The organism is Collinsella sp. AM43-1, assembly GCF_003467925.1.
Lineage (GTDB): Bacteria > Actinomycetota > Coriobacteriia > Coriobacteriales > Coriobacteriaceae > Collinsella.
Window position 1 is genome coordinate 1556 of sequence record NZ_QSFR01000007.1, and the last position, 115343, is coordinate 116898.

Genomic DNA, 115343 nt, shown 5'->3' on the forward strand with positions numbered 1-115343 from the left:
GCGGCCCCTCGGGGCTTGCCCGTATCGTAGGCAATGCGCCGAATGCTCGCCATCGAAATTTATCGATGGCCTATTTCAGACTGTAATGGGCGGTCCAGACGGGCCGCCCCCCTTCTTGTCTCGAAAATCTACCGGGGTGGATTAGCGGCGCTCGAGGACCGCGACGGTCTCGGTGTGGTCGGTATGAGGGAACATGTCGACCGGCGTGATCTTGAGCAGGCGATAGCCTCCGTCGAGGAGCTGGTGCAGGTCACGCTCTTGGGTCACGGGGTTGCAGCTGATATAGGTGATGCGGCGCGGCTTGAGTGCGCAGGCGGCTTCGAGGAACTCGGGGGTGGAGCCGGCGCGCGGCGGGTCGATGGAAAGGACGTCGACGCGTTCGTTGTTGTCGGCGGCATCGAGGATGTAATCGGTGGCGTCGTCGGCCATAAACCAAGCGCTGCGGGTGAGGCCGTTGAGCTCGGCATTGCGACGTGCGTCGGCAATGCCCGCCGGGTTGCGCTCCACGCCGAGCAGCATAATGCCGACACCTCTGTCCTGGGCATCCTTCGCGGCGCACAGACCGATGGTGCCGCTGCCGCAGTAAGCGTCCATAAGAATGTTGCCCTGCTGCAGGTCCATGCCGTCAATCGCGAGCTGATAGAGCAGCTCGGTCTGCTGCGGATTGGTCTGATAGAACGCGGTAGGGGAGATATCGAATTCGCAACCGAGCAGCTGGTCGCGCATGCACTCGGCGCCATAGACGATACGAGTCTCCTCACCCAAGATGGCGTTACCGGGACGGCCATTGATATTTTGGGCAACGGTGACGATATGCGGATCGAGTGCCGCGACGGCCTCAAAGAACTCCTGTGCATGCGGTAAGTCACGCTGGGCGGTCACGAGCGTAACCATGACCTGGTCGGTACGCCAACCGCAGCGGACGACGGCATAGCGAAGCAAACCAAGATGCTTGTCCTCATTAAAGGCGGGAATATGCAGCCGCTCAGCTTCGCGCGCGATGCCATTGAGAATCTGACGGGCACCTGGCGCCTCGACAGGACACTCGGGTACGGCAACGATCTTGTGCGTGCCACGCTCAAAGAAACCGCAACGGACAGCGCCCTCCTTACCGGGAGCAAAGGGAGTGGCAGCCTTATGACGAAAGCCACGCGGCGCAGGATATTTACCCGGGTCGCCCAGGGTAACACCCATACCGCGAATGGGATCAACGGCAATACCCTCGCGCTCGCAGAGCTCAGCAAACAGCTCTTCCATAGCAGCCTGCTTGGCCGCCAGCTGCTTCTTATAAGGACGATTGAGCGCCGTGCATCCACCACAAGCCCGCATGATGGAACAAGGCGACTTGGGATCCACGGCCTTTCGCGCAGGCGAAACCGAATCTTTATGTGGGCGCTTGGTGCGAGCCTGAGATGCCTTGTCCTCGCTCCGATGAGAACTGGGGCGCTTGGCCTTAGCCTTTCCCTTGGCTGACTTACCCTTCGCGTCCTGAGACGACTTGGATTTCTTAGAAGATTTTTTCTCCTGAGACCCCTCAGCCGCCTCGATCAAAGCACGACGAGCCTTACGCTCCGCACGAGATTCTGCCATGAATTAACTCCACTAATGTATATAAATTGAAAGCTGCATGCATTGTACCGTGCCAAGCCAGCGGGCGATATGCAAGCAGTCGTTTCATGTCAGCGACGAGTTCAACGACGTTTGCCCGCAGGGCGCCGGGGCAGGGGTTAAGTTTGTCGCGAGTTCCGCACGAACAGGAGGCCACTTAATGTGGCCTCCGTCGTGAGCAGGACTGTAGAGCAGCAAACTTAACCCCTGTCCCGGTGCCCGGCGGGCAACCTCTCCCTTGTACTCCATCTCACTAAAGTGTATGATGCTGAACGTTACATGATTCACTTTACCTAACTAAAGTGCCATCAAGGGGGAATACCATGAATACCGATATGTCTCGTCGTCAGTTTGTTGGTCTAGCCGGCTCGTTTGCCACGGTGCTTGGCCTTGGTCTTGTCGGCTGCGGCGGTGGTGCCGGCAAGGGCTCCGCTGCTGGATCTACCGCGGCCAAGGATGTGAAGGGTGCTGCGGAGTCCAAAAAGCTCGTGGTGGGCTTTGACAAGTCCTATCCTCCGTACGGCTTTGTGGGCGATGACGGCGAATATACGGGCTTTGACCTTGATCTGGCCAAGGCCGTTGCCGATAAGCAGGGCTGGGAGGTCAAATACGAGGCCATCGATTGGGATGCCAAGGATACGCTGCTCAACTCGGGTGCCATCAACTGCATCTGGAACGGCTTTACCATGGAGGGTCGCGAGGACGACTACACGTTCTCCGAGCCGTACATGCTCAACGAGCAGGTGCTCGTGGTCAAGAAGGACGCGGGTATCAAGAGCTGGGACGATCTTGCCGGCAAGACCGTGATTACCCAGACCGATTCCGCCGCACAGGATGTGCTCGAGGGCGACCAGAAGGATCTGGCCGCGACGTTTGCCACGCTCGATACCATCGGTGAGTACAACACGGCCTTTATGCAGCTCGAGAGCGGCGCGGTCGATGCCGTGGCATGCGACCTTTCGATTGCCCAGTATCAGCTTGCCGCCAAGCCCGATGCTTATACGCAGCTTGATAAGCCGCTGTCTAGCGAGCACTATGCCGTCGGCTTTAAGAAGGGCGACACCAAGTCGGCCGATGCTGTAACCGAGTCGCTCAAGGCGCTCTATGAGGACGGCACGGTCAAGGACCTGTGCGATAAGTACGCAAGCTATGGTCTGTCCTTCGACAACTGGGTTCTCAAATAGCGGCTTTCCCAGGCACCCGATTTTGCCGTTCAAACCGTCGCTTGCGTACATTTAGTACGCGGCGCTCCTCTTTCACGGCAAACTCGGGCACCTGGAAAACCCGCTTTAGCATTGGGTTCGCTGTTCCGTTACTGTGAAAGAGAGCTTGGGTTGTCTATTCAGGTCATGATGCAGATGCTTGGCCAGGGCTTCTTGGTCAGTTTGCAGCTGTTTGTGCTGACGCTGCTCGGATCGATTCCGTTGGGAATCCCCGTGGCGTTTATGCGTATGAGTAAGATCGCGCCGCTTCGCTGGATTGCGCGCATCTACATTTCGGTCATGCGCGGTACGCCGCTCATGCTGCAGATGTTTGCCATCTACTTTGCCCCGTACTACGTGTTTGGCATTTCGCTCACGCCCGATTCCAAGTGGACGGCGTGCGTTGTGGCATTCATCATCAACTACGCCGGCTACTTTGCCGAGATCTATCGCTCGGGACTGCAGTCCATTCCGCGCGGTCAATACGAGGCTGCCGAGGTGCTGGGCTACTCGCGCATGCAGACGTTTCTGTATATCGTGATGCCGCAGGTCGCCAAGCGCATTTTGCCGGCGATGGGCAACGAGATTATCACGCTGGTCAAGGATACGTCGCTGGCATTTGCCATTGGCGTGGGTGAGATGTTCTCGACGGCCAAGGCGCTGGTCGCCTCGCAGGTGAGCATGGTGCCGTTTGCGATCGCGGCGCTGATCTACTGGGTCTTTAACTTTGTGGTCGAGATGCTGCTGGGCGCCGCCGAGAAAAAATTGGATTACTACCATGACTAGATCGTTCCGCCGTTCTAACGAACGGCGGACTGCTCGACGCTGCGCGCGTGCCTGACGGCCAATCTGCTCCTCAAGCCGTCGCTTGCGTACAGAAGTACGCGGCGCTCCTCTTTCGGAGCACATTGTCTCGCCAGTCACACGCTCGCTGACTTTTTAAACACATGGAGGTTCCCGTGTCCGGAACGGTAATGAATATATTGAACGCGCGCAAGGCGTTTGGCGGCAATGAGGTGCTCAAGGATATCTCGCTCGAGGTCAAGCGTGGCGAGGTCGTGGCGATTATCGGGCCTTCGGGTGGCGGCAAGTCCACGCTGCTGCGGTGTGCCACGCTGCTCGAGACACTCGACGGAGGCTCGCTCTCGTTTGGTGACCTTGCCGTTGCGACGGATGCGGGTTCGGGCGCGGTGTACGCAAAGGGCGATGTGCCTAAACAGGCGCGCTCGCGGTTTGGTCTGGTGTTTCAGAACTACAATCTGTTCCCGCACTATACCGTGATGAAAAATATCACCGATGCACCGATTCGCGTGCTTAAGTGCCCGCGCGAGCAGGCGGAAGCTCGCGCGCACGAGCTTATTGCGCAGATGGGGCTTACGGGCAACGAGAACAAGGTGCCCTGCGAGCTTTCGGGCGGTCAGCAACAGCGTGTGAGTATCGCCCGCGCCTTGGCGCTCGACCCGGAGATCTTGTTCTTTGACGAGCCGACCTCGGCGCTCGATCCCGAGCTAACGGCCGAGGTGCTGCGCGTCATTAAGGACCTCGCTGCGCAGAATATGACGATGGTGATCGTGACCCATGCGATGCAGTTTGCGCGCGATGTTGCCGACCGCGTGGTCTTTATGGACGGCGGTCGTATTGTCGAGGAGGGACCTGCCGAGCAGGTCATCGACCATCCGCGCGAGCAGCGCACGCATGAGTTCTTGAGCCGCATCGAGGGATAGGCTCAGGTATTTACTCAACTATTAATTGAGGCGAAGCCGCCGCAGGTCTTACGGTCTGTGGCGGCTTTTTGTTTGCGTCGACGGGGTTCAATAATCGACTCACAAGCTTGTCTCTTCCTCTCGCCGCCTGTATTCATACGTGCGCCGAAAGGTATGCATGGACAGCCGCCCGTGAGGGTAGGGTGGTGGCATAGGACATTTGGAGGGTGAGTCGGCTCGGCTGCCGACCATGCTGCTCCTGGGACGGCACCGACCGCGAACCCTCCCCGTTGGCGTCGCGCATTGCGCGCGGCCCTGCAAGGAGGTCATCATGGGTGCTCCCAAGACCGGTAACGTAAGGAACGTGGTGCTCGTAGGCCAAGGCGGGGTGGGCAAGACTTCACTCGCCGAGGCCATGCTCCACCTTTCCGGCAAGACCGCCCGCCTGGGCGGCCACGACGGCACCAAGCCCACGCTCGACTATGACCCTGAAGAGGTCAAGCGTGCATTTTCCATCTCGACGACCATTGCGCCGATCGACTGGAAGGGCGCGCGCATCAACGTGCTCGATGCCCCGTGCTATCCCGATTTTATCGGCGACGCCTATGCCGCGATGAGCGTCTGCGAGACGGCTCTGTTTGTTGTCGACGCCGAGGCCGGCCCGCAGCCTACGACGGTTAAGCTCTGGTATGCCGCCGAGGACCTGCGTCTGGCGCGTGCGGTGTTTGTAAACCGCCTGTCGCGCTCCGAGGCCAGCTTTGCGACCACGATGGACCTGCTGCAGGAGCGCTTTGGTACGCGCCTGGGCGCCGTGACCCTGGGCTGGGGCGAGGGCGAGGACTTTGACGGCATCATCGACCTGGTGCGCATGAAGGCGCGCCATTGCAACGGCGCCGAAGCCGTTGAGTCGGAGATCCCCGAGGAGTATCGTGCCCAGGCCGAGGAGGCCCATGACCATCTGTGCGAGCTGGTGGCCGAGGCTGACGACGAGCTGATGATGAAGTACCTGGAAGGCGAGGAGACGCTGACGCAGGAAGAGCTCGAGGGCCTGCTGTCGAAGGCGATCGCCGAGCGCATCTTTGTGCCGGTCTTTGCGGGCGATTGCATTAAGGAGCAGGGCGTCAACTCGCTGATGGACGACATCGCCACGTACTTCCCGGCGCCGACGGACTACGGCGAGATGCCGCTCATCGACGGCGATTCGCTCAAGATCTCGAGTGACGATGACCGCCCGGTGGCGTTTGTGTTTAAGACCCTGGCCGATCCGCAACAGGGTCGCATCAGCTTTATCAAGGTGCTGACGGGCACGCTTGAGCCGGGCCTTGAGCTGATCAATGCGCGCACGCGCAAGGGCGAGCGTCTGGCTCACCTGTATGTGATGTGCGGTCGTGATATGACCGAGGTCGGCCACGCCTATGCCGGCGATATCATCGTGGCACCCAAGCTGGCTGCCGAGACGGGCGACACGCTCTCGATTACCGGTAAGGTCGAGGCTGCGGCGTTTAAGTTCCCCAACTCGCAGTACCGTATTGCCATCGAGGCCGAGAATCGCGGCGACGAAGAGAAGCTCTACACGTTTATCGAGAAGGCTTGCAAGGCCGATCCAACCATGAGCATCGACCGCGACGAGGAGACCGGCCAGACCATTATCTCTGCGGTAGGCGAGGCACAGGTTTCGGTTCTGCTCAATCGCCTTGAGGACCGTACCAAGGTTGTGGCAAAGAGCGTGCCGATCCGTATTCCGTATCGCGAAACCATCCGCCGCACGGCAAGCGCTCAGGGTCGTCACAAGAAGCAGACCGGCGGTGCCGGTCAGTACGGCGACTGCTGGCTGCGCGTGGAGCCGCTCATTGGGCCCGACGGCACGAGCGACGGCTACGAGTTTGTGGACGAGGTCGTGGGCGGCCGCATCCCGCGCTCGCTCATCCCCGCCGTGGACAAGGGTGTCCAGGAGACCATGAAGGACGGCATCATCGCTGGCTACCCGCTCACGGGCATTCGCGTGGCTGTGTACGACGGCTCGTATCACAGCGTCGACTCCAACGAGATGGCGTTCCGCGCGGCGGCTCGCATCGGCCTGCGAAAGGCATGCGCCGATGCCGATCCGGTGGTACTGGAGCCCATCGAGGAAATTACGGTGACTATCCCCGAGAGCTATGCCGGCGCCGTGATGGGCGACATCTCGGCCTCGCGCGGTCGCGTGACGGGTATGGAGACCGACGAGCGCGGCGATACCGTGGTCATTGCCCAGGCCCCGCTGGCCGAGCTGACGGATTACTCGACGCGCCTGCGCTCTATCACGCGCGGCACGGGCGACTTTACCATGAAGCCCGCGGGCTATGAGCAGGTGCCCTATGACGTGCAGGCCAAGCTGGTCGAGCGCTATGAGGAGGGCCGCGCTAAGTAGCGTGTGGCTTTGTCTGCGCCACGCATGTCGATGTACGGGCCGCTCTGGGTAATCCGGAGCGGCCCTTTTTGATTCCCGGTGGGGTTGCAAATCGGTTCTCGTCGCGGCTCGGGGCTAATCCCCCGAGGCCTGGTTGCGGCCGGTGGCGTAGTCGATCTGCACATGCGGCTGCAAGTTGTAGCAGTACACGTGGAAGCACAGGGTCTTGCCGTGGTCCTCGATCGATTGTGCTTCCAGACGAATGCCACGACAGACGAGCTCCTCCTCGTTGTACATAGGCGTGACGCGATAGAGCACGTGGTTGCCCGTGTCGCGGACGTAGTCGAGGATCTGCTCTTCAAACGGCAGCATGCCCGTCTCGTTGAGATAGCGCGTGCCGGTGAGGAGATTTTTGCGGTTGGCGTTTTCGCCGCAGAGTGACCAGGCGATGAGGTGGCAGCGGTTGTAGAGGCTCTGGCCTGGAATAAAGTCGTAGCGCTGCTGGTGCCAACCGGCAGGATGGATACGCGAGATATCGCCGCGCTTGCCCTGACCGAGCGATTCGGGGCCCACGCAGGCGAGCGCCTTGCGAGTGCGGCCCAGGCTGTCGAGCTTGGAGAATTTCTTAAAGCAGCCCTCTTCGGTGGCACGATCGTATTCATCGAGTGTGAATGACGGCGTGCCGAGCGGGTGCGTGCTGTCGGCGCGAAGGGCAACGTAGGGGTTGCCGGCGTAGTCGGGAATGCTGCTGAGATATACGCCACGGGCGCGGTTGAGGTCGGGGTTTTCCACCTCGTCGATGGGGGCGGCGGCGCTGTCTGTGGAAGCGTCGTCGGTGTCGCTTGCGGCGGAATCGGGGCCATCGCCAGAGTCTTGGCTATTTTGAGAGTCCTCGGAGCTCGCTGTTCCCGATTCGAGCCGGGCAACCAGGTCCGCCTCGTCGTCGGTGCGGCTGGGACTCTCGTTTTGCTTCTCGGCCAGAGCCGCCGCCTGCTCATCACTTTGCGGCGACAGCAACTTGGGCGCCCCATCGAGCGATCCCGTAAACAGCGCAAACCCCAGCACCACGGCGGTGCCGATGGAAAGTGCTTGCTTGTAGGCGGACTTGCGCGACATTGAGGCTCCTGGATGGACGGTTGGGAATCTACCAGTCTAGCAGGAGCCGGCAGAGGCCGTTCTGTCGAACAAATACTTAAGATTTGGGACAAACGCTACTGGTTCATTTGCTTCATATTTGACGTATGGCTAGATCGAGGTGGAGTCGAGCCAGTTGAGCTTGCACTCGAGAATGCGCTGCTCGCCGGGTTGGCTGCTGCCATCAAGCAAGGCGAGCAGCATCTCGGCCGCCTCCCTGCCTTCCTGGTCGACGGGCTCGATGATCGTGGAGACGGTCGGCGTGGTGAGGTTGGTCCAGTCTTCGCAGTTGAGTCCCAAAAGACCTATTTGCTGCGGAAGTAGATGGGCCATGGGTTGGAGGGCCTTGTAGACACGGGGAAGCGCCCATTGGTTTTGTACGAAGATGGGCGTGCGCTTGGCGGGGTTGAACTTGTATTTAAAGTATTCGGTAAGCTCGTTGATTGACGGCTTGTTGTGATCGATGGGGATGGCTTTGTAGAGCTGCCCATTCGCGGCCAATGCCTCGGCATATCCCTGAAAACGTTCCATGCGAGTGCGCATTTCGGTCATGTTGGCGGCGATGGAAAAGAAGTCTTCGTAGCCGGCGTCGAGAAGCGCCTGCGTGGCATTGTACACGCCGTCGTAGAGGTTGGTTTTGATCCAGCTGGTGCCTGGGCTGTAGATGGCCGCGTCAAAAAAGACGACGGGCTTGCCGGCGCGCTTGATGCGGTCGTGGACTGCCTTGAAATTTGCCGTGGGCTGGATGATAAAACCATCGACGCCCAGTGAGAGCATTTTGTCGACATACATGAGCTCGGTCTCGGGGTTAAAGTTGCTCGTGCAAACGACCGTCTGGTAGCCCGCGGGGAGCATGACCTGCTCCATGCCGTTGAGGACGAGGCCCGCCCATTTGTTGGTGTTATCCAAGATGATGATGGCGATGACGTGGGTCTGCTTGCCGGTGAGCGTTTGCGCTTGGGCGTTGGGAACGTATCCGAGTTCCTTGATGACGCGCGCAATCTTTGCCTGCGTCTTCTCGCTAAGCTTTTCTCGTTTGTCGTTGAGGTAATACGAGACGCTTGCCGTCGAGGTTCCCGCCTCTCGAGCGACGTCTGCGATCGTAACGCGCTGTTTTGCCACAGCGACTCCTTCCGACAGATGAGCATTTTCCAACATGATGACTTTGAGTCTTGGTGAGGGATGCGCTTTGGTGAGCGACTTTTTCCTTTCATATGAGTATGCAACAAATGCGGTATATGGGTGGGGTCGAAATTTGTGACCGGCATGCGCATCTGCCGTCTACCGAGAAAATCAAATACTTCTTGACTTTTGAAATCGAGGGTAAAATCGCAGGATTCATTTTTGGTTAAACGCATAACTAAATAGCGTAACCAACGCTCTGACCTGCGCGTTTACCGAAATAAACTGGCATTAAGAAAAACGAGCACCTATATTGGTCTTGTCGAAAAGACAGCAAGTCCAAACGGCAGGGGATGCTCCGGAGGCCTCCGCAAACGGTGTCTTGCGCACGCAACTCTATGAAAAGAGGGAAGCAATGAAGATCGTAGGCGTTGCCGCCTGTACCGTGGGTATCGCCCACACGTATATGGCCCAGAAGGCGATTCAGGATGAATGCGCCGCTCGTGGCATCGAGTGCAAAGTCGAGGCTCAGGGTGGTCTGGGTATCGAGAATGAGCTCACGCAGGAAGACGTTGATTCCGCCGACCTGGTCCTGGAGTCCGTCGACGTGGGTGTCGAGAACGAGGACCGTTTTGAGCAGAAGATGGCCGAGGGCAAGTTCCTGAAGGTTGGTACCTCGGATGTAATCGCCGATCCGGCAAAGATCATCGACCAGGCTATTGAGATCATCAAGGCGACGGGCGGCTCCGTTGACGCGCCCAAGGCCGAGGCCAAGGCAGAGAAGAAGGCCGTCTCCGCTGCCCCGCAGGCCCCGACACCGGCGTCCAAGCAGTCCATCTTTGCCGATCCTGGCAAGACGCTGCTCAATGCATTCAATACCGGCGTTTCCTATTTTATCCCCATTGTCGTTATCGGCGGCGTGTTCCTTGCCTTCTCGCTGGCATCCGGCACCGCCGGCGCCAATGGCATGGAGGTTACGAACCCGCTGATGGTGAGCCTTAACACCATCGGTATGGCCGGCATCTCTATGATGATTCCGGTGCTTGCGGCATACATCTCCTACTCGATGGCCGGCAAGCCCGCGCTCGCCCCTGGTTTTGTCCTGGGCTACCTGGTCAACAACGCGGTCGTTACCCCTAATGGCAACAGCGTTTCGACCGGTTTCTTGGGCGCCATGATCATGGCGGTCATCTGTGGCTACTTTGTCCGCTGGATGAAGACCTGGAAGGTCAACAACACCATCCAGACCATCATGCCCATCCTGATCATCCCGATTCTGACCTCGCTTGTCCTGGGTATGGCCTATATCTACATCCTGGCCACGCCGCTTGGCTTTGTGATGGACTGGCTCACCAGCGTGCTCGGCAGCCTGCAGGGCGGCTCCGCCGTCGTCCTGGGCCTGGTCATTGGTGTTATGACCGCCTTCGACATGGGTGGCCCCATCAACAAGACCGCCTCGACCTTTACCATGGCTATCATGGCATCCGGCATCTACGGCCCTAACGGTATGTTCCGCGTTGCCGTCGCCGTTCCCCCGATCGCCTGTGGCCTCGCTGCGCTCATCGCCAAGAACAAGTTCGATGACGCCGACCGTCAGATGGGCATCTCCGCACTGTTCATGGGCTGCATCGGTATTACCGAGGGCGCCATTCCCTTCGCGGTCAAGGATCTCGGCCACACCCTTCCCGGCATCTGCATCGGCTCTGCCGTGGGCGCTGCTCTCGCCGCCTTCCAGGGTATCGACTGCTACGTCCCGCACGGTGGCTTTATCGTCGCCCTTGCCACCAACAACGTCGCGCTGTTCTGCCTGGACATCGTGATTGGCTCCGTGGTCGCCGCTGCAATCCTGATTGCCATGAAGCCCACGCTCGATAAGCAGGCCAAGTAAACCTTTAAGGACTCCGGTTGTGCGGAGGGATGGATTTGACTCCGCACAACCGCCCCTACACAACAAAATCCATCCGTACTGATAGGGCCCGCATCTGGGTCCCAGGGAACTTTTGTCAAAAATCCTCTGGAGAAGGAGAACAAAATGTCCAACCTCACCATCCGCCAGGCCGTTCAGGGCATGCTCAAGCTGCAGGATAGCGGCGATCACGCAACCATGGTCGGCATTGGCCCCATGAGCCCCAACCTGATTCAGGCCGTGTTCGAGCTTGCCAAGGACGAGGATTTCCCGCCCATGTTTATTGCCAGCCGCAATCAGGTCGATATGGACGAGATGGGCGCCGGCTACGTCAACGGTTGGGACCAGACGCGCTTTGCCGCCGACATCAAGAAGGTTGCCGACGAGGTGGGTTACACCGGTCCGTACTACCTGTGCCGCGATCACGGCGGTCCGTGGCAGCGCGACGAGGAGCGTAACGCCCACCTGCCCGAGGACGAGGCCATGGAGCTCGCCCGCAAGTCCTTTGTCGCCGACATGGAGGCGGGCTTTGACCTGCTGATGGTCGACCCCACCAAGGACCCCTATCAGATCGGCAAGGTTATTCCGCTCGACGTGGTGCTTCGCCGCACGATCGATCTTATCGACTACCTTGAGCAATACCGTCGCGAGCATAACCTGCCCGAGGTTGCCTATGAGGTCGGTACCGAGGAGACCAATGGCGGCTTGACCTCTACCGATAAGTACGAGGAGTTCATTTCTCAGCTGCAGCCCGAGCTCGAGAAGCGCGGCTGCCCCATGCCCACCTTTATCGTCGGCCAGACCGGCACCCTTACCCGCTGGACGGAGCAGGTCGGTCACTACAACTTCAAGAACGCTCGCGAGCTTGCCGATATGGCCAAGCGCTACGGCGTGGGTCTGAAGGAGCACAACGCCGACTACCTGGATGACGCGACGCTGCTCGAGCATATCCCGGCACACGTGACCGCCTCCAACGTTGCTCCGCAGTATGGCACCGAGGAGACCCGCGCTTACCTCAAACTCTGCGCTACCGAGCAGATTCTGGTCGACAACGGCCTGTGCGACGATCCCTCCGACCTGTATCACACGCTGCTGGTCAAGGCTATCAAGACCGAGCGTTGGCGCAAGTGGATGACCGGCGACGACGTCAACCTGCAGGTTGACGACATCCTGGCCGACGACGAGCTCAGCCTGAAGATTCTGGATGTCTCCGGCCACTACGCCTTTAACGATCCCGAGGTCAAGGAGCAGGTCGAGAAACTCTATCGCAACCTCGCTGCCCAGGACATCGACGGCAAGCGCTTTGTGATCGAGCACATCAAGCGCCCGATCAAGCAGTACGTCGTCGGCCTTAACCTCAAGGGCGTCACGAGCCGCATCGAGAAGGCTCTCTAAGTAGCTTTTCCTACACGACGCCGGGTCCGGGGCATGTCCCAGCTGCGGGCCCGGCACATAGGACAAAGGGACATCCCCTTTGTCCTATTTTTTGAGTTTTGGATTCCTTAGAAGGAGTTTGCACCATGAAGTTCTTTATCGATACCGCCAACCTTGACGAGATCGCCGAGGCCAAGAGCTGGGGCTGCCTGGCCGGTGTTACCACCAATCCGTCCCTGTATGCCAAGACCGGCGGTAAGCTCGCCGACTTTGAGCCCCATATGCTCAAGATTGCCGAGCTCTGCGAGGGTCTGCCCGTGTCTGCCGAGTCTACCGCCACCACGGCCGAGGGCATGATCGAGGAGGGCAAGCGCCTTGCCGCTCTGGCTCCCAACATCGTGGTTAAGCTTCCCATGTGCGAGGCCGGCCTCGCCGCCTGCCGCGCGTTGGCCGATGCAGGCGTGCGCGTCAACATGACGCTTGTCTTCTCGCCGACGCAGGCCCTCATGGCCGCCAACGCCGGTGCCCGCTACATCAGCCCGTTTGTGGGACGCTTCGACGACATCGCCGAGGACGGTATCTCGCAGCTCGACAACGTTGTGACCTGCATCAAGAACTATGACTGGACTGGCAAGAACGTCGACGACACCGTCGAGATCATCACCGCATCTGTCCGCACGCCCAATCACGTGACCCAGGCGGCGCTGCTCGGTGCCGATATCGCGACCGTCCCCATGGTCGCTCTCAAGAAGTGCCTGCATCACCCGCTGACCGACCAGGGCCTCGCCTCTTTTGAGGCTGACTGGCAGAAGGTCGTCGCTCAGGCTTAACGAGTGGATTGCCCCGGCATCGCGTCATCCGGTGCCGGGGTTGTTCTCAAGAGAGGAATTCGTATGACCAACCAGGAGCTGGCGAAGGTCGCCAATGAGGTCAGGAAGGGTGTCGTGACTGCGGTGCACGCGGCCAAGTCGGGACATCCGGGTGGATCGCTCGGTGCTGCCGACATCATGACGTATCTGTACTTTGAGGAAATGAATATCGATCCTGCCGACCCTCACAAGGCCGATCGAGACCGCTTTGTGCTCTCCAAGGGTCACGCGGCGCCGGGCCTGTATTCGGTGTTGGCAAATCGCGGCTATTTTCCCGTCGAAGAGCTCGAGACGCTCCGCCATATTGGCAGCCGACTGCAGGGCCATCCCAACATGAACGACACCCCGGGTGTTGATATGTCCACCGGATCGCTCGGTCAGGGTATCTCCGCCGCGGTTGGAATGGCACTCGCCGCAAAGCACTGGGGTGACAGCTACCGCGTCTACACGCTGTTGGGCGACGGTGAGTGCGAGGAAGGCCAGGTGTGGGAGGCGGCAATGTTCGCCGGCAACCACGACCTGGATAACCTTGTCGCTATCGTCGATCACAATGGCCTGCAAATTGACGGCAGTATCGACGAAGTTAACTCGGCTATGCCGCTTGCCGACAAGTTCCGCGCCTTTAAGTGGCATGTGATCGAGCTAGCCGATGGCAATGACATGGCGCAGATTGAGGCGGCTTTCGCCGAGGCTCGCGAGGTGACCGGCGCGCCCGTCGCTATCATCGCCGAGACGGTGAAGGGCAAGGGCGTCTCCTTTATGGAAAACCAGGTGGGCTGGCACGGCAAGGCACCCAACGATGAACAGTTTGAGCAGGCCATGGCCGAGCTCGCAGCAGCAGGGGAGGAGCTCTAATGGCAGACGTCAAGAAAGTCGCCACGCGCGTTAGCTATGGCGAGGCACTTGTCGAGCTGGGCAATGAGCACGATGACTTTGTGGTTCTCGATGCCGACCTGGCCGCCGCCACGCAGACCGGTAAGTTTAAGGCTGCGCACCCTGAGCGCTTCTACGATGCCGGCATTGCCGAGAGCAACTTGATGGGGCTTGCCGCCGGCATTGCGACCACGGGTCGCGTCGCCTTTGCGAGCACCTTTGCCATGTTCGCCGCCGGTCGCGCGTATGAGCAAGTGCGTAACTCCATCGGCTATCCGCACCTCAACGTCAAAATTGGCGCTACGCATGCGGGCATCTCGGTCGGTGAAGACGGCGCTACGCATCAGTGCTGCGAGGATATCGCGCTCATGCGCACGATTCCGGGCATGACGGTGATCGTCCCCGCCGATGACATCGAGGCTCGCGCTTGCGTGCGCGCCGCCTATGAGTTTGAGGGACCGGTCTACATGCGCTTCGGCCGCCTGGCAACACCGGTTATCAACGACCGCGAGGACTATGAGTTCAAGATTGGTCGCGGCGTGGTCGTGCGCGAGGGGTCCGATGTGACCATCGTCGCTTGTGGCCTCATGGTCGCCGAGGCGCTTGAGGCTGCCGAGGCGCTCGCTGCCGATGGTATCGACGCCGAGGTCATCAACATGCATACGATCAAACCGCTCGATGAGCGCCTGGTGGTTGCCAGCGCCAAGAAGACTGGTCGCGTGGTCACCGCCGAGGAGCATTCGATTATCGGCGGTCTTGGCGAGGCCGTGGCCTCGGTGCTCGCGGAACAGCATCCGGTGCCGATGCGACGCGTCGGCGTGCGCGATGTATATGGCGAGTCCGGCCCTGCGGTCGATTTGCTGCACAAGTACGGTTTGGACGCCGACGGCATCGAAGCCGCGGTCAGGTCCGTGTTGTAAGGAAGGTTTTCCATGGGGTTTGTATCTGCCAACCAAGTGACGATTGGCTACGCCGCCGCCTCGCGCGAGGACGCGCTGCATTATCTGTCCGAGCAGGCTGTTGAGCTTGGTTTTGCCGATGACGCATCTGCTGTAGAGGCGGCTTTTATTGCTCGCGAAAATGAGGCCGAGACTGGCCTCGTCGCCGGTTTTGCCGTTCCGCATGCCAAGAGCGATGCGATCCATACGCCGGGCGTGGCCGTGCTCAAGCTGTCCGAGCCTGTTGAGTGGCCGAGCTTTGATGGCGTGCCCGTCGATGTGGCACTCGCGCTGTACGTGCCCGCCGGCGAAGCGGGAACCACGCACCTGCGTCTGCTCTCCAAGGCTGCCGTGATGCTGATGGATGCCGGCTTCCGTGACAAGGTGCGCACGAGCGCCGATCCCGCCGAGATCGCGGAGCTTATTAACGCCGGGCTCGAGGGCTAGGTGCAACCAGCCCGCTCAATCTATTGATCCTTCTCCAAGGAGCAGGGCCGCGACGCTATAGGCGTCGCGGCCCTGTTTGCGTTTTTCCAGATAAAACCTGCCAAAATAAACCTGTCCCTTTTCAGCGGCTTGGCGCGATATGATATATACGTTATATACAAGTTACAAAGTGGGGTGGGGTTGCGGTAACGCAAGCCGGCGAAGGGGGCCGATATGATCAAGGCTGTCATTTTTGACATGGACGGAACGCTGGTCGATACCGAGCGTTTGGACATGAGGGCATGGAAGGTGGGCGCTGCCGAGCTGGGGGTTGCGATTGATGATGCGCTGGTCCACCAGTTTATCGGTCGCTCGATGCCTGATGTCAGGGACATCCTTGAGGAGCATTACGGCAGCCGCGAAATCGTCGAGACGGTCGAAGCCCACTACAGGGATGCTCTCGACGAGATGGTCAAGACCGATCTGGAGCTTAAGGCCGGCGCCGCCGAGTGCCTGGACGAGCTGCTGGCTGCGGGCTATCACGTGGGTCTTGCGACGTCGTCGCGCCGCGTTGCGGCCGAGCGCAACCTTAAGACGGTCGGCCTCTTTGATAGGTTTGAGACGGTGACCTGCAACGAGGATACCCTGAACGGCAAGCCCGATCCCGAGATCTACCTGCTCGCCTGCGAGCGCGCGGGCTTTGCTCCCGAGGAATGTGCGGTGGTCGAGGACTCACGCAATGGCTGCGTCTCAGGCATCACGGCCGGCTGCCATGTCTTTGCCGTTCCCGACATCGTGCCGCTTCCGCAGGACGTGGCGGAGGGCTGCGAGGCCGTGCTCGACACGCTGTTCGACCTAACGGCGGCTCTCGAAGCCGTGCGCTAAGGGTATGCGCCGAGACTGTAGCCGTCGGCTGCGGTGTTCCACTCTCCGGCGTCGACTATTCCACCGCAACTTAGGGTACGGTTGGGATGTATGCGCTTTAAAGAGCAGGGCCCATGGTTAGAGAGATTACACTCGTCTCTCTAAACGTCTCTCTAAAGATAAAGTCGGTTAGAGAGACAGTCTTAGGTAATCTAGCAGCGAATTCGATATATCTCTCTAAAGGTCTCTCTAAAACAAAGTGCTTATCTCTCTAAAGTTAGAGAGATAAATCTATTGGTTTAGAGAGATGGAATGCCAATGCTGCCGGATAAAGGACTCATTGAAGTAATGGGTTCATCGACGAGCTGTAACCGCCGCTATCGGAAAAAGTAGGTGCGGCCGAGACGCCTCTCCAGTGCCTCTCGAAGTTAGAGGGGTGCTAGAGAGGCAGTTGTCTTGTGACATTTCCCCAGATAAAACCTGCCAAAATAAACCTGTCCCTTTTTGGCAGGTCTGCGGGTCAATGCCCGCCAAACGAAGTTGCGGTGGAATAGTTCCTGCTTGGGCCCGATAGGTCGCAAAACAGGGACTATTCCACCGCAACTTATCGGGATGCGCTACTGGTTCATGTTGCCGTGGATGTAAGGAGTGACCTCGGGGGAGATGTGACCGCAGCCCAGCTCGTGTAGCGCGGACTCGATGGCGGCGGGAAGCGGGGCCTTGCCCTCGTCGTTGACCGCGGTGCTGCCGAGGGCGGCGATCTTGGCGACGTCTGCCGGCGCGGCCTCGATATGCATGCAGCCGCCGACGAGGCGTGCGCGGACCTGGTCCAGGCCAAGGTCGTGCAGGTAGTCCTCACAGGTGCGGATTACATCGACCTTCTCGCGCGTGAGCTCCTCGCCCGTGGGGACTCGCGTGGCCAGGCAGGCTCCTGCCGGCAGGTTCCAGACGGGGTATCCCCAGGCGCGTAGCAGCTCGCGCTCCTCGTCCTTGGTAAAGCCGACCTCCATAAGCGGCGAGCGCACGCCGAGCTCCTGGGCGGCGCGCATGCCGGGGCGGTAGTCGCCGCGGTCGCTTGCGTTGCTGCCGTCGATGACGGTGGGAAAGCCCAGCGACTTGGCGTGGTTGACGATGGCGGTAAAGCCGGCGCGCTTGCAGTGGTAGCAGCGGTCGGCGTCGTTGCAGGCTACCTGGGGGAGCTGCAGCTGATCGACCGAGAGGTTGAGCACGGGGAGCTTAAAATGCGGCCCCTCATCGGCCTGCCCGTCAACCGCCCGCTCAAACGAAGCCTGCTCGGGCGTGCCGATGAGCGGCGTGGTGAGGTGAACAAGAAGCGTGCTGGCGGGCATGATGCGGGCGCAGACCGCGGCCAAAAAGCTGCTGTCGACGCCACCGGAAAAGCCGATGGCGACGCGTCCGTATGCTAAAAGCAGCTGCTCGAGCGCTGCGAGTTTGTCCTGAAGCCCCTCTGCGGGCGCGGTGGTGTCTGAAAGCATGAATTGATCCTTACCAATATGTACTCGGTCGAAAACTATAATCCTACTGGACTGCTTGTCATAAGACTTCTATCTATGTAACGGAAGTGCAATATGCTATATACGTTATATACAAGTTTACAGGTGCGGTAAAGTTGCGGGAGTACAGCAGCGCGAAGCGATGGGGGACCGATATGATCAAGGCCGTTATTTTTGACATGGACGGAACGCTGGTCGATACCGAGCGTTTGGGTATCAAGGCGTGGAAGGCGGGCGCGGCCGAGCTGGGATTCGCGATTGATGATGCGCTGATCCATCAGTTTATCGGTCGCACGCTGCCCGATGTCATGGAGATCCTTGATGAGCATTACGGCAGCTGCGAAACCGCTGAGGCAATCTATCGTCGCCATAGGGAGATTCGCGACGAGATGGTCAAGACCGATCTGGAGCTTAAGGACGGTGCCGCCGAGTGCCTCGACGAGCTGCTGGCTGCGGGCTATCACGTGGGCCTTGCGACGTCGTCGCGCCACGTTACCGCCGAGCGCAACCTTAAGACGGTTGGCCTCTTTGACAAGTTTGAGACGGTGACCTGCGGCGAGGACGTCGTGCACGGCAAGCCCGACCCCGAGATGTACCTGCTCGCCTGCGAGCGCGCGGGCTTTGCCCCCGAGGAATGTGCCGTGGTCGAGGATTCCCGCAACGGCTGCGTCTCGGGCATCACGGCCGGCTGCCACGTCTTTGCCGTTCCCGATATCGTGCCGCTGCCGCAGGACGTGGTGGATGGCTGCGAGGCTGTGCTCGATACGCTGTTCGATCTGACGGTGGCGGTCAAGGCCATGCGCTAGACAATTGCGGTGTTGAAACGAGCAATTACCCACGTTTGCGCTTAAGCAAAAGGGGCCCGGCAATGGTCGGGCCCCTTTTGCTTAAGCGGCGACTTAGCATACTTGCGGGCGTGCTATAGATACGCGCCGAGGTTGATGGCCGTGGCGTCGGTCTGGGTGCTTGCCTGGGTGCTGGCGCGCTCCAGTAGGAACGGACGTACCAGTTCTTGGCGGTTGATATTCTCGGCGGCGGTGACTGCGGTGACGGTGCGCGCTGCAGAGCCGACGCGGATATGCTTGGTCTTTGCCGGGGCCTTGTTCTCGATTTGCTCCATCAGCAGTTGGACACCCTTGCGGCCAATCTCGTAGCCCGGGGGCGCTACCGTAGTGAGCGGGACCGATCCGCTCCAAGCGAGCGGGTTACCATCGCAGCCTGCTACGCGTACTTGCCCGGGGACAGAGATGCCCTTGTCGACCAGTGCCGAAACGACGCCCGAGGCCAGCACGTCGGTTAGACCGACGACAAAATCGGGGCGTTCGTCGGCGGGACGCTCGGCGATTTGGTTGCCGATACCATAGCCGTCGGCCGCCGTGTTCCACTCGCCGGCGTCAATGACTTCGATCTTGATGTCGGGATGTAGGGCGAGCGCCTTGTGAATGCCAAGGACGCGCAGGGTGAGTTGCATAAATGCTGCTCGGCCGACGACGACAATATGGCGCGCGCCACGGGCGATAGCGAGTTCGGCAATGATGCGACCCTGGGCCTCGTTGTCGGCCGCTACGTAGTAGCCGGGCTCGGAGCAATGGATGTCCAGATGGACGATCGGCACGGGCATCTTGGTCATGGCGGGGTGCCAGTCGGGGGATGCCATGGGCTGAACCATGACGCCGGACATCTGGGTGCCCATAAAATAGCGCAGGTAATGGTCCTGGAGAATATCGTCATTATCGGCGTTGGCGATGAGCAGGTCGTAGCCGTGCTTGCGGGCCTCGTTGTGGGCGCCGCTGGCGATTTGGAGCGAAAAGCCATGATCGAGACGGGGGAGCACCAGGCCAAAGGACTTGGTGGCACCGCCCGCGAGCTGACGAGCGCTTTGGTTGGGCAGGTAGCCCAGTCGATTGATGGTTTCGTTAATGAGCTTGAGGGTCTCGGGACGCAACTTTTCGGGATGGTTGAGCGCGTTGGAAACCGTGCCCAACGAAACCCCGGCTTCGCGCGCGACGTCGCTGATTTTAACCTTTGCCATAGCGGCCCCTTTGATGCGTTTCAAGTACAAGCCAGATTGTAGCATCCTAAACCAACCAAAAAGTGACAGGTTTATTTTGGCAGGTTTTATCTGGGGAAACGCCGTTGCCAGCGCGACCACCACAAAGGTGCCTGTCCCCATTGTGGCGGTTTGGACCGGCTGGGCATGTGTGTATCGGGTGGTATCTAAGTTGAGATACCACATCTGGTATATCAGCTTGCGCCTGCGTGAGTACAATACTCGAACGTTATGCGTCTCAGCGCCCCTTGTGCGTGGACGTCTTGCAGTCACGCGAACGAAGGGATTTATCCTATGTGCGGAATCGTCGGCTACACCGGCTCTGATATTGCAAAGAACATCCTGGTCACGGGCCTCAAGCGCATGGAGTATCGCGGCTATGACTCCTCGGGCGTCGCGCTCGAGGTGGGCGAGGGCGCCGCGGCGCACCTCGACGTCATCCGCCGCGTGGGCAAGGTCGCGGGCTTGGAGAGCGAGCTTTCCAACATTGACAGCGACGCTACCTGCGGTATCGGCCACACCCGTTGGGCCACCCACGGCAGGCCCTCCGTCGTTAACGCTCACCCCCACACCAGCTGCGACGGTCGTATCGCCATCGTCCACAACGGCATCATCGAGAACTTCGCCGAGCTGCGCGAAGAGCTGGAGGGCCGCGGCCATCACTTTAAGAGCGAGACCGATACCGAGGTCTTCGCGCATCTGATCGAAGAGGCTTATGCCGAGACGCACGACCTGATGGCCTCTGTGCGCGAGGCGTGCACCCACGTGGTCGGTGCCTATGGTCTGGCCGCCGTGTGCGCTGACGAGCCCGGCGTGATCGCCGTGGCCCGCAAGGATTCCCCGATCGTGGTCGGCGCGGGCGAGACCGGCGCCTATGTCGCCTCCGATGTCATCGCGCTCATCGACGCCACCCGCGATGTCGTGGTGCTCGAGGACGGTCAGTTTGCCAAGCTCACGCCCGCAGGCGTCGAGTACACCGACGAGGCTGGCAACGTTATCGAGCCCAAGGTCACCCACATCGACTGGGACCTGGACATGGCAGAAAAGGGCGGTTATCCCGACTTTATGCTCAAGGAAATCCACGAGCAGCCGCGCGTCGTGCGCGACACGCTGGTCGGTCGTATGACGCCGGCCGGCGAGCTTGACATCGACGAACTGGGCCTTTCGCTCGAGGAACTCAACGACATCGACCGCGTCTACGTGATCGCTTGCGGCACCAGCTATCACGCCGGTCTCATTGCCAAGAATCTCATCGAGGGCTGGGCTCGCATCCCCACCGAGGTTGAGGCGGCCAGCGAGTTCCGCTATCGCAATCCCATCATTACGCCGACGACGCTTGTCGTTGCCGTGTCCCAGTCGGGCGAGACGGCCGATACCCTTGCCGCCATTCGCGACGCGCGCATCAAGGGTGCCAAGGTCTTCGGCATCACCAACGTGGTGGGCAGCCCCGTGGCGCGTGAGAGCGACGGCGTCATCTACACTAAGGCCAACAAGGAGATCGCGGTCGCCTCGACCAAGAGCTTCATCGGCCAGGTCGTGAGCCTTACGCTTTTGGCTCTGCTGCTAGCGCAGGTCAAGTACCGCCTGACCACCAAGCAGGCGCGCATGCTGTTCCGCGAGCTTTCCGATACGGCCGAGCAGATCCAGTGGATTTTGGATACCCAGACCGAGGCCGTGCATGAGGCCGCCCTGCTGTGCAAGGACGCGCAGTCCGCACTGTTCGTGGGTCGCGGCATGGGTGCCGCTATTTCCTACGAGGGCGCGCTTAAGCTCAAAGAGGTCAGCTACCTGCACGCCGAGGCCTACGCCGCCGGCGAGATGAAGCACGGCCCCATCGCCCTGATCGACCCGGGCTTCCCCGTCATCGCCGTGGCCACCAAGAGCGCCACCTACGACAAGACCGTGTCGAACCTTATGGAGTGCAAGGCACGCGGCGCCAAGGTCATCGTCGTTGCCACCGAGGGCGACGAGGAGATCAACAAGATCGCCGACTGTATTATCCGCGTGCCAACAGTCCGCGACGTGTTCAGCCCCATCACGGCGAGCGTCCCGCTGCAGCTGCTCGCCCGCGAGGTCGCCATCCTGCGCGGCTGCGACGTCGACCAGCCTCGAAACCTCGCCAAGAGCGTGACCGTGGAATAACTAATATTCCGCCGTCCTAACGACCAAGGCCCGGCTCCTGATCAAGACGGAGCCGGGCCTTTTCTGCATTTGCCCAGATAAAACCTGCCAAAATAAACCTGTCCCTTTTTGGCAGGTTAGCGGAGCTTGCTGGTCTCGAAGTACTCGGGGAACTGGTCCAGAACTTCGGTTTGGTTGCGGAACATCATATGCAGGTGCTTGCTGACCAAAAAGCTCGCTTCGATGGGGTCGCGACCGGCGATAGCGCGGCGAATCTGCTTGTGCTCGTTCACGATGTCCTGATTGTCGAGAACCTGCGTGGCGGCGCGCAGCCAGCGGAAGCGCTCCAGGTCGGCATTGGTCTCTTCGAGCCACGACCACACGGTGCTGCGACATGCGATGCTAAAAATCATGTGATGCATGAGGTTGTCGCTCAAAAAGAAGCCGATGCGATCCTCTTCGGCCATGGCCTTTTCCTGCAGCACGATGGCGCGGTCGAGCTGCTCGATGCCGGTCGACGTGGCGCGCGCACAGCACTCCACAATCACCTGCTTTTCCAGATGCTCGCGGATGTAACAGGCACTCTCGGCAAGGGTGAGGTTGATGGGTGAGACGTAGGTGCCGCTCTGGGGCACGGTGCGCACCAGGCCTTCCTGCGCCAAGCGAACCAAAGCCTCGCGCACGGGCGTGCGACCCATATCCAGGTCGTCGCAAAGTTGCTTGACGCCCAGCTTTTCGCCCGGCTTGTAGTCCAGGTAGACGATTTTGCGTCGAATGGTGTGGTAGGACTGGTCCTGTAGGCTCGTTTCCTGCTCGCCGACGTGCATCGATTCTTCCATAGCGCCTCGCAACTGTTCTATCAAACTCATATGTCAGTTGTTAATTATGCCGCGAATCAGCTTTCCGCGGTGGGTAATTCGGCTGTTGCCCAAGAACTATTGCGGCATCTTAGTCTTTGTTTACGCAAGGCTGCGCTCAATGTTGCCGTATCATAAGCCGTCGCAAACGTGAAAGAGAAAGAAGGAATCCCATATGCAACTGGCGAATATCGTACGCGAGCGCTGGAAGGGCGTCTTGTTCTGCCTGATCATCGCTATCCCCGCAACGCTGCTCGGCAAACAGATTGAGGTGGTCGGTGGGCCGGTATTCGCCATCCTCTTCGGCATGGTTCTGGCAATCGTCTTTCCCAAGAATCATCGCGAACAGCTCGCCGCCGGTGTCACCTATACGTCTAAAAAAGTCTTGCAGTACGCGGTTATCCTGCTTGGCTTTGGCATGAACCTCTCCCAGATTCTGTCCAAGGGCGCCCAGTCGTTGCCGATTATCGTGGCGACGATCTCGACCTCGCTTGTCATCGCCTTTGTGCTCTGCCGCGTTATGAACGTGCCGAGCAAGATCGCGACGCTTGTGGGTGTGGGTTCGTCGATTTGCGGCGGTTCTGCCATCGCCGCGACCGCGCCCGTCATCGATGCCGACGATCGCGAGATTGCCCAGGCTATTTCGGTCATCTTCCTGTTTAACGTTATCGCGGCGCTCGTGTTTCCAACGCTCGGCGGTATGCTCGGGCTGACCAACGAGGGCTTTGGCCTGTTTGCCGGCACCGCCATCAACGACACCTCGTCCGTAACGGCTGCGGCGAGCGCTTGGGACAGCATGCATCCCGGCGCCAATGTGCTCGAGAGCGCCACGGTGGTCAAGCTCACCAGGACACTGGCCATTATTCCCATCACGTTGGTCCTCGCATGCTGGCAGATGCATCTGGCGCGCAAGGCCGGCGGCGACGCCAAAAGCACGTTCTCGCTTAAACGCGCGTTTCCCATGTTTGTGCTGTTCTTTGTGCTGGCGAGCGTAATCACCACGGTGCTTCAGCTTCCCGTGTCCATCACGGCGCCCATCAAGGAGCTGTCGAAGTTCTTTATCGTGATGGCCATGGCGGCTATTGGCTTTAATACCGATATCGTCGAGCTGGTCAAAAAGGGCGGCAAGCCCATCGCGCTGGGCTTTTGCTGCTGGATTGGCATTGCGTGCATGAGTTTGGGAATGCAGCACGTGCTGGGAATCTGGTAGAGGAGTAGCTTATTTGCGTGCTGGTTGCTGGTGAGCGCATGCCTGCGGTGGAGCGATAGGAGCTCTTGCGGGTATGGCTTGTCCGCAGGTTTATAAGTCCCGAAGAGCTCTTATCGCCCCGCCAGGATGGCGATGCGGGGCAACACCTATACTCGCAGGACGGCGCTTTCTGCCCTATAGTGTTTGGTGAGCAATATCGTTCAATTTTGAAACACTCGGTCGTGCGACCGTCGGCGGTTGCACGTCGCCGCGGACAGGGGCAAATCATGGATAGCGATGCCAAGCTGAACATCTTGACCGAGGCCCTGGCTGCTGCCGGGGCCTCGGCATTGGCAATCGATGCGCGTGGGGACGTCGCGATTTCGACCATGAATGACGCGGCGCTTGAGCGGGATGTGGCGGCTTTTGTCGCTGAGCGCCTCGACCGTATAGGAGACGGCGCGCGTCTGGTTATGGGGCGTGCGGGTACGCGCCTGAGCCTGACCGTTCGCCCCACCGACAAAGAAGGCGGGGGCCTTTGGGTCGTCGTGGTCCGCGAGGTACGCGGCGCCGCGGCACATGCGGGCATCGAGTGGCTCAACGCCGACGAAGTTGAGGCCCGCTACGAATCGAGCGCGTACGGCATCGTTGAGGGGGCGGCCTCGGTAGCTGCGCCGGTCGCCGAGAGTTACGCGCGCGGCGTGCCCCTTATGCTCGAGGGCGAGCTGGGAGCGGGTCAGGTCGAGATCGCCAAGCGCCTCTATCTGGACGGTCCTTTTGCCGATCAACCCTTTGTTGCCGTTGCGCTCGATGAGCTTACCGATCGCGGTTGGCGCCACGTGCTCAAAAGCGCCGAATCGCCGTTGTTCCAAACGGGGCTGACACTTTGCATTGAGGGCTGGAACACGGTTGGCCCCCAGCGTCTCCGCGAGCTCGTTTCCACGATGGCCGACACCGCGTTGGCGACGCGCTGCCATGTGGTGCTGACGGCGAATGACATGCCGGGCGGCAGCGAAAGTGATCAAGCTGCCTTTGTGACTGAGCGCTTCGCCTGTGCGGTGAGCGTGGCGCCGGCAATCGCCGAGCAGGGAGCCGCGTCGACGAAGGTTGCGCGCTATTTGGAATATCTCGCTGATGCATTTGGGACGGCAGCGCCCACGTTGTCTGCCGCGGCGGCAAAGACGCTCGATGTTTACCGCTGGCCGCGCAATTATCTGCAGCTCCGCGAGGTCTCGGAACGACTGTATATATTGGTGGGGGCGGGCACGGTGGACCGCGCTGTGGCGGAGGAAGTGCTCGCCCAAGAGGACGTGATTAAGACCGCAACCTTTGGCGCCCCGACACTCGAAAGCGACCTGTATATCCTGCGACCGCTGGCCGATACCGAGCGAGATATCGCGCATCTGGTTGTAGATCATCTCCACGGCAACCGGACCCGTGCGGCGGAGGTGCTGGGCGTAAGCCGAACAACGCTGTGGCGCTTGCTGAAGGACGATGACCGTTGAGCGAGGCGCCCGTGACCGCGCGCGACGCGTGTGCTACAGTCCAAAGCGTTATTGTTTCGATTTGGTTACGGCGTGCGGGGGCGTATGGCTGAGACTACAAAACCGAGCCGCAGAAGGCGGAGTGCCGCGCCGGTTAACCGACGCACAACATCGGTGACGTGGGGCAAACACGCCTCGGGGTTTGACGGCTCGTTCAAGCGCACTAAATACGGCTATCCTTCGACAGGTGCTCGCTTGGCAATGCAGGCAGAGTCCTCGCTGTGGGGCCGCAAACGCGTGGTGGGCTCAAAGCTCAAGCACGACGGCACGCTCGGCTACATCAGCCGCGGGGCGGCTCGCCGCAGTGGGCTCAATCCTGCTGGTTGGCATCGTTATGTGCCGATCGCGGTCGTCGTTGCAGTGATCGTCATCGCACTCGCTGCGCTTGGCTACGCCGGCGGTGGCGCCAACTTGGACGCGGTGTTTAAATCGCCCGAGCTCGCGCACGCAGGCACAGAAGTTGTCGAGGGCGCTCAGACCCAGACGGGCGTCGCGCCCCAGCGCGGCATGGTCGCGGCAGCCTCCACCATCGCCGACGCTCAAAAGGACGAGGGCGAACAGGGCGACGGCGCCGAAACGACCCACACGAACGAAACGACGACAACTCCATCGGCAAGATAAGTTGCGAGTGGGGTGGCTAAAATAGCCTCGTCCCAAATTAGCTACCCCTATGACGCTCTTGGGTTACCTTACGTAGACGACGTTGTCGCGGCGGGGTTTGGGCTCGGGTAGCGTGTCTTCGGCATAGCCCAGAATGCAGTGACCGACACCGCGCAGGCTGCCGTCGGCGGGCAGGCCCCAGCTTGCCAGCAGTTCCAATCCTTCGGGCGAGTCGAAGACCTCGTGTGCGCGATGAATCCAGCACGAATCAACGCCCAGCGCATAGGCAGCATTGAGCAGGTTGCCCATGGCGAGCGAACCGTCTTCCAGATGCGTTGGCACGCTGCGGTCAACCAGCACCACCACAACGGTCTTGGCGCCATAGAAGGGGTCACCGTTGCTGCCCATGACCTGGGCGTTGAGCTGTGAGAGACGCTCAACGGTTGCGGGGTCGGTGACGGCGACAAACGTCACCGGCTGGCGGCCCATGCCGCTCGGTGCATATTGGCCGGCTTCGATAATGCGTGCAAGCTTCTCGGCCTCGACGGGACGATCGCTGTATTTGCGGCAGCTGCGGCGGTGAATGAGCGCTTCGATGGTCTCCATGGTGTCTCCTTGTGGTGGCGTTGCAGATGCCACGTTCATACCCGTCGGGCTCAAACGATAGACGGTCAATTGCCCGGCCAAAAGGATAGATTCCAATTGGGAAAGTAGGTTTGCATAAAAGTACCTTCAGAATGTGACAAACCAATGGGATGGTTAAACGTTTTATCCCGTCTACCCTGCGGTTTTTTACCACTTGCCTAAATGACGAACGCATAACCTCTGATAAAGGTTTTACTAAAGGAGTACCAACGTTTATCAATGCGCCGTGGTGGCGCCGGGCCAGGAGGTAACATCATGTTCCAGGCTGGAGATGTCGTCGAGACCGATTTCGAAGGATTTCTGAAGCTGCTGCGTTCCAAGACGCGCGCTTTCGTGTCGATCAACGATCACGAGTACTACATCACGCACACCGATGGCTATTGGCGTGTTCAGGATTGCGAGGCCCTCAACGATAAGGGCCACTTTACTGACTGCTCCGAGCTGGTCAACACGGTCTGCGAGGTCGTCGAGCTGCCGTGGATCTGTGGCAAGAGCCTGCATGATAGCTTCTCGGGCGCTACGGTCTATGAGGCCGTCGCCGCTTAACAGGCAATAAAACCCGATTTTCACGTGACCGCTGGCGCCGCCCCCGCGCCGGCGGTCTTTTTCTGCCGATAGGCCATAAAAGTGCAAGTATTTGCGGAGAGCCTGTTGACGATAGTCAAAACTCGGACTAATCTAGAGATACAAAATTGGTCAAAAATCGGACAATCGAATGGTGGGATAGATGAATAGTGCGGTTACACTGGTCGATTTCGACCGGTTGCTCAATGGACTCGACCATATCTATTCGGAGTTCTCGCGCGCCTGCGGTCTTTCGGACTGCGCTTACTGGATGCTCGTCGATACCAGCACGGCGGGCGGCAGTGTTGCCGTAAGCCGTCTGACGAGCGAATGGTTCTATAGCAAGCAGACTATCAACTCGGCCATTAAAACCTTGACGGCGCGGGGCTTCGCAACGTTGGAGTTTGCCGAAGGCAGCCGTAAGAACAAGGTTGTGAGCCTGACCGAAGAGGGCAGGCAATTTGCCAAGCGTTATGCGCTGCCGGCACTCAGGGCCGAGCAGCGAGCCTTTGCCGCGCTTGAGCTGCGTGAGCAGCGCGAAATCATGCGCCTAATCGGAAAATTTTCCCATGCGCTCGGCGATGAGTGCGATGCCTTTAAGCAGCATATCGCTGCCGAGAGCCAGGCCGAGAATCAAGGTGAGGGGGAGTCGTGCGACTCTTAATGAGGTTTATGAAGCCGTATCGCAGGCTTGTCGCGGTGACGTTGTTGGTGCTGCTAATCGACAACGTCGGTACGCTGTTGGTTCCTACGATGCTGGCGAACATGGTCAACACCGGCATCACCACGGGCGATGTCGACTACATTTTGCGCAACGGCCTCTACATGCTTATCGCGACTGGCATGGCCAGCGGCGGCGCGGTGCTGGGCTGCTACCTTTCGGCCCGTCTGGCGGCCAATGTGGCCTGCGACATCCGCAACGCCGTCTACGATAAGTCGCTCGAGCTGTCCGCCAGCGACTTTGAGCGCTTTGGCACGGGCTCGATGATCACGCGCTCGCTCAACGACATCAACGTGATCCAGCAAGCGATCCTTCAGACCATTCAGCTGGTGCTGCCGGTACCGTTCTTGGCCGTGGCGGGCATCATCTTCGCCTGGTTTATCGATCCCGCCATGGGCACGCTTCTGGGCGTAGTCGTTGCGATTGTGCTGGTGGCGGCGGTCTTTACGGTTGCCAACGCGGCGCCGATTTTTATGCGCCTACAGGGCTTTATCGACCGCATGAACGTGGTGCTGCGCGAGAATATTGTGGGCGTGCGCGTCATCCGTGCGTTTAACAAGGAGCGCCACGAGGAACGGCGTCTGGACGAGGTGTTTAGCGAATACGCCGCCAACGCCATCAAAGTCAACCACCTGTTTGTGGGCCTCGACAGCTCAAGCTTCTTTTTGATGAACATCGCCGAGGTGGCGGTGCTGTGGGTGGGCGGCAACCGCGTAGGTGCCCACGCCATGCAGATTGCGAGTATCTCGGCGGTGCTGGAGTATGCAATTCTGATCCTGTTCTTTGTGATGATGGCGCAGATGGTGGTGCTGACGCTTCCGCGTGCTGCCGCGTGCCTGAACCGTGCGCAGCAGGTGTTGGAGATTGAGCCGAGCATCGTCGATGGCCAGCGTACGCTGGGTGACGGGGCGACTGCCTCCGAGGACGATGCGGATGCTGTTGCCGTGTTCGATCATATGTCGTTTCGCTTTGACGATGCCGACGAGGACACCCTGTGCGACCTGAGCTTTGCCTGTCGTCGCGGTCAGACGACCGCAATCGTCGGCTCGACGGGTTCGGGCAAGTCGACGGTGGCCAAGCTCTTGTTGCGTTTCCACGATGCCACGAAGGGCGCCATTCGCCTGAACGGCGTTGACCTGCGCGACCTTTCGCAAGGTGAGATTCGCGGGCATATCGCTTACGTGCCGCAGAAGGCGTGGCTGTTCTCGGGCACGGTGGCGAGCAACCTTCGCTTTGGTAACGAAGGCGCGACCGAGGGCGACATGCTTCACGCGCTTGAGGTTGCCCAGAGCACCTTTGTACTCGACCAACCGCAGGGGCTCGACACTCCGGTTGCCCAGGGCGGTACGAACTTTTCGGGCGGCCAGCGCCAGCGCCTGGCCATTGCTCGCGCGCTCATGAAGCGCGCCGACCTGTATATCTTCGACGATAGTTTTTCGGCCCTGGACTTTAAGACCGATGCGGCCCTGCGCCATGCGCTGCAGGACGAGACGCGCGACGCCGCGGTGCTCATCATCGCGCAGCGCATCTCGACGATTTTGCATGCCGACCAGATCGTTGTGCTCAAGGACGGCGAGGTCGTGGGCTTGGGCACGCATGGCGAGCTTATGGAAACCTGCGAGGTGTACCGCGCCATCGCGGAATCGCAAATGAAGGGAGGTGAGTAGCATGACCGGGGAGCTCAAGAAGCAGGGCGGCGTTGATGACGCCGCTGCCGCGGGACTGGTCGAGGAAACGGCTGCCGCGTCGACCGAGCTGGATGACGCCGCCAAGCGCGAGGCTCGTCGCCAGGCGCTGTACGAGGAAAACGAACGAGCCGAGGATGAGCGCGCCCGTGCCGAGGCGGAGCGCATGCGCGACGTTGACGACGAGGACGAGGACGAGACGCCTCGGGATACCTGGGCGACGGTGCGCCGCCTGTGGAGCGAGGCTGCCGGCGATCATTGGCGTTTCTATATCGTGTTCGCGAGCATCGTGTTCTACGTCATCTTTAACACCGCCGCGCCGGCATACAGCGCCCGCGTGATCGATGAGCTGTGGGGCCACATTCAGGTGGCGTTTGCCAACGGAACCACCTTCAACATCACTTGGGAGAACTGCGGCAAGACCATCTTCGTCTACTTTATGATCTGGACGGCCGCTGCCTCGTTCTATGCGCTCCAGAGTTTTTTGATGTCGAGTGTTGCTGAGCGCCTCAACCTGCGCCTGCGCAACCGCATCGCGCAAAAGCTCAGCCGTCTGCCGCTCGCTTACTTTGATGCGCATCGCCCCGGTGAGGTCGTCAGCCGCGCGACCAACGACCTGGACAAGATGTCTGAGAGCATGCAGCGCGGACTGCTGCAGTTGCTGGTGTCGATCGGTACCGTGGTGGGCGCCGTGAGCGTGATGTTCGTGTTTAGCGTGCCGCTCACGCTCATCTTTTTGTTCTTTACGGCGCTTTCGCTGCTGGTGACGAAGGTCGTGTCGCGCCGCACGCACGATGTGACGGGCGAGCGCCAGGAGTGGGTGTCCAAGATTACGAGCGCGGTCGAGGAAGGCTACTCGGGCCGTCTGGTGATCCGTGCGTTTAACCGCGAGCGCCAGAGCTCTGCCGAGGTACGCGAGGCTTCGAAGGAGCTGGCGCGCGTGAGCACCAAGGCCGACTTTATGATTAACGCCGTCGGCCCTGCGGTGCGCTTTATCGGCCGTTTGGCGCAGATCGTGATTGCGCTGGTGGGCTGCAGCATGCTGGTTGCCGGGCATATGACCGTCGGCGTGTTCCAGGCGTTCTTCCAGTTTATCTACGAGGCGTCCGAACCCATGACGCAGTTGTCGTTTACCTTTAACTCGCTGCAGAGCGCGCTGGCGAGCGCAGAGCGCGTGTTCGACCTGCTCGATGAGCCCGAGATGGAGGCCGATCCGCAGCCGGGCGAGGCTGCCAAGCTGCCGGGCAAGGTGGAGGGCCGCGTCGCTTTTGAGCACGTGCGCTTTGGCTATGCGCCCGACAAGCCGCTCATGCGCGACGTGTCGTTTGCCGCCGAGCCGGGTCAGAAGATCGCCGTGGTGGGAACCACGGGTGCGGGTAAGACCACGCTCATCAATCTGCTCATGCGCTTCTACGAGATCGACGGCGGCCGCATTACCCTCGACGGTGTGGACACGAGCCGCATGGACCGCGGCGAGCTGCGCCAGCAGTTTGGCATGGTGTTGCAGGACGCCTGGCTGTTCGATGGCACCATTGCCGAGAACATCGCCTATGGCTGTCCCGAGGCGACGCGCGAGGAGATTGTCGCGGCCGCACGTGCCGCTCAGGTCGACTTCTTTGTGCGCACTATGCCGCAGGGCTACGACACACGGGTGGCTAACGATGCCGAGAGCATCAGCCAGGGCCAACGTCAGCTGCTGACCATCGCGCGCGTGCTGCTCAACAACCCGGCGATCCTCATCCTGGACGAGGCGACATCGAGCGTGGACACGCGCACCGAGCTTGCCATCGGCCGCGCCATGGACGCGCTCATGCGCGGGCGCACGAGCTTTGTGATCGCGCACCGTCTGTCGACGATCGTCGATGCCGACCTCATCCTGGTCATGGATCACGGCAATATCATCGAGCAGGGTACGCACAAGGAGCTGCTGGCTGCCGAGGGCGCTTACGCCGACCTCTACCTAAGCCAGTTCGCATAAGGTGACAAAGGGGCAGTCCCGCATGTCGCATCGAAAAGAAGGCGCGCCGGGGGCGGATTCCCTGGCGCGCCTTTTGTGCTGGCGTTCATGCTGTGGCGGCTGCCCACGGCCCTAGCGCTCGTCCACGAGCTTGGCGACGAGGGCTTTGAGCTCGGCCACCTCTCGCTCGAGTTCCTTGACGCGACGGGCGTTTTCGTTGATGCCCTGGCGGTTGAGGGCGCTCTGCTCGGCGGCATCGTCGGGCATGTACTCGCGATGCTGCTTGGCGTCGAAGCTCTCCTCGAACACGCGGCAGCCGTTGCGCTTGATGATGCGCCCGGGCACGCCCACGACGGTGCAGTTGTCGGGCACGTCCTTGACGACGACCGAGTTGCCGCCGATCTTGACGTTGTCGCCAATGTGGATGTTGCCAAGCACCTTGGCGCCCGTGCCCACCGTGACATTGTTGCCCAGGGTGGGATGGCGTTTGCCGGTCTCGTTGCCGGTACCGCCGAGTGTGACGCCTTGGTAGAGCACGCAGTTGTCGCCCACAATGGTGGTCTCGCCGATGACAACGCCCATGGCGTGGTCGATAAAGAAATGTTTGCCGATCTGTGCAGCGGGATGAATCTCGACGCCGGTGATGTGGCGGGTGATTTGCGAGAGCACCCGGGCGAGCGAGCGATGGCCGTGCTCCCACAGCCAGTGCTCGGGCACGTGGTTCCACTTGGCGTGCAGGCCGGGGTACGAAAGAAAAATGACCAGACCGTTTTGCGCGGCGGGGTCCTGCGCTTGGACGGTCTTGATGTCCTCGCGAATGGTATTGATAAAGCTCACTGGCCGCCCTCCCTCAGCGCCGTGACAATGCGATTCAATAAAGTATAGCGATTCGCTAGGGATTAAGAAGGGCGATCTTGCTTTGCTTTGGGCGACAAGTGTCAGTTATGCAAACTTGCTGGTAATGGAGTCATGCTTTTGTGGGGTTGCGCACGAGGGGGCGCCGCAACCGTATACTGGTCAACTTGGACGTGTCCGCGCCCACAACTGAGAGGTTTAACTTCATGGGTTTCATTAATTTTATCGCCGAGCTGCTTAAGGATCCGCGCACTGCGATCGCCAGCTGGATCGCCGCTGGCCCGCTCATGGCCTACGGCTGCGTGTTCCTAATTATCTTTATCGAGACGGGCGTGGTGTTCTTCCCGTTCCTTCCCGGCGATTCGCTGCTGTTTGCCTCGGGCTTCTTTGCCCACAACGGCGGCTTTAACATCGTGGCCCTGCTGGCCGTCGCATGGGCCGCAGCCATCCTGGGCGATCAGTGCAACTTTATGATCGGCCACTTCTTTGGCCGCAAGATCATCGCCTCGGGCAAGGTAAAGGCCATGACGCCCGAGCGCATCAAAAAGTCCGAGGATTTCCTGGATAAGTGGGGCCATCTGGCCATCTTCCTCGGTCGCTTCTTCCCGTTTATTCGCACCTTTGTGCCTTTTATCGCCGGCATGGGCGGCATGCACTGGCGCAACTTTGTCATCTTTAACGTGCTGGGTGGCATTACCTGGTCGACGGTCTTTACGCTGCTGGGCTACTTCTTTGGCGGCATCCCCTTTGTGCAGGAGCACTTTGAGCTGCTGATTATCGGCATCGTCGCCGTGTCGATTATCCCGACCGTGGTCGGCCTGGTTAAGGCAAAGCTGGGCAAAAAGAACGCCTAGTCCGAGCTAGCGCGCAAACCGTGCCGTTGAGGCCCGTCACCGATTACGGTGGCGGGCCTCTCTAGCTTCGGTCAAATGAAAATACTTTAGTTAGTTAAAGAAAAACGTTTTATCCAACGCATGTGGGGAGTACAATCTCGTGCATGCGAATCGACGTGCCATCGGCTTTGATGCTGTTCGCGTGTCCCGTCCGGCTCTACGCTCCGGGCGTGCGACGTTGCGACGCGGTCGGCCTCGGTCCTTGCGTGCGGGTTCGCGAGTTTGCAACTGTGTATGTAAGGAGCGACATATGACTGTCGAGAAGAAGAATATCGATTGGGGTAGCCTCGGCTTTGGCTACATGAAGACCGATTACAGCTACGAGGCTCATTGGAAGGATGGCGAGTGGGACGAGGGCGGCCTGACCACCGACCACACCCTGCATGTCTCCGAGTGCGGTGGCATCTTCCATTACTGCCAGGAGGTCTTTGAGGGCCTGAAGGCCTACACCGCCGAGGACGGCAGCATCGTCTGCTTCCGTCCCGACATGAACGCCGAGCGTATGTACAACTCTGCGCAGCGCCTCGAGATGCCCCCGTTCCCCAAGGACAAGTTTGTTGAGGCCGTCAAGCAGGTCGTTTCTGCCAACGCCGCCTGGGTTCCGCCCTTCGGCTCCGGTGCAACCCTGTACGTACGTCCGTTTATGATCGGCTCCGGTGACGTGATCGGCGTGGCTCCCGCTCCTGAGTACACGTTCCGTATTCTCGTGACCCCGGTCGGTCCGTACTTTAAGGGTGGCCTCAAGCCCGTCAAGCTGCGCGTTTCCGAGTACGACCGTGCCGCACCGCACGGCACCGGCAACATCAAGGCCGGCCTCAACTACGCCATGTCCCTCAAGCCCACGATGGAGGCTCACCGTGAGGGTTATGCCGAGAACCTGTATCTCGACTCCGAGTCCCGCACCTATGTCGAGGAGACCGGCGGCGCCAACGTGCTGTTCGTGAAGGAGGACGGCACCCTCGTCGTTCCGCAGTCGCACACCGACTCCATCCTGCCCTCCATCACCCGCCGTTCGCTCGTTCAGGTTGCTCAGGACCTGGGCATGACCGTCGATCAGCGTCCCGTCGAGTGGGCTGAGGTCAAGGCCGGTACCTTTGTCGAGTGCGGCCTGTGCGGCACCGCTGCCGTCATCTCCCCGGTCGGCGAGATCGACAACAAGGTTTACGGCGCCGACGAGACCGTGACCTTCCCGGCTGGCTACACCGAGATCGGCCCTGTGATGAAGAAGCTCCGCGAGACCCTGACTGGTATCCAGTCTGGTGCTGTTGAGGACAAGCACGACTGGGTCTATACCGTGGCGTAAGCTGCCATAGCTGTTCGGCCCGAGGGCAACCTTCCTTTCCGGCGCGTCCTCGGACATGAAAGAACCTCCGCTGCGCACTTCGTGCGGCGGAGGTTCTTTCGTCCTGCGGAGTGCGCCGGAAAGGAAGGTTGCCCTCGGGCCTGCGTTACCTCGGCGCTGCCGTTACGGGCAATATAGATCTGAATTAAAGATGGCGAGAGGCCTTTTAGGCCGCGCTTTTGTTTTGGTTCGCGCCATGTGGGGGTGATGGCGACGTGCATTTTTGCGAGTATTCTGCAATCGAAGGCCCCTGCATACCGACCTCGGGCAAAAAATCGGGATTTCTCGATGTTTTCTACGAATGATGGGCGGGGTTATGGGCTGACAGCGTTTGATTTGCAGGGATATTCGCGGTCTTTGGCATTTATCGTGGCGCCCGAAGCCCTTGGTTATGTTGAATACTCCTAAAAATGCACGGCGCTTAGAGGGGGACCTTCGCGAAAAAGGAAACCGCCCCGTCGAAGTATGCATTCGACGGGGCGGTTTATGCATCTACCCGATTAAGGATACGCTGCGGATCTGTTAGAACTTGACGGTCGGGGCCTGGCGGGCTGCTTCGGCGGCCTCGAAGCCCTGGCGCTCCTTAAACTGGAAGATGCCGGCAAAGATGACAGCCGGGAACGTCTGAATGGCGTTGTTGTAGCTGAGCACGCAGTCGTTGTAGCTCTGGCGTGCATAGCTAATCTTGTTCTCGGTATCCTCGAGCGATGTCTGCAGCTGCGTAAAGTTGGTGTTTGCCTTAAGATCGGGATAGGCCTCGGCTACGGCGAAGAGCTGGCGCAGCGCACCGGTCAGCACGTTGTCGGCTTCCATCTTGGCCTCGGGCGTGGTGGCCTTGACGGCGGTGTTACGCGCACTGATCACGGCGGAGAGCGTCTCTTGCTCGTGCTTGGCGTAGCCCTTGACGGTCTCGACCAGGTTGGGGATCAGGTCGTTGCGGCGCTGCAGCTGCGTATCGATGTTCTGCCAGGCGTTATCGATGCGGTTACGCTTGGTGACCATGTTGTTGTAGATGCCGGCGATGGCGCAGACAATCACAATGACAACAACGATGCCGATGATGACGGTAATCATGATGTCTCCGTTTCGAATGGCCGCGGCGGCATGCGCCAGCTGCCGTTGGTATAACGCTACTAGTATACCCGCAACGTTTTGCCGTGCCGAACTTTCCGGTAAGCGTTATGTTTTCGGTGGGGTTGGTACCGGGACAAAGCGCGCGAGGTACAGGTGTAAGATATGCGACAGATTGTCGAGTGTTGTCTTTGCCCTGAGGATGGCGATACCAGTGGACCTTCGCATTAAGAAAACCTACCGCGCCCTGTTCGGTGCCTTCACCGAGCTTCTCGAGGAGCATCGTTTTGAGGACCTGACGGTTGCCATGCTGTGCGACCGCGCCATGATTCGCCGTACGACGTTCTACAAGCACTTTCGCGACAAGAACGATTACTTTGCCTTTTATATCGATGAGCTCATGTCGGGCTTGCCGCAAAAACAGCCCGATGAGGCCGGCGCAGTGTCTGCCGAGGACGTGCGCGCGCTTCGGCACGCGATTTTGGACGATGCCATGGATTTGATTCTGGCGCACGAGCAGCTCATGGATAACATTTTGGCAAGCAGCATGTCGGGCATGTTGACCAACGTTATTTGCGACCGCATTGCCCGCTCCATCCGCGAGCGTGTGATGAACGTGCTTGCCGAGGATGCCCTGGCCCCCGTGTCACTCGAGACGACGTCTGAGTTTGTCGCCGGCGGTATTATTCGACTTTTCACGATATGGTGGGAATCGGGCCACGATCTTGAGCGTCGACCCGAGATGGCCGACGTGGTCGATGCGCTGTTTGAGCGGACCATGACGCCGGTGCATCACTAAAAGTGGCGGAGAGAGGGGGATTCGAACCCCCGGAACGCTCTCGCGCTCAACGGTTTTCAAGACCGCCGCATTCAACCGCTCTGCCATCTCTCCGTGAGTCGTAATGATAGCATCGTTTTGGATTTGCAACAGGGGAGGCGAACGATGACGAGCACCGAAATCGACGAGAAGTTCATGCGCGAGGCGTTGGCGGAGGCGCGAGCCGCCGCGGCGGTGGGCGAGGTTCCCATCGGAGCCGTAGTGGTGCGCGACGGCGAGATCGTCGCGAGGGCGCATAATCGTCGCGAGCTCGACCAGGACCCTTCGGCGCATGCCGAGTTTGCGGCCCTATGCGCCGCCGCTCAGTCGCTTGGACGCTGGCGCCTTTCCGATTGTACGGTCTACGTGACGCTCGAGCCCTGCTGCATGTGCGCGGGGCTTATGGTTAATGCGCGCGTGGGGCGCTGCGTGTACGGCGCGGCCGATGCTAAGGCGGGCGCTCTGGGGTCGCTATACGACCTCAATGCCGATTCGCGCCTGAATCATCGGTTTAATGTGACGGCTGGGGTCTTGGCGGATGAATGCCGCGAGCTGCTGAGTAGCTATTTTGGCGGTCTGCGCGGAGCGGGCGGCGCTGATTGCGGTTGTGGGGCCGATCTTGAAGCACACGCCGCTCACGCCGCGGCGCTTGCAGGTGCCGGTGAGGATGCTGACGCGGCAGTTGACTTTGGTCCTGCGTGCCGCCGGCCCCGCCGTGTGCTGCTGGCGATTGACTCCTTTAAGGGCAGCGTGTCGAGCGCGCAGGCGGAGGCGGCAGTTGCCGGGGGCGTGCGCCGCGTGTGGCCCGATGCCCAAGTAAGCGCGCTGCCGCTGGCGGATGGCGGTGAGGGAACGCTCGATGCCGTTGCCGCGTGCGGCGGTGAGATTGTGACCTGCGAGGTGGCAGGTCCCTTGGGCAAGCGCGTGGCTGCCCGGATGCTGGTGGACGGCGAGCACGAGTCGGCTGTCATTGAGATGGCCGAAGCCGCGGGCATCGGGTACTCGCCGTGCACGGAGTCGGCGGCGTTGGCCGCGACGACCTATGGCGTGGGCGAGCTGATGCTTCGTGCGGTTCGCGCGGGGGCGAGGACCCTATATATGGGACTGGGCGGCAGCGCCACCAACGACGGTGGCGCCGGCATGCTGCAAGCGCTGGGCGCGCGTCTTGTCGATGACCGTGGCTGCAATATCGCTCCCGGTCTTGCGGGCCTTGAGCAGGTGGCGAGCGTTGATTTGGCGCCAGCGCTGCAGGCTTTGGATGGCGCGCGTGTCGTGGTGCTTTCCGATGTCGAAAACCCGCTCGTGGGGCGTCGCGGGGCACTTGCGGTGTTTGGCGGGCAAAAGGGCCTGCCGACAGACGATGTCGAAGCACTGAGCGGGTACGACGGCTGGATGGTCGGCTACGGCCGCCTGCTCGATACGGCGATTGCCGAGGCACGGGTTCAGAGGTTACTGCGCGCGCCCGAGGGCGCGCGGACATTTGGTTCGGTGCTCGGTGTGCCCGGTGCGGGCGCGGCGGGCGGTCTGGGCGCCGCGCTGCTGGCGCTCGGTGCGGAGCTGCGCTCGGGTGTGGAGACGGTGCTCGATCTCGTGGGGTTTGACGAGCGTGTACGCGATGTCGATCTGGTCATAACGGGCGAGGGCAATATGGACGATCAATCCGCTGCCGGTAAGGCGCCGGTGGGTGTGGCCCGCCGTGCCAAGCGCTATAGCAAGCCGGTGGTCGCCGTCGTGGGCGGTCGCGCTGACAACCTGGATGCGGTGTATGAGCAGGGCGTCGACCTGGTTTTGACGATCTGCCGCAAGCCCATGGGCCTTGAGCTGGCGCTCGATCCCCAAGAAGCCATAACCAACCTTATCTGCGCCGGCGAGTCTGCCGCTCGATCCTACGACCTCGCCCGCCTCTAAAACCTATCTCTCTATAAGTTGCGGTGAAATACGGAGTGTTTTTGCCTTTAAGGTGCCAATTCAGTCCGTATTCCACCGCAACTTCGTGAATGGTCATCCGAGGCTGGTCGACATGGGTTTCGAGTCGGACCGTCCGCTACGAAATGCGGCCATCTACTACGTTTAACCGGCCACCCTCGACTATCTCTGAATTTGCAAAAATGAAACCGCAGGTAGAGAGCTTGCTGATTTCCGAAAAAGTCGGCTATGGTCGACCCCTGCGACCAAAACGTAGTAGATGGGCCCTTTTCGTGGCGCAGCACCAGATCAGTCTTTTTGGGACGGGGCTTTCTTGGCCACTTTCGTCACCCTGATGTCCCCAGTCAAAAAGTAGTCAAAAAAGCCTCGTCCCAAATTAGCTGTCTTGCCCCATCGGGCGGGAGCAGGTAATATATATCGAGCGCCTAGCGCGTTCGATGGGTTCGGATGACGACATGTTCCGAATCTGGTCAGGTCCGGAAGGAAGCAGCCATAAGGAGCCTCTGTCGGGCATCCGAATCCATCGAGTGCACGGGCTTTCTTTTTGCGCGGTTTTACCAAACCGCGCAATGCTCGACGCTGCGCGCCACCCAGAGCGACAATTTGTCATTCAAAAGGCACGGCATGACCAGAAGGTCTATGCCGTGCCTTTTTCATGCCAACTTGTTCGCTCTGGGTGGCGCTCGCTGACTTTGCCAAAACATAGGCGGCCACGTGGTCCGGGCGTGATGGAGTGGTGTCTCGCTGGTCCTCGGCTTCGCCTGCGGGATCGCTCGACTACCAAGCGCCCTGCCGGCACTCGCGGGTAGCCGACCAAAACTGCCTGAAGGGTCACATTTATCTGATAATTGAATCCCTGGTGTTATGTCGCTCGCTGGCTGCGCCAAAACTGTGACGTTTTTTTACCACCGCTCAAGACTCTTCTGTAACGAGTTGCTTACGCATCTTCAGGGTTCGCCGTACTATCATGAATCAGATTGAAGAGAGATGATGATAGGGAGCGCCTTTTTATGATTGAGTTGCTCAGGCGTTTTGGTGGTAAGTTTCGCCGATATATGGTGATCGGCCCTGCGTGCAAGTTGATCGAAGTGATCTTTGACCTGCTGACGCCGCTGGTGATTGCCCAGATGATCGATAAGGGCATTGGCTCGCACGACGTGGACGCCGTCGTCCACTACGGCATGGTGCTTGCCGCCATGGCCGTGATCGGCATCTCGTTTACGCTCGTCTGCCAAAAGATGGCGGCGCTCACCTCGCAGGGCATGGGTACTGACATTCGCGGCGCACTCTACCAGCACATCAACAAGCTGAGCTATGCCGAACTCGATCGCTTTGGCACGCCGTCGCTCATCACGCGTATCACCAACGATGTCAACCAGGTGCAGCTTGCCGTGGCGCTGGGCGTGCGCATGCTCATCCGCTGGCCCTTCTTGGCGGTGGGCTCTATGTGCGCGGCCCTTGCCATCGACCTTAAGCTCGGCATGATCTTTTTGATTTGCACGCCCGCCATCGGCCTGGTGTTTTGGTTTGTCATGGCGCGCTGCATTCCCTACTACAAGCAGCTGCAGGCAAAGCTCGACCGCATCGCGCTTATCTGCCGCGAGGGGCTTTCGGGCGCCCGCGTTGTTCGCGCCTTTGTGCGTGAGGACCACGAGCGCGAGCGTTTTGCCCAAGCCGCCGATGACCAGGCCAATACCGCCATCGCGGTGGGCAAGCTCTCGTCAATCCTTAATCCCGTCACGTTTTTGGTGATGAACCTGGGCGTGTGCGCCATCCTGTGGGTGGGTGGCATCCAGGTCAACGTGGGTGAGCTCACGCAGGGTCAGGTCATGGCGTTTGTGAACTACATGACGCAGACCCTGACCTCCATCGTGTACGTCGCCAACCTGGTTGTGGTCTTTACCAAGGCGAGCGCCAGTGCGTCGCGTATCAACGAGGTGCTCAATTGCGTGCCGAGCATCACCGACGAGGGCAACCAGCCGGTCGCGCTGCCCAAGCCGGGCAATGCCGCCCCAGTTCCCGCGCTGAGCTTTGACCATGCGAGCTTCTCCTTTGGCGCGGGCGCGGCAAATGCCGTCAACGATGTGACCCTGGAACTCCCACTGGGCAAGACGCTCGGCGTTATCGGCGGCACGGGCAGCGGCAAGTCCACACTCGTCTCGCTTATCTCGCGCCTGTACGATGCGGGCACCGGCAGTGTGAGCGTGATGGGCGCCGACGTGCGTGCCTGGCCGCTCGATCAGCTGCGCCATGTGGTCGCGACCGTCCCGCAACGCGCGTCGCTGGTGAGCGGCACGATCCGCAGCAACCTGACCTGGCGTGACGAGGCGGCGACCGACGAGGAGCTCTGGGCGGCGCTCGATATGGCGCAGGCCAGCGAGTTCGTGCGTAACAAGCAGCAGGGCTTAGATGCTCCGGTCGAGGCGGGCGGTAAGAACTTCAGCGGTGGCCAACGCCAGCGCCTGACCATTGCGCGCGCTCTGGTGGGCTCGCCGCAGATCCTGATTATGGATGACTCCGCCTCGGCGCTCGACTTTAAGACCGATGCGGCGCTTCGCCATGCCATTCGCGAACGAAGCATGCGCGGTGCCGCCGAGGGTGGGCTGCCGCTGACCACGTTGATTGTGAGCCAGCGCGTCTCGACCGTGCGCGACGCCGACATGATCTGCGTGCTCGATCACGGCTCGGTCGCGGGCCTGGGCACGCATGACGAGCTGTACGCAAGCTGCCAGCTCTACCGCGAAATCTGTCAGTCGCAGCTTCGCCGTGAGGAGCTCGAGGGTCAGCAGGGGAGTATGGCGCCCACACCCGCCCCGACTGCCCCTGCGCCTATCTGCACAAAGGAGGGCTGCTAGATGAATCCGTATACTTCCTCCGGTTCGGTCGCCACGATGACCGCTAACGTGTCCGGCAACGATAACCTTAACGACCTGGGCGACGGTCCGCGCCAACCCGGTGATCCCGAGCGCTATCCCGTGGGTGCGGTGACCCGCCGCCTGCTGGGCTATGTTCGCCCGCACCGCGTCTCGTTTGCGGCTTCGTTTGTGAGTGCCGCCATCTCCGTTATCCTGCAGCTCTACACGCCCATCCTCATCGGCGAGGGCATCGACCTCATCGTTGCCGCCGGGCAGGTGGACTTTGACGCGCTGCTGCCGCTCGTCACCAAACTCGCGATTGTCGTCGTAGGTGCCGCGGCCTTCCAGTGGCTGCAGGGCTATTGCGTCAACCGCCTGTCCTACGAAACGGTGCGCGACATGCGCGTGGAGGCGAGCGACAAGCTCAGCCGCATGCCGCTCAGCTTTATCGACAGCCATGCCCACGGCGACCTTATGAGTCGCGTGGTCAACGACGTCGATCAGGTGGGCGACGGTCTGCTGCAGGGCTTCACGCAGCTCTTCACCGGCGTCATCACCATCGTGGGCACGCTCGCGTTTATGCTCTCCATTAACCTGACCATGACGCTCGTGGTGGTACTCGTCACGCCGCTTTCCATTTTTGCAGCCGGCGCCATCGCCAAGCTTTCCAACAAAAGCTTTACGGCGCAGCAGCGGATTCAAGGGCAGCTCGGTGGTCATATCGAGGAGTACGTAGGCGAGCAGAAGCTTGTCGACGCCTTTGCCTATGGTCCCAACGCCCAGCAGCGCTTCGATGCCCTCAATGCCGAGCTTTACACCGCGGGCGAGCGCGCGCAGTTTATGGGCTCGCTCTCCAACCCCGGCACGCGCTTTATCAACAACATCATCTATGCCGTGGTCGCTGTGATCGGCTGCGTGGGCGTGATCACGGGCGTGCCTGCGGCGCTCACGGTGGGCGGCGTGCAGATCTTCCTGTCCTACGCCAACCAGTACACCAAGCCGTTCAACGAGGTCACCAACGTCATTACGCAGATCCAGACCGCGTACGCCTCGGCGCGCCGCATGTTTGCGCTGCTCGATGCGCGCGAGCAGGAGCCCGACGCTGTGGATGCCATTGAGCTCACCATCCCGAAGGGCGAGGTTTCGTTTGAGCATGTGGACTTTAGCTATGTGCCCGACCGCAAGCTGCTGCAGGATATCTGCATCGAGGCCAAGTCCGGCATGCGCTTTGCCCTCGTTGGCCCCACGGGCTGCGGCAAGACAACGCTCATCAATTTGCTGCTGCGGTTTTACGATATCGATGCCGGGTGCATCTTGGTGGACGGTCGCTCGTCGCGCGACTACACACGCTCGAGCCTGCGCCGTGCTTTTGGCATGGTGCTGCAGGATACCTGGCTGTTCGAGGGCACGGTGGCGGACAACATCGCGTACGGTTGCCCGGATGCCACGCGCGAGCAGATCATCGAGGCCGCCAAGCGCGCGCATGCGCACAAGTTTATCGTGCAGCTGCCAGGCGGCTACGATACGGTGATCGGCGAGGACGGCGGAACGTTTAGCCAGGGTCAAAAGCAGCTGCTGTGCATCGCGCGCGTCATGCTCACCGACCCGGCTATCTTGCTGCTGGACGAGGCGACGTCGAGCATCGATACCCGCACCGAACTGCAGGTGCAGGCGGCATTTGACGAGCTCATGGCCGGTCGTACCAGCTTTGTTGTGGCGCATCGCCTTTCGACGATTCGCAACGCCGACTGCATTCTGGTCATGCGCGACGGCCAGATTATCGAGCGGGGCACGCACGATGAGCTGCTGGCGGCAGACGGCTTCTATGCCGAGCTCTACCGCAGCCAGTTCGCCCAGTGAGCAAGCCCGTGGGGCAAATGAATCAATCGACAGACGGTGGTTTACATCTGTCACGTTAGTACTAAGATATTCATCTAATAAATTGCATTAATGGCTCGAGTTTCGGGGGAAACGAGGCAACGTGACTATGACGTGCTCTTTGGTGGTCAACAGCAAGAGCGGTAATACCAGGATGGTTTCGGGGGCGATCAAGCGCGCCCTGCAGGCTGCGGGCGTTGAGTTTGTCCACGCCGCGGCGTTGAGCGACGATGCGGACGCAGATCAGGTTGCGCTCGAGGCGCAGGGCGCCTGCGCGGCCGACACGGTGCTCGTCGGTTTTTGGTGCGACAAGGGCGCGTGCACGCCTTCGGTCGCGGCGTTGCTTTCCGCCCTGCATGGCAAGCGCGTTTTTTTGTTTGGCACCTGCGGCTTCGGTGCCGACCAGAGCTATTATCAGCAGATTATCGATCGCGTGACCTCCAATTTGGCCAATGATGCCGAGCTTGTAGGCTGGGCGATGTGCCAGGGCAAGATGGGTCCCGCGGTTAAGCAGCGCTACGAGGCAATGCTCGAGCAAGATCCCGAAAACGCCCGATTTAAGATGCTGCTCGACAACTGGGTTGCCGCGAAGGACCATCCCACCAAGGAAGATATGGATAACATGGCTGCAGCCGCAAAAAAGGCCGTTTTGGGCGAATAACTTCGCCGCTTGCGGTGCCGCGCGTTCAATCGTACAAACGTGAAAGCCTCGAGATTCTCGGGGCTTTTTTCATGACACGAGGGCGCCCCTTTATTGATGGAAGGCCTAATAAGCTGATTGTTCTATGCCCGGATGTGTGCGGAGTGGGATGGGATTTCCGGATGGGTGGGGTTGCGGAAGCTGCGTCCCGGAATTTGCCTTTGGAATGGGATGCGGTTTCCCGTTGAGGGGCTCTGTGGAAACCGCATCCCAGTTTTCGGCCGAGAAATGGGATGCCGTTTCCGGTTGAGGGCCTTGGCGGAAAGTGCGACCCGGAATTTGTGATCGGAGTGGGATGTGGTTTCCCAACGGGGGCACAAGCGGAAGCCGTATCCCACTCCGGACGTGAATTCTGGGACACGGTTCTCAGAGGATTATGGGCTGCGAACTACATGGGGCTGTCATAAAACTCCGGCAAAGGGGGGTCGGAAATAAATGACACTTCCAGTAGTTTGTTTTAATGTGGGGGGGGGGTACCATTATTTTAGTTTCGCAAAAAACGAACCTTCTATGGGGAAGTTGCGTAGGGGGTTAGTCGTAAGTATTGGATAAAACAGACTAATTTGGGGATAAATGACCACTTACGCCAAAATAAGTAGCATTTAGCGATAAAACATTGAAAAATATGTAGCACATCGCTATGTTTTTATTACGAAAAGATTCCAAATTGGCTTATTTCGGACTCACTTTTCAAGCGCCTTGCGGTTCCTGTTGAAACTTGCTGACCTTTGGATGGGTCGAATAGGTCCTCAAGGGGGATGAATTATCACTTTGACGGCGCGTAGACTCAAACGATTTATTACGCTTTTGAGTAGCTTGGCGTTCGCGCTTGTCATAGCCCTTGCCGTTGTTTCTTTTGTGCCTCGCGCATTTGGATACACGCCCTTTGCTGTGCTTTCGGGCTCTATGGAACCCGAGCTTCCCGTTGGCTCCATGGTGTTTGTCCGCCAGGTTGAGCCAACGGATATTGCCGTGGGCGACAATGCAACCTTTTACCGATCGGACGGCGCCGTGGTGACGCACCAGGTGTACGAGATCGACCCTGTGGCGCAGATGATCGGCACGCAGGGAATTGCGAACAAAAATGCAGACGGAAGCATCATGCACGATGCCGAGCACACGCCTTTTTCGAGTGTTATCGGCACTGTTTCTTTTTGTGTCCCTTACCTGGGCTTCGTTAACGCATATTGCACGACGATGCCCGGTTTGCTTGTCGTGGTGGCCGTTCTGGCGCTGCTGATCACGGCGTCGATAGTGCTCGATCGGATGGTTCCCGACGAGCCTGCGGGCAAGCATACCCGCGTGCATGCGAGGGAGCGGCGTTCATAGCGGCAGGGAAAAGCGTCGGCGGCGGTAGGGGCCGTTGCCGGGGAAACGATTCTCGAAAGGAAGAGAACGATGGAAAACAAGAAGAAAAAGCGCTACGGCATCATTGCCGCCCTGTTGCTGTTGGTGCTGGCTGCCGGCGTGGGTACCTATGCATGGCTGACGGCGCAGTCGAGCCTGACCAACAACTTCACTACTGCGGGCATCAACCACCCCACCACTAATCCTGATAATCCGGATCAGCCGATTCCGGATGACAAGACTAAGGTCAACGGCAATCTGACCGAGACTAACTGGGTTGCGGACTCCAAGCTCGCCCCTGGCGTGTCTGTTCCTAAGAATCCTAATGTCGGTATTGGCAAGGGGTCCGAAAACGCTTATGTGTACGTTTTCGTGAAGAACGAGACAGCGTCTGCTGGGACTGCTGATTCCAAGACGACTTACTTCACCATTAACAAGGGTTGGAAGGCCGTTGAGGCGACCGCTGTTGAGGACGAACCGACTCATTATCTCGGTGGCCTTTTCGTTTATGTTGGCAATGAGACCGAGGCCACTCCTCTTATTGCCAGCAAGACCGGGGACAAGTGGACCGGTCAGCTGTTCGACCAGGTGACTACGCCCAAGGAGACTGAGCAAAAGGATTTCGCCAATCCTGCCACGATGAAGGTCAACTGCTTTATTTACGCAGCAGATAACACTACTGAGGGTTCGTCTGCGTCTGCTTTGACTGCTGCCAAGGCCTGGGCTGCCAAGTTGCAGCAGTAACCCCACCCCCCACTGAGATCTCGGCCCGCCCCCACCCCTATATTCGGGCCGGGATCTCGGTCCCCCCTATCGACGACTGGCGAACGTAATGCTCAACAATCCTTCCGACAATCAGAAACGCACCTTGGCGCTTGCCGCGATGGCGCTGTTGGCCCTGGCGTGCCTGTGCGGCACGCTGGCTTTTACCGTTGATATGGTTCCGGCGAACAACGTCCTATCGTTTGGCAGCGTGAAGGTACGAGTCTGCGAATACACCCTCAACGTGCAGGGCGAGGAGATTCCGTTTGATCCCAACGAGCACGGTGACTATCCCGACACCAAGGCCGGGGGTTCTGACATCAGCCGCATTGTGCGCGTGGAGAACGTCGGCGCGCAGCCTGAGTACGTTCGCGCGCGTCTGCGCATGACGTCGGTGGCGCCCGACGGTTCGAGCGCGGATGCTTCGGGCAGCGTTGCGTTTCATGTGAACGCGGGCGAGGGGTCCCCGTGGATCGATGGCGGCGATGGGTGGTACTACTACCGCGGATTGGCCGGGCGTGGCGGCACGCTCGACCCCGGTGCCATGACGGAAAGCCTCATGGACTCGCTGCGCTTTGTGGGCGACTACCACGATGCCGCGCGCGGCGGCTCATTCAGGCTCGATATCGATGTTCAGGCCGTGCAGGCCAAAAACCAGCAGGCAAGCGATACCGTCCTCGACGTGCTTGACGTCGCGGGCTGGCCGGAGGCGAACTAGCCTATGAAGATCAAGAACATGAACCGGGGCGTGCTTAGCAGGCTAGTTGCCGTCGCGGCGATTGCCCTTTGCTGCGTTATGGCGCTGCCAACGGTGGTGCATGCCGAGGACGTGCCCGAGAACACAAACGAATACCACATCAAAAACGCGAACGACTTTTTGGTGTACGTGGCGCTTTCGCGTGAGCGCGATACGTCCGGCTGGCGCGTTTATCTCGATAACGATATCGTGCTTAATGATGACGACATGAAGACCATTGTCTCGCACACCGTTAAGCATCTGTCGTTTGGCAACAAGGAGCATCCGTTTAAGGGCGTGTTCGATGGTCAAAACCACACCGTTGAGGGCCTGAGCTACGATAAAGACGCTTTTGACCCCGAGCGCGATACGGGATTTTTTGCCGAGACCAACGGTGCCACCATCAAAAACTTCCTGGTCAAGGACGCCAACGTGTGGGCGGACTTCCGCGGTGGCATTATCGTGGGCAAGGCCGTCAAAACGCGCTTCGAAAACGTTATGGTCATGGAGAGCACGCTGCACGTGACCTGCGCCAACAATGCTCTCAACCTCATTACCAACGCAGGCTTTGAGGGCGGTCTCATCGCCGGCGAGCTCGACGGCTGCACCCTCTACAACTGCGAGGTCCGTGGCGGCCGTGCCGTCAACAATACGACCTCGGGCGTGCAGGCGCTCGGCGGTGAGGGTCTGTATATGGCGGCGTTTGCCGGCTATGTTACAAATTCGACGATTGAGTACTGCCGCGTTACACCTACGCGCAAGAAGGACGGCTCGATTGCCGCGAATGGCATGACCGACGTCACCAATAAGTACGACGTGGCTGTTGGCGCTCTGGGCGGCAACAACGTGTATGCCTCGGGTTTTGTGGGCTGCATGGCGGGTAACGCCAAGATTATCGACTGCTTCTCGACGGCGCAGTGCTACAGCTATGCCGCGTCGTACGTGGGCGTTGTCTCCGTGACGCGCGCATGGACGGGTGGCCTGGCGGGTCGTATTCTGACGGCCGAGGGCAACGAGCTCGTTCGCAGCCATTTTGCGGGTGACTTGAGCTCGCGTCAGTACAATCCCATCGCCGTGATCCCCATCATTCAAAACGATGTGAACCTGGGCGGTATTGCTGCGCGCGCCAACAAGGGTGACGCCACGGTTACCGAATGCTACTTTAAGCCGAGCGTGAGCCTTTCTGGCAACAGCCAGGGCAACCCTGCTAAAAAGAAAATCCCCTCGTTTGGCGGCGATGGCACCACCAAGGGTGATGGCTATGGTCCATGGGATGACGAGCGCTACACCACGCGCGAGCTGTGGGAAGAGCACGACTACGACTTCTGTGCCGGCACCATGCGCTCGACTGCTAACGACGGGACCCTGGATGGCCCGCACCCCAATGAGTGGGCGATGGATTACAAACTGAATATTCCTGTGCATGGCCAGAGCGTTAAGGCGACGATCGATTTTCCCGGTGCGGGTACCGCGACAATTACGGCAACCAAACTCGGTATTGATCAAGCGGCCTCGGATCCGTACGCCTTTGCCGTGAGCGCCGTGCTGGCGGGAACGGCCCAGGGCTTGGCCCAGGGCGATACATCGGTGACGTTTAGGCAGGATACCTCCGCAAAGCCCAAGGGCTTGACCGATGCCAACGGCGGTTATCGCTTCATGGGCTGGTTCCGCGAGTCCGGAGTCAATGTGAACCGTATCGATGCCGATAACGCCTGGTTTAACGGCAAGACCGATGCCGATGCCGTTAAGGCTGGCAAGCAGGTCCAGAAGAACGAAGCGCACGAGATAACGTCGACCTATACCGCCGATAACGCGAAGGGGGCCGAGGCCTTTAAGGGCAACGACCTGTTTATTGCTTCGTACGAGGCGCAGGTACTGTTCTATAACGTCAAGGGCGAGACGCTCGCGTGGCAGAGCGGCGAGGAGCACGACAAGTCGACGGACTGGTACCGCTATGGCGTCGGTTTAACGCCGGCTGCCCCTGCGGACCGCGGCACTCTTTCCGCCAGCGCCACCTTTATCGGTTGGACGACGCAGCCGAGTGGCGAGGCCGGGATGCATGGCGGTTACGCGGCCATCACCTCGCCTAAGCTTGCCGAGCTAAAAAACGCCGGTGCGTTCTATCCTGCCGGCACCGAGATCACTGTGCTTGGTCCTACCGATTTTTATCCGGTGTACACCGACTATGTGTCGAACATCATGACGGTGTTTGAGGGCAATGAGCAGGATGCAACCGACGATCAGACTCGGCGCGACGGTGTGGGCAAAACTGACGTTAAGGTTGAGACTGCCGAGGATGGCACAAGCGCGTATACCGTACGGGTGCTCGACGTATCCGGTAAAGCTATATCCGAGGAGGGCCAGCTGCCCGACGGCTATCGTTTCCTGGGTTGGTATGAAAACAAGGGAACCGAGGATGCCCCGCTCGAGGTGCGCGTAAGCCGCGATCCCAGCTATACGCTCCCCACCGATGTCGATTTAACCGCGCCGCATACCTACATCGCCCGCTTTGAGTACCGAGTGGATTATTACGTTCGGGCTTATACCAACCATGAGTTTACGGACAGCAAGCTACTTTGTTCCGTTTGGAATCGCTATCAAACGCCCTTTGAGGAAAACGTCGGTAGTACCTTCGTGCGTGAAAACGTCGTCCACTGGGGCCCGGAGCATGTTGACCACGGTATAAAGGATAGTTATGAAACGTGTGGCACGCGCTTCACGAAGGAAACCCTTGTCGTGAGTCCCCTTAACGCGTACTCGCACAACGTTAAAAACGATACGGGAGCCGATACTCTAAAAAACCTCTATGCCGATACCGATTTTCCAGGCGCTGCAACGCTAAGCGATACTTGGACTTCGGCTTCGCTGAACGTAACGGTCAAACCGGTGAATGATCGCTATCGCCTGAATTTCTGGACGCTTGAGCGCGATGGTGAATATTGGACATATGTGAAAAATCCCATCGAGAGCATGGTGCGTACAGATAAGAAGTACTACGTTCGCGCGATGATTACCACGGACGTTAATTTCTACAACAAGGGCGATAATGTCGTGAGGACTGCCACGCGGCGCTATGAGAGTAACTTGCTGCAGACCAAGGTGAACGGGGCGGATCCGACGTTCACGTATTACTACCCGCATGTTAATAAGTCGGTTAAAGTGGCCGAAAAGCCAGAAGATGGTGAGAAGGGATCGTATGAGAGCCCCCTGACCCTCGAAGCCTCTCCGACCGATGCCGACATGGCCGTGCCGGGCTATAAGTTCCTGGGCTGGATTTCGACCGCCGAGGTCAAGAAGGATTCTGCCGTCTGGGACTATATCTACGATGTCAAGGGTGATTCCTTCACCACTTCTGACCCGGATAAGGCCGAACCGTATCTGGTGAAACCAGATTTTAAGGTCACCCAGTGGCAGGATGCCTATCCGGTGTACGCAAAGTACAACGTCAACTACACTACCAATCTGCACCGCGCCGGTTTTGACGGCACTTCTGAAGTCAACGTGCCCAAGTACGACATCGTTCCCGTTATCAATGCGGGCGCTGGCCCCGCCACGGCAACGGTGACCCCTGACGTCACGATGCCGGTTTATAAAGCAGGCGGTAAGCTGTATGAGTTGCAGAAGGTTGAGATCGAGCTTCCGAATGGCGAGATCAAGACGCTTCCCTACGATGTGGAGCATGGTACTTGCTCTTATCCGGTGGAACCTGGCGGAGCCTATACATTCGTGGCGTACTATTCGCCGTTGGCGGTCGTGTACCATCTCAATGCCAAAGATGTGGACGGCAAAGTTGCCCAGAAAGGCGATACGCTCGGCAACCTTGATGGCGGCATCCCGAAGCCCACTTATGACGTCCGCACTATCGATGGGGATACAGGTAAGTTCAACGTCTTCGTGGGCTGGACGGAAGCCCAGCCGGCACCTGGCAAGGGCTATGTCGCTTGGTCGGAGGGCATCCGTATGGTGAGTGCCTCTACCGTGGTCAAGGCCCCCATGGAGCTGTACCCGGTCTACCGTCCCAGCCTGGTTACCGTTCAATCGAACATCGACTTAAATCTCGCGAATCCTGCTCTTGTCCGCGGTCTCGGCCGTACTGATTCCGGCGACCAGATTTCTCTTGAGGTCAAGGCTGTCAAGGAGGTTTCGGGCATTGACGGCACCAAGTACGACTTTGTCGGCTGGTCGCGTGACTATACATCCGATGGCAACTACACCCTGATGACCGATGAGGAGAAGTATCCCCTCGAGGGTAATGAGCCCTTTAAGAACGTGACCTACACTGCGGTGTACAAGATTGCGCCGTATAAGGTGCGCTATCACGGTATCGACGGGTCGGTCATCTTTACGGCGACCGTCGACTCGGGCGATGAGCGCGCACAAGACGGCAAGTCCGGTTTTATCCACACGGTCGATGTCCCTAAAATGGGCGAGAGCGGCAACCCCGTCTATGACAAGGACGGCAACCCCGTGATGGAGCAAAAATCCGTGGCATATGACCCGGATGCCCACTCCAAGATCGTTGCGCTGCTCGATGAGCAGGCGGCCGCCAATGGCGATATGCGTGAGCTCTTCTTGGAGTGGCGATATGTGGGCGCCGATGGTGATACGAAGCCTTGGGATGTGTTTAAGGACGAGCCAATTAAGGGCGACATGGACCTGTATCCCGTTACATATCGCGTGGTTGCCAAAGATACGTCTGATCCCGCGAAGTCCGAAACCATGACCGCCCAGCTTAAGTGGCTGCTCGATCCCGCCGCCGCCAACACCGTCGATGACAGTGCCGACAAGGCGCCGTTTAAGGTCTGCTTTGCCAAGCCGTTTATGGGAACGCGGCTGACCGTTACGGTAATGCGGGCAAGCTACGGGCCTGGTACAGAGGGTGTTTCTGTGGCGGAAGAGCCCGTAAACGGCAAGTTTGTCTCGCTCTACAGCCTTGGTTCGGGTGACGGCTCGTTCGACCTGGCCAACCGTCTGGAGTCCAAGAAGACGGGCGAGGGCGATCAGGGCCCCGGCAAAGCCGTGTTCAACTTTGCCCAGACTCATGCGCTGACGATCGTTAAAAAGACGACCGATGCCAGCGCTATGGGGCAAACGTTCCGCTTTAAGGTAACGCGAAAGATGTCGCAGGATTCTCCTGCCGAGACGCGCATGGTCGAGGTGAAAGTTAGCGAGCAGCGCGACGAAAACGGTGAAACTTGCTATGTCGGCAGCGTGCAGTTCGCCGCTCCGGCTGGCATCTATACCGTCGAGGAAGATACGGCTTGGGCATGGCGCTACCAGGGTGAGCTGAGCACGCCGGGCAAGGCGCCCGGTAAAACTGCCGAGCTGACGATTTCGTCTGCATCGAGCGCGAACGATGCCACGTTCACCTGCACGAACACGCGTGTGAACGACAAATGGATCGACGGCAGCGATCGTGCCCATAACGTTTGGAGCAACGGCAACGTAGCAAAGAAGGAGGATTAGCATGTCCAAGCGCAAGCGCATCATCGCCTTGCTGGTGGGGGTTATCCTCCTGGCCGGTACGGCAGGCACGTTGGCCTGGCTTTCGGTTACGGGCGTGCTGGTCAACCAGTTCGGCATCGGATCGGTGACGCCATCGGTTCAGGAAACGCTCAACGGCAAAGTGAAAAGCGATGTCAAGGCGAAGAACACGGGTACTGCGCCCGCCTATATTCGTGCTGCAGTGGATATCTACTGGCAGGACCAGGATGGCGCACGCCTGTGGGATGAGCCAGTTGCCGGCACCGACTACGTCATTGACTGGGGCAGTGTGTCCAAGGCATCTGCTTCCAACACCGCCTCGTCTTGGGTTGTCGCGTCCGACGGGTACTACTACTGGACGTCTCCCGTTGCTCCGATGGGCAAAACCGATGTGCTCATCAAGAGCGTGACTGAGCAGAAGGCAGATGGGAAGAACCTGGTCGTTGACATTTCGACCCAAGCAATTCAATCCACGCCCGACGATGCAGTTGCAGAGGCATGGGGCTGTACAGTCAAGGATGGCGTGCTGGTGCCGCCGCATGGAGGTGCGTAGGTATGGCTTCTCCGATTCGTAAAGACGTTGTGTGTTCCTTGCGCTGCGTGATGGCGGCAATCGTCTGCCTTATCGCGCTTGCCGTTCCTGCACGTGCGTTTGCTGACGTTCCCACGATTGCCTATGACGGAAATGCACGCCAGCTAACGGTATCGGGAGCGACGGACTCCTCGGGGGAGCCCGATCTGTTTCCAGCCTTTAAAGATCTAATGCCCGGCGATGTACGCGAGCAACAGATTGGGGTTCGTACCACGGGTGTAAAGTCCCAGGTACGTGTGTTTGTGCGGGCTGTTGTCGATCACGAGACGGCACATCTGCTATCGCCCATCACCTTAACGGCGACTGTGGGCGATGCCTCTGCAGGTTGGCTCCAGACAGGAACACCGGGCAGCGTGTTCGCCTATCCCACGCAAATCGCCACGTTTACGAGCGATGACAGCACGGTGCTTAATCTGCAGCTAAGCGTTCCGACGTCGGTGGGCAACGAGCTTGCCGACGCAAACAAGACCATTCGCTGGGAGATTACCGCCGAGGACGATGGCGAGAAGATTCCCGTGCAGTCTGCTGACAGCAAGAAGCCCGGCTTGCTTGGTCTGGCGGCAACGGGCGACAACACGCTCACGTTGCTTTTAGTTTTGCTAACTCTTGCCAGCATCGCTTTTATAGCCGCGCTACTTTTGTCCCGGAGGGATAAGTACTAGGTCCATCTTCTAAACGCAACGCCCTCCCGGGCGGCTGGCACGAAGTTCCCTGCTCTACAGTCCTGCGCAAGACGAAGGCCACATTAAGTGGCCTTCTTTGCGTGCGGAACTCGCGATGAACTTCGAGCCCGCCGCTCGGGAGGGTGTCTCTTTATTGATAGAAGGCCTAATAAGCTGATGATTTTATGCCTGGATGTATTCGGAGTGGGACGGGCTTTCCGGATGGGCGGTGTTTCGGAAAGTGTGTCCCAGAATCGGCGCTCAGAGTGGTCCCCACTTTCCGGTTGATGTCTTGTCCGGAAACTATGTCCCGGAATTAAGGCTTGGAATGGGATGCACTTTCCGGTTGAGAGCCTTAGCGGAAAGTGCGACCCGGAATTTACTCTTGAAGTGGGATGCGCTTTCCCAACAGGCCCTCAAGCGGAAACTGCGTCCCATTCCGAAGGCAGATTCCGGGACACACTTTCCGAATACAAAGAAGGCCACTTAATGTGGCCTTCGTCTTGCGCAGGACTGTCCGAGCAGGGAACCTTATATGCCTCCGCCCGGACAGACGTTTCAGTTATGAACTCGCAGCTAGCCGCTATTTGATCTTGGTCGTACCCGGTGCCAAGTTAGGGTCGGTTTCGTTGGCCTCGGTCTGGAAGTGCTCGGTGTAGACGTTCTTGCCGTCGCGGAACATTTCGTAATACTGCATCTTGGCGTAATCCTCGCGCGCCTTGGTGGCAGCAGCGGCGACGGCGTCATCACCGGTGACGTTGGAGGAGAGCGCCCAGCGCAGGCTGGCGTCCTCGTAGCCGACGGAGTTGATGGCGGGCAGCGACTCGCGCAATGTCATATGCGCCTTCTGGTAGTCGGTCAGCGGTGCGCCGATCAGCTGCATCAGCTGGGTGGACAGATAGTTGGTGGACAGGTCGTCGACCTCACTCGTCTGGTCGCAACCGGCAACGTCGTAGTTAGCCCAGATGATGTAGTCGGTCTGCCACAAGCGTTCCTGGTGGGTGGCGTCGTCCTCGCCGGTAAACCACTTATCGTTGAACTTGGACGGGAAGAACGGCTGATGGTCGCCCCAGAACACCACGACCACCTTACGGTCGAGCTTGCTCAGGGCGTTGAGGAAGTAGCGCAGCGCCTGATCGGACTGCTCGATGCACGAGACATACTCGTCGACATCGGACAGCGTGCCATCCTCGACGGTCTTGGCATCCAGGTCGGTCGTGTCGATGTTCAGGTGCATCTGCTTGTCGACCGGCAGCAGGCCCGTGTCGTAGCCCGAGTGGTTCTGCATGGTCACGTCGAAGATGAACTGCGGGTCGGCGTTCTGGTCGAGCAGCTCAAGAATCTTGTCGTATGTCGCCTGGTCGGTCACCATGCCGCGCAGGGTGTCGGCACCCTGGAAGTCGTTGATGGACAGGAACTGGTCAAAGCCAAAGTCCTTGTAGACGTTCTCGCGGTTCCAGTTGGTCGCGTGGTTGGGGTGCATGGCCGTGGTGGAATATCCGAGCGACTTGAACTGCTCTGCCAGGTTCCCGGTCGTTTCCATGTTGTAGATGGTGTAGGGGTACACGCCCGAGCCCAGGTTGGCCATGGAGTTGCCGGTCATAAACTCAAACTCGGTATTGGCGGTACCGCCGCCGTAGGCGCTCACGTAGAGCTTGCCACGGCTGAGGCAGTTGGACAGGCTCTTAAAGTACTGCGGGCCCTCGTAGCCGGCGCGCATGTTCTGGTAGATTGACAGATCCGAGAAGGTCTCGTTCATGATGGCGATGACCGTGGGCTTCTCGCTGTCGAACTGCTCCTTTGCGGCGGCGCGCTCGTCGCTCTTGGCCGCGTCGGACTTGTCGTAGGCCTTGGCGTACTTTTTGAGCGTGGCCTTGGCATCGTCGACGGAGTAGTCGGCGGGTTTGGGCGGCTTGATGGACTGCGCTGCGCTAATGAAAGCGGGCAGGTAGCCCTCGCGCCAGTAGCTCTCGAGCGGGCGCCAGGTGTAGACGGTGATGCCGAGGGTGTTGTAGTAGTCGATGAGCGTGACATGCGCGGTTACGCCGCCCAGGCACAGCACTGCCACGAGCAGGTTGGTGAGCAGCATGCGCTTGGCGTTGGCGGCACCCTTCTGACGGTGCGGTGCCACCAGGCCGGCGTACTCGCACAGCAGCATGGCGATGGCGGTAAAGCCCATGGACAGCACGCAGAACAGCGAGATCGAGAAGGTGTAGCCGTTGCCGGCGACCGCGGCGGCGGTGGAGATGGCCGAAAGGTCGCCCGGCTGGATGGGCATGGATTTAAACGTGATGACGAAAAACTCGGCAATGCCCAGGACAAAGAGGGCGAAGGCCAGGACCGCGGGAGCTGCGCCGTGGCGCTGGAATAGGAAGAACAAGCCGACCATGAGCACGGTGATAATGGCCCATTCGAGCAGAATGCACAGGGGGTAGATCCAGGTAAAGTCGTGGTTGGACGAGACCTCCATGCCCAGCAGCGCAAAGACGCCGGCGAGCAGTAGGCACAAGACGGCGGCGACGAGCGGTTTGCCCACAAAGGCGCCGCGCAGGCGGGCGAGCTTGCCGGTGAGGGCGGGGGCATCGGGCGCGGCAAACGCAAAGACGCGCGGGGCGATACGGTCGCGGGCGATGCTGGCCCAAGCGCAGCCGGTGAGGATGGCGTTGGTCAGGATGAGCATCACAAAGGCGAGCGGCTCGTTTTGGGCGACGAGGCCAATGGCGCCCCAGACGGTCAAAAAGAGCTGGAACAGGCCGAAGGCGACGCTCCATCCAAGAGCGCTTTTGGCAACGGTGCCCGACTGAGCGCGAATGGCCTTGGCCTCGCGCAAGACAAGGTAGACGGTCGCCGCAAGACCGACGAGCGAGATGGCGGCAGCGAACATGCTGAGACTCCTCACAAACTAAAACCTACGAAAGCGGGGGTTTACCCGATTGTTACCAAGATATGCGCTGCATTTGGTGACTGCGCACAACAACCAGCCATAATAACGCGCGTGCGTGGCGGTGTTGCGCAATGTAGCGGCGACCTGCGCGATAATGGACGGGAATTACACGGAAACGTAAAGGCTTCTTAAAGAAATGGCGAGGGTAGGGCGATGAGCGAGCAGGTTTGCAAGGCGGACATGGGCAGCGACGGAGCTGCGGTCGTGGATACATACGGCTATCCGGTCGAGACTACGGGCAACGCGGTGCTGGACATCTTGGAGCATCGCTCGTCTACGCGTGCCTTCGCGCGTGATGACGATGACCGTCCCGTGGCGGTGACCGACGAACAGCGGGCGGCGATTCTGCATGCGGCGAGCCGTGCGCCGTCGGCAGGCGCCATGATGATGTATTCCATCGTGAGCATTCGTGAGCAGGCCACATTGGACCGCCTGGCCGACCTGTGCGATCATCAGCCCATGATCGCCAAGGCGCCCTGGGCACTCATATTTGTAGTCGACTATGCCAAGTGGATCGATCTGTTTGAGCATGTGGGTTGCTTTGAGCCCGAGTTTGTCGAGCGCACGGGCAAGTCGCCCCGTCGTGCGCCGGGCCTGGGCGACTTTGCCATCGCGGCACAGGATGCCATGATCGCCGCTCAAAACGCCGTGGTTGCCGCCGAGGCCCTGGGGCTGGGGAGCTGCTATATCGGCGATGTCGTCGAGAACGCCGAGGAAGTCGCCGCGCTGCTGGACTTGCCTCCCTATACCATGCCGCTGTCGATGCTCATCATCGGCACGCCCCGCAAGGAGCGCCCGGCGATCGCGCATCCCGTGGTGAACCTGGTGCATGAGGAGCGTTATTGTCGCGCCGACGCCGCGACCTTGGATGCGCAGGTGGCCGAGATGGACGCGATGTTTCGCCCGCACGCCCGCGAGGTGGGCGAGCGCGTCGTCGATATCTACACCCGTAAGCACACGAGTCCCTTTATGGCCGAGATGAGCCGCTCCATGGAGTGGTGGTTCAAGAACTGGCTCGGAAAATGACGAATGTGACAAAGGGACTGTCCCTTTGTCACATTCCATATCGCCGCGGTGGCCTAAAGGCCGCATAAATGTTTATTTAGCTGGGAAAACAGTACCATTCAAACATGGGCTGATTACCTATAATCCCGTCGAACGTTAAAATTGGGAGGAAACTGGCTTATGGAACAAAAGGCAAAGGAAGTAGCCTCGCACGCTGCGATTCCTGTGAGCATCTCGGCGATGCTCGTCACGCTGGGCGTGGTGTACGGCGATATCGGCACCAGCCCCATGTATGTAACCAAGGCGCTCGTTGCCGGCAACGGCGGCATCGGAAGCGTCACGCAGGAGTTCGTGCTCGGCGCGCTCTCCCTTGTCGTGTGGACGGTCACGCTGCTGACGACCGTCAAGTACGTGCTGATCTCGCTGCGCGCCGACAACCACGGCGAGGGCGGCATCTTTGCCCTGTACAGCCTGGTCAAGCGCTGCGGCAAGTGGCTTATCATCCCCGCCATGCTGGGCGGCGCGGCACTGCTCGCCGACGGTATCCTGACGCCGGCCGTTACCGTGACCACGGCCATCGAGGGCCTGCGCACCATTCCGGCGGTCCACGCCGTGCTCGGTGACGACCAGGGCCGCGTTGTCGCCATCACGCTCGCCATCATCATCGCGCTCTTCTTGGTGCAGCGCATCGGCACGGCCAAGATTGGCCACGCCTTTGGCCCCATCATGACGCTGTGGTTTTTGTTCCTGGGCGGTACGGGTCTGTTCTTTGTCTTCCAGTATCCCGCGGTGCTTTTGTGCCTCAACCCGCTGCGTGGCATCGGCTTTTTGCTGAGCCCCAACAACCATGCGGGCATCATGATCTTGGGCAGCTGCTTCCTGGCCACCACCGGTGCCGAGGCGCTCTATTCCGACATGGGCCATGTGGGCCGCGGCAACATCTACGCCACCTGGCCGTTTGTTAAGTGCTGCCTGCTGCTGTCCTACATGGGCCAGGGCGCGTGGCTTATCAACAACGCCGGCAACCCGGAGCTCATGGGCATCGCCGACCTCAACCCCTTCTACCAGATGCTCACCCCGGGCCTGCGTCCCTTTGCCGTCGGCCTTTCCACCGTCGCGGCCATCATCGCTTCGCAGGCGCTCATCACCGGCGCATTCTCGCTGGTGTCCGAGGCCAGCCGCCTGGACCTCATGCCGCATATGCAGGTCTTCTATCCTGCCGAGACCAAGGGCCAGCTCTACATCCCCATGGTCAACAACGTCATGCTCGTGGGCTGCGTCGTCGTGGTGCTGCTGTTCCAGAACTCGGCGCACATGGAGGCCGCGTACGGCCTGGCCATTACCCTGACCATGATGTGCACGACAATGCTGCTCTTCTTCTATCTGCACGTGGAGCGCAATCTCAAGGTCGCGCCGTGGATCTTTGCCGCCTTCTTCCTTATGCTCGAGGGCTTCTTCTTTGTGAGCTCGCTCACCAAGTTCTTCCACGGCGGCTACTTCACCATCCTTATGGCTGCACTCATCATGGGCATTATGGTGTGCTGGTACAACGGCACGGCGGTCGAGCAACGTCAGTTTACGCTGCTGCCGCTGCGCAGCTATCTGCCGCAGCTCAAACGCCTGCGCGACGACGACCGCTACGAGCTCATGAGCGACAACATCGTGTACCTGACCAAGGACACCAACACCGACTATATCGACCGCGATATCGTCTACTCGATTTTGGACAAGCACCCCAAGCGCGCTCGTGCCTGGTGGTTCGTGAATGTCGAGACCATGGACGAGCCGCATACCTTTGCCTACTCGGTCGAGACGTTCGGCACCGACTACGTATTCCGCGTGCATCTGTACCTGGGCTATAAGATCAACCAGCGCGTCAATGCCTATCTGCGTCAGGTTGTTCAGGACCTGGCTGCCAGCGGCGAGCTGCCGGCGCAGACGCACGATTACTCGGTCTACAAGGATCCGGGCAACATCGGTACGTTTAAGTTCGTCATGATCCGCAAGCTGCTGGCGCCCGAAAGCGACGTGGAGCCCAGCGAGCGTACGGCCATCACGCTCAAGTACATCATCCGCCGTGCCGCCGGCACGCCTGCGCGCTGGTACGGCCTGGAGAACTCCAACGTGAGCTTTGAGTACGTGCCGCTGTTCACCAAGTTTAAGGCCGTGAGCAAGATGCAGCGTCTGGCTCCCGACGAGCGCCCGTAGTCGACGTCTGCTGTTTGTCTAACGACCGCAGGCTGCAAAGGCTATACACTTGGAACCACCACAAGGAGGCAACCACCGCAAAGGTGCCAGTCCCCTTTGTGGTGGTTTTTGTTTTTGAGAGAGGGGCGGGGCGCTGATGGATGTCCGTGCGGACGGCGATATTGCCGAGAACTTTTGGTGGCGGCGTACAACGCTGACGCGTCGCAGCCCTCTGTATGACGCCTGCGTATCGGCGGGGCTGCTAGCCGCGGCAACGATTGTGGGCGCGCTGCTCGACCATCCGGGGCTCGCGCCGAGCATCATGATCGTCTATGTGTTCGCCGTGCAGCTGTGCGCTTTCTTTACCTGGAGCCGCCTGTACTGCCTGCTGAGCTCGGCTGCCGCCGTGGCGCTCTACAACTTCTTGTTTGTCGACCCGCGCTACGCGCTGTCGTTTATCGACCGCGTCTATCCCGGCATGTTCTTTATCATGTTTGCGGTCTCGCTCGTATCGAGCTCGATTGCGTTGGCCCTGCGCCGCGCCTTGGCACAGGCTGCCGCCAGCGACCGTCGCACGCAGATGGTGCTCGAGACCAACCGCATGCTGCAGCGGTGTGGCGATCAGCAACAGATTGTGCACGCTATGGCAACGCAGCTGGCGCGTCTTTCGGACTGTCCGGTCGTGTGGTATAGCGCCGATGCCGATAACGATGACCTGCTGCCGCGCACGACGTACACGGCCGTGGGCGATGCCGCGCCGGTACACCAGCTGGCGCCGCAGATGCCGCCGCGGCTCTCGGCGTCCGCCTATGTGGGAACGCCGCTCGATGCCACCTATGGTGCCTCGGCGTTCTACGGCATATACCTGACCGTGCGCTCGGGCGACACCATGGTGCGCGCGGGCGATCCCGCCTCGGTGGTGGGGGTGTTCGCCATTGTCGCCGAGCCCGATGCGCTGACGCCTGAGGAGCGGACGCTTGCCGATGCCATCGTGAGCGAAGGCGAGCTGGCGCTCGATCGCGCCCGCGCCATGGAGGCTCGCGAGGAAGCGGCGGTGCTCGCCAAAAACGAACAGCTGCGTGCCAACTTGCTGCGCTCCATCTCGCACGACCTGCGCACGCCGCTCACCAGTATTTCGGGTAATGCCGACGTGTTGCTCGACCAGGGCTCGACCGGCACGGCCGTGCTCGACGACCAGACACGCCGCGGCATGCTCCTATCCATTCGCTCGGACGCGCAATGGCTCAACGCCACTGTCGAGAATCTGCTCGCCATCACCAAGCTCGAGGGTGGCGGTATGCGCCTGTCGACCACGCTCGAGCTCATGGACGATATCGTCGAGGAGGCGCTGCGCCACGTGAACCCGGCCGTGCGCGAGCACGACCTTAAGGTGGTGGCGTGCGATGAGCCGGCGCTCGTCAACGTCGACGCGCGCCTGATGGTGCAGCTGGTGGTCAATCTGGTGAACAACGCCATCACCTATACGCCTGCGGGCTCGCATATCGTGATCTCGATTGGCGTCCATGATGGATGCGTGGCGTGCTCGGTTGCTGATGATGGCCCGGGCATTGCGCCCGAGGACCGCGAGCGAATCTTTGAGTCGTTCTACACCGCCAACCATGGCCTGGCCGACAGCTGCCGCAGTGTAGGCTTGGGGCTGTCGCTCTGCCGCTCCATTGCGCTGGCACATGGCGGTAGCATAGAGGTTACCGCGGCGGACCCGCACGGTTCGGTCTTTACGATTGAGCTTCCCGCCGCCGACGTTTCGTTTGATAAGGAGTAGCGCTGTGCCGAACTCTGCCGTGAAACCGCTCATCTTGGTCGTTGAGGACGACCCCGCCGTCCGCAACCTTATCGTCGCCGCGCTCGAGGCGCACGGTTTGCGCCATATGGCTGTGGAGACCGCCCACGCCGCCATCGCCGCCGCTTCGTCGCAGGCGCCGAGCATTGTGCTGCTCGATCTGGGCCTGCCCGATATGGACGGCGTCAAGGTGGTGGAGTCGGTGCGCGCGTGGTCGGGCATGCCGATCATCGTGGTTTCGGCGCGCAGCGAGGACGCGGACAAGATCCGAGCGCTCGATGCCGGCGCCGATGACTACCTGACTAAGCCGTTTTCGGTCGAGGAGCTGCTCGCGCGCATTCGCACCACGCTCAGGCGCCTTTCGTATGCGCAGGCGGGCGGTGTTGTCTCCGAGGGCTCGTTCGATACCGGCGAGTTGCATATCGATTTTGATGCCGGCATCGCCACGATGGATGGCGAGGAACTGCATCTGACGCCGATTGAGTACAAGCTCTTGTGCCTGCTGGCACACAACGCCGACAAGGTGCTGACGCACCAGTTTATCCTGCACGAGATTTGGGGCACGGCAACTAAGAGCGACCTGGCGAGCCTGCGTGTCTTTATGGGCACGCTGCGCAAGAAGATCGAGTCCGACCCCGCGCATCCGCGCTATATCCAAACGCACGTGGGCATCGGTTACCGACTGGTCACCCAAGGCTAGATCGCCAACCACCATCCCAATATGAGTTGCGGTGAAATAGTTCCTGTTTGGGCCTTTACCAGGCATTTTTAGGAACTATTCCACCGCAACTTTGTTTATTTGCCCTTGGGCTTGCTGGCGTAGAACTTCTTCTTTTTGGGCTTGCCTGGGCAGGCGGGCTTGTCGTCGCCGTGCGGTCCTCGGACGCCGGCCTGCGCGTGCGCGGGCGATGCTGCGCGAGGCTTGCGGGGTCCGGGGTTGCGCAGTTCCTCGACGCGCTCAGCAATTTCCTCGGCGCTAAAGCCGACCTCGGCCATGGCGTCCTCGATGGGCAGGCGGCGCACGATGTAGCAGTGGTGCACCTTCTGGTTGCGCGCGAAATCCTCGGGGATGGTCTGCTCCGTAATGTCCTCCAGCACCACGCCTGCGCGCGCAAGCTTGCGCGTCTCGGGGCGGAAACCGCGCAGGTTGCAGCTAAAGATGGCATGGCCGCCCTGCGCGAGCAGGCGCGATACGCCGGCCAAAAGCTCAACATGGTCGCGCTGAACATCCCAGGTGCGACGGCCCATCTTGGACGAGTTCGAGAACGTGGGCGGGTCGACAAAGATCAGGTCCCAGCGGTTGCGCGTCTGGCGCTGGTCGCGAATCCAGGCGAGCACGTCGTCGCGCACAAAATGATGCTGAGGCCCCACAAAGCCGTTCTGGCGCATGTTGCGCTCGGCCCAGTCCAGATAGGTGTTGGAGAGGTCGACCGTCACGGTCTCCTCGACGCCGCTGTCTGCCGCATAGCAGGTGGCAGTGCCGGTGTAGGCAAACAGGTTGAGGAAGCGGCGCGCCTGCTTGGCGTGCTCGCGCACTAGGTTGCGGGTGACGCGGTGGTCCAGGAAGATGCCCACATCCAGATAGTCGTCAAAGTTGACGGCAAAGGTAAGGCCGCCCTCCTCGATGAGCGGCAGGCGACGGCGCGCGATGTTGGCGCGCTCGCCCGGGCCGCCCTTGCCGGCGCCCTGCTTGCCGTACTGCGAGCCGCCGCGCGAACGCATGCGGGCCTTGGCATGCACATGCTCGGCTGGGACATCCAGGATGCGCGGCGCGATGGCCAAGATGTCGAGCATACGGGCCTGGGCCAGCGCCGGGTCGATGGTCTTGGGCGCCGCGTATTCGGCGATGACGAGCCAGCGGCCTGGAGTCTGTGGGCAACCCTCGTACAGGTCGATGGCGGCGGAGTAGTCGGGCAGGTCGGCATCGTAGACGCGGTAGCAGCTCACGCCCTCGCGCTTGGCCCACTTGCGGCGCAGGCGAGCGTTCTTGCGCAGGCGGTTGGCGAACTGCTCGGATTCGGGGATGAGCACGGGCAGCGGCTTGCCGTCGCCCAGGTCGAGCGTGGCAGCGGGCTCGGGCATGGCAGAAGCTGCGGCCTCATCGTTGACTTCGTTGGCATCCGCAACCTCGGCCTCGGCATCCGCGCTGGTCGCAGCCTCAAACGCTGCGGCGGCGTGGTCGAGCGAGGGCCAAACCTCAATAGTCGCCTCCTCGTTGTTGGGCATGACGGCAATTGAGTGCGCGGGCTCGGCGTGGAGCGCGCGGGCCAGCAATCCATCGCGGGTGAGCGCGGCGACCGGTGCCGAAGCGAGCTCGGGTGCGCGGCGCAGCTCGCCGACCAGCGTCATGGCGTCATGCATAAGCGACAGCGGTGTCTCGGTCGTATCCGCGACGAGGGCGGCACCGGCGACGGCGCCCGCGTGGTCCAGTACGGTGGCAGATTTGGCGGCGCAAAAATCGACAAAGCGCTTGTAACCGGCGCACTTGACCATGCGCTCGGCGGTCTTGCGGGCGGCGGGGTCAATGTCCACGGCGACGACGCGCGCCTGGCGCTCGCGCGCTGCCGCCTCGCGCTCGCGTGCCTCGGCGAGCAGCTGCTCCCATAGGGCGGCGTCGTGCAGCTGCCAGCCCTCAAAGCCCCAGCGCTCGCGTGCAGCGCCCGGGGCGCGGTCGGTCAGAATGTTCACGGCCTCCAGCAGCAGACCACCGCCGGCGCACGAGGCGTCGATCAGCGTGGGCAGGGCTTCGTTCTCGTAATCGTCGGCCGTTAGCTCGCGCTCGCACATCGCGGTCCAGCCGACCTGCGCCAGCACCAGGGCGGCGTAGTCGGGGCGCAGCACGTGTGTGCCCTCGCCGGCGCGGGTCGCGGCGGGCGGCAGGCGCTTGAACAGCGGGTCGCCCGAAAGGTCCAGGCTGATGCTCGCGCGGCGCTGACGCAGCGAAAGCAGCAGGTGGACGTCGGGATCGGCGGCGTCGACATCGGCGCGACGGCCCGTGGTCTCGGCCAGGCGATCGCACAATGCGTCCTTGGCGCGCAGGGCAGAGAAGCGCGTGTTGCGCAGCTGCTCGGTCACACCACGGGCAGTGATGGCAATGGTGGCGCCGCAGCGGACGATGTTTTCCCAGGCAATGTCGTAAACGGCATCGTACAACGCATCGGCATCCTGCGCCTCAAAGCGCCCAAGCACCACAAACACGCGGCTGGCCAGGCGCGACCACAGACAGGCGCGGTAGCCTTCTTCGAGCTCGCCCTCAAACGTAGCGCGGCCCTTCAGGCGGCGGACATGCGAAAGCCCGAGCCGCTTGAGCTCGTCGGCGAGTGCGGATTCAAAGCCCTCCGGGCAGCTTGCATAAAATTCCATGGGTGACCTCTCTGGTTGCGTCGCTCCATTATATGATGGATGCTTCGTTTGCCATCGCCCTCGAAAGGAACCCATATGATTGATGCGTGCCCCTTGATTCCCATTTTCATTGCAACGGCCTCAGGACTCGGGGCCTCGCACAGGCTCCCGCCGCCTTACAGAACTGAAAGCTGGGCGTAGGGCAAATCTATGGCACGTGACCTGCGATTGCTCGGCCATAGATGGCGTAATCGAGGCTAAGGGAGTGCATCATGCGCAAGGGAAACGAGAGCTGGTTCTGGCACGCGAACGACATGGTGGTGACGGGCGACATGAACCCCGTGGTCCGCGTCCTGTGGGCCGCGCTCATCGTAGGCATCGGCGTCGCGACGATGGCCACGCTCTGGATCGTCACGAGGTAGCGCGCCACGAACGGATGACGAGGCACGCGGCGCATGCCACGCTGGCGGAACCCTAGACTCGCTGCTGGACAATCTGTTCGATGAGCTTCGCGACGGAGTCCTCGGCTGCGTTCCCGATCAGGTGATGGGCCGCGGCCTTCGCCTCTGGCATCGCGCCCGCGACTGCGTAGGAGTTCGGCACCTTTTCGAGGAGCGTCACGTCGTTTTCCGAGTCTCCGATAAAAGCGACCTCGTCCAGCGTGACCCCAAGGCTGCTGAGAAGCGCGTCGAGTCCGTTTACCTTGCTCCAGCCAGCCGGAACAACATCGAGGAAGAATGGGACGGGCGAGGGGAAATCAAGTTCTGGGCAGGCTTCCTTGCATCGACTCCGAACGACTTCCGTCGGGGCGGAGCTGACGTTGACGAAGATGCCGGCGGTTATGACGTCACGGTTCGTGGGCACGTCTCCGAGCGCCATGTCTCTTCCGGAGTCCTTAACGACTTCCAGGGCGAATTCGTCGCCAGGCTCGACGGCGCAGAGGAACTGCTCGCAGCGCTTGCCTGTCTCATCGACATCGGCGACTAGCCAGAGTGACGTCCCCGCGTAGGGGCGTACAGCGCTATCGAGCTTGACGAGGGCCTCCGTCGAGAGCGTCTTTTTGAACACGAGTTCGCCGCTGGAGAAGACCTTCTTTCCGTTGGCCATGATGCCGGTCGAGAAACAGCGCGCGTCGCCGTCAAAGGCATCGGCCAGGTCGGCGTAGTCGCGCCCGCTTGCGGGGCCGAACGCGATGCCCGCATCGAGCGCCGAAAGAATCGCGCTGTGCGTGCGCTCCGATACGACCCTTGAGCCAAACGGCAACAGGGTCCCATCCATGTCTGCGAGGATGAGCTTTATCAAGGGGTCCTCCCGTTTCGGTCTGGGCATCGGTGCGCCGGCGTGCATCGTCCTAGCTGTATTGCTTGTCTCCCATGAGATTCTTCGAGATGATCCTGTTAAACTCTACCGGGTCATCCCAGCAAGAGGTCAGGAAGAGGAACAGCAGCTCGATGACGAAGTTGATCGAGCTGTGCGAGAAGGCGATCTCGGTTCCGGTGATGGCCTGATCTCGCGAGATGGCTCGGATGATATGCGTGGCACGCTTCGCGAGCGGCGTATCCGGGTTGTCTGTGATCATGATGATGGGGGTGTTCGAATCCTCGGCAGAGTCGAATATGTTGACGAGACGCTTCGAGTATCCGGACGTCGAAATGACGAGTAGAACGTCATTCTCCTTGAGGCTGGTTGCGACGGAGACCATGGCTTCGGTGGTACTGGGGCAAAACGCTCTGACTCCAACCTGCGAGAGCTTGAACGCCGCGTTTACGCCCATGTTAATCGAGTTGCCGACGCCCGCGATCAGGACGAGGTTGGCGTTGTGGAGCAGATTGACGACTGCCGAAAAGTCATCGGAGTCAATGAGCGAGGCGGTTTGGGAGAGCTCCTTGACCTTGTGAGACAGGACGTACTTGATGGAGCCCTCGACGTCGTCCAGAGTAATCCTGCCGTCCGTGGCCTTTTCTTCGCCGGATGCCCTGCTGATGGATATGCCGAGCGCCAGACGCATGTCCGAATAGGTTCGGTAGTCAAGCGTCCTTGCGAATCTCGAAACAGACGCCGGTGACGTACCGGTTTCTGCGGCGAGTTCGCGGACGGTCATCGTTGCGACATCCGACGGGTGGTCGAGCACATACGTTGCGATTGCCTTCTCCGAGGGGGATAGGCTGCTCATGACCGCGCAGATGTGGCTGAGCACATCCCCTGTCTTATCCATGGTTACTCCTTGGTCCTAGCTTGCTTTGTATCTTAGGTCAAGAGAGGTGAAAAATAAGCAAAATGTTTCATCAGCGGTGAAATAGCGTTTCACCGCTGATTTCCTACCGTTCACGGTAAATCGGTACTTCCTCGGCGCAATCTCAGCTTGAGCTGCTATCTTATGAGCCGTGAAACAACGGCACGAAAACGATGAAACAACAGAACATTGTTTCAACGCCTCGCAACTCCGTTTCACGCTAGATGGTGAATCACTTCGAAGCCCAGACAGGCACCCGGCGAGCAAGAAGGGAGAAGCACGATGCACAACGCCAAGACAAACGCAAGCATGACTTCGCTGTTCTTCGCGAACGTACTCTACTGGGTCTGCGCGGGCGTGTACTCGCCGTTTCTCTCCGCTCACTACACGAGCCTCGGCCTCAGCGCGGCCCAGACCGGCATTCTCCTCGCGGCGACCCCGGTGTGTGCGCTCGCCATCCAGCCGCTCTGGTCGACGATCGCCGACAAGCTCGGGCGCCGCCGCGCGGTCATCGTGGCCCTCTGCCTTGCGGCGGCGGTACTCGCTCCGCTGTATTACCTGGCGTCGACGTTCGTCCCGGTCCTTCTCGTAACCTTTGCATTCTCGGCGTTTTTCTCGGGGCTCCTGCCCCTGAGCGACTCCCTCGTCATCGAGCTCGCGGATCGCTCTGGCCTGGACTTTTCTCGCATTCGCATGGGTGGCACTATCGGCTATGCCATCGTCGTCCTGATCGTCGGTCGGCTGCTCGACATGGCTCCTCAAATCCAGTTCACGGTGGTCTCCGCCGCGCTGGTGGTCTTCGCGGCTCACATGTGGCGCCTCCCCGAGGCGGGAATTCGCGCCAATGCCGCGGACGATCCCAAGGTCTCCCACGGAAAGGGCCTCCTCTCGCTGTTCACCAGCAATGAGATCGCCTTCGTCTTGGTCTTCGCCTTCATCAGTTCGGCCGCGATTGGCTTCATCGGGGCGTTCTTGGGCCGCTACGCGGTCGAGCTTGGCGAGGGTCAGAACCTCGTGGGCGTCCTGAGTGCGGTCTCCGCTGCGAGCGAGATCCCCATCCTGCTCGTTTCCTCCAAGCTGGTCAGGCGCTTCGGCGAGATGAACCTCCTGATCTTTTCCTGCTTCATGGCGGCGCTCAGGCTCGTGCTTGTGGGCACTGGCATCGTCCCGGTCATGGTCTGCGGCCAGCTGCTGCAGAGCGTGAGTTACATGACCGTCTACTACTCCTGCGTTACCTACATTGCCAACCACACTTACGAGGATTGTCGCGCTCGAGGTCAGAGCGCCTTCGCGATGGTCCAGAGCGGTCTGTCCGTCGTGGTTGCGAACCTGTTTGGCGGTTGGGCGTGCGATGCGCTCGGCACGCACGCGGGTTTCCTGGCCTTCGCCCTCGCTTCAACGATTGCTGCAGTCGCTGCTCTTGTGGCGTACGTGCTATGGCGTCGAAGCGCGGCGCCGCAGCCTGAGGGCCAGGCGGCCGCATAGGCTCCACCGCGCCTCGCAAGCGCCTGCCTGCCTCGCGCTTCGCTTCGTGTTCAACCAGCTGACGAGCTGAGAACTGTCCGATCCAATGATTATTCAGGTGAAAGGAAGACAAAGATGTCACTCATCAAGGTCAACGAGCTTCTTCAACATGCGACCGAGCACCACTATGGCGTGCCCGCGATTAACGTCATCAATACGGAGACCATCCGTTATGCGATCCAGGCCGCCGAGGATGAGCACATGCCCATCATCATCCAGTACTGGCCTGGCTTCGAGGACCACTGCGCCCTCGACATCATCGCCTTCGCCGCCCGCTATTACGCCGAGCGCGCGAGCGTGCCCGTCGCCGTCCACCAGGATCACTCCGCTGGTTACGAGATCGCCGTCAAGGGCGTCAAGGCCGGCTTCCCATCCGTCATGGTCGACGGCTCCTCACTTCCCTATGAGGAGAACTTCCAGCTCACGAAGGACGTCGTCCAGGTCGCCAAGATCTTCGACGTCGACATCGAGGCCGAGCTCGGCCATGTCGGCAACGGCTCTGACGCCAACGACTTCGTGAACAGCGACCACTACACCGACCCGAACCTCGCCGAGGAGTTTGTCGAGGGCACCGGTTGCGGCTCGCTCGCCATCGCCGTCGGCAATGCCCACGGCCCCTATGTCAAGGTCCCGAACCTCGACATGGAGCGCATCAAGGCCTGCAGGGAGGCCGTCAGCGTCCCCCTCGTCATGCACGGATGCTCCGACATCCCCGACGAGCAGCTCCAGGAGGCCGTGAACCTCGGCATGAGTAAGTTCAACATCGCCACGGAGTACTTCCGTTCCATGTACCGCGCCTTCGAGAAGGACATCAACTCCGGTAAGAACGACGGCAACGGCATAGGCCTCCTGATGGACGCCGCCCCCGACATGCGCGCGTTCGTCGTCAGCAAGATCCAGCTTCTGAACCCCAACCACTATTCGCTCTAGGAGAGACTCGATGAAGAAAGTTCTTGTCGCGTCGCACGGCCACCTCGCAAGCGGAATCAGGAGCTCGATCGGAATCCTGACCGGCATGGCGGACATGGTGGAGGCAGTTGACTGCTACGTGGACGACTCCGATTTCACCCCTCGCATCCAGGCCTTTATTGACTCGGTGGGCCCTGAGGACGAGGCCATCATCTTCACCGACATCTACGGTGGTTCCGTCTTCCAGAAGGTCGTCCTTATGGAGCCGGAGAAGCGCGGGATCGTCCACGTCACCGGTATGAACCTCGGCCTCGTGATCGAGACGCTCCTCGGCGCCGAGCCGGTCACGGCAGATTCGATCAAGCAGAGCGTCGAGCTGGCGAGGGCGACGATGCAGGTCGTCGAGCCTCCGAGCAAGGCCGCGGACAACGAGGAGTCCGAGGGAGACTTCTTTGATTAGAGAGTACTAACAAGTAGAGAGAGGAAGCAATGATTGTTCAGGTTCGAGTCGATGACCGTCTGATTCACGGACAGGTCGCCCTGGTGTGGACCAAGGAGCTCAACACCACCAGGATCATCGTCGCCAACAAGCACGCCGTGGAGAGCGACGCCCTTCGCATGACGCTTTCCATGGGTACGCCGGCGGGCCAGAAACTCCTCGTCAAGGACGTTCCGGATGCCTGCCGCATCGCGAACGATCCGCGCGCGGACTCCATGCGCATCTTCGCGCTCACCAACTGCGTGCGTGACGTGCTTGAGCTCGTTAAGGGCGCGCCGGGCAAGATTGAGGGCGTGAACGTTGCCAACGTCGGCCGCTTCGACAAGTCCGATCCGGATAGCAAGGTCGCCCTCAACTCCACGATCATGCTCAACCCGGATGAGCTCGAGGCCGCGAAGGAGCTTTGCGAGCAGGGTATTCCGGTTTTCCATCAGCTTATCCCGTCCAATCCCAAGACTCCTCTCAAGAGTCTGATCGAGGCGGCGGGGAAATAAGGGGATTTGGCCAGGCGGCCAAATGAAATGAAAGAAAGGAAGTCAAATGGTTGGGTTGGCAATAATGGCCTGGTTGACCGTGCTGATTTGCTACGGCGGCAACTGGGTTCTCGGTCAGTGCATGATCGAGCGTCCTCTCGTGGTAGGTCTCGTTGCGGGCCTCCTGATGGGCGACGTCAAGACCGGTGTCATCATCGGTGCCTCTCTCGAGGCGATCTTCATGGGCGCGGTTAACATTGGTGGCGCTATCTCCGCCGAGCCTGTTACCGCGACCGCCCTCGCCGTCGCCTTCACCGTTGGCGCTGGTATCGACCAGGGTGCCGCCATCACACTGGCCGTTCCCGTGGGCGTCGTCACCGCATTTCTCTCGATCTTCATGAACAACGTGTTCCTCGCGTTCTTCGCAGCCACCTTTGACAAGATGGCCGCCGAGGGCAACGAGAAGGGCCTCGCGCTTCAGCACTTCGTTCTCTGGTTCGTTAAGTACGCCGCCTTTGGCCTCATCGCCTTCCTCGGCGTTTACCTTGGCGCCGAGCCCGTTGCCGCCATTGTCAACCAGATTCCGGCCAATGTCATGAGCGGCCTCAACGCCGTGGGTGCCCTCCTGCCCGCCGTTGGTATGGCGCTCCTGCTCCAGATGCTGTGGAGCACCGAGCTCAGCATCTACTTCTTCTTGGGCTTTACGCTCTACCAGTACCTCGGCCTCCCGATGATCGCCATCGCAGTTCTCGGTGTCATCATCGCGGTTGCCTCCGCCCTCCGCGACAAGGAGATCTTCGATCTCACCAAGAAGGGAGTGGCCACCCAGGCCGTTTCCGGCGACTCTGTAACCAGCGACGAGGAGGATTTCTTCGCATGAGCAACCTGACCAAGAATGTGAGCCCTGAAGACAAGAAGATGCTCAACAGCATTTTCCTGCGCTCCTTCTCCGTGTTCGCTTCCTGCGCCGGCGGTTCCGTCAAGGCTGGCGCCGACGGCTGGCTGTACTCCGTCCAGCCCGCGCTTAACCGCTACTACGCCGATGACCCCGAGGCTCGTGCCGACGCCATGAAGCGTCACACGACTTGGTACAACATTACCCAGAACGTCGGCACGTTCGCCATGGGCCTCGTCGCCTCCATGGAGAGGGAGAACTCGCAGCACGAAGACTTCGACACCGAGTCCATCGACGGTATCAAGGTCTCCCTGATGGGCCCGATGTCCGGCATCGGCGACGCAATCTTCTGGGGCGTCCTGCGTGTTATCGCCGCCGGCATCGGCATTAACCTCGCCATGAGCGGCTCGCCCCTCGGCGCGATCATGTTCCTGCTGATCTACAACATCCCGTCGATCCTCTGCCGATACTTCATGACCTACCTCGGCTTCAGCATGGGCACCAACTTCATCTCCGAGATGTACGAGGGTGGTCTCATGAAGCTCATCACCAAGGCGACCTCCACGATCGGCCTGGTGATGATCGGCGCCATGACCGCGGCGAACGTCCAATTCAACACGATCCTGTCCATTCCGGTTCAGGACTCCGACCCCGTCATGATCCAGACCTACCTCGACTCGATCTTCAAGGGCATCGTGCCTCTGGGACTTACGCTCGTCGTCCTCTGGCTCCTGCGCAAGAAGAACGTGAACGTCAACATCATCCTGGTCGGCATCATGGTTCTGGCGCTCGTCCTCGGCCTCGTGGGCATCGTGTAAGGCGGTTTCCGGATCATCCGAAGCCTGTTCAAGGCAATTCCTGGCGGCACGCGATCGAGGACATTCGACGCGTGCTGCCCCATTAGAAGGAGAGAATATGCGCTACACGCACCTCAAGAACTCCGACGTTGACGTCTCCCAGCTCGCCGTGGGCACCTGGGCGATCGGCGGCGACTCCTTTGGTGAGAACGATGACGCCGCCAGCATGTCCGCCATCCGCACCATGCTCGATCACGGCGTCAACCTCATTGACACCGCGCCGTGCTATGGCAACGGCGCGTCCGAGAAGGTCGTCGGCAACGCGCTCAGGGGCGTCGACCGAGAGAGCTACCTGCTCTCGACCAAGGTTGGCCTGATCACCAGCGCCGCCGGCTATGACCGCGACTCTTCGTTCAAGAACATCATGAGGGAGGTCGAGAGCTCGCTGCGCAATCTCCGCACCGACTACATCGACTTCTACTTCGTGCACTGGCCCGACGCCAAGACCCCGTTCTCCGAGACGATGTGCGCCCTCCAGCTCCTCAAGGAGCAAGGCAAGATTCGCCACATCGGCGTCTCCAACTTCACGACCGAGATGATCGAGGAGTGCGAGAAGGTCGCTCAGGTCGACGTCCAGCAGCCGCCCTACTCCATGGTCGACCGCTCCTCCGAGGACCTTATCAAGTGGGGCTACGAGCGTGGCATCGACTCCTTCACCTATGGCTCCCTTGGCGCGGGCATCCTGTCGGGCAAGTTCCGCGAGCTGCCGAAGTTCGAGGAGGGCGATGTTCGTGGCGGCTTCTACGACTACTTCCAGGAGCCCAAGTTCTCGCGCGTCCAGGAGCTGCTCAAGGTCATGGACGAGATCGCCGAGGCTCATGACAAGCCCGTGGCACAGGTCGCCGTGAACTGGAGCACCCAGAAGGAGTACGTGGGCACCGCGCTCGTTGGCGTGCGCACGGACGCCCACGCGATTCAGAACTGCGAGACGTTCGAGTGGGAGCTTTCCGCCGATGAGATGGCCAAGCTTGACGCCAAGCTTGACGAGCTGAAGATCGGCTAGCCATGGGCACCGAGGAGAGGAAGTACCCCACTTCCGAGCTTGAAGTGCTTGAGCGTGGATCTAGGGAGGTCGTGGAGCCCAACGGGCTGAAGCTCCTGCTGAAGCCCGTGCCGGGAGACGAGCGCGAGCGCGTGCTCGATCCGCGCGTCTACGCGCGCGCCCATGCGAAGCTCGCCGCCGGCCCGGCGCCGGCGGGGCCGGTGGACGTGATCGCGTGGCGCTCCGCTCCCAACAAGGAGACCCATGTCGTGAGGGGCTCGAACGTCGCCAAGAAGACCGTCGTCATGAACTTTGGCGACAGGGGCATTCCCCTGCACGTCTTCACGCCCGAGGGCCACGGGTGCGGCTCCGCCGCGCTCGTGTTCATCCACGGCGGCGGCTTCATGGTGGGCAACATTGGCCAGTACGAGAACTGCCTGCGCGACATCGCGGAGCGAACGGGCTGCGTCGCGATCTACCCGGAGTACCGCTTGTCTCCCGAGACGATGTTCCCCGGTGGTGTCGAGGACTGCGTGAAGACGCTCGACTGGCTTGTCGAGCATGCGGATGAGCTGGGTGTCGACGCGACGCGGGTCGCCGTGGCTGGCGACTCCGCGGGCGGAAGCCTGACCAACGCCGTCGTCCTCGACGGGTCCCATGCGGACAGGATCAAGCTCGTGGCCGAGCTGTATCCGCTCGTCGACGGCGGCCCTGTTCCGGAGGAATGGTCCTATGACCTCTATGAGATCGTGAACGACCAGAGGGCCGAGGCTCTGAGCAGGGTGGATCGCATCCGCAACGCCAACGACGACCTGCCAATGATGTATACCAACGGCAATGCGGAGGAGATGCTCGACCCGAGGGTGTCTGCCCTGTTCGCGGAGGACGTGAGTGCGTTCCCCCGCACGGTCATCATCTCTTCCGAGTATGACTACCTGCGCTATCAGGACGAGCTATTCGCGAAGAGGCTGCAGGATGCGGGCGTTGACGTCACCGCGATTCGCTATCGCGGCTGCGACCACGGCTTCTTCGAGATGTACGGCGTGATGCCTCAGGCTGAGGACGTCTGCCGCGTCATCTCCGAGGAGCTTGCGAAGATCTAGGGGCTCGTCGCGGCGGCCTCCTGGACGAGTGGCGGTCCGGCGGGATGCTAGGTGCGTCCCGCCGGACCTTTGCGTTGACGGGCGCGTGCCGCTTGCCGGAGGGCGTGTGTGGGGTTCGCTTCGGCGGTGCCGGATTAACCGGGAGATGCGTTTACCGCCGCTCTTCCAAGTGAGCCCAGCAAACAAATCGCGAGTTGAGCCCCAAGGGCATCGACAAGGGCGTGGGCCTGGCGCGGGCGCTGGCGTATCTGGGTCGCGCTGGCAACGAGCGCACCTTTGGCTTTGGCGATTCGGGCAACGACCTGGGCATGCTCGCCGCCGTCGAGACGGTTGTCGCCATGGGCAACGCCATGCCCGAGGTCAAGGCGATCGCCGACTACGTGACCGACGACGTCGCACACGACGGCACCGTCACAGCGATGCAGCATTTTGGGTTGATTTAATAAATGGCCGGGTCGCCCGCAGTGGGGGCGCCCCGGCCATTTGAGCTATTTTGCAATATAGAGCTTGGGATGACTGCGACTGCTCTCGATCGCCGCCGTCATGATGCCCTCGTTGTCTCCATCAACGATGATGCCGTCGAGGTCATCGATCTGCGCGGACTGATAAAAACTGGTCTTGTTGAACTTTCCCTGGTCAACCATCATGTAGCCCTGGTTTGAGTTGGTAAGGTACATATGCTTGATCATGGCCGAGAAGTCGTGCTCGACGGTAAAACCGTGGTCGGGGTGGAATCCGTCAGCACTGACAAACGCCTTGTCGGCATGTAGTTTGCTCATGCAGTCGAGCGTCAGTGCGCCCGCGAGATAGAGGTGCCCCTTGCGCACGGAGCCGCCCAGCAGCACTACCGAAGCATTGGGGAGATTGAAGCTGGCGTAGTTCGCGATTGCAAGATCGCCGGTGATAATGGTGATCTCACGCTTGTCCATGAGGGCCTTAGCGAAGTAAAAGCCTGTGGTGCCGATATCAATTACCAGAACATCGCCATCATCAACAAGAGTTGCTGCGGTTGCGGCGATGGCCTCCTTGGCCTCGACTTGGACATTGATGCGCTCCTCGGGATACGAGATTGCGTTGGAGCGAGAAAGCGATACCGCTCCGCCGCGTACGCGACGCAGCTTGCCTTCGGATTCCAGCGAGATGAGGTCGTGCCGTGCGGTGACTTCCGAAACCGAAAAACGGCGAACGATGTCGGATACCGAGATATTTGGCTTTTCGGCCAGCCAATTCATGATAAATCGCTGACGCTCGGCCGGTGAAAGGTCTGAAGTAGATGCCATATGCCGCTCCTTTTGAACAAAAGGTAAAAGATGCGCCTTTCGTAATCGAAATATAACGTATCGATATGAAAAGAACAAGGCAAATTCGAATGAATCAAAAGAACGGAATGGCATGTCACAAATGCATGCGTAGCAGATAGTTCGCACGTAAACGGGCTATAAAGAGTCTCATTCTGAAGGTGCCGCCCAAAAGAAGTACGTTCACGCCCGATATTCGACCGTTCACGGAAAGTTGACAATTGAGCTTTCGATAGCTTTTGAAATAGTTTATAAAAGAAAACCGAAAAGCTTTTGAAACAAAGAAGAAGGCTTTCGATAGCAATAGTGTTAGATGAGAAAGGACCGAACATGGCGATCAAGGTGTTTGCCGACGGCGCTAACCTCGAGGGCATGCTTGACATGCATGACAATGGCAACGTTCAGGGCTTCACGACCAATCCTTCCCTTATGAAGGCCGGCGGCGTGACCGACTACCGCGCTTTTGCCAAGACGGTTCTTGAGCACATTACTGATGTGTCGGTCTCTTTTGAGGTATTCGCCGACGACGAGGCGGGTATGGAAGCCGAGGCTCGCGAGATCGCAACCTGGGCAGACAACGTCTACGTTAAGATCCCGGCGCTCAACACCAAGGGTGAGTCCACTGCCGCGCTGGTCAAGCGCCTTTCTGCCGACGGCATCAAGGTGAATGTCACCACTATCTTCACGCCCGAGCAGGTCGACGAGTTTGTCGATGCCGTCTCTGCTGAGACCCCCTCTATTCTGTCCATCTTCGCCGGTCGCATTGCCGATACCGGCGTCGATCCGCTGCCCCTCATGGCGGAGTCCGTAAAGAAGGCTGCCGTTAAGCCTGCTGCCGAGGTTCTCTGGGCGTCTACGCGCGAGGTCCTCAATATCTTCCAGGCGGAGTCCGTTGGATGCCAGATCATTACGGTCCCCAATGCCCTTCTTGCCAAGCGCAAGAATTTCGGGAAAGATTTGCTTGAGTACTCGCTTGATACGGTCAAGGGTTTTGCCCGCGACATTCAGGCGCTTGGTTTTCATATCCTGCCCGAGGAGTAGGGGACGAGCATGCTGACCGATCTTCTTAAGCCCGAGCTTGTTGCCTGCCACGTCGAGGCCTCCGACTGGGAGGAAGCGATCAGGGCATGCGGTAAGTTGCTCGTAGACGCTGGCAAATGCGATCAGAGCTATGTTGACGCCATGATTTCATCGGTTCACAAATTCGGCCCCTATATGGTCTTGGAAGAGGGCATCGCCATGCCCCACGCTCAGGCAGATGGCAATGTGAGCGAAGCGGGAATCTGTATCGTCACGCTTGACCCAGCCGTTGCGTTTGGACACGAGGATTTCGATCCGGTTCACGTGCTCGTGGGTATTTGCGCACCCGACCCCAAGGCTCATCTTGGCTGCTTGGCGGAGCTTTCGCAGATGTTCGAGGACGAGGACTGCGTTGCCAAGCTCAGCGCATGCGATACGCCCGAGCAGGTTTTGGAGACCATGCGTTCATTCTTTTAGGCCTTAATGGCACGGCGATGCGTCGCCGCTTTTGGATAGACGGAAAACCGTCACGTGTAGGAGAGGAAGGTTGCCATGCATATCATCACCGTATGCGGAAACGGCATCGGGTCCAGCCTGATGCTCGCTGGCAAAGTCGAGGAGCTTTGCGAGGAGGAGGGCATCAAGGCCGACGTTGAGTCTATGGACCTGAACGGTGCTTCTTCCGCAAATCCGGATCTGTTCATCACCGTTAAGGAACTCGCCCCCGAGCTCCACGGCAACGTTGTGATCGTTCGCAGCTATGTGAACAAGAAGAAGATCCGCGAAGACGCCCTCGAGGCAATCAAGGCGGCCGCCGCTAACGCCTAAAGCGGCACAAAAAAGGGCGGTTCCCTGTGGAAGAGGGAAACGCGCCCACGTTAGAGAGAAAGGAAGCGCAGATGCAAGCCATCCTTCCCATACTTGAGTTTATCCAATCGATTCTGACCAAGCCAGCGTGGATTATGGGTCTATTTGCCTTTGTGGGCCTTGTCGCGCTTAAGCGTCCTGCCCACAAGGTGATGACGGGCACCCTGAAGCCCATTCTTGGTTACATCATGCTGTCTGCCGGCGCCGCTGTTGTTCAGGAGAACCTTGCTCCGCTGGGTACCTTCATCGAGACCGGTTTCCACATCACCGGCGTCGTGCCCAACAACGAGGTCGTCGTTTCGATGGCTCAGAGCGTCCTCGGCGTTCAGACCATGATGATCCTGATTCTCGGCTATGTCGTGAACATTATCATTGCCCGCTTTACCAAGTTTAAGTACATCTTCCTGACGGGCCATCACAGCATGTTTATGGCCTGCCTGCTGTCTGCCGTTCTGCAGGCATCTGGCTTCCAGGATGTCCAGCTTGTCATCGTGGGCGGCATGTTCCTGGGCCTCGTGAGCGCTATGCTTCCCGCCGTTGGTCAGCGTTTCACCGAGAAGGTTACCGATGGCGATGAAATCGCCATGGGCCACTTCGGTTCACTCGCCTATTACATCTCCGCTGCAGTCGGTACGCTTTTTGCTAAGGACGCCGAGGAGAACAGCACCGAGAAGATCGAGGTTCCCGAGAAGTTCGCCTTCCTGCGCGACACTACCATCTCCACGGCTCTTACCATGGCCTTCTTCTACCTGGTTACCGCTTTCGCCGCTTACATCGCAGATCCTGCGGTCGTCACCAAGACCGCTGGCGGCGACAACGTGATTGTCTATGCCCTGACCTGTGCCCTGTCCTTTGCCGTTGGTGTCACCATCGTCTATAACGGCGTTCGTATGATCCTTGCCGACCTGGTCCCGGCTTTCCAGGGCATCTCCAACAAGCTGATCCCCGGTGCCATCCCCGCCGTCGACTGCGCCGTCTTCTTCCCCTATGCTCCCACCGCCGTTATCCTCGGCTTTGTCGCTTCCTTTATCGGTGGCGTGGTCGGTATGTTCATCGTGGGCGCTACCCTGGGCATCTTCATCATCCCGGGCATGGTTCCTCACTTCTTCTGCGGTGCTACCGCAGGCATCTACGGCAATGCTACCGGCGGTCGCAAGGGCGCAGCTCTTGGCGCTTTCGTCAACGGCCTGCTCATCACCTTTGCCCCGGCCCTGCTCCTGCCCGTTCTTGACGTCTTTGGCTTCAAGAACACTACGTTCGGCGACTTCGATTTCTCCGTTATTGGTATTACGCTTGGCCGCGCTGCCGAGGCCTTCGGTACCACCGGTGTCTACGCGATTCTTGCTGTCCTTCTGATCGTCGCCTTCGTCCCCAACTTCATCCACACCAAGGGTGCTGTGATTAACCACGTTGAGGAAGAGTAATCCAGGCATACGTTAAGCCCTAATCGGGCGGAGCTCCGATAACCGGCTCCTACACGGAAGCGGTGGCGTCTCAAATGAGGCGTCACCGCTTTTGTTTTGGAGTGGTTGTGAAAACGTACCGGTGAAGCGCTGTCTCTGCGCCGCGAACGGAATCAACCGCGATGATCAGCAAAAACGTTTTGCCGCTGGGGTGTCGATATAAAAATGGTAAAACTGCAAAACCGTTCGCCGAGAAGATAAAAACCCGCAGTTCACGCCTTGATAAACGTAGGTAAAGTGTTTAGCAGTTTATCGGCCGTATGCTAACGAAAGGAATCAGGCAGATGGCAATCAAGGTGTTCGCTGACGGTGCAAATCTCGAGGGCATGCTCGACATGTACGAGAACGGCAACGTTCAGGGTTTCACGACCAACCCGTCCCTTATGAAGAAGGGCGGCGTGACGGATTGCCGCGCGTTTGCCAAGGAGGTCTTGACCCACATCACCGATGTATCCGTGTCGTTTGAGGTCTTTGCCGACGACGTCGAGACCATGGAGGTCGAGGCGCGCGAGATCGCTACCTGGGCCGAGAACGTCTATGTCAAGATTCCGTGCGTGACTACCAAGGGCGAGTCCACCGCCGAGCTGGTGCGCAAGCTTTCGGCCGATGGCATCAAGGTCAACGTCACCACCATCTTTACGCCTACGCAGGTCGACGAGATGGTCGAGGCCGTTGATGCCGAGACGCCGTCCATCATCTCGCTCTTTGCCGGCCGTATCGCTGACACCGGCGTCGATCCCATTCCGTTTATGACGGAGTCGGTGAAGAAGGCCGCCGACAAGCCCAACTGCGAGGTCCTGTGGGCGTCCACGCGTGAGCTTATCAATATTTACCAGGCGGAAGGATGCGGTTGCCAGATCATCACGGTGCCCAACAGCATCCTGGCCAAGCGTAAGAACATCGGCCGTGACCCGTACGAGGTCTCGCTCGATACCGTGCGCGGTTTTGCCAAGGATATCGCCTCGCTCGGTTTCCATATCCTGCCGTAACGCGAACGCTGACTACATCGCGGGTTGTTCGCCCCGGCCTTTCCTTTCCCTATCGCTCACGCGCTTCGCGAGGGTCGCGCTAGGCAAAGGAAAGGCCGGGGCTGCCGACACGAACTTGCCGGTAGGTTGGTGATAGGCTTCCATATCCTGCCGTGGACAAAGGTACCCCCGCCTGCGCCGTGCAAAATTGAGAGTATTCAGCAAGGTAAAGGCTTTTACCAGCTGGGTGAAGCATGGAACAGCCCCCGTTTTGGCTCTGATGACGCTAAAACGGGGGCTGTTTCTTGCTTTTTCGTCTCTGAGGGGCATACGGAACGGCGGAAATTGCAGAATACTCGCGATTTTGCACGCTGCTACAGGGGGTACCCTTGCTTTGGCGGTTTACTTCCCCTGCACCATGGTGAGGGAGATCTTCTTGCGGTCGCGATCGACCTTTTCGACCCACACCTTGACCGTGTCGCCGACGCGCACCACGTCGCTTGGGTGCTTGACGAAGCGGTTGGCCAGTTTGGAGATGTGCACGAGGCCGTCCTGGTGCACGCCCACGTCGACGAACGCGCCAAAATCCACAACGTTGCGCACCGTGCCCTTGAGTTCCATGCCGGGCTCCAGATCGTCGATGGAAAGCGCCGAGCGGCTAAAGACCACCTCGGGCGCGTCGTCGCGCGGGTCGCGACCGGGCTTCTTGAGCTCGTTGACAATGTCGATGAGCGTCAGGGTGCCGCAGTCCAGGTCGCTTGCCAGTGCCGAAATGCTGCCCAGGCGGTGCTCAATGTCGGGCACGCCGCCGCGGCTGAGCTCACTGGTCGCCACGCCGGCGCGTTCCAAGACGGACGTGGCCACCTCGTAGCTCTCGGGGTGGACGCTTGTCGCGTCAAGCGGGTTCTTGCCGCCGCTGATGCGTAGGAAACCTGCGGCGTTGAGGTACGCCTTGGGTCCCAGCTTGGGGACCTTCTTGAGCTGGCGGCGATCGGTAAAGGCGCCGTTTTCCTCGCGGTAGGCCACGATGTTTTTGGCTACGCTCGGCGTAATGCCCGACACGTAGCCCAGCAGGCTTGCGCTCGCGGTGTTGACGTCGACGCCCACACGGTTGACGACGTCTTCCACCACGTGGCCCAGGGTGCGCGAAAGCTCGGCCTGGTCAAGGTCGTGCTGGTACTGGCCAACGCCGATGGACTGGGGCGGAATCTTGACGAGCTCTGCCAGCGGGTCTTGCAGACGGCGGCCCAGGCTCATGGCGCCACGTACGGTGACATCCAGATCGGGATACTCCTGGCTCGCGAGCTCGGAGGCGGAGTACACCGACGCGCCCGCCTCGTTGACGATGGTGTAGCGAAGGCTGGGCGCCTGCTCGGTAATGAACTCCGAGACGACTTCCTCGGTCTCGCGGCTGGCGGTGCCGTTGCCGATGACGATGGTGTTGACGCCGTCCTTCTTGACGAGGCGGGCGAGCTCGCGCTTGGTGCCGGCGACGTCGTGGCGCGGCTTGGTGGGATAGACCACGCCGTGGTCGAGTAGCTTGCCGGTCTCGTCCATGACGGCGACCTTGCAGCCGGTGCGGTAGCCCGGATCGAGCGCGAGCACGCGGGCGCCGCGCACGGGGCGCGCCGAGAGCAAGCCCTCGAGATTCTTGGCAAAGACGTTGATGGCCTCGGTCTGGGCGCGAACGGTGAGCTTGGCGCGGGCCTCGCGCTCCAGGGAGGGGGCCATAAGGCGCTTGTAGCCGTCGGCGATGGCGGCGTCGAAGACCGGGGCGAAGACGCCCTGGCGTCGGGGCCAACGACTACCGAGGCGTGCCGTGGCGGCGGCGCCGTCGACGTTCACGCGTACGCGGAGCTTGCCCTCGCGCTCGCCGCGGTCGATGGCAAGGATGCGGTGGTTGGGGATCTTGCGCACGGGTTCGTCGTAGTTGTAGTAGGGCTCGTAGGGGGTCTTCTCGGCGGGGTCGGTGGCCTCGACGACGATGTCGGCGGTGTTTTGCGTAAAGGTGCGCAGGTCGGCGACGTTCTCCGGGTCCTCGGCTACCGTCTCGGCCACGATGTCGGCGGCGCCGGCAAGCGCCTTCTCGGGCGTGTCGAAGCCGGCCTCCTCGTTAACGTATGCCGCGGCGGTGTCGAGCGCGCTGCCCTTGGCGGATGCCTGCATGATGATCATGTTGGCAAGCGGCTCCAGGCCTGCCTCGCGGGCCTTCTGCGCGCGGGTCATGCGCTTTTTGCGGTAGGGCTTGTAGAGGTCCTCGACACGCTGGAGCTGCGTGGCCTCGCGGATCTGTGCCTCGAGCTCGGGCGTGAGCTTGCCTTGGGCGTCGATGAGCAGAATGACGTCCTCTTTACGCTGCTCAAGATTGCGCAGGTAGGACAGGCGCTCGTCGAGTGCGCGCAGGGCGACGTCGTCCATGCCGCCCGTGGCTTCCTTGCGGTAGCGCGAGATAAATGGGATGGTGTTGCCCTCGTCGATGAGCTTGACGGTCGCCTCGACGTTGGCGGCCTTAAGGTTGAGCTCGCGGGCGAGCTGGGCGATAAGATCCATGGGACTCCTTGCGTTTAAGGTGCGTTTGCAGCACAGGGCTACCAAGGATACCACCCGCCCCAAAAGACTGTTTTGGGGCCGCGCCACGAAAGCGGCCTATCTACTACGTTTGAACCGTATGGGCTGACCATGCCTGGGTTTTCCGAAGATTAGCAACTCGTCTACCTGCGGTTTTTATTTCGCGAAATTCGGTATGGTTGAGGGTGATCGGCTAAACGTAGTAGATAGGCACATTTCGTGGCGAACGAATCAAGCTAAGGTGCAAAAAGTCCCCCGTCCCAGAAAGACTACCCCCTCATAAAAATGCCCTGCGGGCATGAGGCTGCTCGCAGGGCAAAGAAGAGGGGCTTATTTGTGGCGGACCGAGGGGCTCGGCATGGGGTTTCTGTCGCGGCCGCTCTTAAGGCGTTACAGCTCGACGAGCTGGCCGGTCTCGGCGGCCTCCTTGACGGCGTTGAGAAGCGTGAGCGTCTTGACGTTGTCGGCGGGGGTCACGACGGGCTCGACCTCGCGGCGGACAACCTTCACAAAGTGCTTGAGCTGCATCTTGTGCGGCAGCGCCGGGTCGACGGCCGGAATCTCCATCTGCAGCGGCTTGTGCCAGTTGGAGGCGCCATCGTAGGAGAACTGGTGCAGGCGGGGCAGAGACAGGGCGCCCTTGGTGCCGCCGATAAAGTAAGCGTCGGCGTCGAAGGGACGGTACTGCGGGTCCTCGCGAGCGGTCGCCTCCCAGTTCCAGGGGCTGGCGGTGGCGTCAGAGATGGTCATGCTCGCGAGCGCGCCGTCGGCAAAACGGACGTTGACTACGGCGGAGTCCTCGGTCTCAAAACCGCGGGCGGCGCTGGACTGCATACCCTGGACGGCAACGGGCTCGCCCAGCAGGTAGCGGAGCAGGTCGACGTCGTGCACCAGGTTGACCAGGATCGGGCCGGCACCCTTTTTGCGGCGCCACTCGACATCGAAGTACTCGTCGTTCTTATAGATCATGTAGTGGAAGCTCGACACGGTGAGCTTGCCCAGCTCGCCGGACTCGATGATCTCCTTGGCCTTGTTGACGAAGGGGTTGTGGCGACGGTGCTGACCCACGAGCACGGGCACGCCGGCGGTCTCGGCCTCGGCGGCGAAGGCCTGGGCATCCTCGAGGTCGTTGGAGATCGGCTTTTCGACCAGCGGCACGATGTTGCGCTTCACGGCCTCGCGGGCAACGCCCAGATGCAGGTCGTTGGGCGTGGCGATAATGACGGCCTCGGGCTTGACCTCGTCCATCATCTGGGCGGGATCGGTGAAGAACGGCACGCCGGCGGCCTCGGCCGTGGCGCGGGCGCCCTCAAAGGCGTCGGCGATGGCGACGAGCTCGGCCTCGGGCTCCTCGGTGACAAAGCGGATGTGGTTGCGGCCCATGGCGCCGGCGCCGATGACGGCAATGCGGACGGGGTTGAGCTCAGACATTTCGACTCCTTAATACTGGTGGCGGTGGAATGCGACAAAGGGACTGTCCCTTTGTCGCATCGGTAAAACTAGGCGGACTTCTTCTTGCTGTCGGAGACCATCATGTAGACGGTGAGCACGACGGCGATGGCGGCGATCACGATGGCGCCGTAGAAGGACTGCTGGTAGGCGGCGCTGCCGGCCTCAGCGTGATACAGCACGGCAGTGATGGGCTGGCTGATCCAGGTAGAAGCGGCGTAGCCCAGGAACATGATGCCGTAGTTGACGCCGATGTTGCTGGTACCAAAGGCGCCACCGGTAAGCGGCGGGTAGATGACGAGCAGGGCGCCAAAGCTAAAGCCGAGCAGGGCGAGCGCCACAAAGAACATGCTCTGCGTAAAGCTCATCGACATGATGACGAGCGCGACGATGGTGACGACAAGGCTGATGAGCAGCGACTTGTAGGCGCCGAGCTTGTCAATGATCTGGCCAAAGGACAGACGACCGACCAGGTTGGCGCAGGTGTTGACGGAGACCACTACACCGCCGAGGGCGACAGCTGCGGCGCACGTGGGGTCGGCGAAGAGCTGGACGGCGGCGATGGAGGCAACCTTGCCCACGAGCAGGGTGCCTGCAGTGGCAGCAAAGGCGAAGGTGACGATGAGGATCCAAAAGCGCGGGGTTTTGACCATCTCGCCCGGGGTGAGGTCGCCGAAGGTGCCGGCGTGTGCGCCGCCCTTGGGGGCCTCGAAGCCCTCGGGCAGCCAACCGGCCTCGGGGGCCTTCAGGAACAGGGCGGAGGCGGCGATCATCGCAAAGAAGATGACGCCGAGTGCCTTGAGGGCGCCAAAGATGCCCAGGCTCGGGATGAGCAGCGAGGCGAGCACCGGGGACAGCACGGCGGGGCCGGCGGTCGAAGCGGCCAGGGTGATGCCGGAGGCCAGGCCCTTCTTGTCGATGAACCACTTTTGGCCGGTGGTGAGCGCCGGGTTGTAACCCAGGCCGTTGCCGATGGCGGCGACGAGCGAGAACCACAGGTAGAACTGCCACGGCTCGGTGACGGTGCCAGACATGAACCAGCCCAGGCCGTAGCACACGGCGGCGGCGATCACGACGTTGCGGGGGCCGATCTTATCGGAGATGCGGCCGGCGAAGATGCCCGTCACGGCCATGATGGTCTGGAAGACCGGGAAAGCCCAGGTAAGAGCGCTGGACCACTCGGGATAGACGGCGAGCAGGTTCTTGCTCACAACGGAATACAGCGCGATGGAGCTGATGAAGAACATGGTGACGCACGCGGCGGAAAGCACGACGGCGCGACCCTTGTTGGAGTTGGTGGAAGCCATTGGACTCTTTCTAATCGATACGGGGGAGGGGCGGGGCAAACGCCGCTGAGGTGCTTGCCCCGCGCCCCTTTCTACCGGGCTGGTTTACTGGTCAGTCGGCTTTGCGACGTCGGACTCATCGGACCAGAGCTCGACGCCCTTGTTCTTGAGGTAGTTGTCGGCAAAGGCGCGGCGGCCGCCGGGCTTGGCGGTGAGGTCGCCCATCATGTTGGAGAAGCCGCCGTCGACCTTGATGGCGTCGCCGGTGGTAAAGTCTGAGCGCGTGGACGCCAGGAACATGACGGCGTTGGCGATATCGCTGACCTCGCCGATGCGACGCGCGGCGATGAGGCGGCTGCGGCTCTTCTCGACCTCGGGATCGGCGTAAAAGCTTGCCGACATGGGTGTCTTGACAAAGCAGGGCTCGACGCAGTTGGAGCGCACGCCGTAGGGACCCCACTCGGCAGCCAGCATCTTGGACATCATGTTGACGCCCGCCTTGGTGGAGCTGTACACGCCCGAGAACGTTTCGGGGGAGTGACTGGCGACGGTGGAGATGTGAACCAGGCGGCCCTGGCCGGCCTTGATCATCTCGCGACCAAAGCGCTGCGAGGTGATGAAGTAGCCGGTGAGGTTGACGTTGATGACCTCGTTCCAGTCGGAGAGCGGCAGGTCCTCCATGGCTGCGAAGCGCAGGATGCCGGCGGTGTTGACGAGAACGTCGACGCGGCCGAAGTTGGCGATGGTGGCGTCGACGGCGGCCTGAACCTCGGCCTCGTCGGTGGCGTTCATCTTGTAGCCCTCGGCGTGGATGCCAAACTCGGCAGCGAGGTCGGCGGCAGCGGCCTTGACCTTCTCCTCGTCCAGGTCGAGCAGGACGACGTTGGCGCCATTGCGGGCGAACTCGCGGCAAATCTCGACGCCCATGCCGCCGAGCGCTCCAGTCACAGCGCAGACATCGCCCTCGAGCTTAAGCCAATTGCTCATAGGAACTTCCCTTCTTATGCCTCCCGGTGGGTCGCTCCCATTAACCGACCCACGTGGTTTTCGCTGGTTATCGTATGCTTTGCATTTGCGCAGGTGAATTGCATATTTGTTAGAATGGCATTAACTATAGGTTTATACTATGCATTGAGGTTTGTTCTCAATTGAGCGCGTGACCTGCGAAAACGACCCCCTGCGGTGCTGTGCGCCCGCGCGTGCGAAAACGGGAGATTGACGTGTACGATCGACGACTTGACGCTATTTCGGCCGCCGCGGAGCTGGGAAGTTTCTCGCGCGCGGCGGCAAAGCTGCGCGTGTCGACGCCGGCACTCGTCAAGCAGGTTTCGGGCTTCGAGGCCGAGTTCGGCATCACGCTGTTCGAGCGGTCGCACTCGGGCGTCAAGGTGACGCCGGCGGGCGCGCTGTTGGTGGACGACGCGCGCTCGATCATGCGCCAATCCGAGGATGCGTTGCGCCGCGCCCGGCGAGCGGCGGGCGATGGCGGTGCGGTGCGCCTGGGCGTATCGATGATGTGCCCGGGGCGCCACACGCTCGCGCTGTGGCCGCAGGTGCACGACATGGAGCCGCGCTTGCGTTTTGAGATTGTGCCGGTGGGGGACCTTTACGATGAGCGCGAGACCGTCATGCGCAGTCTGGGGCGCGAGGTGGATGTGGTGCAGTCGAGTTTTTCGACCCCGCGCTGGGGCGACGCCTGCCAAAAGCTCCGCATCGTTACCGTGCCGTTTTATATCGACGTGCCGCGCACGAGCCCGCTTGCGCGCAAGACGCGCATCACAGTTGCCGACCTGGAGGGCATGCGCCTGCGCGTGCTCCGTCACGGCAACGACGCCATGGACAGCCTGCGCATCGACCTTTTGGCCGACGGCGGCGTGGACGTGATCGACGTGGATAGCTTTGACTTTGCGCTTTTTAACGAGGCGGAGGAAAAGGGCGACGCGGTGCTCACCTGCGGCGCATGGTCGGGCGTGCACCCGGCTTTTGTAGGCGTGCCGTTCCTATGTGGCCGCGAGGTGCCGGTCTTCTTGCACTACCCGCTCGAGCCCACCCTCCAAGTACAAAAATTCGTCAACGCCATGGCCCAACTCCTCAACTAGCTCATTTGGCGCGGGTAGTCTTTTTGGGACGGGGCTTTTTTAGCTACTTTTGCCGCCCTGCCTGCGCACCCTCAAAGTAGTCAAAAAGCCCCGTCCCAAAAAGACTAACAAAACGAGGCCCTGGCCAAACGGCCAGGGCCTCACTAACCTTTATTCCGTTTTAAACAACGGGCTGATTGCGCGCAGGAGGGTGCCCCGGAGCGGCGGGGTATTTCCTCCGCGCGCAGTTTCGCAGCGAAGCGAGAATGTTTGAGCACGGAGGAATTACCCCGACGCCCCGGGGCACCCTCCGTCAGTAACCGTTCCTACTCCAGCTCAAATGCACCCGTGTACAGCTGGTAGTAATACCCGCGCTTGGCGATCAGCTCGTCGTGGTTGCCGCGCTCGATGATGCGGCCGTGATCCAGACAGATGATCGCGTCGGAGTTGCGCACGGTGGACAGGCGGTGTGCGATGACAAACGTCGTGCGGCCTTCCATGAGTTTATCCATGCCCGCCTGCACGATGGCCTCGGTGCGGGTGTCGATGGAGCTCGTTGCCTCGTCCAGAATCATTGCCGGCGGATCCGCGACGGCAGCGCGGGCTATCGAGATCAGCTGGCGCTGGCCCTGCGACAGCTGGGCGCCGTTGCCGGTGAGCATGGTGTCATAGCCGTCGGGCAGGCGGGTGATAAAGTCGTCCGCGCCCGCGAGCTTGGCCGCCGCGATGCACTCCTCGTCGGTCGCATCCAGGTTGCCGTAGCGGATGTTATCCATCACGGTGCCGGTGAACAGGTTCACGTCCTGCAGCACGACGCCCAGGCTTCGGCGCAGGTCGGCCTTGCGGATCTTGTTGACGTTGATGCCGTCGTAGCGGATCTTGCCGTCGGCGATGTCGTAGAAGCGGTTGATGAGGTTGGTGATGGTCGTCTTGCCGGCACCGGTGGCGCCGACAAACGCGACCTTCTGGCCCGGCTTGGCAAACACGGACACGCCGTGCAGCACCTCGTGGTCGGGCGTGTAGCCAAAGTCGACGTTGTCCATGACCAGGTCGCCGCGCAGCGGTACGTACTCGATCTCGCCGGTTGCGCGGTGCGGATGTTTCCACGCCCACATGCCGGTGTGGTGGTCCGCCTCCTCGAACTCCCAAGTCTCGGGGTTCACCTGCGCGTTGACGAGTGTCACGTAGCCTTCGTCGGCCTCGGGCTTCTCGTCGATGAGCTCAAAGATGCGGTCGGCGCCGGCGAGGCCCATGACCACGGCGTTGATCTGCTGTGAGATCTGGCCGATCTGTCCGCAGAACTGCTTGGTCATGTTGAGGAACGGCACCACGACGGCGATCGACAGCGCCATGCCCGAGATGCTCAGGTTGGGCACGCCCAGCGCCAGGAAAATGCCGCCCGCCAGTGCGACCAGCACGTAGAGCAGGTTGCCCAGGTTCATAAGGATGGGCATGAGGATGTTGGCGTACATGTTGGCCTTCTGGGAGACCTCGAAGAGCTTTTCGTTGCGCTCGTCAAAATCGGCCTCGGCGGCAGACTCGTGGCAGAACGCCTTGACGACCTTCTGGCCGTTCATGACCTCCTCGATATGGCCCTCGACCACGCCGAGCTCGGTCTGCTGCGCAATGAAGAAGCGCGCGGAGTTGGAGCCGAGCAGCTTGGTCATAAAGGTCATAAAGGCGACGCCGGCGATGATGACCAGGCACATCCACACGCTGTAGTACAGCATGATAAAGAACACCGTGACGATGATGATGATCGTCATGAGCAGGTTGGGCAGCGACTGACTGATCATCTGACGCAGCGTGTCGATGTCGTTGGTGTAGTGGCTCATGATATCGCCGCGCTGGTGCGTGTCGAAGTAGCGGATCGGCAGGTCCTGCATGCGGTTGAACATCATCTCGCGCAGCTTCTCCAGCGAGCCCTGCGTGACGATAGCCATGGCGCGGTTCCAGAAGAGCGAGGACAGGACACCGACGCCGTAGATGCAGGCGAGGGTGGTCACGAGCTGCAGAATCTTGGGCTGTGCGGCTTCCCAATCGCCCGACTGCCACGATTCGCTAATAATCTGCAGGGCGCTCTGCAGGAAGGTCGCGCCGATGGAGTTGATGATGGCGCAGAGCACCACGCCGGCGACGACAAGGGGCAAAAGCACGGGATAGAAGCCAAAGAGCGTCTTGATGAGGCGCGACATGGTGCCGCCCTTACGGTTGAGCGCGCGCTCGGCGGTCGTTGCCTTACTCATGTGCCTCGCCTCCTTCCTGGGTCTGAGCTTGCGTTGCGGATGCCTCGGTGTCGGCCTCGACGGCCCCTTCGCCCTCGGCAGACATCTTGTTTTGCGAGGTAAAGGTCTCGCGGTAGATCTCGCTCGTCTTGAGCAGCTCTTCGTGGTTGCCGATCTGTGCGATGCGGCCACCCTCCATGACAATGATGCGGTCTGCGTCCTGCACGGAGCTGATGCGCTGGGCGATGATGAGCTTGGTCGTGTTGGGCAGATAGCTTGCCAGCCCCGCGCGGATCTTGGCGTCGGTCTTGGTGTCGACGGCGCTGGTGGAGTCGTCCAGGATCAAGATCTTGGGGCGACGCAACAGGGCGCGTGCAATGCACAGGCGCTGCTTCTGACCGCCCGAAACATTAGAGCCGCCCTGTTCGATCCAGGTGTCGTAGCCCTTGGGGAAACCGTCGACAAACTCGTCGGCGCAGGCCAGATGCGCTGCCTCGCGGACTTCCTCGTCGGTGGCGTTCGGGTCGCCCCAACGCAGGTTCTCGGCGATGGTGCCGCTAAACAGCACGTTTTTCTGCAGCACCATGGCGACCTGGTGACGCAGCGCGTCCAGGTCGTAGTCGCGCACGTCCACGCCGCCCACGCGCACAGCGCCTTCGGTGGTGTCGTACAGGCGGGCGATGAGGTTAACGAGCGTGGACTTGGCCGAGCCGGTGCCGCCGATGATGCCGATGGTCTCGCCGCTCGTAATGTGCAGGTCGATATCGTCGAGCGCCTGGCGCTTCGCATGCTTGGAATACTTAAAGCTCACGTGGTCAAAGTCGATGGAACCGTCGGCAACCTCGAGCACGGGCTCGGCGGGATCGGCGATCGTGGGCTCGGCGGCCAGCACCTCGGCAATGCGGTGTGCCGATTCGTCGGCCATGGTCACCATGACAAAGATCATCGACAGCTGCATCAGGCTCATGAGAATCTGGAAACCATAGGTAAAGGTCGAGGAGAGCTGGCCCACGTCGAACAGCGTGCCCTGGCTCGTGATGATGAGCTTGGAGCCCAGGTAGATGATGACGACAAACGCGCCGTTGACGCAGATGTTCATCATGGGGTTGTTAAAGGCGAGCAGCTTCTCGGCGCGGGTGAAGTCCAGCTGGACGTCGCGCGCGGCGGTCGCGAACTTCCCCTTCTCAAAGTCTTCGCGCACATAGCTCTTGACCACGCGCATGCCGGTGACGTTTTCCTCGACGGACTCGTTAAGGGCATCGTACTTGTGGAACACGCGCGAGAAGATGGGGCGCACCTTAAAGATGATAAAGAACAGTCCAAAGCCCAGCAGCGGAATGATGACCAGGTAGACCATGGCGACGCTGCCGCCCATGATAAACGCCATGGTAAAGGCGAAGATCAATACCAGCGGCGCGCGCACGGCGATACGGATGATCATCATAAAGGCCTGCTGCACGTTGTTGATATCGGTGGTCAGGCGCGTGACGAGCGAGGAGCTCGAGAACTCATCGATGTTGGCAAAGCTGAACGTCTGGATCTTGTAGAACAGGTCGTGACGCAGGTTCTTGGCGAACCCGCAGCTCGCATGGCTGCAGGTGACGCCGGCCGCGGCGCCAAAAGCAAGCGACGTCAGCGCGATGAGCACCAAAAAGCCTGCGGTGGGAAGCATCTCGGCTACGGTGGCGCCGTCTTTGATAGCGTCGATCAGGTTGGCGGTGATGAATGGAATCAGCATCTCGCAGAGCACCTCGCCAAGCACGAGCAACGGCGTGGCAACGGTGACTTTCATATAGTCGCGGATGCTGCCCATGAGGGTTTTAATCATCCAGTTCCTCCCAGGTTACGCGGATTTTATCGAGCATTTCGGCGAGGTCCTCGCGCTCGTCATGGGTGAGCGCGCTAAAGGCCTGCTCTCTAAAGCGAATGCGGGCTGCCTGGTCGATGCGGGCGTTTTCCCGGCCGGTTTCGGTCAGGCGAATGGTGAGCTGCCGTCGATCCTTGGGGTTACGGCTGCGCTCGATGAGGCCGTTGAGCTCGAGCTTGGACAGGATCTCGGAAAGCGATCCCGGCTTGAGGTCGAAGTGCATGCCGAGCTCCTGCTGCGACATCTCGCCGCCGGGTTGCTTGGCCAGCAGGCAGATGATGGGCGCCTTGCCGGACACGCCTCCGCCATGAAAATGCATGTAATGGCCGCAAAAGCCCAGGCCGCTCAGGATGCGCTTGGCGAGTTTGTCTTCGGCGCTGACCGCTTCGGGTATGTCTACCGGTTGCGACGGGTCACCGCCGGGCTCATGCGGAAGGACGAGTGGTTCAACACACATATCTAAGCTTCGCTCCTTTCTTTAGTTAGGTAGTTGAATTGTTTTGTGCCTAACCAATTTAGGAGCACGGTAAATAAATGTCAAGGTACCAAACTTATTATGTTCGAGCGGCACTTAGGGACGTTCCTTATGTGCCGGCATTTGGGGACACTCCTTGTGTCGACTAGTCATTTAAGAACGTCCAACGACTAACTTCCTCCTTCCCGTAACCTTTCCGCAACAATTCGTCCTCTGCGGTGCCAGCGCCCGTTCACAACGTCCCCTGCGCTACACTTAGTCGCACTGTGGCGCTGCCGCGCCGCGCCCGACCCAAGGGGGACACTCATGAAGAACACTCAGCTGCTGCTGATTAACGATATGTGCGGCTACGGCAAGGTCGCGCTTTCTGCCATGCTGCCGGTGCTGTCGCACATGGGTTACCGTATCCACAATCTGCCGACGGCACTTGTGTCCGATACGCTCAACTATCCCAAGTTCTACATCCACGACACCACGGAGTACGTGCGCCAAAGCCTCGCTATCTGGGAGGAGCTCGGCTTTGAGTTCGACGCCATCTCGACCGGCTTTATCGTGACCGAGGAAGAGACGCGCATCATCTCGGACTTTTGCCACCGCCGCGCGCAAAAGGGCACCAAGGTGTTCGTCGATCCCATCATGGGCGACAACGGCAAGCTCTATGCCGGTGTGCCCGAGTCCACGATTGGCCTTATGCGGCACCTGCTGGAGTGCGCAGACTACGCGGTGCCCAACTACACCGAGGCCTGTCTGCTCACCGATGCGCCTATTGCAGAGCAGATCACGCCCGACGAGGCCCGCGCCCTTGTGGACGCCGTGCGCGAGCTGGGTGCCAAGTCGGTAGTCATTACGAGCGCCGTGGTCAATGGCACGAACGCGGTTATCGGTTACGACCATGTGGCGGGGGAGCACTTCACGATTCCATTTGAGCTCATTCCGGTCTATTTTCCGGGCACGGGCGACACGTTTTCGGCGGTGCTCGTCGGCCGCGTTATGGCAGGTTGGAGTCTGCAGCGCGCGACGGCCGATGCCATGCGCGTGGTGGCGGAGCTTATCGAGCGCAATGCCGACCAAGAGGACAAGTCGGCCGGCCTGCCCATCGAGGCCTGCCTGGATGTGATTGACCATGAGTAACGCTGGCGAGGGCGGCGTCAAGCCTGTGGGCGAGAACGGGCCGCTCGGCGCGCCGCGTGGCAAGCGGCCGCGTATCCGCGTGAGCTGCGTGGACCAGCTGGGGACGTGCCGCTGCCACCACGGTCATAAGCCGGGCGACGTCTTTGACTTTGACCGAGACCGCGGCAAGATGTGCTCCATGGCCTGCCACGTGGGCTTTCCCTATATCGATATCCTGCGCTATGGCGGAACCGTGCCTGGCAACGAGCCCGGTACGGCAAAGTTCTGCTGCCCCGAGATTGATACGCTGAACGTCTGGCTTGCCGAGATCGTCGACGAGTAACCGAGCGAGGTTTTTCTCCCGTCGAAATATCGAGCGTGGATTATCTCCCGTTTTGGGCGCAATTTCGCACTCAAAGTGGGAGATAGTCCTCGCTCGATTTGTATGCGAGAATCCCGACCTCACTTATGCCCATGCTTAGGCGCACGCGTCGTTGTTCTGTGCGCGAGTAAGCTCAAATTTCTGCATTTCATCCAATTTCGGTACTAAAAATCTCTGCATTTCATCGATAATAGTCGATATAAATATCTGCATTTCATTTATCGAGGCGATGGGAGAGCTTATGTTGCGCAGGAAAATCGCTGATGAGCTTGATTGTTGGCAGAGATCCATTGAACGAAAGGCGTTGTTCGTCACGGGTTCTCGCCAAATCGGTAAGAGCTACTCGATTCGCGAGTTCGGTAAGTCAAACTACGCAACCTATATCGAGCTCAATCTCGCGGAAAATCGCCAGGCAAAAGATGCTCTTCTCGAGGCACGGGATGCCGATGATTTCATCAGCAGGGTGACGCTTCTTTCGGGAAAGCCGATAGCGCCAGGCAAAACGCTCGTGTTTATCGATGAGGTCCAAGAGGCCCCCGACATCATGACGATGGCAAAGTTCCTTGTTGAGGACGGGAGGTGCCACTGGGCGTTTTCGGGGTCAATGCTCGGGACCCAGTTCAAGGGCGTTAGGTCCTATCCTGTGGGATATGTTCACGAGCTTAGGATGTTCCCGCTCGATTTTGAGGAGTTTTGCTGGGCGATCGGGGTGAGCGAAGGAGCTCGCCAAACGATACGCGATGCGTGTATCAGCGAGAAGCCCATTCCTGATTACATTCATGACGCGATGATGGCAAACTTCAGGACCTATACCGTTGTCGGCGGAATGCCGGAGGTCGTGCAGCGTTTCCTTGACACGCAGGGCGACCTTGCCTCTGTTCGTCAGCTACAGTCAGAGCTCAACGAACAGTACCGGCGGGATATCTCCAAGTATGCAAGCGGGCGAGCCCTTCAGGTGCAGAGCATTTACGATCAGCTCCCTATTATGCTCGAGGGCGAAAACAAACGCTTCGTGCTCAATTCCATTGACCCCAAGGCGCATTACGACAAGTACCAGCGAGATTTTGTCTGGCTTGTCGATGCCGGCGTTGCTCTCAAGGCCGATATCGTAACCGAGCCAAAATCGCCCCTGCTCAAGACGGCGCGGCCATCGCAGTTCAAGCTATATCAATCGGATACGGGCATGTTGATGGCGCGCTACCCCGTTGGAGTCGCCCAGGCGGCGTATCTTGATAGCAAGGAGCCCAATCTGGGCGGCATTTACGAAAACGTGGTGGCCCAGCAGCTGGCTGCCCAGAATCGCCAGCTTTACTACTATCAGACGAAAAAGCGCGGCGAAGTGGACTTTGTGGTCGACGGACCGGATGGGACGGCTGTCCCGATCGAGGTTAAATCGGGCTCCTATTACCACGCGCACGCTGCGCTCGGTCATGTGCTTGATACGGCCGAATATGGCGTAAGGCTCGGGATTGTTTTCTCGAGAGGCAACGTTGAGCGCAACGGAGCTGTTCTTTATTTGCCGCTATATGCGACCTGGGTCCTTTCGGATGTTTTGGGCGACTCCCGTGCCGAGGGGATAAAGCTGGAGGTCAAGCAGGTCTAGGGCCAGTCCCGAATGTGACAAAGGGGCAGTCCCTTGGTCGTATCGAGTTCCACTGCCCGAGAAAATGAGCGTGGATTTTCTCCCGTTTAGAGCGCACTTGAACGCTCAAAGTGGGAGATTTTCCACGCTCGATCTGTATACGAGAGAAAATCCACGCTCGATGTATACCGATGACGCGGTTCGCGCGGTTTGTGCGCCCGCAAACCTACATCTGCTCGAGCATGGCAGTGCAACCGTCGAGCACGTCGCGGTAGGTGGCATCGAAGTTGCCGGTGTACCAGGGATCGGCCACGTCGCCGGGGCGCTCGGTCCAATCGAGCAAGCGCGTAATCTTGCCGTCGGGGTCGTCGCCAAAGATGCGGCGCAGGCCACGCGCGTTCTCAGCATCCATATAGACAATGTGATCCCAGTTGCCATACTCTGCGCGACGCACCTGGCGGGCACGGTGCGCAACGACGGGAATCCCGACTTCGCGCAGCTTGGCGACCGTGCCATGATGTGGCGGGTTGCCGATCTCCTCGGTCGAGGTGGCGGCAGAATCGATGACAAACTCCGCCTCGCGCCCGGCACGGCGCACCAGCTCGGTAAACACCGACTCAGCCATCGTCGAGCGGCAGATGTTCCCATGGCAGATAAACAGTACCCGTTGCATATGCGGTTTCCTTTCGATCATCATCGAGCTCGAGCATCGCATCTACGCCTACGCCCTCGCCCGCTTGCGCTCCCAGCGGGCCAGCTTAATCGTCACCAGCGTGAGCGCCCAGGCCACAAGCGAGAACGCGGCGCCCACGGCACCCACGTACGCAATGCCAATGCTGCTTACCACGGCGCCGCCCACTGCAGTGCCAAACGAGATGCCGACGTTAAACGCCATGGGCTCAACCGAACTTGCGAGTACCATCGACTTGGGATGGCGGCTGCGTGCCACGTCCATAAAGTGCGTGATGCACGACACCGAGAACAGGTACATGAGCAACGCCAAGCTAAAGACAAAGACCAGCGCGAGCGGCATGGTGCCGCCCACGGCAAACAGCCCGAGTAACGCCGCCGCCTGCAGCACAAACGTAACAAGCAGTGCCTTCATGCCAAAACGCGCATCGATCCATCCGCCCAAGATGTTTGAGGTCAGGCAAAACACGCCGTAGGCCATAAGCGTGGTACTCGCCTGAACAGTGCCCATTCCCAGCACCTGCTCAAGATAAGGTGTCACGTAGCCGTAGAATACGTAGACCGAGCCCACGCCAAACAAAAAGATGAGCATGCCGGTGATGATACTCGGCTCGCGCAGCAGACCCGCCTGCTCGCGAAAGGTGGCAGGCTCATCGGTTTGCCCAGCGCGCGGCATAAACGCCACGAGCGCTCCGCAGATCAGAACGGCAAAGGTCAGCGTGCCGTACATGGCCACGTGCCAGTCGAGCGTGTCGGCCACGAACTTGCCGATCGAAGTGACAAAGACCATTGCCACGGAAAACGCACCATATACCACCGAGATGGCAAGCGAGGTTTGCTGTGGGGACAGCAGCTCGGGGATGTACGTCACACCCACGGCGAGCAGTGCGCCCGAGACGGAGCCCAGGACAATGCGCGAGATAAACAGCACCTGGAAGTTGGGCGCCAACGCCATGACCAGGTTGCCGAGCACAAAAACGATGCTGTAGCACACGAGCAGCTGGTAGCGGCGGAATCGCCCCGTGCTGAGCGCGAGCACCGGCGTGGCGATAGCGTAGACGAGCGCGAACACGCTGATGAGCTGGCCCGCAGTGGCAAGTGATACGCCGAGTTCCGTTGCCAAGTCGCTTTCGATGCCGATGACCACGAACTCCGAGCAGCCGAGCGAGAAGCCCAACAGCACGAGCAGCGCCAGGCAGAGCTTGGTGCGCGCGGGGGAGAGCGCGGCGGCGGTTGACTTACTTTTAGGCGTGGTTGCGGCGGTCAAGGTTGTCACTCCAATGTCGCATGAATAAGCGGGATTCAATCCCTGCAACTCTAACAGAATGTGTCAGGTGCCTGCCCCCTTTGTCGCAGGCTGCGCTTGCCTGTATAGTCGCAATACAGGCGAAGATGGTCTCAGGTACATCGCGGGCGACAGGAGATCCCATGGGTATGCACACGACAAAGGTTGCAGTGGGCGAGGGCAAGTTTGCGCTCGAGGCCCAGTTGACGGTGACGCCGCGCGGCATGGTGGTGTACGCCTGCTCGCCGGAGTACGCGCATCTGGGCGCCACGGCGCAGGCCATTCCGCGCCCTGAGCCCGGTCGCACGGCGACCGTGAGCATCCTGGCCGTTCCGTGCCATCGAGATGAGATCCCGGCGCACGATATCGCGGCGGCGCTGGCCACGCGCTTTGGCGTGCCGGTAGTTGCAAGCACGGGCTTTCATGTGGAGCATGCGACTGCGGACGATCTGCAGCGCGTGCTCGCTACCACCAAGGAGCTCATCGCCGCGCTCGAGGAGGCCGCCGCGCGCATCCTGCGCGCCGGCTGGGATGAGGGCGGTGCAGGCGCCGAGGTCGTGGCGGTCGATGCCGCGACCGGCGAGGCGCTTGGCCCTGTCGATCGCATCGAGGCACATGCCGGCGAGGGCATTCTGCACCAGGCTTTTCTGACGCTTCTAGTTGAGGGCCGGGGCGAAGACGCGCGCCTGCTGCTCTGTCGTCGCAGCAAGCTCAAGCGCCTTTGGGGTGGGGTGCTTGCCGACGGTTGCGCCGGCCATCCGCTCCCCGGGGAAGACGTCGCGGCCGCCACGGCACGTCGCATGGGCGAGGAGCTCGGCGTCGCGCGCGAGCCGGGCGATCTCAAACATCTGGGCCATATCGTCTACCGCGAGGACCACGGCGACGGTCGCTGCGAGTGCGAATGGTGCGAGGTGTTCGCAGCCCATGTCGAGCCGGGCGAGCTGCATATCAACCAAGAGGAGATCTCGGAGGTGCGTCGCGTGGCCCCGTCCGAGCTCAAAGGCTACCTGCAGGGTCACCCCGAGCAGCTGGCCCCCTGGCTCCGCGAGGCGCTCAGCGACCCATCCATCCGTACGGCCTTCGCTATGTAACAAAGGTACAGTCCCTTTGCCATATCCAAACCGTCACAACATTCGATGAAAATCTCGAAAACGAGGAAAAGCGTCGAATGTTGTGACGGTTTTTGTCTAGGGGATCGCTTCTCATCCAAAAATCCCGCTTGACTGTATTGCAACAACACAGCGCAACGTAAGGGGTGTCCGATAACGGGCGCCCCTTTTTAAGTGGCAACGTGGCCGCGAATCCGGAGCGCCCCCAACAAGAAAGGTGGGGAGATGGAAGCGGAAAAGAAGGCGTTTAAGATCACCAAGCGCGAAATTGGCTTTGTGCTGGGTATCGTTGTCTTTTTGCTGGTGAAGTTTCTTCCTTTGGCGGAGCTGAGCTCGACGGTCGAGCTCACGGTCGGCGCTCAGACCTGTCTAGCACTGACGCTCGCCACGGTGGTGTTCTGGGCATGTGGCGTGGCACAGCCGGGCTTTGTGGGCCTGCTCTACTGCGCGCTGCTCGTTCTGTTCAAGGTGTGCGTGGACGACACGGGCGCCGCGAGCATCTCGGCGACGGTCGCCTCCACGTTTAGCTCGTGGACCAAAGCTACCATGTGGCTCGTCATCGGCGCCTACCTCATCGCCAGCGCGGTCAAGGAGTCGGGGCTGGGCGAGCGCATCGCCTATGCGTTTATGCTCAAGTTCGTGCGCGACGCCAAGTCGCTCATCATCTCGATCTTCGCGCTCACCTTTGTGCTGTCGCTGCTGATCCCGCACCCGTTCCCCCGCGCCTTCCTCATCCTCGCCGTCGTCTCGGTCATCGCCGAGTCCGCCGGCTACGGTGACGATGACCGCGGCAAGCTCGGATTCCTCGTGTTTGCCGCTGCCGCCCCGGGTTCCATGTTCTTCCTGACGGGCGACTCCACGCTCAACCCGCTTGTTGCGCAGTACAGCGCCGAGGCCGGCGGCATGAGCCCGTCCTTTATCGACTGGTTCCTGTACATGAGCGTGCCCATGCTGGTTGCGCTGCTGTGTACCCTGTTCTTGGGCCTCTTCCTCTTTAAGCCCAGCAAGGAGCTCGTCTACGATCGCGAGCGGATCGTGGCCAAGCAGGCCGCGCTCGGTAAGCTCTCCGTCAAGGAGATCCGCACCATCGTGTGGCTTGTCATCGCCATCGCGCTGTGGCTCACCGTCTCGGGCGATTACATCGGCTGGGTGACACTTGCCATCGGTGTCGCGCTCGCCATGCCCATCATCGGCGAGGTCCTTACCCCCGCCAGCTGGAACGCTGTCGACATCAAGTCCCTCATGTTCCTGACGGCCGCCATGGCCGTGGGTTCCGTGGGCGGTGCCACCGGCATGAACGCCTGGATCGCCGATGTCGTGCTTCCCAGCTCCGTGCCCGAGAACATCTTCCTGTTCGCCCTGCTTGTCGCCGCGCTCTCCATGATCATCCACATGTTCATGGGCTCGGTCATGGCCGTGCTCGGCGTGTGCGTGCCGGCGTTCATCAGCTTCGCGGCCGGATCCAGCGTGAGCCCGCTCGCCGTGGCGCTCATCGTCTTCACGTCCATCAACATCCACTACATCCTGCCGTTCCACAACCTGCCGATCCTTATCGGCGAGGGCAAGGACGCCGGCGGCTACACCTCCAAAGAGGCTATGCGCATGGGCATTCCCCTCACTGCGGTCGTCTTTATCGTCGTGCTGGTCGAGGCCGCCTGGTTCCACCTCTTTGGCCTGATGTAAGCGGTCGAGCGCTTGGGCTGTAAGCAGCCGAGTGCTCGAACTGCGAGTGGCCGAGCGTCCCATCTATGAGCGCCGCGGCCCCACTACGTTACCCAGCCCGGCGGCATCCTCGCCGCCGGGCACTCTCCCGAAAGGAGCACGCTATGTCCACTACCGATGCTTCCCAGATCCACGACCTGCGCTCCGCACTCGACTTTTTGCGCAAGATGCCGGGCCAGCTGCTCGAGACCGACACCCAGGTCGATCCCGATGCCGAGGTTTCGGGCGTCTATCGCCACGTCGGTGCCGGCGGCACCGTTATGCGTCCGACCAAAGAGGGTCCGGCGATGGTCTTCAACAACGTCAAGGGCTTTGACGACGCCAAGGTCTGCATCGGCATGCTTGCCAGCCGCAAGCGCGTTGCCGCCCTGCTCGACCTGGATGAGGAGCACCTGGGCCTCGAGATCGGTAAGCGCTTCGAGAACCTGATCGCGCCCGAGCAGATCGCCGAGGGTGCGCACGTCGACTGCCAAGAGGTCGTGTACAAGGCGACCGACGAGGGCTTTGACCTGCGCAAGATCGTTCCCGCTCCTACCAACACGCCCGTCGACGGCGGCCCCTACATCACCATGGGCCTCGCCTACGGCACGAGCCCCGACGGCTCCCAGTCCGACGTGACCATCCACCGTTTCTCCTGCGTCGACAAGGACAAGCTCGCCATGTGGATTACCCCCGGCAGCCGTCACCTGGGCGCGTTCTTTGACGAGTACTGCCAGCGTGGCGAGGATATGCCCATCTCCATCTCCATCGGTTTGGACCCCGCCGTGTACATGTGCTGCGGTTTTGAGGCTCCCACCACACCGCTCGGCTTCAACGAGCTGCAAATTGCCGGCGCCCTGCGCGGCCACGCTGTCGAGCTTGCCGACTGCGTCACCGTTCCGCAGAAGTGCATCGCCAATGCCGAGTACGTGCTCGAGGGCTACCTCATGCACGACGAGACCATCAACGAGGACGTCAACGGCCACGGCTACGCCATGCCCGAGTTCCCCGGTTACACCGGTGGCGCCAAGGTCTGCCCGGTGATCAAGATCACCGCCGTTACCACGCGCGTCAACCCCATTATGGAGAGCTGCATCGGTCCTTCGCACGAGCACGTGTCCATGGCCGGTATCCCCACCGAGGCCTCCATCTACAAGATGGTCGAGACCGCCATCCCGGGCCGTCTGCTCAACGTCCACGCCGCTCCCTGCGGCGGCGGCAAGTTCGTTGCCATCATGCAGTTTAAGAAGTCGAGCAAAAATGACGAGGGCCGTCAGCGCAACGCCGCCATGCTCGCCTTCTCGGCATTCTCCGAGCTCAAGCACGTCATCCTTGTTGACGAGGATGTCGATATCTTCGATATGAGCGACGTGATGTGGGCCATGACCACGCGCTTCCAGGCCGACGTCGACCTCATCACCATCCCCGGCTGCCACTGCCACGTGCTCGACCCGTCCAACGACCCCGCGTTCGACCCCACGATTCGCGAGCACGGCATCGCCTGCAAGGCCATCTTCGACTGCACGGTCCCGTTCGACCTCAAGAAGAACTTCATTCGCTCGCAGTTCATGGAGATCGACACAGACAAGTGGGCCAAGGAGATTGCTTTCTAGTAAGTAGCCCTACCAAGTAGTTAAGGAGCCGTCATGCCTGAGTCTTCTGTCCGTCCCCGTCGCATTGTCGTTGGCGTGTCTGGCGCCAGCGGTGCCGCGCTGGGTCTTGAGTGCCTCAAATGCCTGCGCCAGGCCGGCGCCGAGTCGGCGCTTGTCGTCACGCGCGGGGGAGAGATCACCATCGAGCAGGAGCTCGGCATGACGCTCGACGAGTTTGTCGCGCACGCCGATGTGGTCTACGACAACAAGAACATCGGCGCCGCCATCGCAAGCGGCACCTATCCGGTCGACGGTATGATCGTGGCCCCCTGCTCCATGAAGACGCTCGCCGGCATTGCGAGCGGCTACAGCGAAAACCTGTTGTTGCGCGCGGCCGACGTGCAGATGAAAGAGCAGCGCCGCCTGGTGCTCATGGTGCGCGAGACGCCCTTCAGCGCCATTCACGTCGACAACATGGCGCGCCTGGCGCGCGTACCGGGCGTCATGCTCATGCCGCCCATGCTCACGTTTTACAACGGCCCCGCCACGCTCGACGACGCGGTGCATCACATCGCCGCCAAGGCGCTCGAGGCCGTCGGCGTGTCATGCGCAAACTATAAGCGCTGGTCATGGGCGTCTTTAGGGTAGGATACGAGTAGTGTTTGAGCCCGCTGCCCCTGTGGGCGGCGGGCTTTGTGCGCTAAAAGGATGTGCCGGGAGGACTTATGCAGACAGGCATGTATGCGATTAGCGAGATGGCGAGCTTGTTTAACGTTTCGCGCCAAACGCTCATCTACTACGACAAGATCGGTCTGTTTAAACCCGCCGTGGTTAACGAAAAGGGCTACCGTTTCTATTCGCCTACGCAGATCCCGCTCATGCGTCTGATTTGCATGCTTCGCGACCTGGGGCTCGAACTCGACGAGATTGACCGCCTGACCTCGACGTTCGACATTGGCGAGATGACCGATCACCTGCGCTCGCGGGTGCAGGCGCTCGATGAACAGATCGCCGGGCTCAAAGCCGAGCGCGCGAGTGTGCAGGAGCGTCTGAGCTTTTACGACGAGGCGGTTTACTGGCGCGAGCGCGAGGGCAAGCCGGAGCTCAAACAGTTTGAGCGCCGCTACGTGGTCTTTGAGGAGTTCCCGGGCGATATCGAGCGCGGCCGCTCGATGCTTCACCCCACGCTCATGCGGGCGATTCTGCGCATGCGTACGTTGACGGGCACGCGCCCCATGCGCGGCTGGGGTGCCATGCTGCGTCGCGAGGCGCTGCATTCCGACGACCCTATTGCCGGCGCCGGCTCCTTTGCCGTGCTGCCGCGCGGTGCCGAGGAGCTGCTGCCGAGCGATCCCGCCGAGCTGGCAGAGATCGGCATCGAAGTACTGCCCGAGGGCACATACCTGTGCATGAGCCGCTGGGGCATGCCGTACGAGCCCGAAGGCATCCGCGCCATCGTGGCCTGCATGGACGAGCACGCGCTCCAGCCCGTTGGCAACGCCTTCGACTTTTGCTACCTCGATACCACGAGCTACGACGAGTCCCACCAAGAGGACTTTTGCTGCATCCAAATCCCCGTCGCCCTCTAGATGTGACAAGGGGACTGCTCCTTCGTCACATTCGTGGTGTGGCTGCTGCCCAAACCGTCACAACATTCGATGAAAATCTCGAAAACGAGGAAAAGCGTCGAATGTTGTGACGCTTTTCCTGTCTGTGCCGGCGAGCTCCCGTGCCATCTGGGGGTATAAGGCTAGCAAGTGTTTATTTGCGAGGCCTAAGGGGCGCCCCGTATGGATATCGATAACTTTGAATGGTGGTATAGCGAGGGCGAGGCTCCGGACGAGGAGTGGGACGAGCCCGCGCCGCGTGACGTGTCGAGCGACGAGGACGAGACCGGCGGCGATGCTGCTGTCGAGCCTGACGCCGCCTCCGATGCCGCCGAGCCTCTGACCTTTGAGCAGGCTTGGGCCCAGGCTGAGGCCGACGAGGCAAAGGCCGATGCCACGGCCACACTCGGTGAGCCAGCCGACATGTCCATCTCGCCGGCAAAGACCCCGCAGCCGCGTCACACTATCGATCCCGACAGCACGGCATCCTTCAGCATTCTCGACGTGCCCTCGCAGGGTGCCCAGGCGCCTGCGCCCACGCATCGCCCCGATCTGGCTCGCGAGGAAGATGCGGGACGTCGCTCTCCGCTTGGCCCCATCCTTATCGCCTTTATGGCCGGCGTTATCGCATGCTCGGTAATTGGAAACGTCTGGAGCCATGTTGAACAACAGCGCAAAGACGCCGCCAAGGTCGAGATGTCCGTCGAACAATCGCTCAGCCGCACGCGCTCGGTGCATGTATCGGTCGAGGTCAAGGACGGCGCGACGTGGGACACCGCGCGCGGCGACAGCCAGATGCTCGTCCATATCGTGGGTCGCACGCTCAAGGGGCAAGCGATCGACGAGTACCAATACGTCAATTCCGAAGGTGACGGCATCGAACTCAAGCCCGGCGACTACGAGCTCACGGTCGATGAGCCGCCCGTCGCCACCGACGGCACGCGTTACCGTGCCTCAAAGCGCATGGTTCCGGTGAGTTTTAATTCACAGGCACCCGATACGGTTGACAGCACGCCGCAGGGCGGGTTCGACCTTTACGCTATTGCTCAATAACTGCGCCTGACGCTCAACCCCGCCGCCAAGAGTGGGACAATAGCCCTCGACACCGTTGTTTACTATTGGAGGAAGTAGCATGTCCACCGTCACCACCATCAAGCGCGGCGGCCTCACCGCGGCCATCGATTCCATGGGCGCCCAGCTCACGAGCCTTGCCCTCAACGGCAACGAGTATCTGTGGCAGGGCGACCCGGCCTTTTGGGGCAAGCACGCGCCTATCCTGTTCCCCATCGTGGGATCGCTGCGCAACAACACGGCGACGTCTGCGGCCGGCACCTGCGAGATGCCGCGCCACGGACTCGCTCGCATCGTCGAGCACAAGTTGGTCGAGGTTTCGGAGGACGGCTCCTCGGTAACGTACGAGATCACTGACACGCCCGAGTCGCTCAAGGCGTTCCCGTTCCACTTTAAGCTCAACATGACCTATGCCCTGACCGGCGACGCCACGCTCACGCAGACCTTTGCCGTCACCAACACCGGCGACGTGGCCCTGCCGTTCTCGGTGGGCGGTCATCCTGCATTCAACGTGCCCGCCCCCGGTGCCGAAGACGAGGCGTTCGAGGATTACGAGCTGGCGTTTACCGAGGCTTGGACTAACGAGGCCCCCATCATCACGCCCGACGGTCTTATGACGTTCGAGGGCAGCTACAAGGCTCCCGATAACTCGGACGTGCTGCCCATCACGCACCGCAGCTTCGATAACGATGCCATCATGTTCACCGATGTCCCGGGTTCCACGCTCACGCTGCGCGGCCGCAAGTCGGGCCACGGCGTCAAGATCGACTTTGAGGGCTTTAAGTACATCGGCGTGTGGTCTGCCGCCAACGACGCCCCGTTTGTGGCGCTCGAGCCCTGGACCGGCCACACCACCATGGACACCGAGGACGACGTCTTTGAGCACAAGGTCAACACCATTACCTTGGCACCGGGTGAGACGGACGTTCGCAGCTTTAGCGTTACCCTGCTCTAGAGGTTCCGCCGTTCTAACGAACGACGGACCGGTCGACGCTGCGCGCCACCCAGAGCGACAATTTGTCATTCAAAAGGCAAGGCATGACCAGAAGGTCTATGCCTTGCCTTTTTCATGCTAACTTGTTCGCTCTGGGTGGCGCCCGCTGACATTGCCAAAACATCGGCGTCGCCGTTTCCGTCAAGGGTTTGGTGCATGGGGGACAGGTTGCTTTGTGCCAATCGTTCTCGTGTGTCTATTAATTTTTCGCGCACATGCCGCGCTGCTGGTTGCGGGCGTATATCCTGTCTTATTGTCAGCAAAACGAAACAGGGAAGGCACCAGATGCAATCTCGACAACAGCGCGACATGCAGGCCCAGCCGATATGCAGCCGTCGCATCTTTTTGGGTAGCGCTCTCGCTGCGAGCGCTTCTGTCGTCGCCGGCGCACTTGCCGGTTGCCAGCGCCCCTCCACGCTGGAAGTAGTTCAACCCACGACGGGCGGCGGTCGCGACGACCTGTCCGATTCCGTTATCGGCAAGGACAAGATCCGCATCGGTATGGAGGCAGCCTACGCCCCGTACAACTGGCAGGTCTCCGAAGCCAGCGAGTACACCATCCCCATCGACAACGTGCAGGGCGCCTATGCCGATGGTTACGACGTGCAGATCGCCAAGATCGTCTGCAAGGCCCTCGGCGGCGAGCCCGTTGCCGTCAAGCAGAGCTTCTCGGGCCTTATCGATTCGCTCAACAACGGCCAGATCGACCTCATCATTGCCGGCATGAGCGCTACGCCCGAGCGCGAGGAGTCCGTCGGCTTTTCCGACCCGTACTTCATTGGCTACTTTGGCCTGTTCGTAAAAGAGGGCTCGCCCTACCAAAACGCCACCAAGCTCAGCGACTTTAGCGGCGCCACGGTGCTCGGCCAAAAGGACACCATGCTCGATACCGTCATCGACGAGATCCCGGGCGTTGTGCACAAAAACCCGGTCGATTCGGTCCCCACGGTGTTCTCGAACCTGCTGCAGGGCACGTGCGACGCCGTGACCTACAACACGGAGAACGAAAAGGGCTATATGGCCCAAAATCCCGGTATCGTCCCCATCCACTTTGCCGAGGGCGAGGGCTTTAAGCAGGAGGTCACGGCAAACGTCGGCTGCCGCAAGGGCTCGGACAAGCTGCTTAAGCTCATCGACAAGACACTCAAGGGCATTAGCCAAGAGGAGCGCGACCAAATGTGGGACGCGTGCCTCGACCGTCAGCCGGCATAGGGAGGCAGCATGAAAACCATTAATCGCCTGGCCTCCTTTATCAAGGCCGACCACCGTTATGTATACCTGGGCACGAGTGTTATCGCGGCGCTCGGCCTGGCGTTTAGCCAACGCAACCCCACGCCGCTGAGCTTCTTGGCCCCCACCGGTATCTTCCAAGATTGTCTTTGGGCGATCCTGTGGGCGTGGCTCGTCGTGTCGGCGGCGGCGCTCGTCACCAAGCTTATGCACTGGAGCGACTATCGCGAAAAGTCGCCGTTCGCATCTGAGCGTTTCCGTCGTGGAGCACGTTTAGGCAGCTACGTCGTGGTCGCCATCGCGGCAGTTTTCTTTATCGACCGCTGCGTCATGTCGTTTATCGACCTGGTGCAGGTGAGCATTGTCTCGGATTCCAACCCCAGCGACTTTTTGTCGAGCCTGGTCTACATGACCTACAAGAGCGGCGACTTCTTCATTCGCGGTATCGAGATCACCATCGCGCTTGCCACCTTCGGCACCGTCATCGCATTCTTCCTGGCACTGCTCTTTGTGTTCCTGCGTATTCAGACGTTCGACCGCGTGGATAACGACCTGGTGCGCTTCTTTAAGAGTATCGGCCGCGGCTTTGCGACCGTCTACTCCACCATCGTGCGCGGCACGCCCATGATGGTCCAGGGTCTGCTCATCTATTACGCGGGCTTCACCGTTTTGCGCGGCATGGGCTTCGAGACCGCTCAGGCCAACCAGATCTGGAGCACCTTCACCGCCGGCCTCGTCACCATCTCGCTCAACTCCACCGCCTACATGATGGAAGTCCTGCGCGGCGGCATCGAGTCCATCGATCCCGGCCAGGCCGAGGCAGCACGCTCGCTGGGCCTGTCGCAGTGGCAAGCTATGCGCAAAGTCGTGTTCCCCCAGGGCATTAAAAACGCGATCCCGGCGCTCACCAACGAGCTCATCATCAACATCAAGGACTCGTCGGTGCTCTCGGTTATCGGCGTGTTCGACCTCATGTACGCCACCACCACCGTCGCCGGCGTGTACTATCGCCAGATGGAAGTCTACTGCGTGGCGCTCGTGGTCTACCTGATCCTGACGCTCGTGGCGAGCCGCCTGCTCGAGGCCTTTGGCAAAAAGCTCGGTGCCGAGGCTCCGGCCACGCTGCCCAGCTCCAACTAGGCGCAAGACGAGGAGATTCATCATGGCAGATACCGTTACTACCGGCGCTGCGGCCGCGCAAACCAAAGAGCCGCTCATCCGCGTTGAGGGCCTGCGCAAGAGCTTTGGCTCGCTCGAGGTGCTCAAGGGCATCGACCTGGCCGTTAGCCCCGGCGAGGTCGTCACCATCATCGGCGCCTCGGGCTCGGGCAAGTCGACCTTCCTGCGCTGCCTCAACCTGCTCGAGACCCCGGACGCAGGCCACATCTGGTTCCACGGCCAGGACCTCACGGCCGAGCGCTGCAACATCAACAAGCTGCGCGAGGACATCGGCATGGTGTTCCAGGGCTTTAACCTGTTCAACAACATGGATGTGCTCGACAACTGCACGCTCGCGCCCGTCACGCTCAAAAAGATGAGCAAGGCCGAGGCTGAAAAAATTGCGATGGAGCATCTGACGAGTGTGGGACTCGAAAAATTCGCGCACGCCGCCGTGGGTCGCTTGTCCGGTGGTCAAAAGCAGCGCGTGGCCATCGCTCGTGCTCTATGCATGAACCCGCAGATCATGCTGTTCGACGAGCCGACCTCCGCACTCGACCCCGAGATCGTGGGCGAGGTGCTCGAGGTCATGCGCAAGCTCGCTGCCGACGGCATGACCATGGTCGTCGTCACGCACGAGATGGCCTTTGCCCGCACGGTGTCCGACCGCGTGGTCTTCATGGACAAGGGCGTGGTGCTCGAGGATGCCGCGCCGGCCGAGCTCTTTGGCAACCCCAAACACCAGCGTACCCGCGAGTTCCTCTCGCGTTATCTCGAGGACAAATAACCGACCGCAAACGCTTACGTTGCAGGGCCGCTCCCGTGGGGCGGCCTTTGTCGTCACAATCGAAAGGATGTCATGGCCGAGGTTTGGCGCTTCTTTGCGCATGAGGACGATTTTGCCGATATAGACGAGGTCAGCGCGTGCGAGCGCTTGGGCCGCGTGCTGTCGTTTCCGACCATTTCGAGCATGGATGCCGAGGCGGTGGACTGGCAGCCCTTCGACGACCTGCGCGCCTATATGCAGCAGGCCTGGCCGCGCGTGTTTGCGGCGGGCGAGGTCGAGCTTATCGACCACTCGCTGTTGGTGACGCTTGTCGGCTCCGACCCTGCTCTCAATCCCGTTATGCTCATGGGCCACATGGACGTGGTCCCCGTGGTGCCGGGTACCGAGGCCGACTGGACGCACGCCCCCTTTAGCGGGCACGTGGACGACACCTACATTTGGGGCCGCGGCGCTATCGACATGAAGGATCAGGTCGCAGGCATTCTCGAGGCGGTTGAGTATGCATTGGCGCACGGTTGGGAGCACGAGCGCACCCTGCTGCTGGCTTTTGGCCAGGACGAGGAAACCACGCAGTACGGCGCGGGGGCGATCGGTCGCGTGCTCGAGGAGCGCGGTATTGAACTTGAATACCTGCTCGACGAGGGTGACTACCGTATTGTTTCGGCTGCCGAGTACGGCGCGGGCGAGGGCTGGCTTATGCATGCCGACCTTGCCGAGAAGGGCTACGCCGATATTGTGCTCAAGACGAAGAGTGAGGGAGGGCATTCGTCAAACCCCTACGGTGGCACATCGCTCGAGGTACTGAGCCGCGCTATCGCCGCAATCTGCGATATCGAGTGGCCGACGCGTGTGACCGATCTGCTTGCCGCGCAGCTTGTCGAGCTGGGGCTCTACACGGCGGATGAGATTGCCTCCAACAAGGACACCATCGTGTGCGAGTGCCTCGCCAGCAAAAAACTCTATCCGCTCGTGACCACTACCTGCGCGCCGACCCAAATCGAGGGCGGTAGCACCGGCGCTAACGTGATGCCGCAGGATATGTGGGCCAATATCAACTTCCGCATGCTCGAGGGCACGGGCGTGGCCGATGTCGCTACTCGCTGCCGCGAGGCCGTTGCCGCGGCGGGCCTTGCCGGGCGCGTGGAGGTCGAACTCGGCCCCGGCAGCTCCGAGCCCTCGCCGTCCCCGCGTGTCGGCGGGCCGGGGCTCGAGGCCGTCCGCACCATCGCCGCCCGCTATTTCCGTGATCCTTTGGGGACGGAGGAAAACGGATCATCGGCGGCGGGCGGGGTTCCTGTCAGCATCGTCCCCTCAACCGTGATTGGCGCCACCGATGCTGCCAACTACCAGCGCATTTGCCCCGAGTGCATTCGCTTCTCGGCCTTTGTGGTCGACGATGACGAGTGCGACCGCGGCGTCCATGGCACTAACGAGCGCATCACCCGCCGCGCCTACCTCCAGGGCATCCGCTTCCTCGTCGCTCTACTCCAAACGCTCTAGCCAAAAAGCAAGCCCTCGGCGCAATGGGGTCAGGTTTGTTTGCACCAATCATTCCGTGCGGGTTATATGCAGGTTTGCCTGTGCACGCTATCATGTATGGGTTAGACCGCAACTATGTACCCCATACGCGAAGGGATGCGCATGTATCTGAAGATCGACATGTTCTAGCCGGGCTTACCCCCGCAGTGGCGCCGCGCGCCCCATCAACTCTGCCGATTTTCACCTTCACGCATATAAAGGAGTCCCGCCATGCGCGACAAGCTCGAAAAGATCATCAAGGCCTACGAGGAGCTCGAGAAGAAGCTTTCCGACCCGGCCGTCGCCTCCGACATCAAGGAGTTCACGCGTCTCAACAAGGAGTACGCGCACCAGTCCGACCTCATTGCCGCTTCGCGCGAGTACATCAGCGCGCTCGACGATATCGAGGCTGCCAAGGAGATGCTCCGCGACACCACCGATGCCGATGAGAAAGAGATGCTCCAGATGGACATCTCCGAGAACGAGGACAAGCTTCCCCAGCTCGAGGAAGATATCAAGTACATGCTCATCCCGAGCGACCCCAACGACGACAAGAACACCATCGTCGAGATCCGCTCCGCCGCCGGTGGCGACGAGGCGGCCATCTTCGCCGGCGACCTGTACAAGATGTACCAGCGCTTTTGCGAGTCGCGCGGCTGGAAGACCACCGTGCTCGACTCCAGCCCCAGCGAGGCCGGCGGCTTTAAGTCCATCGAGTTCAAGGTCGAGGGCGACCGCGTCTACTCCGTCATGAAGTTCGAGTCCGGCGTGCACCGCGTCCAGCGCGTTCCCAAGACCGAGTCCCAGGGCCGTATCCAGACCTCCACGGCGACCGTCGCCGTACTTCCCGAAGCCGAGGAGATCGACGTCCAGATCAACCAGTCCGACCTGCGCATCGATACCTACTGTGCCTCCGGCCCTGGCGGTCAGTGCGTTAACACCACCTACTCCGCCGTGCGCATCACCCACCTGCCCACCAACACCGTGGTGCAGTCGCAGGAACAGCGCTCCCAGATCCAGAACCGCGAAGTCTGCATGCAGATGCTGCGCGCCCGTCTGTACGAGATGGAGCTCGAGAAGCAGCAGGCAGAGCTCGGTGCTGAGCGCCAGAGCCAGATCGGCCACGGCAACCGTTCCGAGAAGATCCGTACCTACAACCAGCCCCAGGACCGCGTGACCGATCACCGCATCGGTTTCAACTCCACCTACAATGGCGTCCTCCTGGGTGACCAGCTCGGCACCGTCATCGAGGCGCTCGCCGCCGCCGAGCGTGCCGAGAAGCTGGCACAGGCAGTCTAAGTTCCGCCGTTCTACCGAACGGCGGACCAGCCGACGCTGCGCGCCGTCCAGAGCGACAATTTGTCATTCAAAAGGCAAGGCATGACCAGAAGGTCTATGCCTTGCCTTTTTCATGCCAACTTGTTCGCTCTGGACGTCGCTCGCTGGCATTGCCAAAACATCGGCGTTTCCTTGGTTGTCAAATGATCCGTAGGGAGTCATTGGGGACATTGCTTTGAGATGTTATTCAGTCGGCTGTTATGGCATTTGAGCTGCTTACCTGCTTAAGGTAATTGACGGCATATATCTGCTATCGAAAATATTGCTCGAAAAATTGTCCAAGAAGTCGCGGGGCGATTTTTGATGGGTCGCGCGTCAAGTGATTTGGCAAGTTCTTGGTTAGATATTGGTCAGTTTTGGGGCAACCTTGCCAAAAGCTTGACGGATGCAGATTTAGACGTCGACGAATGAACACTCTAGGCAGGCTCCAAGCAAAATTCTGGGCTGATTCTCGATAATCGCCTTCAATCGTCCCTTGCCAAGCGCTGGCCTCGCTTACAATCTGCTCCGACATTCGCGCGCCGCCCGGCGCTTAAGAGGGGAGGGCCCCATGGCAAACGAGATCTGGACCATCAAGCGTTGTCTCGAGTGGACCAAGGAGTACCTGGCCGAGCGCGGCGAGGAGCATCCCCGTCTTTCCGCCGAGTGGCTGCTGTGCGCCGCCACGGGCCTGGCGCGCATTGACCTATATATGCGTATGGACGAGACGCTTAACGCGGCCCAGCTCGAGACCATGCATGCGGCCGTCGTTCGTCGCGCCAAAGGCGAGCCGCTGCAGTACATCACCGGCAGCACGCAGTTTCGCATGATTGACGTCGCGTGCGCTCCCGGTGTGCTCATTCCGCGCCCCGAAACCGAGATGCTCGTCGAGGAAGTCCTCAATTATCTGGATGCCGAGGTGCTGAGCCCCGAGGCTGCTGCCCGTCAGCGTGTTGAGCTGCCTTGGAACGATGAGGTCGAGGAGGCACGCAAGGCCGAGGCCGCGCTGGCAGACGAACGGGCGACTGCCGAGCGCCGTGCCGCTAATCTGACGGCTGCCGATGAGGCGGCGCTAGGCGGCGACGTACTGGGCAGCCGTGCCTATGCCGAGGAACTGGCCGATCGCGAGGCCGAGGAAGCCGCCGCGCAGGCAGCAGAAGCCGAAGCCGCGGAAGCCGCCGAGTCCGAGCTCGACGAATACGGCGTCGCCATCGAGGGTGCCGACCAGGAGACGGTTTCAGCTCAGGATGCCGCTGCGCCTGCCCCAGCCGAGCCCCGCACTGCCCGCGTTCTCGAGGTCGGCTGCGGCACGGGCTGCATTTCGCTCTCCCTTGCCTGGGAGCGCCGCGGCCACGTTACCTGCACCGCCACCGATATCGAGTCGCGCGCCATCGATCTGGCCACCAAAAACCGCGACACCCTCGGCCTCACGGCAGATGAGGTTGCCTTTAGCCTCACCAACCTGGTGAGTTCCATTCCCCGCGAAGAGTGGGGCACCTTTGATGTGCTCGTCTCCAACCCACCTTACATCCCGACCGACGTCATGCGCTCGCTGCCGCACGAGGTCAAGGACTTTGAGCCCGACCTGGCGCTCGAGGGCGGCGCCGACGGCCTCGATATCTTCCGCCGCCTGCTCAACGCGGCGCCTTACATGCTGCGCGCCGGCGGCCTGTTTGCCTGCGAGCTCTACGAGGGTACCCTCGATGCCGCGGCCGAGCTCTGTCGCCAGGCAGGCCTTTCGGACGTGCGTATCGTCCATGACCTTACCGATCGCCCCCGCATCGTCCGAGCCATCGTCACCGAGCCCAAGCAGCGCCAGTAATATTTATTAACTGGTTAGCAAAAATTATAAATTAGTTTATAATTAGGACGGCTGAAAGAGGTCGGCCCATGCAACCTCCTACCTTTCGGGAAATCATTGCCCTACTCAAGCACGATGGATTCGTGAAGGTCGCGCAAGTCGGTAGTCATGCTAAGTATGTTTCTGGTGACCGTGTTGTCACCGTGAACGGCTCTGGTGGTGATCGACCAAAGAAGGGCACGTGGGCAAGTATTCGTCGCCAAGCTGGATGGTAGTTGGAGGCAAAATGAGGCAGCTATTTACCTATGACTGCGTTCTCATAAAAGAAGACGACGGTTACTGCGCTAGCTTCCCGCAGATTCCCGGCGCCTTTGCCGATGGCGATACGCGCGAAGAAGCGATTGCCCATGCTACCGAGGCACTGATGGCGTTTTTGGCCGACGACCTCAACAACGGTTTGACTCCGGCAGGGTACGAACGCTCGGCCGAGGTCGTGGCCCTTTCAGTCGAAATCGACCACGAGGACGCTCGGGAAGCGGCGTGCCGAACATTTAAAGACGCAGCGCTGGACCTCAAAGTCTCCGCTCCGCGGATTACCGCGCTGGTCAAAGCCGGAAAGCTCGATGTTGAACTCGTCGACGGCCGTCGGATGATAACGATAGACAGCATCGAGCGCTACGCCGCCCAAGAACGCCACGCCGGCAGGCCAAAGAAGTTCGTAGCCGTCCAATAACCCCTCACTTTCACCGACTACAATAGCCGCTCACCAAACCAACATGCGCTCTGGGCAAATAGGTTGAACGTTTCGTGCGAGAATGCCCCACAGTAAACAAACTTGCACCAGAGCGTAAGGGGCTGGCATACACATGCAGACGGTCTATCGGGTATACGAGGGAACGCGCGAGCCGCATCGGCTTGCCGTCGAGCGCACGGCCGAGGTGCTCGGCCGCGGCGGCCTGGCTTTGATCCCGACCGAGACCGTCTACGGTGTCGCCGTGGCAGTCAACGCCTTCTCGGACGCCGTGCCCCAAGATACAAGCGAATTCCCATCGTGGCCGCGCGATCCGCAGGCTGCCGTCAATGGCGCCGCAGTTCCTGCGCTCGGCACCGGCTATCGCCGTATCTTCACTCTCAAGCAACGTGAACTCACGCAAACCGTCGCTTGGCTGGTCGATGGCGTCGAAGCACTCGACCGCTATGGCGTGGATATCCCGGAAGATGCCCGCATACTCGCGCGACGATGCTGGCCGGGAGCCCTGACTATCGTGGTCAAGGCAGCCCCCTGCGTGCCGACCTTTATGCGCGCTGCCGACGACACGGTGGCACTTCGCGCTTCGGCCTCGCCCGTGGTGCAGGCGCTCATTCGCGCCTGTGGCAGCCCCCTTGCCTGCACCAGCGCCAACACGCATGGCGCGCCCGCGCCGGCAAGTTTTATCACGGTGGAGGGTCGCATCCTGGAGGGGGTCGATGTTGCCGTCGACGCCGGTGAGACCCCGTGTCGCGACGCCTCGACCATCGTGTCGTTTCAGCACGGCGAGCTCCAGATCCTGCGCCAAGGCGCACTTCCCGCATCAGAGATCGAACGGGTCCTGTCCGACCCGATGCAATAGAAAGGTGTAAGCGATGTCGTTGAATCTGGGCAGCCTGGGCATGGAAGATGCCTCGTTTGACTTTGGCGGTTCCTACATCATGGCGCTCGACTGCGGCACCACCTCGGTACTTGCGACCATCGTCGACGAGTACGGATGCATCGTCGCGCAGGCACGTCGCAGCGTCAAAACCAGCTTCCCGCGTCCCGGCTGGGTGGAGCAAGACCCCATGGCGGTCCTTGCTAGCCAGATCGCCGTCATGATGGAAGTCCAGTTTAAGAGCGGTATCCACTCCGACCGCATTGCTGCCATCGGCATCTCCAACCAGCGCGAGACCACGGTGGTCTGGGATCGCGTGAGCGGTCAGCCGATCTATAACGCTATCGTATGGCAGTGCCGCCGTACCGCACCTTTGATCGACGAGCTTGTCGAGCAGGGCGCAGAAGGGCTGGTGCGCTCCCGCACGGGACTCACGCTCGACCCGTATTTCTCGGCCTCCAAGGTGCAGTGGATTCTCGACAACGTCGACGGCGCACGCGAAAGCGCGGCGGCGGGCGACCTCATGTTTGGCACCATCGACACCTGGCTCATCTACAACCTCACCGGCGGCCAGGTCTTTGCCACCGACTACACCAATGCCAGCCGCACGGCACTCTTTAATATCCATACGCTCGATTGGGACGACGACCTGCTGGCACTCTTTGACGTTCCACGTTCCATGATGCCCGAG

95 protein-coding genes, 1 tRNA gene, 1 other RNA gene and 1 pseudogene (1 of these 98 cut by a window edge) are annotated in these 115343 nt (G+C 60.5%); 74 read left to right on the forward strand and 24 right to left on the reverse strand.

Going from position 1 to position 115343, the window contains the following annotated elements; translation table 11 throughout:
* Positions 1–141: 141 nt before the first annotated feature.
* Positions 142–1590 (reverse strand): 23S rRNA (uracil(1939)-C(5))-methyltransferase RlmD, encoded by a 1449-nt coding sequence (rlmD, locus tag DW925_RS04360; protein WP_117790450.1) that lies wholly within the window; start codon positions 1588–1590, stop codon positions 142–144.
* 341 nt (positions 1591–1931) lie between these two features.
* On the opposite strand from rlmD, the gene DW925_RS04365 reads away from it, so the two are divergent.
* The 4 genes from DW925_RS04365 to DW925_RS04380 all read left to right on the forward strand — a co-directional run bounded on the left by DW925_RS04365 (position 1932) and on the right by DW925_RS04380 (position 6920).
* A complete protein-coding gene (locus tag DW925_RS04365) occupies positions 1932–2792 on the forward strand; it encodes a transporter substrate-binding domain-containing protein (protein WP_117790451.1) in 861 nt (286 codons plus the stop codon).
* Between the two features lie 150 nt (positions 2793–2942).
* Positions 2943–3596, forward strand: a complete 654-nt coding sequence (locus DW925_RS04370; protein WP_117806870.1) for an amino acid ABC transporter permease — start codon at positions 2943–2945, stop codon at positions 3594–3596.
* Between the two features lie 188 nt (positions 3597–3784).
* Complete coding sequence (locus DW925_RS04375) at positions 3785–4534, forward strand: amino acid ABC transporter ATP-binding protein (RefSeq protein WP_199577037.1); 750 nt, start codon at positions 3785–3787, stop codon at positions 4532–4534.
* 310 nt (positions 4535–4844) lie between these two features.
* The gene (locus DW925_RS04380; protein WP_117790453.1) at positions 4845–6920 is read left to right on the forward strand and encodes a translation factor GTPase family protein; all 2076 of its coding nucleotides are present in this window, start codon (positions 4845–4847) and stop codon (positions 6918–6920) included.
* Between the two features lie 114 nt (positions 6921–7034).
* Here DW925_RS04380 and DW925_RS04385 read toward each other — a convergent pair whose 3' ends face one another.
* Entirely contained in the window at positions 7035–8015 is a 981-nt protein-coding gene (locus tag DW925_RS04385; RefSeq protein ID WP_117790454.1) for a DNA/RNA non-specific endonuclease, read from the reverse strand.
* Positions 8016–8144: 129 nt separating this feature from the next.
* On the reverse strand, positions 8145–9155 hold the full coding sequence (locus DW925_RS04390; RefSeq protein ID WP_233540227.1) for a LacI family DNA-binding transcriptional regulator: 1011 nt from the start codon (positions 9153–9155) through the stop codon (positions 8145–8147).
* A gap of 415 nt (positions 9156–9570) precedes the next feature.
* Here DW925_RS04390 and DW925_RS04395 point away from each other — a divergent pair, with 415 nt between their 5' ends.
* The 7 genes from DW925_RS04395 (at position 9571) to DW925_RS04425 (ending at position 16426) form a co-directional block, all read left to right on the forward strand.
* Positions 9571–11043 (forward strand): PTS fructose transporter subunit IIC, encoded by a 1473-nt coding sequence (locus DW925_RS04395; RefSeq protein ID WP_117790456.1) that lies wholly within the window; start codon positions 9571–9573, stop codon positions 11041–11043.
* A gap of 144 nt (positions 11044–11187) precedes the next feature.
* Positions 11188–12456, forward strand: coding sequence for a class II D-tagatose-bisphosphate aldolase non-catalytic subunit (locus DW925_RS04400; RefSeq protein ID WP_055251764.1), 1269 nt, complete (start codon positions 11188–11190; stop codon positions 12454–12456).
* A 125-nt stretch (positions 12457–12581) separates the two neighbouring features.
* Positions 12582–13265: a fructose-6-phosphate aldolase gene (fsa, locus tag DW925_RS04405; protein ID WP_117790457.1), complete on the forward strand. Its 684-nt coding sequence runs from the start codon at positions 12582–12584 to the stop codon at positions 13263–13265.
* Positions 13266–13328: 63 nt separating this feature from the next.
* Complete coding sequence (locus DW925_RS04410; protein ID WP_117790458.1) at positions 13329–14159, forward strand: transketolase; 831 nt, start codon at positions 13329–13331, stop codon at positions 14157–14159.
* Complete coding sequence (locus tag DW925_RS04415; protein ID WP_117790459.1) at positions 14159–15097, forward strand: transketolase family protein; 939 nt, start codon at positions 14159–14161, stop codon at positions 15095–15097. Before DW925_RS04410 ends, DW925_RS04415 begins: the two co-directional genes overlap by 1 nt.
* 12 nt (positions 15098–15109) lie before the next feature.
* On the forward strand, positions 15110–15562 hold the full coding sequence (locus tag DW925_RS04420) for a PTS sugar transporter subunit IIA (RefSeq protein ID WP_117790460.1): 453 nt from the start codon (positions 15110–15112) through the stop codon (positions 15560–15562).
* 213 nt (positions 15563–15775) lie between these two features.
* Positions 15776–16426: an HAD family phosphatase gene (locus DW925_RS04425; RefSeq protein WP_117790461.1), complete on the forward strand. Its 651-nt coding sequence runs from the start codon at positions 15776–15778 to the stop codon at positions 16424–16426.
* A gap of 596 nt (positions 16427–17022) precedes the next feature.
* Here DW925_RS04425 and DW925_RS04430 read toward each other — a convergent pair.
* Positions 17023–17901: an ATP-dependent sacrificial sulfur transferase LarE gene (locus DW925_RS04430; protein ID WP_117790462.1), complete on the reverse strand. Its 879-nt coding sequence runs from the start codon at positions 17899–17901 to the stop codon at positions 17023–17025.
* A gap of 173 nt (positions 17902–18074) precedes the next feature.
* Here DW925_RS04430 and DW925_RS04435 point away from each other — a divergent pair, with 173 nt between their 5' ends.
* On the forward strand, positions 18075–18725 hold the full coding sequence (locus DW925_RS04435; protein WP_117790463.1) for an HAD family phosphatase: 651 nt from the start codon (positions 18075–18077) through the stop codon (positions 18723–18725).
* A 113-nt stretch (positions 18726–18838) separates the two neighbouring features.
* Here the strand turns inward: DW925_RS04435 and DW925_RS04440 are convergent, their stop codons facing one another.
* Positions 18839–19951 carry a LacI family DNA-binding transcriptional regulator gene (locus DW925_RS04440; RefSeq protein WP_233540228.1) on the reverse strand — a complete coding sequence of 371 codons (1113 nt, stop codon included), beginning with the start codon at positions 19949–19951 and terminating at the stop codon, positions 18839–18841.
* Positions 19952–20263: 312 nt separating this feature from the next.
* Here DW925_RS04440 and glmS point away from each other — a divergent pair, with 312 nt between their 5' ends.
* Positions 20264–22111 (forward strand): glutamine--fructose-6-phosphate transaminase (isomerizing), encoded by a 1848-nt coding sequence (gene glmS / locus DW925_RS04445; protein WP_117790465.1) that lies wholly within the window; start codon positions 20264–20266, stop codon positions 22109–22111.
* Positions 22112–22227: 116 nt separating this feature from the next.
* Here glmS and DW925_RS04450 read toward each other — a convergent pair whose 3' ends face one another.
* Positions 22228–22929 (reverse strand): GntR family transcriptional regulator, encoded by a 702-nt coding sequence (locus DW925_RS04450; RefSeq protein ID WP_233540229.1) that lies wholly within the window; start codon positions 22927–22929, stop codon positions 22228–22230.
* 193 nt (positions 22930–23122) lie between these two features.
* Between DW925_RS04450 and DW925_RS04455 the strand changes: the two genes are divergently transcribed.
* The 3 genes from DW925_RS04455 to DW925_RS04465 all read left to right on the forward strand — a co-directional run bounded on the left by DW925_RS04455 (position 23123) and on the right by DW925_RS04465 (position 26301).
* Complete coding sequence (locus tag DW925_RS04455; protein WP_117790467.1) at positions 23123–24157, forward strand: YeiH family protein; 1035 nt, start codon at positions 23123–23125, stop codon at positions 24155–24157.
* A 266-nt stretch (positions 24158–24423) separates the two neighbouring features.
* Positions 24424–25641 (forward strand): helix-turn-helix domain-containing protein, encoded by a 1218-nt coding sequence (locus tag DW925_RS04460; protein ID WP_117790468.1) that lies wholly within the window; start codon positions 24424–24426, stop codon positions 25639–25641.
* Between the two features lie 234 nt (positions 25642–25875).
* Positions 25876–26301 (forward strand): hypothetical protein, encoded by a 426-nt coding sequence (locus tag DW925_RS04465; protein WP_147349512.1) that lies wholly within the window; start codon positions 25876–25878, stop codon positions 26299–26301.
* Positions 26302–26364: 63 nt separating this feature from the next.
* On the opposite strand, the gene DW925_RS04470 is transcribed toward DW925_RS04465, so the two are convergent.
* On the reverse strand, positions 26365–26886 hold the full coding sequence (locus DW925_RS04470) for a nitroreductase (RefSeq protein WP_117779431.1): 522 nt from the start codon (positions 26884–26886) through the stop codon (positions 26365–26367).
* A gap of 294 nt (positions 26887–27180) precedes the next feature.
* Here DW925_RS04470 and DW925_RS04475 point away from each other — a divergent pair, with 294 nt between their 5' ends.
* The 4 genes from DW925_RS04475 to DW925_RS04490 all read left to right on the forward strand — a co-directional run bounded on the left by DW925_RS04475 (position 27181) and on the right by DW925_RS04490 (position 31873).
* A complete protein-coding gene (locus DW925_RS04475; RefSeq protein ID WP_118260475.1) occupies positions 27181–27471 on the forward strand; it encodes a CDP-alcohol phosphatidyltransferase in 291 nt (96 codons plus the stop codon).
* 181 nt (positions 27472–27652) lie between these two features.
* Positions 27653–28153: a MarR family winged helix-turn-helix transcriptional regulator gene (locus DW925_RS04480; RefSeq protein WP_117790469.1), complete on the forward strand. Its 501-nt coding sequence runs from the start codon at positions 27653–27655 to the stop codon at positions 28151–28153.
* Entirely contained in the window at positions 28153–29877 is a 1725-nt protein-coding gene (locus tag DW925_RS04485) for an ABC transporter ATP-binding protein (RefSeq protein ID WP_117790470.1), read from the forward strand. Before DW925_RS04480 ends, DW925_RS04485 begins: the two co-directional genes overlap by 1 nt.
* A gap of 1 nt (position 29878) precedes the next feature.
* Positions 29879–31873 (forward strand): ABC transporter ATP-binding protein, encoded by a 1995-nt coding sequence (locus tag DW925_RS04490; RefSeq protein WP_117790471.1) that lies wholly within the window; start codon positions 29879–29881, stop codon positions 31871–31873.
* Between the two features lie 111 nt (positions 31874–31984).
* Here the strand turns inward: DW925_RS04490 and cysE are convergent, their stop codons facing one another.
* The gene (cysE, locus tag DW925_RS04495; RefSeq protein ID WP_089573511.1) at positions 31985–32689 is read right to left on the reverse strand and encodes a serine O-acetyltransferase; all 705 of its coding nucleotides are present in this window, start codon (positions 32687–32689) and stop codon (positions 31985–31987) included.
* Between the two features lie 224 nt (positions 32690–32913).
* Between cysE and DW925_RS04500 the strand changes: the two genes are divergently transcribed.
* Positions 32914–33561 carry a DedA family protein gene (locus DW925_RS04500; RefSeq protein WP_117790472.1) on the forward strand — a complete coding sequence of 216 codons (648 nt, stop codon included), beginning with the start codon at positions 32914–32916 and terminating at the stop codon, positions 33559–33561.
* Positions 33562–33850: 289 nt separating this feature from the next.
* A complete protein-coding gene (locus DW925_RS04505; protein ID WP_117790473.1) occupies positions 33851–34903 on the forward strand; it encodes a branched-chain amino acid aminotransferase in 1053 nt (350 codons plus the stop codon).
* Between the two features lie 561 nt (positions 34904–35464).
* On the opposite strand, the gene DW925_RS04510 is transcribed toward DW925_RS04505, so the two are convergent.
* Complete coding sequence (locus DW925_RS04510) at positions 35465–36016, reverse strand: LemA family protein (RefSeq protein ID WP_199577038.1); 552 nt, start codon at positions 36014–36016, stop codon at positions 35465–35467.
* Positions 36017–36227: 211 nt separating this feature from the next.
* Here DW925_RS04510 and DW925_RS04515 point away from each other — a divergent pair, with 211 nt between their 5' ends.
* Positions 36228–36812, forward strand: a complete 585-nt coding sequence (locus DW925_RS04515; RefSeq protein WP_158565740.1) for a TetR/AcrR family transcriptional regulator — start codon at positions 36228–36230, stop codon at positions 36810–36812.
* Positions 36813–36815: 3 nt separating this feature from the next.
* On the opposite strand, the gene DW925_RS04520 is transcribed toward DW925_RS04515, so the two are convergent.
* Positions 36816–36905, reverse strand: a tRNA-Ser gene (locus DW925_RS04520).
* Between the two features lie 51 nt (positions 36906–36956).
* On the opposite strand from DW925_RS04520, the gene tadA reads away from it, so the two are divergent.
* From tadA to DW925_RS04575, 11 genes are all read left to right on the forward strand, one after another.
* Positions 36957–38738 (forward strand): tRNA adenosine(34) deaminase TadA, encoded by a 1782-nt coding sequence (tadA, locus tag DW925_RS04525; RefSeq protein WP_117790475.1) that lies wholly within the window; start codon positions 36957–36959, stop codon positions 38736–38738.
* 452 nt (positions 38739–39190) lie between these two features.
* An RNA gene (ffs, locus tag DW925_RS04530) (signal recognition particle sRNA small type) lies at positions 39191–39286 on the forward strand.
* A 480-nt stretch (positions 39287–39766) separates the two neighbouring features.
* Entirely contained in the window at positions 39767–41611 is a 1845-nt protein-coding gene (locus DW925_RS04535; RefSeq protein WP_117790476.1) for an ABC transporter ATP-binding protein, read from the forward strand.
* A complete protein-coding gene (locus DW925_RS04540) occupies positions 41612–43471 on the forward strand; it encodes an ABC transporter ATP-binding protein (protein WP_117790477.1) in 1860 nt (619 codons plus the stop codon).
* Positions 43472–43598: 127 nt separating this feature from the next.
* Entirely contained in the window at positions 43599–44150 is a 552-nt protein-coding gene (bilS, locus tag DW925_RS04545) for a flavodoxin family protein BilS (protein WP_117790478.1), read from the forward strand.
* 855 nt (positions 44151–45005) lie between these two features.
* Entirely contained in the window at positions 45006–45518 is a 513-nt protein-coding gene (locus tag DW925_RS04550; protein WP_158565741.1) for a signal peptidase I, read from the forward strand.
* Between the two features lie 69 nt (positions 45519–45587).
* Entirely contained in the window at positions 45588–46280 is a 693-nt protein-coding gene (locus DW925_RS04555) for a hypothetical protein (RefSeq protein WP_117790480.1), read from the forward strand.
* A gap of 88 nt (positions 46281–46368) precedes the next feature.
* Positions 46369–47016: a hypothetical protein gene (locus DW925_RS04560; protein WP_117790481.1), complete on the forward strand. Its 648-nt coding sequence runs from the start codon at positions 46369–46371 to the stop codon at positions 47014–47016.
* A gap of 3 nt (positions 47017–47019) precedes the next feature.
* Entirely contained in the window at positions 47020–52500 is a 5481-nt protein-coding gene (locus DW925_RS04565; RefSeq protein WP_117790482.1) for a hypothetical protein, read from the forward strand.
* A gap of 1 nt (position 52501) precedes the next feature.
* A complete protein-coding gene (locus tag DW925_RS04570; protein WP_117582958.1) occupies positions 52502–53071 on the forward strand; it encodes a hypothetical protein in 570 nt (189 codons plus the stop codon).
* A 2-nt stretch (positions 53072–53073) separates the two neighbouring features.
* On the forward strand, positions 53074–53772 hold the full coding sequence (locus DW925_RS04575) for a hypothetical protein (RefSeq protein ID WP_117582959.1): 699 nt from the start codon (positions 53074–53076) through the stop codon (positions 53770–53772).
* Positions 53773–54355: 583 nt separating this feature from the next.
* Here the strand turns inward: DW925_RS04575 and DW925_RS04580 are convergent.
* Entirely contained in the window at positions 54356–56656 is a 2301-nt protein-coding gene (locus DW925_RS04580; RefSeq protein ID WP_117629825.1) for an LTA synthase family protein, read from the reverse strand.
* Between the two features lie 213 nt (positions 56657–56869).
* On the opposite strand from DW925_RS04580, the gene DW925_RS04585 reads away from it, so the two are divergent.
* The 4 genes from DW925_RS04585 (at position 56870) to DW925_RS04600 (ending at position 62409) form a co-directional block, all read left to right on the forward strand.
* Positions 56870–57742 (forward strand): nitroreductase family protein, encoded by an 873-nt coding sequence (locus DW925_RS04585; RefSeq protein WP_117629824.1) that lies wholly within the window; start codon positions 56870–56872, stop codon positions 57740–57742.
* A gap of 159 nt (positions 57743–57901) precedes the next feature.
* Entirely contained in the window at positions 57902–59929 is a 2028-nt protein-coding gene (locus tag DW925_RS04590) for a KUP/HAK/KT family potassium transporter (RefSeq protein ID WP_117790483.1), read from the forward strand.
* A gap of 136 nt (positions 59930–60065) precedes the next feature.
* Positions 60066–61691 carry an ATP-binding protein gene (locus tag DW925_RS04595; protein ID WP_117790484.1) on the forward strand — a complete coding sequence of 542 codons (1626 nt, stop codon included), beginning with the start codon at positions 60066–60068 and terminating at the stop codon, positions 61689–61691.
* A gap of 4 nt (positions 61692–61695) precedes the next feature.
* Positions 61696–62409, forward strand: a complete 714-nt coding sequence (locus DW925_RS04600) for a response regulator (protein ID WP_197032188.1) — start codon at positions 61696–61698, stop codon at positions 62407–62409.
* Positions 62410–62504: 95 nt separating this feature from the next.
* On the opposite strand, the gene rlmKL is transcribed toward DW925_RS04600, so the two are convergent.
* Complete coding sequence (rlmKL, locus tag DW925_RS04605; protein WP_117790485.1) at positions 62505–65072, reverse strand: bifunctional 23S rRNA (guanine(2069)-N(7))-methyltransferase RlmK/23S rRNA (guanine(2445)-N(2))-methyltransferase RlmL; 2568 nt, start codon at positions 65070–65072, stop codon at positions 62505–62507.
* A 251-nt stretch (positions 65073–65323) separates the two neighbouring features.
* On the opposite strand from rlmKL, the gene DW925_RS10105 reads away from it, so the two are divergent.
* Entirely contained in the window at positions 65324–65473 is a 150-nt protein-coding gene (locus DW925_RS10105; RefSeq protein WP_158549343.1) for a hypothetical protein, read from the forward strand.
* A 52-nt stretch (positions 65474–65525) separates the two neighbouring features.
* Here the strand turns inward: DW925_RS10105 and DW925_RS04610 are convergent, their stop codons facing one another.
* Both DW925_RS04610 and DW925_RS04615 read right to left on the reverse strand, forming a co-directional pair.
* Entirely contained in the window at positions 65526–66353 is an 828-nt protein-coding gene (locus DW925_RS04610; protein ID WP_158564536.1) for an HAD hydrolase family protein, read from the reverse strand.
* A gap of 49 nt (positions 66354–66402) precedes the next feature.
* Positions 66403–67266, reverse strand: coding sequence for a MurR/RpiR family transcriptional regulator (locus DW925_RS04615; RefSeq protein WP_117635579.1), 864 nt, complete (start codon positions 67264–67266; stop codon positions 66403–66405).
* Between the two features lie 327 nt (positions 67267–67593).
* On the opposite strand from DW925_RS04615, the gene DW925_RS04620 reads away from it, so the two are divergent.
* The 9 genes and pseudogenes from DW925_RS04620 to DW925_RS04660 form a co-directional block, all read left to right on the forward strand.
* Positions 67594–68769 carry an MFS transporter gene (locus tag DW925_RS04620; RefSeq protein WP_158565742.1) on the forward strand — a complete coding sequence of 392 codons (1176 nt, stop codon included), beginning with the start codon at positions 67594–67596 and terminating at the stop codon, positions 68767–68769.
* Positions 68770–68883: 114 nt separating this feature from the next.
* Positions 68884–69738: a class II fructose-bisphosphate aldolase gene (locus tag DW925_RS04625; protein ID WP_117635577.1), complete on the forward strand. Its 855-nt coding sequence runs from the start codon at positions 68884–68886 to the stop codon at positions 69736–69738.
* Positions 69739–69748: 10 nt separating this feature from the next.
* Positions 69749–70177, forward strand: coding sequence for a PTS sugar transporter subunit IIA (locus tag DW925_RS04630; protein ID WP_117635576.1), 429 nt, complete (start codon positions 69749–69751; stop codon positions 70175–70177).
* 29 nt (positions 70178–70206) lie between these two features.
* Positions 70207–70710 carry a PTS sugar transporter subunit IIB gene (locus tag DW925_RS04635; RefSeq protein WP_117635575.1) on the forward strand — a complete coding sequence of 168 codons (504 nt, stop codon included), beginning with the start codon at positions 70207–70209 and terminating at the stop codon, positions 70708–70710.
* 64 nt (positions 70711–70774) lie between these two features.
* The gene (locus DW925_RS04640) at positions 70775–71569 is read left to right on the forward strand and encodes a PTS sugar transporter subunit IIC (protein WP_199408662.1); all 795 of its coding nucleotides are present in this window, start codon (positions 70775–70777) and stop codon (positions 71567–71569) included.
* Positions 71566–72402, forward strand: a complete 837-nt coding sequence (locus DW925_RS04645) for a PTS system mannose/fructose/sorbose family transporter subunit IID (RefSeq protein ID WP_117635573.1) — start codon at positions 71566–71568, stop codon at positions 72400–72402. The genes DW925_RS04640 and DW925_RS04645 overlap by 4 nt, the downstream gene beginning before the upstream one ends.
* A gap of 97 nt (positions 72403–72499) precedes the next feature.
* The gene (locus DW925_RS04650; protein ID WP_117635572.1) at positions 72500–73444 is read left to right on the forward strand and encodes an aldo/keto reductase; all 945 of its coding nucleotides are present in this window, start codon (positions 72500–72502) and stop codon (positions 73442–73444) included.
* Between the two features lie 71 nt (positions 73445–73515).
* Positions 73516–74526: an alpha/beta hydrolase gene (locus DW925_RS04655; protein ID WP_158565743.1), complete on the forward strand. Its 1011-nt coding sequence runs from the start codon at positions 73516–73518 to the stop codon at positions 74524–74526.
* A gap of 191 nt (positions 74527–74717) precedes the next feature.
* Positions 74718–74969 (forward strand): annotated as a pseudogene (locus tag DW925_RS04660) (HAD family hydrolase); the annotation flags it as partial.
* A 45-nt stretch (positions 74970–75014) separates the two neighbouring features.
* Here DW925_RS04660 and DW925_RS04665 read toward each other — a convergent pair.
* Positions 75015–75806 (reverse strand): DeoR/GlpR family DNA-binding transcription regulator, encoded by a 792-nt coding sequence (locus tag DW925_RS04665; protein ID WP_128620070.1) that lies wholly within the window; start codon positions 75804–75806, stop codon positions 75015–75017.
* 348 nt (positions 75807–76154) lie between these two features.
* On the opposite strand from DW925_RS04665, the gene DW925_RS04670 reads away from it, so the two are divergent.
* The 5 genes from DW925_RS04670 (at position 76155) to DW925_RS04690 (ending at position 80163) form a co-directional block, all read left to right on the forward strand.
* Positions 76155–76865: a transaldolase gene (locus DW925_RS04670; RefSeq protein ID WP_117564350.1), complete on the forward strand. Its 711-nt coding sequence runs from the start codon at positions 76155–76157 to the stop codon at positions 76863–76865.
* Between the two features lie 9 nt (positions 76866–76874).
* Positions 76875–77321 (forward strand): PTS sugar transporter subunit IIA, encoded by a 447-nt coding sequence (locus DW925_RS04675; protein ID WP_117582968.1) that lies wholly within the window; start codon positions 76875–76877, stop codon positions 77319–77321.
* A 75-nt stretch (positions 77322–77396) separates the two neighbouring features.
* On the forward strand, positions 77397–77672 hold the full coding sequence (locus DW925_RS04680) for a PTS sugar transporter subunit IIB (protein WP_022094539.1): 276 nt from the start codon (positions 77397–77399) through the stop codon (positions 77670–77672).
* A gap of 71 nt (positions 77673–77743) precedes the next feature.
* Positions 77744–79135 carry a PTS ascorbate transporter subunit IIC gene (locus DW925_RS04685; protein ID WP_117635569.1) on the forward strand — a complete coding sequence of 464 codons (1392 nt, stop codon included), beginning with the start codon at positions 77744–77746 and terminating at the stop codon, positions 79133–79135.
* A gap of 323 nt (positions 79136–79458) precedes the next feature.
* Positions 79459–80163, forward strand: coding sequence for a transaldolase (locus DW925_RS04690; protein WP_233540231.1), 705 nt, complete (start codon positions 79459–79461; stop codon positions 80161–80163).
* 381 nt (positions 80164–80544) lie between these two features.
* Here DW925_RS04690 and DW925_RS04695 read toward each other — a convergent pair whose 3' ends face one another.
* The 4 genes from DW925_RS04695 to DW925_RS04710 form a co-directional block, all read right to left on the reverse strand.
* The gene (locus tag DW925_RS04695; protein ID WP_117790489.1) at positions 80545–82692 is read right to left on the reverse strand and encodes a Tex family protein; all 2148 of its coding nucleotides are present in this window, start codon (positions 82690–82692) and stop codon (positions 80545–80547) included.
* 408 nt (positions 82693–83100) lie between these two features.
* Entirely contained in the window at positions 83101–84141 is a 1041-nt protein-coding gene (locus DW925_RS04700) for a Gfo/Idh/MocA family protein (protein ID WP_117790490.1), read from the reverse strand.
* Positions 84142–84209: 68 nt separating this feature from the next.
* On the reverse strand, positions 84210–85466 hold the full coding sequence (locus DW925_RS04705) for an MFS transporter (RefSeq protein ID WP_117582972.1): 1257 nt from the start codon (positions 85464–85466) through the stop codon (positions 84210–84212).
* A gap of 84 nt (positions 85467–85550) precedes the next feature.
* Positions 85551–86432, reverse strand: a complete 882-nt coding sequence (locus DW925_RS04710; protein WP_117790491.1) for an SDR family NAD(P)-dependent oxidoreductase — start codon at positions 86430–86432, stop codon at positions 85551–85553.
* Positions 86433–86665: 233 nt separating this feature from the next.
* Here DW925_RS04710 and DW925_RS04715 point away from each other — a divergent pair, with 233 nt between their 5' ends.
* Positions 86666–87544: a LysR family transcriptional regulator gene (locus tag DW925_RS04715; RefSeq protein WP_233540232.1), complete on the forward strand. Its 879-nt coding sequence runs from the start codon at positions 86666–86668 to the stop codon at positions 87542–87544.
* Positions 87545–87849: 305 nt separating this feature from the next.
* Here DW925_RS04715 and DW925_RS04720 read toward each other — a convergent pair whose 3' ends face one another.
* Genes DW925_RS04720 through DW925_RS04730 form a run of 3 tightly spaced genes read right to left on the reverse strand, consistent with a single transcriptional unit; the run spans position 87850 to position 92072 of the window.
* Positions 87850–89769, reverse strand: coding sequence for an ABC transporter ATP-binding protein (locus DW925_RS04720; protein ID WP_117716362.1), 1920 nt, complete (start codon positions 89767–89769; stop codon positions 87850–87852).
* Positions 89762–91576: an ABC transporter ATP-binding protein gene (locus DW925_RS04725; protein ID WP_117790493.1), complete on the reverse strand. Its 1815-nt coding sequence runs from the start codon at positions 91574–91576 to the stop codon at positions 89762–89764. The genes DW925_RS04720 and DW925_RS04725 overlap by 8 nt, the downstream gene beginning before the upstream one ends.
* Positions 91569–92072, reverse strand: coding sequence for a MarR family winged helix-turn-helix transcriptional regulator (locus DW925_RS04730; RefSeq protein ID WP_117790494.1), 504 nt, complete (start codon positions 92070–92072; stop codon positions 91569–91571). The genes DW925_RS04725 and DW925_RS04730 overlap by 8 nt, the downstream gene beginning before the upstream one ends.
* Positions 92073–92396: 324 nt before the next feature.
* Here DW925_RS04730 and DW925_RS04735 point away from each other — a divergent pair, with 324 nt between their 5' ends.
* From DW925_RS04735 to DW925_RS04745, 3 genes are all read left to right on the forward strand, one after another.
* Positions 92397–93221 (forward strand): PfkB family carbohydrate kinase, encoded by an 825-nt coding sequence (locus DW925_RS04735; RefSeq protein WP_117582979.1) that lies wholly within the window; start codon positions 92397–92399, stop codon positions 93219–93221.
* Positions 93214–93543, forward strand: a complete 330-nt coding sequence (locus DW925_RS04740) for a TIGR04076 family protein (RefSeq protein WP_117582980.1) — start codon at positions 93214–93216, stop codon at positions 93541–93543. Before DW925_RS04735 ends, DW925_RS04740 begins: the two co-directional genes overlap by 8 nt.
* Positions 93544–93694: 151 nt before the next feature.
* Entirely contained in the window at positions 93695–95185 is a 1491-nt protein-coding gene (locus DW925_RS04745; protein ID WP_199408912.1) for an ATP-binding protein, read from the forward strand.
* Positions 95186–95390: 205 nt separating this feature from the next.
* Here DW925_RS04745 and DW925_RS04750 read toward each other — a convergent pair whose 3' ends face one another.
* Together DW925_RS04750 and DW925_RS04755 are read right to left on the reverse strand one after the other, a co-directional pair.
* A complete protein-coding gene (locus tag DW925_RS04750) occupies positions 95391–95837 on the reverse strand; it encodes a low molecular weight protein-tyrosine-phosphatase (protein WP_117582982.1) in 447 nt (148 codons plus the stop codon).
* Between the two features lie 48 nt (positions 95838–95885).
* Entirely contained in the window at positions 95886–97130 is a 1245-nt protein-coding gene (locus tag DW925_RS04755) for an MFS transporter (protein ID WP_233503773.1), read from the reverse strand.
* 152 nt (positions 97131–97282) lie between these two features.
* On the opposite strand from DW925_RS04755, the gene DW925_RS04760 reads away from it, so the two are divergent.
* The 17 genes from DW925_RS04760 to glpK all read left to right on the forward strand — a co-directional run.
* Positions 97283–98230: an isopentenyl-diphosphate delta-isomerase gene (locus DW925_RS04760; RefSeq protein ID WP_158551698.1), complete on the forward strand. Its 948-nt coding sequence runs from the start codon at positions 97283–97285 to the stop codon at positions 98228–98230.
* A gap of 243 nt (positions 98231–98473) precedes the next feature.
* Positions 98474–99931 (forward strand): SLC13 family permease, encoded by a 1458-nt coding sequence (locus tag DW925_RS04765; protein ID WP_199408911.1) that lies wholly within the window; start codon positions 98474–98476, stop codon positions 99929–99931.
* Positions 99932–100074: 143 nt separating this feature from the next.
* The gene (locus DW925_RS04770; protein WP_117582984.1) at positions 100075–101562 is read left to right on the forward strand and encodes a UbiD family decarboxylase; all 1488 of its coding nucleotides are present in this window, start codon (positions 100075–100077) and stop codon (positions 101560–101562) included.
* Positions 101563–101595: 33 nt separating this feature from the next.
* Complete coding sequence (locus DW925_RS04775) at positions 101596–102189, forward strand: UbiX family flavin prenyltransferase (protein ID WP_117637681.1); 594 nt, start codon at positions 101596–101598, stop codon at positions 102187–102189.
* Positions 102190–102266: 77 nt separating this feature from the next.
* Complete coding sequence (locus DW925_RS10195) at positions 102267–103130, forward strand: MerR family transcriptional regulator (protein WP_199577039.1); 864 nt, start codon at positions 102267–102269, stop codon at positions 103128–103130.
* Between the two features lie 201 nt (positions 103131–103331).
* The gene (locus DW925_RS04785) at positions 103332–104201 is read left to right on the forward strand and encodes a hypothetical protein (RefSeq protein ID WP_117790495.1); all 870 of its coding nucleotides are present in this window, start codon (positions 103332–103334) and stop codon (positions 104199–104201) included.
* A gap of 79 nt (positions 104202–104280) precedes the next feature.
* Positions 104281–105174, forward strand: a complete 894-nt coding sequence (locus tag DW925_RS04790; RefSeq protein WP_117790496.1) for an aldose 1-epimerase family protein — start codon at positions 104281–104283, stop codon at positions 105172–105174.
* Between the two features lie 324 nt (positions 105175–105498).
* Complete coding sequence (locus DW925_RS04795; RefSeq protein ID WP_117790497.1) at positions 105499–106425, forward strand: transporter substrate-binding domain-containing protein; 927 nt, start codon at positions 105499–105501, stop codon at positions 106423–106425.
* 9 nt (positions 106426–106434) lie between these two features.
* Positions 106435–107583, forward strand: a complete 1149-nt coding sequence (locus DW925_RS04800) for an amino acid ABC transporter permease (RefSeq protein WP_117790498.1) — start codon at positions 106435–106437, stop codon at positions 107581–107583.
* 22 nt (positions 107584–107605) lie between these two features.
* Positions 107606–108388, forward strand: coding sequence for an amino acid ABC transporter ATP-binding protein (locus DW925_RS04805; RefSeq protein ID WP_117790499.1), 783 nt, complete (start codon positions 107606–107608; stop codon positions 108386–108388).
* 72 nt (positions 108389–108460) lie between these two features.
* Positions 108461–109888, forward strand: a complete 1428-nt coding sequence (locus DW925_RS04810; RefSeq protein ID WP_117790500.1) for a M20/M25/M40 family metallo-hydrolase — start codon at positions 108461–108463, stop codon at positions 109886–109888.
* Between the two features lie 249 nt (positions 109889–110137).
* The gene (gene prfA, locus DW925_RS04815) at positions 110138–111205 is read left to right on the forward strand and encodes a peptide chain release factor 1 (protein WP_117790501.1); all 1068 of its coding nucleotides are present in this window, start codon (positions 110138–110140) and stop codon (positions 111203–111205) included.
* A 589-nt stretch (positions 111206–111794) separates the two neighbouring features.
* On the forward strand, positions 111795–113045 hold the full coding sequence (locus tag DW925_RS04820; protein ID WP_117637673.1) for a HemK/PrmC family methyltransferase: 1251 nt from the start codon (positions 111795–111797) through the stop codon (positions 113043–113045).
* A gap of 68 nt (positions 113046–113113) precedes the next feature.
* Positions 113114–113299, forward strand: coding sequence for a type II toxin-antitoxin system HicA family toxin (locus tag DW925_RS10360; protein ID WP_089573106.1), 186 nt, complete (start codon positions 113114–113116; stop codon positions 113297–113299).
* Positions 113266–113757: a type II toxin-antitoxin system HicB family antitoxin gene (locus DW925_RS04830; protein ID WP_147349513.1), complete on the forward strand. Its 492-nt coding sequence runs from the start codon at positions 113266–113268 to the stop codon at positions 113755–113757. The genes DW925_RS10360 and DW925_RS04830 overlap by 34 nt, the downstream gene beginning before the upstream one ends.
* Positions 113758–113890: 133 nt before the next feature.
* Complete coding sequence (locus DW925_RS04835; RefSeq protein ID WP_089573104.1) at positions 113891–114634, forward strand: L-threonylcarbamoyladenylate synthase; 744 nt, start codon at positions 113891–113893, stop codon at positions 114632–114634.
* 13 nt (positions 114635–114647) lie between these two features.
* A protein-coding gene (gene glpK / locus DW925_RS04840; RefSeq protein ID WP_117790503.1) for a glycerol kinase GlpK crosses the window boundary here: on the forward strand, positions 114648–115343 show its 5' portion. Its footprint extends 846 nt past the window's final position; the window shows 696 of its 1542 coding nt (coding positions 1–696); the start codon lies at positions 114648–114650; the stop codon falls past the right edge of the window.

What these genes read in the sequence shown, in the direction of transcription:
- DW925_RS04650 (WP_117635572.1), top strand. Translation starts at nt 72,500, where the DNA reads ATGCGCTACACGCACCTCAAGAACTCCGACGTTGACGTCTCCCAGCTC.
- DW925_RS04490 (WP_117790471.1), top strand. Translation starts at nt 29,879, where the DNA reads ATGACCGGGGAGCTCAAGAAGCAGGGCGGCGTTGATGACGCCGCTGCC.
- DW925_RS04485 (WP_117790470.1), top strand. Translation starts at nt 28,153, where the DNA reads ATGAGGTTTATGAAGCCGTATCGCAGGCTTGTCGCGGTGACGTTGTTG.
- DW925_RS04795 (WP_117790497.1), top strand. Translation starts at nt 105,499, where the DNA reads ATGCAATCTCGACAACAGCGCGACATGCAGGCCCAGCCGATATGCAGC.
- DW925_RS04730 (WP_117790494.1), bottom strand. Translation starts at nt 92,072, where the DNA reads ATGTGTGTTGAACCACTCGTCCTTCCGCATGAGCCCGGCGGTGACCCG.
- DW925_RS04535 (WP_117790476.1), top strand. Translation starts at nt 39,767, where the DNA reads ATGATTGAGTTGCTCAGGCGTTTTGGTGGTAAGTTTCGCCGATATATG.
- DW925_RS04620 (WP_158565742.1), top strand. Translation starts at nt 67,594, where the DNA reads ATGACTTCGCTGTTCTTCGCGAACGTACTCTACTGGGTCTGCGCGGGC.
- DW925_RS04630 (WP_117635576.1), top strand. Translation starts at nt 69,749, where the DNA reads ATGAAGAAAGTTCTTGTCGCGTCGCACGGCCACCTCGCAAGCGGAATC.
- DW925_RS04705 (WP_117582972.1), bottom strand. Translation starts at nt 85,466, where the DNA reads ATGGCTTCCACCAACTCCAACAAGGGTCGCGCCGTCGTGCTTTCCGCC.
- DW925_RS04450 (WP_233540229.1), bottom strand. Translation starts at nt 22,929, where the DNA reads ATGGAAGAATCGATGCACGTCGGCGAGCAGGAAACGAGCCTACAGGAC.
- DW925_RS04420 (WP_117790460.1), top strand. Translation starts at nt 15,110, where the DNA reads ATGGGGTTTGTATCTGCCAACCAAGTGACGATTGGCTACGCCGCCGCC.
- DW925_RS04720 (WP_117716362.1), bottom strand. Translation starts at nt 89,769, where the DNA reads ATGAGTAAGGCAACGACCGCCGAGCGCGCGCTCAACCGTAAGGGCGGC.
- DW925_RS04430 (WP_117790462.1), bottom strand. Translation starts at nt 17,901, where the DNA reads ATGCTTTCAGACACCACCGCGCCCGCAGAGGGGCTTCAGGACAAACTC.
- DW925_RS10360 (WP_089573106.1), top strand. Translation starts at nt 113,114, where the DNA reads ATGCAACCTCCTACCTTTCGGGAAATCATTGCCCTACTCAAGCACGAT.
- DW925_RS04505 (WP_117790473.1), top strand. Translation starts at nt 33,851, where the DNA reads ATGACTGTCGAGAAGAAGAATATCGATTGGGGTAGCCTCGGCTTTGGC.
- DW925_RS04385 (WP_117790454.1), bottom strand. Translation starts at nt 8,015, where the DNA reads ATGTCGCGCAAGTCCGCCTACAAGCAAGCACTTTCCATCGGCACCGCC.
- DW925_RS04785 (WP_117790495.1), top strand. Translation starts at nt 103,332, where the DNA reads ATGGATATCGATAACTTTGAATGGTGGTATAGCGAGGGCGAGGCTCCG.
- DW925_RS04560 (WP_117790481.1), top strand. Translation starts at nt 46,369, where the DNA reads ATGCTCAACAATCCTTCCGACAATCAGAAACGCACCTTGGCGCTTGCC.
- DW925_RS04400 (WP_055251764.1), top strand. Translation starts at nt 11,188, where the DNA reads ATGTCCAACCTCACCATCCGCCAGGCCGTTCAGGGCATGCTCAAGCTG.
- DW925_RS10105 (WP_158549343.1), top strand. Translation starts at nt 65,324, where the DNA reads ATGCGCAAGGGAAACGAGAGCTGGTTCTGGCACGCGAACGACATGGTG.
- DW925_RS04425 (WP_117790461.1), top strand. Translation starts at nt 15,776, where the DNA reads ATGATCAAGGCTGTCATTTTTGACATGGACGGAACGCTGGTCGATACC.
- DW925_RS04415 (WP_117790459.1), top strand. Translation starts at nt 14,159, where the DNA reads ATGGCAGACGTCAAGAAAGTCGCCACGCGCGTTAGCTATGGCGAGGCA.
- DW925_RS04640 (WP_199408662.1), top strand. Translation starts at nt 70,775, where the DNA reads ATGGCCTGGTTGACCGTGCTGATTTGCTACGGCGGCAACTGGGTTCTC.
- DW925_RS04500 (WP_117790472.1), top strand. Translation starts at nt 32,914, where the DNA reads ATGGGTTTCATTAATTTTATCGCCGAGCTGCTTAAGGATCCGCGCACT.
- DW925_RS04510 (WP_199577038.1), bottom strand. Translation starts at nt 36,016, where the DNA reads ATGATTACCGTCATCATCGGCATCGTTGTTGTCATTGTGATTGTCTGC.
- DW925_RS04540 (WP_117790477.1), top strand. Translation starts at nt 41,612, where the DNA reads ATGAATCCGTATACTTCCTCCGGTTCGGTCGCCACGATGACCGCTAAC.
- DW925_RS04695 (WP_117790489.1), bottom strand. Translation starts at nt 82,692, where the DNA reads ATGGATCTTATCGCCCAGCTCGCCCGCGAGCTCAACCTTAAGGCCGCC.
- DW925_RS04670 (WP_117564350.1), top strand. Translation starts at nt 76,155, where the DNA reads ATGGCGATCAAGGTGTTTGCCGACGGCGCTAACCTCGAGGGCATGCTT.
- tadA (WP_117790475.1), top strand. Translation starts at nt 36,957, where the DNA reads ATGACGAGCACCGAAATCGACGAGAAGTTCATGCGCGAGGCGTTGGCG.
- DW925_RS04680 (WP_022094539.1), top strand. Translation starts at nt 77,397, where the DNA reads ATGCATATCATCACCGTATGCGGAAACGGCATCGGGTCCAGCCTGATG.
- DW925_RS04835 (WP_089573104.1), top strand. Translation starts at nt 113,891, where the DNA reads ATGCAGACGGTCTATCGGGTATACGAGGGAACGCGCGAGCCGCATCGG.
- DW925_RS04700 (WP_117790490.1), bottom strand. Translation starts at nt 84,141, where the DNA reads ATGTCTGAGCTCAACCCCGTCCGCATTGCCGTCATCGGCGCCGGCGCC.
- DW925_RS04580 (WP_117629825.1), bottom strand. Translation starts at nt 56,656, where the DNA reads ATGTTCGCTGCCGCCATCTCGCTCGTCGGTCTTGCGGCGACCGTCTAC.
- DW925_RS04710 (WP_117790491.1), bottom strand. Translation starts at nt 86,432, where the DNA reads ATGAGCAATTGGCTTAAGCTCGAGGGCGATGTCTGCGCTGTGACTGGA.
- DW925_RS04690 (WP_233540231.1), top strand. Translation starts at nt 79,459, where the DNA reads ATGGCAATCAAGGTGTTCGCTGACGGTGCAAATCTCGAGGGCATGCTC.
- DW925_RS04455 (WP_117790467.1), top strand. Translation starts at nt 23,123, where the DNA reads ATGCAACTGGCGAATATCGTACGCGAGCGCTGGAAGGGCGTCTTGTTC.
- DW925_RS04810 (WP_117790500.1), top strand. Translation starts at nt 108,461, where the DNA reads ATGGCCGAGGTTTGGCGCTTCTTTGCGCATGAGGACGATTTTGCCGAT.
- DW925_RS04470 (WP_117779431.1), bottom strand. Translation starts at nt 26,886, where the DNA reads ATGGAGACCATCGAAGCGCTCATTCACCGCCGCAGCTGCCGCAAATAC.
- DW925_RS04820 (WP_117637673.1), top strand. Translation starts at nt 111,795, where the DNA reads ATGGCAAACGAGATCTGGACCATCAAGCGTTGTCTCGAGTGGACCAAG.
- DW925_RS04380 (WP_117790453.1), top strand. Translation starts at nt 4,845, where the DNA reads ATGGGTGCTCCCAAGACCGGTAACGTAAGGAACGTGGTGCTCGTAGGC.
- prfA (WP_117790501.1), top strand. Translation starts at nt 110,138, where the DNA reads ATGCGCGACAAGCTCGAAAAGATCATCAAGGCCTACGAGGAGCTCGAG.
- DW925_RS04800 (WP_117790498.1), top strand. Translation starts at nt 106,435, where the DNA reads ATGAAAACCATTAATCGCCTGGCCTCCTTTATCAAGGCCGACCACCGT.
- DW925_RS04375 (WP_199577037.1), top strand. Translation starts at nt 3,785, where the DNA reads ATGAATATATTGAACGCGCGCAAGGCGTTTGGCGGCAATGAGGTGCTC.
- DW925_RS04585 (WP_117629824.1), top strand. Translation starts at nt 56,870, where the DNA reads ATGAGCGAGCAGGTTTGCAAGGCGGACATGGGCAGCGACGGAGCTGCG.
- DW925_RS04760 (WP_158551698.1), top strand. Translation starts at nt 97,283, where the DNA reads ATGGGTATGCACACGACAAAGGTTGCAGTGGGCGAGGGCAAGTTTGCG.
- DW925_RS04685 (WP_117635569.1), top strand. Translation starts at nt 77,744, where the DNA reads ATGCAAGCCATCCTTCCCATACTTGAGTTTATCCAATCGATTCTGACC.
- DW925_RS04480 (WP_117790469.1), top strand. Translation starts at nt 27,653, where the DNA reads ATGAATAGTGCGGTTACACTGGTCGATTTCGACCGGTTGCTCAATGGA.
- DW925_RS04410 (WP_117790458.1), top strand. Translation starts at nt 13,329, where the DNA reads ATGACCAACCAGGAGCTGGCGAAGGTCGCCAATGAGGTCAGGAAGGGT.
- DW925_RS04790 (WP_117790496.1), top strand. Translation starts at nt 104,281, where the DNA reads ATGTCCACCGTCACCACCATCAAGCGCGGCGGCCTCACCGCGGCCATC.
- DW925_RS04750 (WP_117582982.1), bottom strand. Translation starts at nt 95,837, where the DNA reads ATGCAACGGGTACTGTTTATCTGCCATGGGAACATCTGCCGCTCGACG.
- DW925_RS04575 (WP_117582959.1), top strand. Translation starts at nt 53,074, where the DNA reads ATGGCTTCTCCGATTCGTAAAGACGTTGTGTGTTCCTTGCGCTGCGTG.
- DW925_RS04440 (WP_233540228.1), bottom strand. Translation starts at nt 19,951, where the DNA reads ATGGCAAAGGTTAAAATCAGCGACGTCGCGCGCGAAGCCGGGGTTTCG.
- rlmKL (WP_117790485.1), bottom strand. Translation starts at nt 65,072, where the DNA reads ATGGAATTTTATGCAAGCTGCCCGGAGGGCTTTGAATCCGCACTCGCC.
- DW925_RS04645 (WP_117635573.1), top strand. Translation starts at nt 71,566, where the DNA reads ATGAGCAACCTGACCAAGAATGTGAGCCCTGAAGACAAGAAGATGCTC.
- glmS (WP_117790465.1), top strand. Translation starts at nt 20,264, where the DNA reads ATGTGCGGAATCGTCGGCTACACCGGCTCTGATATTGCAAAGAACATC.
- DW925_RS04460 (WP_117790468.1), top strand. Translation starts at nt 24,424, where the DNA reads ATGGATAGCGATGCCAAGCTGAACATCTTGACCGAGGCCCTGGCTGCT.
- DW925_RS04770 (WP_117582984.1), top strand. Translation starts at nt 100,075, where the DNA reads ATGTCCACTACCGATGCTTCCCAGATCCACGACCTGCGCTCCGCACTC.
- DW925_RS04565 (WP_117790482.1), top strand. Translation starts at nt 47,020, where the DNA reads ATGAAGATCAAGAACATGAACCGGGGCGTGCTTAGCAGGCTAGTTGCC.
- DW925_RS04775 (WP_117637681.1), top strand. Translation starts at nt 101,596, where the DNA reads ATGCCTGAGTCTTCTGTCCGTCCCCGTCGCATTGTCGTTGGCGTGTCT.
- DW925_RS04740 (WP_117582980.1), top strand. Translation starts at nt 93,214, where the DNA reads ATGAGTAACGCTGGCGAGGGCGGCGTCAAGCCTGTGGGCGAGAACGGG.
- DW925_RS04625 (WP_117635577.1), top strand. Translation starts at nt 68,884, where the DNA reads ATGTCACTCATCAAGGTCAACGAGCTTCTTCAACATGCGACCGAGCAC.
- DW925_RS04635 (WP_117635575.1), top strand. Translation starts at nt 70,207, where the DNA reads ATGATTGTTCAGGTTCGAGTCGATGACCGTCTGATTCACGGACAGGTC.
- DW925_RS04395 (WP_117790456.1), top strand. Translation starts at nt 9,571, where the DNA reads ATGAAGATCGTAGGCGTTGCCGCCTGTACCGTGGGTATCGCCCACACG.
- DW925_RS04475 (WP_118260475.1), top strand. Translation starts at nt 27,181, where the DNA reads ATGTTCCAGGCTGGAGATGTCGTCGAGACCGATTTCGAAGGATTTCTG.
- DW925_RS10195 (WP_199577039.1), top strand. Translation starts at nt 102,267, where the DNA reads ATGCAGACAGGCATGTATGCGATTAGCGAGATGGCGAGCTTGTTTAAC.
- DW925_RS04435 (WP_117790463.1), top strand. Translation starts at nt 18,075, where the DNA reads ATGATCAAGGCCGTTATTTTTGACATGGACGGAACGCTGGTCGATACC.
- bilS (WP_117790478.1), top strand. Translation starts at nt 43,599, where the DNA reads ATGACGTGCTCTTTGGTGGTCAACAGCAAGAGCGGTAATACCAGGATG.
- DW925_RS04590 (WP_117790483.1), top strand. Translation starts at nt 57,902, where the DNA reads ATGGAACAAAAGGCAAAGGAAGTAGCCTCGCACGCTGCGATTCCTGTG.
- DW925_RS04570 (WP_117582958.1), top strand. Translation starts at nt 52,502, where the DNA reads ATGTCCAAGCGCAAGCGCATCATCGCCTTGCTGGTGGGGGTTATCCTC.
- DW925_RS04675 (WP_117582968.1), top strand. Translation starts at nt 76,875, where the DNA reads ATGCTGACCGATCTTCTTAAGCCCGAGCTTGTTGCCTGCCACGTCGAG.
- fsa (WP_117790457.1), top strand. Translation starts at nt 12,582, where the DNA reads ATGAAGTTCTTTATCGATACCGCCAACCTTGACGAGATCGCCGAGGCC.
- DW925_RS04765 (WP_199408911.1), top strand. Translation starts at nt 98,474, where the DNA reads ATGGAAGCGGAAAAGAAGGCGTTTAAGATCACCAAGCGCGAAATTGGC.
- rlmD (WP_117790450.1), bottom strand. Translation starts at nt 1,590, where the DNA reads ATGGCAGAATCTCGTGCGGAGCGTAAGGCTCGTCGTGCTTTGATCGAG.
- DW925_RS04665 (WP_128620070.1), bottom strand. Translation starts at nt 75,806, where the DNA reads ATGGCATCTACTTCAGACCTTTCACCGGCCGAGCGTCAGCGATTTATC.
- DW925_RS04735 (WP_117582979.1), top strand. Translation starts at nt 92,397, where the DNA reads ATGAAGAACACTCAGCTGCTGCTGATTAACGATATGTGCGGCTACGGC.
- DW925_RS04365 (WP_117790451.1), top strand. Translation starts at nt 1,932, where the DNA reads ATGAATACCGATATGTCTCGTCGTCAGTTTGTTGGTCTAGCCGGCTCG.
- DW925_RS04595 (WP_117790484.1), top strand. Translation starts at nt 60,066, where the DNA reads ATGGATGTCCGTGCGGACGGCGATATTGCCGAGAACTTTTGGTGGCGG.
- DW925_RS04615 (WP_117635579.1), bottom strand. Translation starts at nt 67,266, where the DNA reads ATGGATAAGACAGGGGATGTGCTCAGCCACATCTGCGCGGTCATGAGC.
- DW925_RS04555 (WP_117790480.1), top strand. Translation starts at nt 45,588, where the DNA reads ATGGAAAACAAGAAGAAAAAGCGCTACGGCATCATTGCCGCCCTGTTG.
- DW925_RS04805 (WP_117790499.1), top strand. Translation starts at nt 107,606, where the DNA reads ATGGCAGATACCGTTACTACCGGCGCTGCGGCCGCGCAAACCAAAGAG.
- DW925_RS04725 (WP_117790493.1), bottom strand. Translation starts at nt 91,576, where the DNA reads ATGATTAAAACCCTCATGGGCAGCATCCGCGACTATATGAAAGTCACC.